This window comes from Paraburkholderia sp. BL17N1, from assembly GCF_003634175.1.
Lineage (GTDB): Bacteria > Pseudomonadota > Gammaproteobacteria > Burkholderiales > Burkholderiaceae > Paraburkholderia.
In genome coordinates this window covers 403,251-518,593 of record NZ_RBIW01000003.1, presented here as the reverse complement: position 1 = coordinate 518,593, position 115,343 = coordinate 403,251, and the positions used below count along the sequence as shown (strand labels likewise).

Here is a 115,343-nt window from a genome sequence, read left to right as displayed (position 1 = left end):
CGGTTCGCGCAGGACGTACGCAGCCGGCTGTCAGCGTCGCCATCAACAAGCTGGAAACCAGCTTTGGCGGTCAGTTACTCGAGCGCGGTTTCGGCGGCAGCGAATTGACGGACGAGGGCGTGATACTGCAACGGCGCGTGCGTCGCATGATCGATCAGATCGAGCGTGCCGTGATGAGTGTGACGGGACAAGCGACGGTGGCGAACGCCGCCAAGATCTGCCGCCGTCTTACCGATGCGCAGGTGCGCTGTCACATTGCCATTGCCCACGCAGGGTCGGCGGCTGAAGCGGCACTCTCGTTGGGTATCTCGCAGCCCGCAGTGCATCGCGCTGCGCGTCAGATCGAGCAGAATATCGGCGTCTCGCTTTACCGGCGGCGCGTGCACAGTGTCTCGGCGAACCCTGCAGGGATTGAATTCGCGCGCTGCCTGAGTCTCGCGCTCTGCGAGATCGCGCAGGCTGGCGAGGACTTGGCATATGCTCGCGGGCAGCTCACGGGGAAGGTGGCGATCGGCGTCTTGCCCTTGATGCCCCCGCGTCTCGTTGCGCGTGCCATTCAACGGTTGCGCGGGCGCTACCCCGCTGCGCGTGTCACGGTAGAAGAGGGCTCGCATGCGCCGTTGCTGCGGGAATTGCGCGGCGGCGGGATCGACATCATTGTCGGGGGTTTGCGCGAGCCTCGCCTCACGGGCTCCGTGCAGGAAACGGAGTTGTTTCCCGATCCTTACGTGGTGGCCGTGCGCAAGGGGCACCGGCTGGCCCGGCGCAAAGCGGTCGGCGTCCTCGATCTCGCGGATTACGACTGGGTCATGCCCCAGCATAACGTGCCGCGGCGCGCGGTAATCGATTCGATCTTCGGGCAGTTGCCGGTGAAACCGCCTCTCGTGCTCGAAACGAGTTCACTTGCGATGATGATCGCGATGCTGCAGGAGAGCAACTGCATTACCTTGCTGTCGCGTGCGCAAATTCGCGACGCCTATCCGGGCAGCGAACTGGTTGCGCTGGAACTGGAGATGCCGGAAGCAAGCCGCGCAGTCGGTTATACCGTACGCAGCGATTGGCTCGGCACGGCGCTGCAGCAGGCATTCGTCGAGGTCCTGCGGGAAGAGTGCGCGTTCGATAACGCGCGGCGCGACCGAGCACAACTACCGAATCCGGTCGTCTAAAGTCTCGCTTTTACCGGCGAGTGACTTTACAGAACGGTTAACGCATCGCGGTTTTTATTCAATAGACGTTGTAAGTCGACGATGAGACGATTGCATCACCGGAGCTTGAGTCGTGGAGCGCCAAGGCGGCAATCATGAGCTCCGGGTTGCAGCCTCGGGCGCACGCCACAGGCTTCCGTTAATCAGGCAAGGTCACCTACCCACAGCAAGCCGGAAGGCTATGCACGCCTCGTGCGGCACGGTGAACTGTTGCCGAAACATTTGCGGGTCTTGATTTTCATCTTCGTCGTCGAGCGCATTCTCGCACTGACCTATACGGGGCGCGAAACGAACGATCGTTTAAGAGGAGGCAGGAGCCATTTAGGGCTCTGGTGCAAATAGCCGGTCGGAACGATTTTACGTTTATAACTAGGATAACGTATTAAATAAAAGGACAGCATTCCGGACCGCAGCAGCATCCGTATTTTTGAGTCGTAGGCAGGCAAGGCCAAATTTTCCGTTGCGAATGCTATGCATCAACTCGATCCCCCGCGAGTGTGATCGCGGCGTTCCCGAAACGTTTGAAGCCGAGCATGGTCTTCGTCCGGGACTTGACGTTGCGATGGTCCTGTTCGATCAGATTATTCAAATACTTTGAGGATCGAATCGCGGTATCCTCGGGCAGCAGGCCGTCGGCCTTCATTTTGCCCACCGCGCGGTGCGACGCTGCATAACCATCGAGCGTGATGGTCTTCGGCGGTTGGCCCTGATGTTTGATGGCCTTGCTGAAAAAGGCTTTGGCCGCCTTCACGTCGCGCTTCGCGCGCAGCATGAAGTCCACTGTCTGGCCAGCCCGATCAACCGCCCTGTAGAGATACGCCCACCTGCCGCGAATCTTCAGGTAGGTCTCGTCGACACGCCACGTCTGTCCCGTCGGCGTGCCAAATCGATTCCAGCGCTTGACGAACTCCGGCGCATCGCGCTGCATCCAGCGCAGGATCGTCGTATGTGCGAGCGACAAACCGCGTTGAGCCATCATCTCGGCAAGATTCCGCAGACTGAGTTTGTAGCGCAGGTACCAGCGAACACACAGAATGATCACCTAACGGTCGAAGTGCCGGCCTGCGAACAGTTCCTCCAGGTTCTTCGATTTGCTCATCGTCCGCTCTCTATTCGTTCAGTCCCACACCTTAACCGATTTCACGTCGCCATTTGCACCAGAACCCTTATGCTGACCTGCAGGGCCTGCAACGTCGAACCCTACGCCTACCTTGTGCACGTGCTCACCGAACTACCGAAGCGCGAACCGCATGCCGACGTGAGTGACCTCTTACCGTTCCACTACGCGAAGCTCAAAAAAACAGCAGCGCGTTGAGCTTGACTCGGTCGCCACTTCGCAAAACCTCTATCGATCGATTTATAGCACCCTTTGCCAGCGAGATACTCTCGAACCACCTTCCCCTGGAACTTTACATCGAATTTCCTCACGGAACCTCCAAGGTTGTGTCCAACTCTTGGGGGGCAGCTTGTTCCGGGGGCGGTTCAATCGAGCTGAATAAGCGTTTCCCTCGGGTTTGAAAAAGTAGAGGGGAGTGAGAGATTAATCGCTTGGGCAAAGCGTGAATGCTCCGGTCGGCGGAGTATTAACCTAACCAACCTCTTGCTTTTGACCAAAATGAAAGTGAACAAGATTACACTTTTATTAAGCCTTTCTCTATCATGCTTCTCGCTGCTGCGACGATTGGTTCCCGGGAAGCCCGGGGAGTCCAGCCCAGCACTCTTTTAGCCTTCTCGTTCGACGATCTCTTTGCGTGGCCCAAATCGGGGATGAACGCCCGCAGTTCGGCATTGAAAAGCGCGAAAGTGCGTAGGACAAAATCAGGGATCGTGCGCGTAGGAACGCGACTACCTTGATGACCGAGGTTCGCTTTTATGATCGCCCCAATCTCTTTCAATGGGAGTGCGGGACCATTTGAAAGCAGGAAGCGTTCTCCCGCAGCTAAGGAATGCGTCATTGCCCGAATATGCGCATCCGCCACGTCACGAACGTCGACGATCGGAACAAAGAGATTGGGTACAGCCGGCATATCCTTATTGAGCATCCGTTGAACGATATAATTGGCGCCAGAGATTTCTTTGCCGATCACCAACGACCAGTCCGACGCCTAGCGATCGCGGGAAGAACCGTTACTGCAGGCACGACATGGCACACGAGCGTTGCGAACAATGCGGCAACCAGACGCCACCCTGGGACACCATACACTGCGGATCTGGCGATGGCCGCTATGAGTTGCTCTGCACTCTGTGCTTCAATGCCAGGATTGCCGAGTCCACTGGATTCACCGATTTCGAGAACGTCCGCCTTGACCCCATCCGGATGATCGACTGCCACGGGGAGCCGCACCAGTTCCATTTCCGGCTTCGGCTTTTGGGCAACCGGATGGCACTGGATGCGTTTGAGCTTCGGGGAGAGCTTCGCGCGGGCTACCGGTTCCAGTTGATCGGCGAAGCTGACGAAGATGTGTTCGTGTTGCTCGGGCGCCTCGTTGAGAAGGTGCGTCGCGCGCTGTCGGTCAGGCACATCGATTTTCATGAGCGCCGGATCATTGACAGTACGGTGCGCGGGCATATCGAATGGGATGAGACGCAGGCGGGGCGCTTGCGACTCGTGGTGATCGACGGCAAGGAGGTCTCGTGGGAGGATCTTGGGCAAATGCTCATGAGCATGGAAGGATGGCAGTTCCGGCTCGATATCGCTGACCCGAGCGAAGAGCTTTGAGTCGCGTTGCAGACGCGGCGAAACGGGCGACAAACCCTATCCCCGGACCGGTTTGCCGACCTGCCATGTACAACCTGCTGGGTGCAGCCATGGTCGCAGTCAAGCACGATGATCTTTCTTTGGCCTTTGACTTCGTCAGCTACGCGGCGCCGACGGAGCATAACGCGTATGTCTCGCTCGATACAGGCAAGATCTATTGGACTTCTGATTCCAGCGACGCGCTCGACGAGGAGATTCCTGACGACCTTGAAACTTCCGATCGCTACCTTGCGATACCGCACAGGAACGAGCTCGATCTCGGAAGACGTCTCGCCTTGCGCTTTGTCGCACAGGAGTTGCCTGCGCGTTATGACCAGGTCGAAGGACTATTCCGGCGGCAAGGAGCTTATGCGCGTTTCAAGGATTTGCTGGACCGTGAGGGCGTTCTCGAGCGCTGGTATTCGTTTGAAACCGATGCTGTCGAAAGCGCGCTGAGGCAATGGTGTGCCGAAAACGGGCTTAAGCTTCTTGACATGTGACGGATGCTGCTGGCTCTCGCAACGCCAGGTGTGCTGCTTCCGGTGATCAAACGCGGACGCGTGCTCGCACTGCTCGGTGAGCGCACGCCCATCCGGGAACAGGAAACCATCGGCTCGATCCTGATGGAAGATGCCGCGCTAGCGCCGCCGGTCGACGCAATCCTGTGCCGGAAGAATGTCACGGCGATCTGGGCAGTTCGCCGCGGCACTCGAGGCGGGACATCGACCTGCGATCCGGATGAGTCCGGCCGAGATTCTCGCATACGCTGACGGCGCGGACCGCTTGCTGGCCGGCCAGCGGGCATTCCGCCCGGCGGCGGAGCGATGCGCAGGCGTTTGCGCGCAGCGCATTTGGTCAGGACCTGCTGTCGGTTGTGCGCATCGTCGACGAACTCGGTACTGGCTATCTGCAAGCCTTGGCGCCGCGCCCGGCGACGGCAGGCGCCGCAGACTATGGGATCTCAACCGTACACCGTGCCAAGGGGCTCGAATGGAAGCGGGTCAAGGTGGCGAACGATTTTCGCCTGCGCGGTGCCGACGGCCGCCCGATGCCGGACGAGGATGAGCTTCGGCTGCTTTACGTGGCCGTGACTCGCGCGCAGTATGCACTCGATATCTCCGCATTGCGCGACGAGCGCACCGGCTTTTTAGTCTCCTGCACCAGGCCTGGCCGGCATAACAGATGAAATCCAGCGTCGACCCAGTTCCGGCACCGCGGCGATGTTCACGCAGACCACGCCCACCTGCCGCCCGCGGCACGCGACAGAAACTGGGGCTCACATGGACGTCCGGAACCGGGGTAGAACGGCATTACAGGGCTGGATGCCCATGAATCCAAGGAGATCTAATACGATGGCAGCACCGAGTTTTGTCTATACGATCTCCTGTGTCGCGAAGATGCTCCGAGAGCCGGTGGATTGGCTGGACGAACTGGCGACTCTGAACCTGGAGCCAGAGGACGGGCGTCTCGGGATCATCGACGATCTGGACGTCCCCGCCGAGCAGTTGGTCTCCGTAACCGCCTTCACGGATGCTGGAATCGAGGCACTCAAGGAGCTGGTTGCTGAAGCAAAGCGGCAGTCTGGCGGGACGGGCAGCGCAGGTAGATAGGCGCGGATCAGGACCACGCATGCACGCCCTGGCAGACCAGGGCGTCATCGCCGTCCCCACGATCGGGCAATCGTCCAGTCATCCGGGCTGATCACTGCCGCTGTGCATCGGGCAAATCGGGCCGGAGTTCCGCCTCGATCTGATCGATTGATGGCAGACCGCTTTCCAGCGATTCAGGCACATGGCGCAAAAGCTGATATTCGGCAACGCCCATTGGGTTGGCCACGCCGCGCAGCGCATATTCCGCCACGAGCCGGTTCTTTTCCTTGCACAGCAGCAGGCCAATTGTCGGCTGGTCCTCGCCCGCCTTGACCTGCGCGTCGATCGCGGACAGGTAGAAGTTCAGCTGGCCTGCATATTCGGGCTTGAACGGTGTTGTTTTCAGTTCGACGACGACGTAGCAACGCAGCTTGAGATGGTAGAAAAGCAGATCGACAAAAAACTCGTCGCCGCCTACCTCCAGCCGGTACTGGCGTCCCACGAATGCGAAGCCGGCGCCCAGTTCGAGCAGGAAGCGGGTGATGTGTTGGGTGAGCGCGCGCTCGATGTCGCGCTCCTGGGCGTTCTCGGCCAGACCGAGGAAGTCAAGGATATACGGATCCTTAAGCGCGTCGCGCGCGAGATCGGACTGCGGTGGCGGCAACCGGTCGGCGAAATTCGTGACTGCGTTGCCGGCACGCCCATGGGCGGCCGTCTCGATCTGCATGGTCAGCACGCTGCGCGACCAGCCGTGCTCGAGCGACTTTTCCGCATACCACAACCGTTGGGCGTCGTCGTTGAGCTTGTCCAGCAGTGTCACGACGTGCGACCACGGTAATTGTGCAACGGGCTGTTGCACAAATTCCGGCTGCGGGAAGGCTTGTGCCAGCGCGCGCATGTACTTGAGGTTGCGAGGCGAGAATCCGCGCATGTCGGGAAACGCTGCCTTGAGGTCGCGCGCGAGCCGGTCGACAACGCCGGCCCCCCAGCCTTGTCGCTGCTGCCTGTCGAGAATGTCGCGGCCAATCTGCCAGTACAGTGTGACCAGTTCGCGATTCGCGCTGGCCACGGCGCGCTGCCGCGCGCGCTCGACGCGCTGCTTGAGTTCGGCAAACCAGTGGTGATAATCCTCAGCCCATGCGGGCGTACCCAGATCTTTGTTCATGCGCTTTGGTAGTCGGGGCACCGGTTGTCGCGCCCGGAAGGAAATTATCGTGGGGGAACCGGCAGTCGACAAGCGGAGCCAGCGTGGAGTCGCCGCGATGATACCATCGCACCCCGTTAAAATTGTTGATAAATTATGTTATGTCAAGTTAGCGGGCGCTCAGTCAAAGTTCTCTCGAAACCTCACCTGCCTCCAGTACGGACAGCCCTCGCCCCAGCTTCGGCCTCGAAAACTGAGCTGAAACTTGGCCATCTCACTGCGGGCGTGGCTCCGAACGCGTGGTGTGAGGCAGTGCGCGTGATAAATCACGACTACGAGCTTCATGGGACGGATTGCGGGAGCATAAAGATTCAACTAAACTAAGTTTGTTAAACTAAGTTCATATGGTGCTGCCATGCATATCTACAACATCCACGAGGCCAAGACCAATCTGTCGCGGCTGATCGAGGAAACCGTCAACGGCGGCGAGCCGTTCGTTATAGCCAAGGCCGGCAAGCCATTGGTCAAGGTAATGCGCGTGGATGCCGAAGCCTCAAAGCCGCTGCGGCGCATCGGGTTCCTTAAAGGGCAGATCAAAGTACCGGCAGATTTTGACACTATGGCAGCGGACGAGATCTGCGAGATGTTTGAGGGCAAGACAACGTGAGGCTGTTGCTCGATACTCATCTGTTGCTCTGGGCTGCGGCTGACGACCCTGCCTTGTCGAACGAAGCGCGCGCTGCCATCGAGGACGCCGACAACACCCTCTGCTTCAGCGTCGCCAGCATCTGGGAAGTTGTCATCAAAAGCGCACTGGGCCGAGAGGACTTTCAGCTCGATGCACGTGTTCTTCGCAGGCACCTGCTTGATGCTGGTTATGAAGAGCTGTCGATTGAAGCACAGCATGCACTCGAAGTCGGAGCCCTCCCACCTCTTCACAAGGACCCCTTCGACCGGCTCCTCGTCGGTCAAGCGATGGCAGAAGGAATTGTGTTGCTGACCCACGATGACCAGATAAAGCGATACGATTTCGCGCCGGTACGGTACGTCTAGATCTTTTTCCGCATCTGTAGGCCCTCTTCGTCCGCTGCCGGCGCAAACCCAACATCGAGAAACTCGAGGACGAACGGGTCGCGAATCGCTTCCTCCGGCGTCATGATGTCACCCGGCTGGACATCGCCGGCTTTCCTGAGCAGCGCCGCCTTGTTGCGCGACAGCGCCAGCCGCTCGTAGAAGTGGCTGCCGATCTGGCGGTCGAGCTGGCGCACCGACCAGCCTTCGCGCAACGCTTCCGTCTCGTAAAAGGCACGGCGGCCGCCGTCTTCACGGAAAGCAGGCGCACATACGCGGACCATGGCAACGTAAAACGGGTGGCTCGCGCCATGTAATCCGGCGCCGTTGCCGTGGCGTCGACGACGTCTTTCGCCGGCAGCGATTTTCCAGACGGCGTCTGGACATTTTCGGGGGCGGCCGATTTTCCAGACACTGTCTTGAAAACCTCTGTCTCGGGCCAGGCGCCATAGAAGGCGCGCATGCTGGCCAGATTCGCCTTGCCGAACCCGCGTCCGAAACGGCGCGTCAGGGTCGTCAGCGAGCCGGGCGATCAGCGCCTGTCCATAGCCAGCACGCGCCTGCCCGCCCTGCTCACGGGCGACGATCCGCCGCCCGATCTCCCAGTAGGCGGCGGTCATCACGGCATTGACGTTGCGTGCCGCCGTGCCTCGCGCCGATTCGACGACACTGGCCACCTCCTTGTGCAGCCCGGCGTAGCCGCCAGGCGCGATTGCCACCTTCGTCATGACGCGTTGACGGCATCCTTGAGCGCCTTGCCCGCCGTGAACTTGACGGTCTTCGCCGCGGGGATCTGGATCTCGGCGCCGGTCGCCGGATTGCGGCCGACCCGTGCGGCGCGCGCACCCGCGGAAAACGAGCCGAAGCCGATCAGCTGGACGGTATCGCCCTTCGTCACCGCGCCGGTGATCGCAGCGATCACTGCGTCGATCATCTCGCCGGTCGCGGTCCTGCTTTCATCGGTTAGCGCCGCGACCGCATCCACCAGTTCCTGTTTGTTCATTGTTGATTCCTCGTCGTGGTTGGGATATCGCCACCCTACCCGATCGGCCGGCCTTCACGCAATCACGACCAGAGGGCGGTCCGGTTCTGCAGCAACCGGATCAACTCAACGTACATTGACTTCGCAATGCGCCGTCAGGGTCGGTCGGAAGCGCCACGGCACGGCAGATCAATCACGAATTTATCGCTCGTCAACGGGCGACGACCGGAAAGCGGCATGAAGAGAAATCGCCACATCTGATAACCGGCGTCATCGCGACCGATCAGGATGTCGTCGCAGATCGCCACCCAATTCATCAGGAATACAGAGTATCTCAACGGGCGATTGTTCAGGTGCTTGACCAATATGGATTTTTAGGACCGAACCGCCAGTTTTGCAGGGAAAGTACGACTACCCCGACAAATGGTGAGTCGCTTTCACAACAGGTGCGCAAGGGCACATAGAAGCTGCCCCGATGTTGGTAGTCTTTCCTGCACCAGACGCCGGAGGCATCGTGGTGAAGGCGCCGGTATGTCGTTGACCTGAGACCAGTAGAAGAACATGCAAAAAAACAGGAGGGCTTCACCATGCTGAGGTGGATCACAAACTGGGCTTCACATCACGCTCCTACCCCCGAGAAACGGTCGGAACGGGCGCTAAACGAGTTGCGTATGGAGCTGTTCCAGGCCGAGCAGCGTGTCCTCGATGCGCAGATGCATGCGGATTATTACCGCTCACGCATCGCATTTTGCGAAGCAGTTTTTAAACAAGGCATCGAACAGGTGTCCGATCAGCGCAAGCGCCAGGAAGACGCTGTTCATGAACTGCGCCCGGGACTCAGGCTCACGGCAACGCAATAGCAGGTGCGCAGTCAAACTTCAATGCATCCACCGGTTATCAGATGTTGGAAGCCGGCGTCCGGCAGTTTACTGCGTGGGGCAATACTGGCGAGGGCCGCCACGTTCTCATTGCAATCGTCCGCTATCGCGCCGCCCATTCACCGACGAAACGCGCGACGCTGCAAACGGCCGGTATCGCCCGCCGCTTGATGCAAGGCGGCGAGTTGCATCAGGAGGCTGCGCCATCGTGACGGCGCGTGACGGGTGAACCCCATTTCACTGACGAACCGTTCGATGTCCTCAAGCTGGTATCGCGCTGGGCAAGCTGCACCCGGTAGTTCATGGGATGCCAGAGCGCTTCTTTCGCCAGGTGAGCGCGCACCTGCTCGGGCGTGGGCGCGCGCGGGAGCCGCGCGCAGCGCTTCGGTCGCAGGCACCACCTTGTCACGCAGCCACGCCTCAATGGCCCTGTCGCGGGCCGCCAGGGGACGTAGCCCATCGCGGATCACTTCGCTTTCAGAAGCGTATTCGCCGCTGGCGACCTTGGTGCGAATGAGTTCGGCCAGCTCACTGGGCAGCGTAATGCTGAACCGCTGTGTGGTGCGCATGGTGCTCTCCGGGCTAACAGGATTTACTGTAATCCTGCTCCGCCGACGGGGGTGCTGGCAAGGCGCGCCGGGCTTACGCAGATGACCTGTGATGGCTGCGCGCGACGGGTCGGTGTGAAGCGCCCCGGGAATTCCGGAGGCAATTTTGCTTGAGTCATGCCGCGGTGGCTGACCCAGCGAGTTTTGCATAATAAGCGGCTTCCGCCTCGGCAGGTGGAACGTTGCCGATCGGCTCGAGCAGTCGCCGATGATTGAACCAGTCGACCCACTCGAGTGTGGCCATCTCAACGGCCTGCAGATTGCGCCACGGCCCGAGCCGATGGATCACTTCCGCCTTGTACAGTCCGTTGATCGTTTCGGCCAGAGCATTATCGTAGGAGTCGCCCACGCTGCCCACGGACGGCTCAATGCCGGCTTCGGCCAGACGATCCGTATAGCGAATCGAAACGTACTGCACGCCGCGGTCGCTGTGATGGATCAGCCCGTCCTTCGCCGGCTGTCGTTCGTACAGGGCCTGCTCCAGCGCGTCCAGCACGAAGTCCGTGTGCGCCGACGCCGACACACGCCAGCCGACAATGCGTCGGGCAAACACGTCGATGATGAACGCGACATAGACGAAGCCCTGCCAGCTCGATACATACGTAAAATCTGACACCCACAGCGCATTGGGTCGTTCTGCCTTGAACTGCCGCTGCACGCGGTCCAGCGGACACGGCGTCGAGCGGTCGCTGACGGTTGTCCTGATGAACCTGCCGCGCCGCACACCCCGCAGACCGAGCTTCTTCATCAACCGCTCTACCGTGCACCGGGCCACCTCGATGCCTTCTCGTGCGAGTTGCCGCCAGACCTTGCGTACCCCGTATACCTGGAAGTTCGCTTCCCACACGCGCCGGATTTCCCCGCACAGCATCGCGTCACGCTGGGCCCGCGCAGGCACGCGTGCTGGATCGGCGCGCCGAGCCTTATGCTGGTAATACGTCGACGGGGCGATCGGCAGCACCCTGCAAATCGGCTCGACCCCATAGACCTGCCGGTGATCATCGATGAACGTGATCATCACTTCGGTCGGCGGTCGAGCTCCGCCTGTGCGAAATACGCCGATGCCTTGCGCAGGATCTCATTGACCTGGCGCAACTCGCGAACCTCCCGCTCCAGCGCTTTCAGGCGTTCCTGATCCGCAGTGTCGCCATCGGCACGCAAGCCCCGATTGCGTTCGTCCTGTCGTACCCAGTTACGCAGCGTCTCGCCGGAACAGCCCATCTTGGCAGCAATCGACGCGATCACCTTCCATTGCGATTCATGTTCGCCGCGGTGCTCGTGGACCATCCTGACTGCCCGTTCACGCACTTCCGGCGAATACCTCGGTGACTTCTTCTTGACGTTTTCCATAGCTCCATTTTCTCAAGATTTGGAGTCTCCGGAAAACTCGGGGCGCTTCAAATATCAGTGCCCCGAACAACGTAGACGACAGACTCGGCAATGTTGGTCGCATGGTCGCCGATACGTTCGATGGCCTTCGCGATAAACAGGTACTCGAGCCCCGTCGAGATTGTTCGTGGGTCTTCCATCATGTATGTCACCAGATTGCGCACGAATGCCCGGAACTCCTTATCGACGGCTTCGTCCTCCCGAACAATCTGTGCAGCTCCAACCGCATCCATTCGCGCAAATGCATCCAGCGCTTTGTGCAGAATCTTTAAGGCCATTTCACCGGAGATTTTGATTTCAGCGATGTTGAACGCTCGGGGAGCACCATCCCTGTGAATTCGGCGCATGCGTTTTACCAACTTTCGCGCTTCGTCGCCCGCGCGCTCCAGGTTGGTAATGCACTGTGAAGTGGCCAGCAGGAATCGCAGGTCACGAGCGGCGGGCTGTCGACGCGCAATGATATGGCTGACTTCCTCGTCGATTGCGATTTCCATCGCATTGAGCCGATGTTCACCCTCAAGGACGGCAGCCACCAGCGCCCCATCGAATTCGTTCAGAACCGCCAGCGCAAGCGCGGTTTGAGATTCCACGAGTCCACCCATTTCGAGCAGTCTCGATGAAAGAAGGTTGAGATCCGCCTCAAAACTGCTGGAAAGGTGCTTTTCTGACATGTTGACTTCTCCGCGCAACGCCCGGGACGCAGTTATGAGTGCCGCTGCGTCCATTTCACCAGAAACCATTCCGTTGGCCCGGCCCCAGAGCGCCCCTGCAATCAGAGTCCCACATCGTCACGACCTAGAAAACCGTATATACCGTATCATCGTACGCTTCGCGTTCGATGTTCACAACAACAAATGTTGCGGGTCGCCGGGAGTACCAAGACCGGGGTGCATACGGAAATATCAACGGGCACTCCATTCTTTTCGCGCTCTGATGTGCGTAGCCATGGCGGCATTCGCGGAGCGGAGCAGAGTTCGGTTTTCCAGTGGTCGCGCTTTCGTATTTGGATACGGACACTTGCACGAAATTCCGCCAGCTGTCACGGAGTGACAGGTACCGGTACCGTTGCGATGGTTATCGCCGCTGCACCTGGTTTCGGTCCGTCCGTTTCGCTACGTATAGTGCGCGGTCCGCTCGCGACAGTGCGCCGCGCGCATCGTCAGAAGGCAGGACCTCGCACACCCCGGCAGAAAACGCGTAGCGAATTCTCCGTCCCGCGCTTGTCCAGACTGTACGTCCAGACATCTCATGTCGCACTCGCTCGATGGCGGCCGACGCTTCGTCCAGCGATGCACCTGGAAGAACCATGAGAAACTCGTCGCCGTCAATGCGGCCAACAATATCCGACCCGCGTACAGCACCAAGGATGGTCTGCGCAAAGTCCCGCAGAATATGCCTGTATTACGGCGGCGACCAGTTCCCGTTCGCTCGAACTACCGGTAATCTCTCGGCATTGATCGAGCGCGCCAGCGTGCTGGTCTCGAACAACAGCGGGCCGGTGCATCTGGCTTCCGCATTGAAGACGCCCGTGGTCGATCTCTACGCGCTCACCAATCCCCAGCACACGCCCTGGCAAACGCCGCACCGCGTGCTGTTCCGCGATGTCGAATGCCGCTGGTGTTATCGCAGCGTGTGTCCGCAGCAGCATCACGCCTGTCTGCTCGGCGTCGCACCCGCCGAAGTCGCGCGGGCCGCCTTCGAATTGCGCGGCGTGCCGAATGCGCGCGGCGAGACTCTCCGATCCGAAGCTCCGACAGCAACCGTCGGCGCGACGCCGCCCGCCGAACAATCTCTCGCCCTTTGAAAATCCTTCTTTATTGCGAGCCATCATGTACACACTCGGAATCAACGCGGTCTATCACGATAGTGCAGCCGCCTTATTGCGCGACGGCGTGGTATTGGCCGCCGCCGAAGATGAGCGCTTCACGCACGTCAAACACGCCAAACGCCCCGTGCCGTTCTCGACGTGGCAACTGCCCTTCGACGCCATCGACTATTGCCTGAATACCGCCGGCATCACGCTCGCGGAAGTCGATCACGTGGCCTACTCGTACGACCCGAACCTGTTCGGCGGCATGCCGAGCCGGCCAGGCGCGGTTATCGAATTGCCTTTCGATCCGGCTGGCACGCGCCTTAGCGATCCATCGGCGTCGCCATGGGACCCTCTGTTTCTCAGCTACATTGCCAACGCTCGGGCGCAGTTGCTCGACGGCGTGCCACATCATCTGAAGAAGCGTTTTCAGGGCGTGGACCGCGACAAGGGCTTCAAATGGCATTTCGTCGGTCACCATCTCGCGCACGAAGCCAGCGCCTTTCTTGCCGCTCCGTTTGACGACACGGCCGTGCTCACCATGGACGGTCGCGGCGAAGGCGTGACCACCAGCATGGGGCAATTTGTCGGCGGCGAATATAGACGGCTCAAGCAGGTGGAATTGCCGCACTCGCTGGGTTTGCTCTACGAAGCCGTAACGGACTGGCTCGGCTTTCTGCATTCTTCGGATGAGTACAAGGTGATGGCGCTCGCCTCGTACGGCAAGCCGGAGTACCTCGACGTATTCCGCGAGATAGTCCGCTTCCGCAGCGACGGAACGTATACCGTCGAGGCGCCGCGTCTCGTTGAACGCTTCGGTCCGGCACGCGAACGCGGAGCAACGCTGGAGCAGCGTCACTTCGACATTGCGCATTCGTTGCAGCGGGTGCTGGAAGAAACCGTGTTGCAACTCGCCGGGTGGCTGCATCGGCAAACCGGTTTGAGCAAACTCAGCATGGCCGGCGGCGTGGCGCTGAACTGCGTCATGAACTCGAAGCTGCGTGACGCCGGTCCGTTCGACGAAGTCTGGGTCCAGCCCGCAGCCGGTGACGCGGGCACCGCATTGGGCGCCACGCTATGGACCGATTATCGCGAGCGCGCCGCGCGCGGCGACCGCACGCGTCACTGGAAAATGGATCATGCGTACCTCGGACCCGAATATAGCGAAGCGGAAATCGAACAGTTTCTGACATGGTCGAAAATCCCCTACTGGCGCTTGAACGACATTGCAGGCGACACCGCCAGCCTGCTCGCGGACGGCAAGGTGATCGGCTGGTATCAGGGCCGAACGGAATTCGGCCCTCGCGCGCTCGGCGCGCGCTCGATTCTCGCCTCGCCGGTCGATTCGCGCATGCAGGCCAGGCTTAACGAGATCAAGGACCGCGAAGACTTTCGCCCAGTCGCGCCAGTCGTCATGGAAGAGCATGCAAACGAATGGTTCGTGGACGGGCGCGTTGCGCCGTTCATGCTGTTCGTGTTCGACGTGCGCGCGGATAAGGCGGAACGCATTCCGGCAGTTCGTCACGTGGACGGCACCGCGCGCGTGCAAACCGTGAACCGCTCGCAGCATCCGCTGTATTACGACCTGCTCGATGCGTTCAGACAGCGCACGGGCGTGCCGATTCTCGTCAATACTTCGTTCAATACACGCGGCGAGCCAATGGTGAATTCTCCACGCGATGCCGTCGAGTCGTTCTGGACTTCGCCGCTGGACGCGCTCGTGATCGGGCCGTTTCTCGTCGAAATAGCGGGAGCCACCGCATGAGTTCGCCCACTGCCGGTTCGGCGGAATACGGCGCCTGGCGCGCCGCCTCGCCAGGTGGGAGCGGAGCGGCTTCGGCTAGTGTCGCGGAGCAAGTTGCGCAGTTTGCCGCAAAGGCGCGTCTCTGTGGTCGTGCCGACGTACCGTCGTCCCGACATGCTCGCAACGTGCCTCGACGCACTCTGCAAGCAGAATCTCCCGGCGGACCAGTACGAAATCTTTGTCTGCGACGACGGTCCCGACGACGCCACGCACGCTTGCGTCGCGCGCTTCGCCGCGACACAGGCCGAGCGAGGACTCGCGGTGCACTACGTGCCGGTCACACGCACTCAAGGCCCGGCCGGCGCACGTAACGCCGGATGGCGGCGGGCACGCTCGCCGTTGATTGCCTTCACCGACGACGACACCCTGCCGGACCCGAACTGGCTCACCGCAGGCATCGCGGCGCTCGGAAACGGCGCTGCAGCCGCATCGGGAAAAATCGTCGTGCCCTTGCCCGACCTGCCGACCGACTACGAAGCCGACGCCAGCGGCCTCGAACGCGCGGAGTTCGCCACAGCGAACGCTTTCGTGGCGCGCGAGTATCTCGTGCTGACCGGCGGATTTGACGAACGCTTCACGTCCGCGTGGCGTGAAGACTCCGACCTGCAATTCATGCTGTTGCAGGCGGGCGGCGAGATCGTGAAGGCGGCCAACGCGCTGGTCGTGCATCCGGTACGCCCTGCACGTTGGGGCCTGAGCATTTCGCAGCAAAAGAAAAGTCAGTTCGACGCATTGCTTTACAAGAAGCATCCGCAGCTATTCAGAACGCGCATTCGCGCGACGCCGCCGCTGTTGTACTACGCAATCCTCTGCGCGGTGTTAACTGCATGCGTTGCCGTGCTAACGGGCCGCGATGCTGTCGCGCTCGTCGCGCTGATCGTATGGCTTGGGTTGACCGGTTACTTCTGCGCGATGCGTTTGCGCGGACGCGATCGAAGTTGGCGGCACATTCTCGAAATGGCGTGGACGTCGATTCCGATTCCATTTCTGTCGATCTACTGGCGGCTCTATGGCGCCTGCCGCTTCAAGGTGTTCTTTCCATGAATCCACCCACGTTTCTGGGCGCGCTCGCGCCGCGCCGCATCGTCGTGTTTCGCGCACTGCAACTCGGTGACATGCTTTGCGCCGTCCCCGCGTTGCGCGCCTTACGCCGCGCGGTGCCGCACGCACATATTGCGCTGATCGGCTTGCCATGGGCACAAACGTTCGTCGAGCGCTATGTGGAGCTCGTCGATGAACTGATCGTGTTTCCTGGCGCAATGGGCTTTCCGGAACAGCCGGAGACAGACGCCGGTCTGCCGGACTTTTTCGCACAGATGCGCGCCCGGCGATTCGACCTCGCGATTCAGTTGCATGGCAGCGGTGGTGTCGCCAACGACCTGCTGCGCGAATTTGGCGCGACGGCTCAAGCAGGCTTCGTGCAACCCGATGAAGTGGAACGGTCCGGATGTTTCATCGGCTGGCCCGACGACCTGCCCGAAGTCGAACGCTATCTCGCGCTAATGGAAGCCCTGGGCGCGCCAGGAAGCGAGCGCCGGCTGGCGTTTCCGTTGAACCACCGGGACCGCGACGAATATGCCACGCTCGCCGCGACACACGGCGTGGAACCAACGCGCCTCGTGCTGGTTCACCCCGGCGCGCAGTTGCCCTCGCGCCGCTGGCCGGCGGAACGCTTCGCCGCCGTCGCCGACAACCTAGCCGCCGACGGCTGGCAGATCGCCATCACCGGAACGGCCGCCGAGGCGCCGCTGACCAGTGCGGTGCTGGGCGCGATGACTTCGCCGGCGTTGCATCTGGCGGGCGCCACCTCGCTCGGCGGACTGGCGGCGCTGGTCGCGCAGGCGCGCCTCGTGGTATGCAACGACACCGGCATTTCCCACATCGCCGCGGCGCTCAAGACGGCTTCGGTAGTGATTGCGTCGGGCAGCGACACGCGCCGCTGGGCGCCGTCGGATCACGCGCAGCACCGCGTACTCGCCGACTATCCGCCATGCCGCCCCTGCATGTTTCGCGAATGCCCGTACGGTCATCCGTGCGCTTTGAACATCAGCGTCGAACAGGTCGTGCAAACCGCGCGCGTCCAACTCGCGCTCGCGCCGGGCGCCGAACCGGGTGCGCCCAACGCGTTGCACGGAGACGGCGGACTCACAGAGGAAATTCATCATGCCGCGTAACTGCCGTCGGCTACGCGTTCTGACGTGGCACGTCCACGGCAACTACCTTTACTACCTGACCCAGACGCCGCACGACTTTTATGTCGTAACGAAGCCAGGTAATCCGCCCGGTTACGCGGGCAAAGTCGGCGTACTGCCGTGGGACGACAACGTGCATGAGATCAGTGCCGACGAAGTGGCCAACGCGCAGTTCGACGTGGTGCTGTATCAGCACAAAAGCCATTGGGAAACCGACAGGGAGCAGTTGTTGAGCCCGGCGCAGCAGCGCCTGCCGCGCGTCTATATCGAGCACGATCCACCGCAGGAGATCCCTTTCCAGCAAATGCACTGGGTCGAGGATCCTCACACTTTGCTGGTTCACGTCACGCACTTCAACCGGCTCATGTGGGACTCGGGCGTTACGCCCACGCGTGTTATCGAGCACGGTGTCGTCGTTCCCCATAACGTGCGTTACAACGGCGAACTCGAACGCGGCATTGTCGTGGTCAATCATCTCGCCCAGCGCGGGCGCCGGCTCGGCGCGGACGTTTTCACCGAGGCGCGTACGCGTGTCCCGCTCGATCTCGTGGGCATGGACGCAGAGCGGCTGGGTGGAATCGGCGAGATCGGCAATCTCGATCTGGCGGCATTCAGCGCGCGCTACCGTTTTTTCTTCAATCCGATTCGCTGGACCAGTCTTGGCCTTGCCATCGTGGAGGCGATGACGATCGGCATGCCCATTATCGGTCTCGCCACCACCGAACTCGCCACGGTGATACGCAATGGCGAAAACGGCTTTATTCACACCGACGTCGACGCGCTGGTGGATATCATGACCTCGCTGCTGCGCAATCCCGCCGAAGCACGGCGGCTTGGCGAAGGCGCGCGGCGCACCGCACTGGAGCGCTTTCATATCGACCGTTTCGCGCAGGACTGGCACGACACGCTCTTACAGGTAACCGCTTGATTCGCCGTCCACCGCACTTCAAGCAAGGACCACGCATTATGAAAGAATTGACCCGCAAGCGGATTCTGGTTACCGGTGGCGCCGGATTTCTCGGCTCGCATTTGTGTGAACGGCTCGTGACGCAAGGCCACGATGTGCTGTGCGTCGACAACTTCTACACTGGAATGAAGGACAATATCGCGCATCTGCTCGACTGCGCCAATTTCGAATTGATGCGCCACGACGTGACGTTCCCGCTCTATGTGGAAGTCGATGAGATTTATAACCTCGCGTGCCCTGCTTCGCCGATTCACTACCAGCACGATCCGGTGCAGACCACGAAGACCAGCGTACACGGCGCGATCAATCTGCTCGGCCTCGCCAAACGCGTGAAGGCGAAAATCTTCCAGGCATCGACGAGCGAAGTCTACGGCGATGCACGCGTGCACCCACAGCCCGAAGGCTACTGGGGTCATGTTAACCCGATCGGCCCGCGCTCCTGCTACGACGAAGGCAAACGTTGTGCGGAGACGCTGTTCATGGACTACAGGCGCCAGCATGGTCTGTCGGTCCGCATCGCGCGCATTTTCAACACGTACGGACCACGCACGCATCCGGCCGATGGCCGCGTGATCTCCAATTTCATGATGCAAGCCTTGCGGGGCGAACCGATCACGCTTTACGGCGACGGCTCGCAGACGCGCTCTTTCTGTTACGTGGACGACATGATCGACGCCTTTATCCGCTTGATGAACACGGAAGAGGATCTCGACGCACCCGTGAACCTCGGCAATCCTCATGAAGTCAGCATGCGCGAGATCGCGCAGCGCATCGTGGCGATCACTGCTTCAAATTCGCCGCTCGAAATGCGGCCTCTTCCCGCCGACGACCCGTCGCATCGACAGCCTGATATCACACGTGCCCGCGAGTTGCTCGGCTGGCAGCCACGCACGTCGCTGGACGACGGCCTCGCGCTGACCGCACGCTATTTCCGCGCGCGTATCGAAGCCGGCGCCGCGCCCTTACTCGGACACGCTAGTAATCGCCACGCCTTAGCGTCGGACCACTGAGTGCAAGAGCCGCGTTGACGAGAGCAAGGTGGCTGAGCGCCTGCGGGAAGTTGCCTGCGAGGTGGCGGCCCGGTACGTCGTACTCTTCCGCGAGCAGGCCGAGGTCGTTGGCAACAGCGAGTACCCGTTCGAACTGCGCCCGCGCATCCTGCTGGCGGCCTTGCAATTGCATGCACTCCGCCATCCAGCACGAGCATGCGAGGAACACGCCCTCGTTCGGTCCGTCGGTCACGGGCTTCTTACGGCGAATCAGGCCACCCTCGCTCAACTCGCGCTCGATGGTGGCGATAGTGGACGCCATGCGCGGGTCGTCGACGGGAAGAAAGCCGACCAGCGGCAGCAGCAATATGCTTGCATCGATTGCATGGGTTCCATAGTGCTGGGTGAAGGTGCCCAGGCCCGCGTTCCATGCCTCGCGGCAGATTTCCTCGTGCACGGCGTCGCGCAATGCGCTGATCCGTTCCACCATGGCCGTGCTCACCACGCTTCGCGTTTCGTGGCGTTTGACAAAGCGGTCGAGGGCGACCCATGCCAGCACCTTCGAATACGTGTAATGGCGTGGTTTTGTGCGCGACTCCCACATGCCCGAGCCCGCGTTCTGCCAGATCGATTCGACGTGCTCGATCAGCTTGTACTCCACGACGAATTCCTGCTCACACGGTGCAAGCCCGCCGCGACTAGCCAGATCGAGACACTCGATTACCTCGCCGTACACGTCTAGCTGATGCTGGCTGGAAGCGGCATTGCCGATACGCACCGGCGTGGCGAAACGGTAACCGGGCAACGAGTTCACGCTCCGTTCCGGCAAACGGCGTCCGCCATCCACCCGATACATGATCCGCATTTTGTCCGGCGAGCCCGCAATCGCGCGTAACAGCCAGTCCCGCCAGTCCTGCGCCTCTTCGTGATAGCCGGCGTTGAGCAACGCGGTCATCGTGAAACTCGCATCGCGCAGCCAGCAGTAACGGTAGTCCCAGTTCATCTCGCCGCCGGGCGCTTCGGGCAACGAGGTGGTCGGCGCGGCAACGAGCGCACCGCTGTGCCGATGAATCAGAGCCTTCAACGTGATCAGCGAGCGGCGAACCTGACGCGGCCAGTGCGTCTTGCCGTCGTCGAAGCGGCCGATCCAGTCGCGCCAGAAATGTTGCGTCGAAGTGAGCGCCGCTTCCGCGTCGATCGATGCTGGAAGCGGCTCGTGCGATTGCCCGTAGCTCATGACGAACGCTATGCGCTGCTCTGCCGTTACGTTGAATCGCGCCTCGACCGACTCTCCTTCTATGCGAAGCTTTACGGGCGCGCGCAAAACCACCAGATCGGGCCCGACCTTGGCGATGACATCGTCGCCGGACATTTCGAGCCACGGCGCAAGCGCGCCGTAGTCGAAGCGCAAGCGCACGCAACTGCGCATGGCCACGCTCCCACTCAGCCCAACGACGATGCGTACGATCGAAGAAAACGCCTTATTTACAGGCATGAAATCGATGATTCGCACTTCGCCGCTCGCCGTGCACAAGTCGGTTTCCATGACAAGCGTGTCGTCCTGATACCGACGACTGCGCGCCAGCACCGCGCCGGGCGCCTGAGCCGGCGCGAGAGACCATTGCCCGTGTTCTTCCTTGCCGAGCAGGGAGGCAAAGCAGGCGTCGCCGTCAAACCGCGGCCAGCAGAGCCAGTCGATAGTGCCGTCCCTGCTCAGCAATGCGGCTGTGTCGCCATCGCCCAGCAGTGCATAATCTTCAATCGGCCGGCTCACATTTCCCGCCTTGCAAAGGTTTCATGTTCTTCTCTTTCTGCTCGCCAGGAAACTCAGGCCACTCACGACACCGATGCCGGCCAGCGCCCAGAAGGCGTTGCGATGCCGACTCGTCAGCATTTCCCAACTGGTTGCTCTCGACTGACTGTCGAAGCGGCCATGTGCGCCGTAAGCGCCCGGTATCGGATCGAACAGATTGCCCGGCGTATCCGGTTCCAACAGCTCATCGGTAAGCTGGCCGTCGTAGCCTGCCTTCGCCAGATATTTGTCGATCCATCCCGGCGCAATCCGGTTCGCAAGAATCGCCTTGACCGTGGAGAACCCTACCCAGACTTGCCTGCGGCGATGCGTCGCCGCGAAGAAGATCGCGCGCGCCGCCACTTCCGGCTGGAAAATCGGCGCAACGGGCTGGGCTTTTCGTCCCATCTTGTTGAGCGCCCAGTCGAATTGCGGCGTATTGACGGCGGGCAAATCGACCATGGTCAGATGAACGTTCAGCCGGTCGTGGATGATTTCGGAGCGCAACGCGTCGGTAAAGCCACGCACGGCGAATTTCGCACCGCAGTAAATGGACTGGAGCGGCACGGATCGGTAACCGAGCGCGGAGCCGACATTCACAATGGTGCCGCGATTTCGAGTGCGCATGCGCGCGAGCGCCGCCATCGTGCCATGCACCTGGCCCAGATACGTGACCTGTGTGCCGCGTTCGAACTCTCGCGCGGTGAGCGCCGACACCGGTGCAAAGACCGTCGCCATCGCAACGTTGACCCACACGTCGATCGGTCCGAGTTCCTGTTCGACGCGGGCAGCCGCAGACGCCACTGCTGCCGAATCGGCCACGTCAGTGGGAATGTCGAGCGCACGCACGCCATAGGCCGTTTGCAGTTCGGCGGCGGCGCGTTCCAGACGGGCGGCATCGCGCGCGAGGAGCCCCACATCGTATCCATGCCGCGCAAATTCCTCGACAGCGGCTCGCCCGACGCCCGCGCTAGCGCCGGTAATGACCGCGACCTTGCTCATGCCGTTATCTCCATCGGTTCAGCGTGCGAGCAACTCCACACGCGTTGAAGACCTGCTCCACTTCCGAGGCGTCAGCAATAAGCGGACCTCGCTCGGCTATCCGTTCGCGTCTCGCTCACGTTGATAACGCTGGCTTATAGGAGAAGAGCGAGGAGCAGTTCAGCATTACCGACTGAAAGACAGCGGTACGGCGTTTGCGGCTGGACACTGCAAAGAGGACTTTTTCAGGAGCAGTCCATGGCACAAACTGTCGGCGATTTCATCATTGAACGATTGCATGCGTGGGGCGTCCGTCGCATTTATGGCTATCCCGGCGACGGCATCAACGGCGTATTCGGCGCACTCAACCGCGCACAATCAGAGGCGAAAAAATCGAAGTCGGGCAATCCGACGCAGCCCATCGAATTCATTCAGGTCCGCCATGAAGAAATGGCAGCCTTCATGGCATCCGCGCATGCAAAATTCACTGGCGAGCTGGGCGTGTGCATTGCCACCTCAGGTCCAGGTGCGTCGCATCTGATTACCGGACTTTATGACGCACGAATGGATCATATGCCGGTGCTCGCCATTGCGGGCCAGCAGGCACGGGCTGCGCTGGGCGGTCACTATCAGCAGGAACTCGACCTGCTTTCGTTGTTCAAGGACGTCGCCGGCGCATTCGTCGAACAGGCTTCGGTGCCCGCGCAGGTGCGTCATATCGTGGACCGCGCCGTGCGCACCGCGCTTTCGGAACGCAAAGTAACAGCGATGATCCTGCCTAACGACTTGCAGGACGCCCCTTATGAAGCGCCCGCGCGCAAACACGGCACGCTTCATTCGGGCGTTGGCTATCGCGCGCCGCGCATCGTGCCTTTCCCGGACGATCTACAGCAAGCCGCGAACGTGCTCAACGCTGGCAAGAAGGTGGCGATACTCGTCGGAGCGGGCGCGCTTCATGCCACGGACGAAGTCATCGCCGTCGCCGAAAAACTCGGAGCGGGTGTCGCCAAGGCGTTGCTCGGCAAGGCCGTGCTGCCCGACGATCTGCCGTGGGTCACCGGCTCGATCGGTCTGCTCGGCACCAAGCCGAGTTACGACCTCATGATGGAATGCGACACACTGCTGATGATCGGCTCGGGTTTCCCCTACTCGGAGTTCTTGCCAAAAGAAGGCGAAGCGCGGGGCGTGCAGATCGATGTGAAGGCCGACATGCTGAGCCTGCGCTATCCGATGGAAGTGAATCTCGTCGGCGACAGTGCGGAAACGCTCCGCGCGCTGCTGCCGCTGCTCGAAGAAAAGAAGGATCGCACGTGGCGTAAGAAGATTGAAGGCTGGACCGCCGACTGGTGGAAAACGCTCGATAAGCGCGCACACGTGGCGGGCAAAGACGCAGTCAATCCGCAGCGCACCGTTTGGGAACTGTCCAAACGCATTCCCGCGAACGCCATTGTCACGAGCGATTCGGGTTCCTGCGCGAACTGGTACGCGCGCGACCTCAAGGTGCAGCGCGGCATGATGTGCTCGCTGTCGGGTGGACTCGCATCGATGGGTGCGGCCGTTCCATATGCTATTGCCGCCAAATTTGCGTTTTCCGAGCGTCCGGTGATCGCGCTGGTCGGCGACGGCGCGATGCAGATGAACAACATGGCGGAGCTGATCACCGTATCGAAGTACTGGAAAGACTGGGCCGATCCACGCTGGATCTGCATGGTGCTGAACAACTGCGATCTCAATCAGGTCACCTGGGAGCAGCGTGTCATGGAAGGCGACCCGAAATACGAGGCGTCGCAGGATATTCCGTCGGTGCCGTATCACAAGTTCGCGGAGTTAATCGGCCTGAAAGGCATCTACGTCGACAACGAAGAACAGATGGGCGCCGCATGGGACCAGGCGCTGGCCTCGGACCGCCCCGTCGTGATCGAAGTCAAGGCCGATCCAAACATCGCACCGTTGCCACCGCATATCACGCTCGGGCAGGCCAAGGCATTTGCCTCGACGCTGATGAAGGGCGATCCGAACGAAGGCAACGTGATCGTGGAAACGGCGAAGCAGGTGCTCGGCGCCGTGTTGCCCGGTCATCACGGCAAATGACCAGGCGCGCCCCACCGCAGACGGGCGCGCTGCATGCGCCGATTACCGCCGTGCGCGCGCATGCTTACCGTATTCCGACCGATGCGCCGGAAGCCGACGGCACGTTCGAATGGAACGCGACCACACTTGTCGTCGTGGAAGTGGATGCGGCCGGCCAAAGCGGAATCGGCTATACGTATAGCGATAAAAGTGTGACCGGCCTGATTTGCGACACGCTCGGCGAATGCATCTTGCAGCGCGACGCGTGGGACATCCGCGCGATCTGGGACCGCATGCAGCGCCAGGTGCGCAACCTCGGCCGCTCGGGTCTCGCCGCCACGGCTATCTCTGCGGTGGACTGCGCACTGTGGGACCTCAAGGCGAAACTGCTCGACGTGCCGCTCGTGCGCCTGCTCGGCGCCGCGCGCGAGTCGGTGCCGATATACGGCAGCGGCGGCTTCACGACCTACAGCGATAAGCAGATACGCGAGCAGCTAGGCGGCTGGGTGGAGCGCGACGGCTGCCGCTGGGTGAAGATCAAGATCGGCAGCGAGCCGGATAAAGACCCCGCGCGCGTGCAAACAGCGCGCGCGGCGATCGGCGATGCCGGCCTGTTCGTCGACGCCAACGGCGCGTTCACGCCGCAAACCGCTTTGCTTTGGGCGCGGCGCTGTATCGACCAGCAGGTGCAATGGTTCGAAGAACCGGTTTCCTCGGACGACCGATCTGGTCTGCGCTTCGTGCGCGAACACGCGCCGCCCGGCATGGAGATCGCCGCCGGCGAATACGGCTACACGCTCGACGATTTCCGGCATCTGCTCAGCTCGCAAGCCGTGGATGTCCTGCAGGCCGACGTGAGCCGTTGCGGCGGGATCACCGGCTTCATGCAGGCTGCGGCGCTTTGCGACGCGTTTCATGTGCCGCTGTCGGCGCACTGCGCGCCTGCGCTGCATCTGCACGTTGCGTGCGCGGTGCCGCGTCTGCGTCATCAGGAGTGGTTTCACGATCACGTGCGGATCGAATCGCTGCTGTTCGACGGCGCACCGCGCGCGGCGAACGGTGCGATCGCGCCGGACCTGACGCGCCCCGGTTGCGGCCTCGAGTTCAAACTCCGCGATGCAACCTCGTACCAGATCAAATAGCGGGGAACGACGCATGACCTCTCAACGACTTCCGGGCCTGCTGTACGCGGTCGCCGGCGTGACCGCCGTGGCGGCGCTGGCGTTGCGTCCGGCGAAGCACGAAACGGCTGGCACGCAGGAGATCGGTGCAATCAGGGACGCGTTCGCGAGACCCGTCCGATCGCCCGCGCTGCGGACACCGCGTGTTCGAGCGCATATCGCCGCTGCTCAGCGTTTCAATCACAGTTCCGCGCTGCTCGCGCTCTCGGTGCTCGCCGACAGCGCCATGGAGCACTATCGCGGATCGTTCGACAATCCGGCGATGTTCACGCCGCTCGTCTCCGGCACGCTGTCCTTGCTGGCCGGTCTGCATGGCGGCCGCGATCACCGGCAGCAGACTCATCAGGTGCGTCATGCCATCTATCTGGCGGCCGCCGCCGCGGGCATAGCAGGTACCGGTTTCCATCTGTACAACGTCACGAAGCGGCCCGGCGGCTGGAGCTGGAACAACCTCTTTCATGCCGCGCCGCTAGGTGCGCCAATGGCGCTGTTGCTCTCCGGCGCGCTGGGCGCGGTGGCGGAACAACTGCGCGACGAGCCGACGCACGATCCGCAATTGTTCGGCATGCCGGCCGGGCGCGCGCTTGGTCTGCTGGTCAGCGCGGGGTTGATCGGCACAGCGGGTGAGGCCGCGCTGCTGCATTTTCGCGGCGCGTTCCAGCATCGCGCAATGTATGCACCCGTCTCGGTGCCGCCACTCGCCGCCGTGCTGCTTGCCCAGGCCGCGCTCGCCGTGCCGCGCGAGCGCTGGTTCACACGCTTCTGGTTGCGCGCTACCACGGCGCTCGGTTTCGTCGGCGCGGGCTTTCACGCGCGCGGCATCGCGCGCCGGCAAGGCGGCTGGCGCAACTGGAGCCAGAACATCTTCAGCGGACCGCCGTTGCCCGCGCCACCCAGCTTCTCGGCCTTGGCACTGGCCGGTCTCGCCGCTTTGCGTTTGAGGGAGAGCGAAACATGAACGATACCAGGCACGCGAAGAGAGCCACCCGCTATCCGGGCTACGACGTGCTCGACAAACGCGACACGCCGTCGTGGGACGAGGCCACTCGCGCAGTGATCGCGCAGCGGCTCGCCACGCCCGCCGAGCCGCATTTCTTTAACGCCGTCGAATGGCTGGCGGTGTGCGCCGTGTGCGCGTGCATCGTGCCGCAGGCGAATGCGCAGCCGGTGGTGCCGCTTGCGCAGCTGCTCGATGCAAAGCTCGCGCAAAATACCGGCGACGGGTATCGCGACGCACGTCTGCCGCCGCTGCAGCAGGCGTGGCGCACGGGCCTTGCCGCGCTCGATGTGGAAAGCCGCGCGCGTCACGGTCTGCCGTTCGGCAGCCTCGACAAGCCGGGTCAGCACGCACTGCTCGACTCGATGCAACGCGGCGAGCTGACCGGCGACGCGTGGAACGGCATGCCCGCCGCCGTGTTCTTCGCCGAACGTCTGCTGCACGATATCTGCGGCATGTACTACGCACACCCCCACGCGTGGAGCGAAATGGGCTTTGGCGGGCCGGCGAATCCGCGGGGCTACGTGCGCCTTTACTACGACCGCCGCGACCCGTGGGAGGCCGCCGAGGCCAAACCCGGCGACACGGACAAAGCCCGTAAGGAGAACCAGCGTGCTCGATGAAGCGCAACATCATCCACGTGGCACGAACGGGCGCGCTCCCGATGTGTTCGAGCGCGGCGGCTGGATACCCATGCGCGAATATCCGAACGGCGAGGAAGTCGATTTCGCGATTGTCGGCACCGGCGCGGGCGGCGGCGCGCTCGCCTGCCGGCTGGCGGAACAGGGCTTTAGCGTCGTCGCATTCGATGCCGGCGCGTGGTGGCGCCCACTCGAAGAATTCGCCTCTGACGAACACCACCAGTCCAAGCTCTACTGGACCGACGAGCGCATCTGCGACGGCGAAAACCCGCTCAAGCTCGGCAATAACAACAGCGGCAAAGCGGTTGGCGGCAGCACGGTGCACTTTGCAATGGTGTCGCTGCGCTTTCGACCGGAGTGGTTCAAGTCGCGCAGCGTGCTCGGTTATGGCGCCGACTGGCCGCTCGACTGGCAGGAGATGTGGCGCTATTACACACAGGTCGAAGACGCATTGAAGATTTCCGGGCCGGTCAACTACCCGTGGGGACCGAAGCGCCCGCGCTATCCGTATCGCGCGCACGAACTGAATGCCGCGGCGCTCGTGCTCGCGCGCGGCGCGCAGGCGCTGGGTATCGACTGGACCGCGACGCCGCTCGCAACACTATCCGCGCCGCGTGGGAAGGCCCATCCCTGCGTCTATCGCGGATTCTGCACGTCGGGATGCGCGACCAATGCCAAGCAAAGCGCGCTCGTCACGTGGATTCCACGCGCGGTGAACGCCGGCGCCGAGATACGCGATCTGGCAATGGTGGGTCGAATTGCCACCAACGACGCAGGCCTTGTTACCGGCGTGGAATATCTGCGCGAAGGACGCTGGCAATTCCAGCGCGCGAAAAACGTGGTGGTGGCGGGCTACGCGATCGAAACACCGCGCCTGTTGCTGATGTCGGCGAACGGACGCTATCCGGACGGTCTCGCGAATAGCTCGGGGCTTGTCGGCAAGAACCTGATGGCGCAGTCGAATCAGGCCGTCTACGGCACCTTCGACGAAGAAATCCGCTGGTACAAGGGACCGCCTTCGCTCGCCATTACCGAACACTGGAACTACAAGGACACGGGTAAAGACTTCTTCGGCGGTTACTCGTATATGAGCCAGGGGCCGCTGCCTGTTGCCTGGGCGAGCGTGCAGAACGGGCGCGGTTTGTGGGGCGATGCACTGACCCGCGAGATGCAAAAGTATAACCATCAGGCCGGTCTGAAGATAGTCGGCGAGATGTTGCCGCAGGAACGCAACCGCGTAACGCTCGCCGATGAGAAAGACCAGTACGGTCTGCCCGTCGCGCGCGTAACGTATTCGATGTGCGACAACGACAAGCGGCTGATCACGCACTCGCTGAACTTCATGGAACAGGCGCTCGCGGCAGCTGGCGGCATCGACATCTGGCGCGAAACCGACGACACGTGCCACCTCAACGGCACGGCGTGCATGGGCGCGCATCCGTCGACGAGCGTGGTCAACGCCGACTGCCGCAGTTGGGATATCCCGAACTTGTGGGTCTGCGACGGTTCAGTGTTTCCGACCGTGGGCGGCGTGAATCCTTCGCTGACAATCCAGGCCATAGCCTGCCGGACCGCCGACCGTATCGTCGAACTCGCTGCGCGCGGCGAACTGTAGGAAGTGGCCGACGGCGCGCTGGTTTACGCCAGGAATACCCGTTGCTCGATTGCCGGTGTGATGCGTGCGTCGCTTCGCGACGCCCACAGCAGCCACCCGCCGAGACGGGGAGTTGATACATGTCCGACACCGACAACCAGTTCACGATAGTGGGATCGGTTTACATATGATTCGGCCTGCTTTGCAGATGGGACAGTACGTATCCGCTCATGCAACCGGTATTTCCGGTCTTCAATCGTAGCGTTCCGAATCCAATCAGACATTTGGCGGGTGCCGGGAACAGCGGTTGCGGACAGGCAGTTAATCGCAAGTCGTTCGGTCTGCTTTGAATCACTGATTGCCTGGCGCGGCAACTCGGCCTGGCAGGCGGGACTTTCGAAACGAGCTTAAAAGTTGGGGACGGTGCGCAGGTTCTACCGCACCGGATTTGCGTGGTTCGCATGCGCGCCGCCCACCCAGCGAGGTGGGCATTTTTTTCGCATCCAGCCGCCTGCCGACTGCATCGCGCGACCGGCGGACAGAGAAGTCCTGGCTCGCTATGGAACTACGTGGCCATTCATGTACAGCGGACCCAAATACGAGAAGCCATGGAAGACAGATCGACCGCCATATGCATTCGTGACGGGCGCATACTACTCGTCGCTCGGGAGCACTCCTCACGAGTGACCAGGTGGTCATTGCCCGGCGGCAAGCGAACCGTGTCCGAGACCCCGGCCGAAGCGTGCCGTCGGGAATTGGTGGAAGAGACGTCGATTAGCCCGCTGAGTCTCGACTATCTGTTTCAGTTCGGCGGGCTCGCCAAACGGCATTATGTTTTTCTCGCCGAATTTGGCGCCGGATGTGCCAGCCCGCGCCAGCAATGAAATTGCGGCGTGTGGATGGTTCACCCCTCGAAAGATTGCGACTTTGCCGGCGAGCGTTCCGACTCGCGAAATCGTGGCGCTCTTCATTCGGCGCTGCGCCCACCCGGCGCTCAAGTGAGCGGCACCTGGACGCCACGCGCCACCTGGCAACCTGAAGCACAGAGCCGGCGCAGCGCTATTGCGAACTGGAGGGCTGCGCGTTCGGCGACTGATTCATCGTCGCCTCGCTGCCGGCAGGGCCAACGCTGCTTGCCGCCGAACCGGCGGAAGCGTTCGCACGTTTCGCGGCGTCGCTACTATCCGTGCCGTTCGCCGCCGCGGAGTTGCTTATCACGCCGCTGCTGGCGGCATCCATTGAAGAAACCTTACCGCTCTCGTTACCTGCACGTTTGCAGCCTGCTCCGGCTGCTGCCATGGCGGCAATACAAAGGACGGCGGCGGCGTAATTCAGTCCGCGGTTCATGGCATTAGCTCCTGTTCGGTATAGCCGCAGGCCTGCCTTGGTAAGTAAGGAACGTGCGCACGGCGTCGCCCGATAAGTGAGCATTGGGCATGCCTCGCAGAGGTACGGGCGTTGCGCCATTGCACGAAGCCGGTCACGACAGGCGCATGCGCGCCCGACCCCCACAAGGATGTCACCATTAGGCAGCCCGTAAAACTGGCGCGGATGTTCGACCCCGGACGCGATCTTGAACGCGTTGCAAATCGCCACAGCGATAGCCGTATGCCACTGTCGACGGAATGACGACGCGGTCGCCGGCTTTCAAATCGCGCACGTGCTCACCGATCTTTTCGACCACGCCGACACCTTCGTGCCCGGCACGCTGCGTAAGCGTCGCGCGCGGTGCGTCCGTTGCATGACGGATGGCGCTGCAAGCGGTATTCCTGCAATGCGTGGACTTTTGCTTTGAACTTGAATCGCTATTTCGTCGATTCAATTCAATCGTCTCGTTCAGCGCGCGGGTTCCGGTCGCATTACATCGCCCCTCGATCGCGCCTGCTGTCCGCTCGCGCTACGGTTTGAGTACCACCTTGATGCAACCGTCCTCCTTGTCGCGGAATGTCTGGTACATGCCAGGACCATCTTCCAGCGACACTGTGTAAGTAACGACAAAAGAAGGATCGATCTGACCTTCCTGTATGCGTTTGAGCAGGTCATCGGTCCATCGGTTGACGTGGGTCTGCCCCATCTTCCAGGTCAGCCCCTTGTTCATCGATGCGCCGAACAGGATCTTGTCGATCAGTCCGCCATACACGCCCGGCACCGAGAGCGTGCCTGCCGGGCGGCACACGTAAATCATTTCACGCAGCACATGCGGGCGATCGGTCTCCAGCATCACCGCTTGCTTGACCCTGTCGTACACGGCGTCGAACGAGCGCGTAGCGTGCGATTCCATGCCGACCGCGTCGATGCACTTTTCCGCACCTTTTCCCTGCGTGAGGTCCTTGAGGCGATCAAGGACGCTTCCCTGATCGAAGTTGATCGTGACTGCCCCGGTCGCTTGCGCCATGGCGAGCCGCTCAGGCACACGGTCGATCACGACCACCTGCTTCGCACCTAGCAGGATCGCGCTACGAATCGCCATCTGCCCGACCGGTCCCGCTCCCCAGATGGCAACGGTGTCGTCAGGCTGGATATCGCAGTTCAGCGCGGCCTGCCACCCAGTTAGGAAAATGTCACCGAGAAACAGGACCTGCTCGTCGGTGAGTCCCTCCGGAATCTTGACGTGTGTAGTGTCTGCCATCGGAACGCGAACATATTCCGCCTGGCCGCCGGGATAGCCTCCGGTCAGATGTGAGTAGCCAAAAAGTCCGGCGGTGGTATAACCGAAGACCTTATCGGCTTTCTCCTTGTTCCCCATGCCCGCAAGCTACGCATAAGCAGCTTCCGTAGAACCGGCAATAATGTGCGAGAGAGGCGAATCTCGTGAAGCGCATGCATGGGGCGCCGAGTGATCCGCCGCCTGATCCTGCTTCCCCTCGCCGAACCCTGTCTATCGTTGACGCATGCGCTATGCCTGGCAGCCACAGAATCAAAGAAAGTCTGCTGCCTTTGCTTTGGTAGGTGGTCCGCAAATTGCGCTAAGACGCGTGTGGAGACAATGGTCGGGGGCACGATGAAAATTCCGGAATCAGCCGTATCGTTCCTGTCGTCGCGTGGCCTCAGACTCGCGACTGCTGAATCCTGCACGGCAGGTCAAATTGCGTCGTATCTCGCAAGGGTGCCCGGCAGCGGCTCCTGTCTGGATGTGGGGTTCATCAGCTACTCCCCTTCGGGCAAGGTCGGATTCCTCGGTGTAAAAGCAACTACGATCCGTGACTACGGGCTGACCAGCGAGGAAGTTGCAAAAGAAATGGCAGAAGGTGCGCTTTGCCAGGAAGGTTGCTGCGCAGATGTAGCGGTGTCGAACACGGGCGTGGCCGACGAGGTTCCTGAAGGCGATCCGCCTGCGGGCACGCAATGTTTTGCCTGGTCATTCCGCACGCGCGAAGAAGCTCTCGTGACCTTTTCAGAAACCCGCCGGTTTCGCGGCGAGCGCAACGACGTTCGCTCAGCCGCCGCACTCTATGCGCTGTCACGTATTGAACATTATTTCAACCAGCTTCCGCTCGTAAGCCGAGGTCGGCATCCGGAGGGATCGTGTTGATCAGCAAGCCCTTTTCCGGGGGGCATTCGCGGCCTTCGCCGTCGACAAGCGGGCCGTCCGGCAATGCACTCTCACCTTGATCTGGAAAAACATGCCATCAGATAACCTCTCAATGTCGCCCACCATCACCTCCATGATTCGCCTGGACCATATGCATGCCCTTGCGGCATTTCATCGGTACCATCCGGATAGTCTGGGCTGGCGCAAGCGCGCTATCGTCTCTTCGACCTGCGCCGCGTTGGAGATTCATGCGCAACTCGAAGAAGAAATCTTTTATCCCGCCATTGCCCGCGTTTTGCCAGACGACGATACGCTGCGCAAGAGCCAGCCTGAACACGACAAAATGCGGAAAATGATCCGCAAACTTCGAGAGATGAACCCCGATGACTCAGCCTACGACAACTCGTTTTTTCAATTGATGCGTGAAGTTATTCATCACGTCGCTGACGAAGAAGCCGTGTTGCTACCCGCTGCCGAGCGGGCGCTTAAGAGCGAACTGCGTACTCTGGGGGCTGGCATGACGCGGCGGCGGATGCGGTTGCTTGCGCAGCGCCCTGGCGAAATTGCCATCAACACTGCCGGGACCTTTCCATTGGCAACGCTCGGCATGGGCGCCTTGCTGATTTTGATGGGCTCGCGCTGTTTGCGCAGTAGCGCGCGATCGGTCCGGTAGACACCATGGTGGGGCGCGTGCACCTCCGCCCGCGCCCCACTCAGAAGGCTCGCCACAGAAGCGTCCGGTTACTCGGATACACCTTTCTTCGCGGCCAGATCCTGCGCCATTTTGTAATGCTCCTTGATGGTCGGCAAGGCCTTCTGCGCAGCTGCCTTGAGGTCCGCGTTCTGCCCTTGCTCGGCTTCCTTCTCGAACGCCGCTATCGCCGCCTTGTGCCCCTGGAGGCCCACCTTCTGGATGTACGCCTGGTCGAAAGCTTTGCCTTTCAGCGGCTTCAGGGAGTCCAGCACCGCCGTATCGGAATTGTCCTTGGGAACTTCTACACCATGCGGCGCCGCCATCTTTAACTGAAGTGTCAGCTTGGTGTGGTCCATCATCATATGATGAGCAAACGACTTCACGTCTTTATCGGTCGACGTGCTGGTCGCGAGCTTTGAAGCGTCAATCTCGGTTGACGAAGACATTGTCGCGGCCTGCACGAAATCCTTGTCCACCTGCGGCAGCTGATTAGCGGCGGTGGTCGATGCGGCTTGCGTCTGGGCCAAAGCGGCAGGACCCGCGAGGCAGAGAATACTGGAAGTGAATGTGACAACAAATGCTTTTTTCATGGAACCCTCTTGATGTGTTCAGGATGACGGACGACTCGGCATCGTCGCAGCAAGCCACATACCCTGAACCGCTGTGCGTGAATCGCTGGAATTTTGCAAAGGGTATCAGTGGCCGCGGAGCACTCGCGCGCTCCGCAGTCCGAGGTCGCTCTACGCTCGTTCAGGCCTCAGCTTTCGCGTGGCCAGCCTTCGACTTACTGCTGCTCTTTCGTGTGGTTTCATCTTCGCCGTCCTGCTGCGAGGCATTCGCGTTACCCGCCCTTTCGGCAAACTCACTCAACTTCAGAATCAGTCGCCTTTTCTTCCTCGAGCGTTGCCTCGAGCAGCTTCACCCCCTCGGCGAAACGAAGTTGCTTACCGATAGCGCAAAGACTGCCGTATGCAGCGATTTCGTAATGCTCGACCTTCTGCGCCGCGGCCACGAGCCCCGCGTCCAGGACCGGCCCTTTCTCGATCTCGTCGATCAGTTCCTGACCTTCCTCGATCAATCCTTCCATTGCCACGCACTTCATTCGCTTCAAACGGATGTTGCACGTCTCGACAACCTGATCGATCCGTTCCACCCGCCCTTGCGTTTCTTCAAGGTGAAGCTTGAGCGCTTCGCCAGTTGCGGATCGGAAGCGGCGCTTGACAGCTTAGCCAGGGCATTGGTCAACTGCTTTTCCGCACTATAGATATCGGAAAGTATGTGGACAAACAGATCATCGATGGTCTTGCGCTGTGCGACGGTGCACTCCTCATACGGTGAGCGGAGCCTGTCACGGCGCAACGGCAGTGCCCGCTGGCCGCAAAAGAGGGCGGCGATTCAATGCCCATCCCCCTTTGCAGAACGCTATTTGTGCAGTTTGTCCCGCAGCGAACTGACGTCGTTCGCAGTGATCTGCTGTGCGTTGTTGCCCCACGCGCCGCGAATGTAAGTCAGCACCTGGGCGATCTGCACGTCGGCCAGCGTCCCGGCGAAACGCGGCATCTGCTGGCGCCGCGGCCCGGTCAGCGTCGAAGGGCTATTGCCACCTTCCACCATGAGGCGAATCAGCGACGTCGTGTCCTCCGCGAGCACTGACGAATTGCCCGCAAGAGCGGGAAAAGCGTTGCGCAACCCCTCGCCCGCCGCGCCATGACACTGCGCGCAAAACGATCGATAAATATTGAAGCCCACCGATAGCGTGTCCAGCACCCGGCTGCCGTTGATTGGTTTGCGCGCAGCGTCCTCCTGCGGCGCGTAAGTACCCGACGCCCCGCGCGGCGGCAATGACTTGAGATAGCGGCCGATGGCGAGCAGGTCGTCGTCCGTGAGATATTGCGAACTGTCCTCGATTTGCTGGACCATGCTGCCGTAGGCGACGTTACCGCCAGCGTGTCCCGTCTTCAGAAACGCGGCAATTTCGTTCGCCTGCCAGCGACCGAGGCCTGAGCCGCGGTCGCCCGTAAGATTCGGCGCGAACCAATGGTCATTGACGCTGCCGGTCAGAAAATTTGCCGACGATTCGTCGGTCCCGCTTTCCTGGTACCCCGCGCCGCGCGGCGTGTGACAACTGCCGCAATGTCCGAGGGATTGCACCAGATAGGCTCCGCGATTCCACTGTGCGTCATGGGCGGCACGCGGCTCATAAGGCTTGCCAGGCACGAAGGCCATCTGCCAGATCCACAGGCCCCAACGCTGGTTGAATGGAAAGGAGACATCTGACTTGATGTTGGGCTTCGGCACCGGCGCAACGCCGTGCATCATGAACGCGTAGAGTGCCCGCAGATCGGCTTCGTCCATCTTCGCGTAGGCCGTGTACGGCATGGCCGGATAGAGCCGCTTGCCGCCGCGTGCAATGCCTTTGCGCAAGACGCGCGAAAAGTCGTCGTAACTGTATGCGCCGATTCCGAAACGGGGGTCGGGCGTGATGTTGGTCGACTCGATGGTGCCAAATGGCGAACTGATGCCGAGGCCGCCCGCGTACGGCGCACCGCCTTGGGTCGCGGTGTGGCAACCCGCGCAATCGCCGGCTTTGGCGATATACGCTCCGCGGGCGAGCATCGCAGCGTCGGGCTGTGTCATTGCGAGCGTCGGCAAAGCGGCCGCGAGGCCGGAGGCCGCACCCTTACCTGCCGCGCCGGTCATGCGCGCGGCTGACGCTTCCTCACCGTACACGTCGCGCAGTGCCGAAGCTGGCCAAACGACTGCCAGCATGAACGGTATGACGCCCAGCATCAACGACGACCGGCTTGCCGCACGTCTGCGCAATGTACGTAGTGCGCTCATTGCACGCTCTCCTCCGGCGAGGCCGCCGCGGATTCCGCGCGGGCTCGTGGCGGCTCATAGCCTCGCAGCCATCGCATCCCAATCGTCAGGCCGCCAATCAGATAAGCCGCCGCGCCCGGCACCCACATGATGAGCCCACCCGCCTGCTGGTCGTGTAACGGATCGAAGCCCAGCGCACTGGTGGGCTCGACGTAAGACGGATACCACAGGCCCGGCGCGAGCGCGATCAACGCGCCGAGCGCGCTGGTATGGACCATGGTCGTGAAGACGGACAGCATTGCATGGCCGCCCGATCGACGGGACACGCCTTCGCCGAATACGGTCCACCAGAAAACCAGCGCGCTCAGCATGAAGCTCGTATGCTGCAGCGTATGTATCCACAGATGCGCGAGAGCAGCCTCGAACAGCGCCGGTGCATGCCAGCCCCACAGCGCGGCGGCATGCAGGATCCATCCCGCAAGCGGTGATGTGATGCGGCGCCAGACGCGCGCGAACGTGGGTGCCAGCACCGACCGCCCAATCCAGCGGCGTCCCGCTCGCGGCAGAGACCAGATCCAGACACCGAGCGGGCGCCCGAGCACGAGAAGCGGTGCGGCAATCAGCATCATCGTTTCATGCTGCACCATGTGCGCGGAAAAAAGCGCTGCAGAAAGCGTGTCGAGCGGGGAGCACAACGCGAATATCAGGGCGAGCGTCCCGGTCGCGAATGCGCCGGCGTGCCAGGTCCGCCGCGAGCGACTGCGCCGCGAACCGCGCCGCAACAATCGAAGATAGCCGCTCGCGTAGGCGGCCGTACTGAGAAACAGGAGCACGGCAACCCACGCGTCGAAGGACCAGCCGAACGATGGCGCGGCTTTCTCCGCGTCGGTAAGCACATGCGCCCACGTCGGCGAAGGGTGTAGCAGCAGCATGGCGGCAGGCGCGGCGATGCGGCATGCCGTGCGAAGCGCCGTTCTCATCGACAGGGTGACAGGAGCCATTGTGGAAACCACATCATCAACTGGATCAGCGCGCACAGCGCGGCCACGACCATCGCCATGAGCGCGAAAAACGGCCGACGAGCGCCATGCGAGACATAATTCGCGGCGGGCACGCTTGCAGCGGTGCGCCAACGGCGATAGGCGAGCCACGCTGCGGCAACGCAGAAAAGGAAGCCGGCCGCGCTCACCGCGTCAAGCGCCACGTGGCTGCCGGTCCTGCAAGCCTCCTGTACGAGAGCGTAGTTGATGCTCTGCGCGCCGACCACCGCCACTGGCGCCGCCAGCAGCCCTGGCCAGACCGACATGTCGGCGCGTTTCATATATGCACCCGTGGCACGAGATAAATGACTGCGTAAATGGGTAGCCAAGTCAGCACGACGAAATACCAGTAGACCGCGTTCTCGCTCGTGTCGAGCAGCCTGCGTTTTTCGAACGGGCCCGTGTAGAGCAGCGCGGTGAGCACGGCTGTGTCAACGGTGTCGGTAATCAGGTGTGTGGTGTGCAACCCGAGCAGAACCCAGACAATCGACCCGTACGCATTGGCGTACCAGATGACGTTCAGCGCGGAAAACTCGAATCCCCGCACGACGAGAAACGCGAGCGCGAACGCTAGACAGACAAGCAGCCACGAGCGCGCTTTCTCACGCTGCCCCTGTTGCGCCGCATTTTTCGCAAGCTGGTTCGGCCAAAGGCTCGCGACAAGCAGTGCGGTGTTGATTGTCCCCCACGTAAGCGAAGGGGGCGGCGCGTGCAGAGGCCATGCCGCGTTCACCGTACGCAGATAGAAGTACATGCCGATTGCCATGGCAAAGACGGTGCCTTCAATCAGCATTAGCCCCGCAGTGGCCCACCACATCAGGCTGCGATGACTGAAGCCGAAGCTGGGGAGTGCTCGCACGTCGACCACTTCGACCGCTTTGCGCTCCCGCCTGCTGCCGCGTTCCGACGTACTGTTGCGCGCGTTCGCAGGGCGCGTTTGTCGTGTCGCTTTGTGCTCGGGACCAGGTTCGGGCCAGCGTTCGAGCGCACGCGCAACGCGATTCTCCCGCCGGCTGGGCCAGAACCAGACGATCATCGTCACCGCGACCGGCACCGTTCCCCACCACACGGCGGACGGCGTAAATATCGAGCCGATAAAAAACACCGTCGTAGCGACCGCACTCAGGAAAGGCCAGATCGACGGGCCCGGGAAAAGAGGCCGCGTGTCCGGCACCGCGTCCAACGCGGTAGTGGTCAGCACTTCACGCGCATGGACTGCGAGCCCGGCCACGCCGCCCCGCCCACTGTACCCCTCCCACAGCGGCGCGCGACCGCGCACCACGGGCAGCGCGTCGAAGTTATGCGGCGGCGGTGCACTCGGCACACTCCACTCGAGCGTGCCCGCTCCCCACGGATTATTCCCGGCGCGCGCGCCGCGACGCAGGCTCGTGGCCACGTTCACAATGAAAAGCAGGACGCTTAGCGCAATCGTGTATGCCCCGACGGTCGCGATCAGGTTCATGCCGTCCCACCCCATACCTTCCGGATAGGTCCACACGCGACGAGGCATGCCGTGCAAACCGAGCAGATGCATCGGGAAAAACGTGACATTGAAGCCGCTGAAGAACAGCCAGAATTGCCAGCGCGCCAGCCGTTCCCCGAGCATGCGGCCAGTGAATTTCGGAAACCAGTAGTGGAAAGCGCCGAATAGCGGGAATACGGCGCCGCCGAGCAGGACGTAATGCAGGTGGGCCACGACAAAATACGTATCGTGCACCTGCAGATCGAGTGGCACCGCGCCGAGCATGATGCCTGTCAGCCCGCCGAGCACGAGAATAAAAAAGAATGCGAGAACGAACAGGAGTGGCGGTTTCAAGTGCAGCCGCCCCGTGAGCAGCGTAGCCAGCCAGCAATAGATCTGAACGCCCGACGGCACCGCGATCAGCACGCTTGCCGCCGTGAAGAAGGTCTTGCCAAGGTCGGGAACGGCCGTCGCGAACATGTGGTGAACCCACAGTCCAAACGCGAGGAACGCCGTCGCGATCAGGGATAGGACCATCGCAGAATAGCCGAAGATCGGACGGCGCGCGAACGTCTCGATGATCGACGACATGAAACCAAGTGCCGGTATGAAAATCAGGTAGACCTCGGGATGGCCGAAGAACCAGAACAGGTGCTGCCACAACAGGACGTCGCCACCGAGCGCCGGATTGTAGAACTGCGTGCCGACGAGGCGGTCGAGAATCAGCGCGGTGCTTGCCAGCATCACCGCCGGCATCGCGAAAAGCACCATGAACTGCGTAACGAGCGTGGCCCACGCGAAAAGCGGCAAGCGATTGAGCGACATGCCCGGTGCACGCATTTTCAGGATCGTCGTGATCAGCACGATTGCAACGAGCAGCGAGGACAGTTCGGTAAACGTGATCATCTGCGCCCAGATATCGCTGCCCTTGCCGGTTGCGTAGTCCGGGCCTGCGAGCGGCACGTAACTGAACCATCCCGAGCGCGGTCCGGCACCGAGCCCGAATGCGACGAACAAGGTGACGCCACCAAAGAGAAACATCCAGTAGGCGTAGGCGTTCATGCGCGGGAACGCAACGCTGCGTGCACCGATTAGCAGCGGAATCAGGTACATCGCCACCGCCTGCATTACCGGCACGGCGAACAGGAACATCATTGCGGTGCCGTGAATCGTAAAGAGCTGGTCGTACATATCCGGGCCGACGAGGCGGCTCGCTGGGCGCGCCAGCTGTGCGCGCATGATGAGCGCCATCAACCCCGCCACCAGGAAGAAGACAAATGTGGTGACCATGAAACGCCGTGCGATGCTCTTATGGTCGATCGCGCTAAACCATCCGGCCACGCCGCGCGGATCGCGCCAGGTTTGTGCAAGCGCGGCGGGCGCGCCTTCAACCGCGTCCGGGCCGTCTTTCACCTGCCAGCGGGCCTCGGGGTCATGGTGTGTTTCTTTGGTGCTCATTGGAGGGTCGCAAGCCATCGGACGACCGCGAGGCGGTCAGGTTCAGAAAGCGGCACCGCCGGCATTGTCGTACCTGGTTTCTGTGCATCCGGATTGCGTATCCACGCGGCAAGATTTTGCGGCGTATTGGTCAGAACGCCCGCGGCAATCGTCCTTCTACTCATCAGGTGAGTCAGGTCTGGACCGTTCGTGCCGGATGCGCCAGTGCCGCGAACGGTATGGCAATTTCCACAACTCGCCCGTTCGAAGGTGTCGCGGCCATGCAGTGCTACGGTGTCCGTTGTCCGGGCGGCAGGCTGGGACTGCTGTGCGACCCAAGCCGCGTAGCGCTCGGGCGGGTCGGCAACGACGAGCATGGCCATGAGCGCATGCTCGGCGCCGCAGAACTCCGCACACTGACCGCGGTACACGCCTTCCCGGTCAGCGCGAAATTCGATGGTGGTGTCGATGCCCGGAAGCATATCCTTCTTGCCATGCAAGCTCGGCACCCAGAAACTATGGATCACGTCGCTTGCCTGCAATGAGACGATGACGGGACGCCCAACCGGCACGTGCAGCTCGTTTGCAGTGACAAAACCCGGCTGTCCGGCTCCGGCTGGGTACGAGACCTGCCACCACCATTGCGCTCCCACCATCTCAATCCGTACGGGCTTGTCCACGGGCAGCATCGACAGCGCGCGATCCGTGAGCACGTCTGCGACGATGAGTCCAACAAGGACGATGACCGACAACATGCTCACACCAATGACGAGGCGTCGCGTACGGACTTCCGGCTGCGTGAGCGAAGCCAGGTCAGGGGCCCGCATGGGCGGTCCTTGCCCGTCCCGGTCAGGATTGCGGATCAACGCAACAAGTGTCGCGAGAAGCACCAGAGCAAATACGACCCCGCAGACGACCAGCGAAAGATTCCACAGTTGAGCGATGTGCTGCCCCTGCACGCCGGCGGGTTGCGTGGCACTTTGCTGCACAGGGACACTGGCTCCGGCCACGTTCGGCACTGCGGCCGAGATGCCAACGGCCGCAAGGAAATGCAGACGCGCGCGCTTCGCGGTTGCATAGCAAACGCGCCCTGAGCGCCCCGCACCGAGCCTGGTGTTGACGCCGGCGCGACGGTTCGAAGATCCCTTCATTCGATCAGTTACCCTTAGGGCTAGATGCCCATATGCGCGCCTCTCGGTGCAACGAACCGGGACCTACTGGCTTGCGCCTGCGGCGTGATCGCTCGCGGCGGTAGCGGGCGCCGCGACTTGCGGACCGCTAGCTGCTTGCATACTGCTCGGGGAGTGATCGCTTGTCGAATCGTTGGAACGGTTACACCCGCTGCATAGCGCGGACACTGTGATCAAAAACGCTGCAGCTAACAATGTCTGTGTTCTCGTGTTCACTGTCTGTCTCCCGCTGTTTTGGAGTCGCTACCAAACGCATGGCCAGAATCGTGCCTTACGTTGCGGACCTGATCCACGCTGTTGGCGCAGCAACCGGCATTCCCACTGGAAAAACCAGTACAACCGTCGTGGCACGCGCACTTCGCGCCGCAACGTTTCACCTTGACCATCACGGCATTGCCGCCTCGAGGCCGGCCAGATCTGCAACTCCGAGTGCGCATCACGCCACGGTCGTAAAGGACGTAACGGCGAAATGCCGGCCGGCTTTTACACGCAGCATTGAAGTTTTTTGAGATCGCTTGAGAAAACGGAAAATAATCTATGATCGCCCCCGTTTTTGCAATTTGAAGTGGTGAGGTGGTTGGCTTGCGTAAATCTATTCGGCGTCGTTGTGGGGATCGCTCCCCGCGCCACGATGAGATTCGCGCCTGACGGTCCTAAAAAGCACGTCGGCTTCGGTAAGCCGATATTTTCCACAGGTTGTCCGTCAGGCCGGGTGTGCCGTTCACGTCATCAGAGTTCAACAGTCGCAAAGCCAGGTAGGTGGATCCAGGTGAGGCACGATTCGAACTAAAGGCATCACGTTTCTAGCGCGCTTCCAGTCGGGTTGAACAAGGCGTTCCGCGTCGATAGCGCGCACGCGATGCGCGCGAATTTGTTCGCTAATGCGCACGCGACTATATTGGAATGCCTCCTGGCTAGCATCGAACGGACCCAATCGGCCAGAGGGCCAGTCTGCTTGATAACCCTGTGCATATAGGTGCGCGCGCACTGGACGAGAAGTCTGCGGATGTTCCTGTCGCCCCTCTTGCTGATCCCCAGCAGGTGCGTGCGGCCGCCCGTGCTGTATTGCCGGGGTACGAGCCCGACCGATGCCGCGAAGTCTCGGCTGCTTGAATACTGCCTGCCGTCTCCCATTTCGGCGGCAAGTACGCTCGCGGTGATGGGGCCGACACCGGGAATCGAGAGAAGCCGCTGACCGAGCTCGTTGTCAGCGAGTTCGCGGGCTAGCTCGTCGTCGACCTCTCGAACGCTTGCCCGTAGTCATGGACTCCGAGACCTTGCAAGTCGGCACTGTCTCGCGCAGCGATCTGGTCAAGCCGTCTCTTGCCCACTTCGACGAAGAGCACAAGAAAGAACGCTTCCGCGCTTGGGGTCAACACCGGCAAGCGGCACTTCCAGCCGGTTCCTTAAGTCGCGGGCCGGTCGGCGACCAAAACAGAAACGCGCTTCTTCCGTGCCCTTTCGGGGGCGCACGCCTTCTCTGCCTTTCCCGCTGTTTCAGCACCCATTCCCTGGACAATGATCGTGAAAAGTCCACTCATACCAACCCACCGGAACGCAACTGGCGCGCCAATGATCCCAATCGAAAACGACAAGCCGATACTGCGGCCCACCACCGCCATCGCCTTGGTACGATTTTCCTCCCTGGCCAGATCAGCTGGCAGCGCCAGTACTGCGGATGAAACTTCACCAACGCCCTGAACAACCCGGCCGATGACTATCCAGGTCATTGAATGTCCGATTGCCGCGATGAAACTGCCGATCGCGAACACCAGGAGGCGGCCGGCGATTACCGGTTTATGGGGTGTCCATTTAACCGGAGTTAAGCGTAGACTGGGGCAATGGAACGCGCTCACGCCAGCATCCACTCCCCTAAGTCCCGTGGGGAGTTTCAGGCCTGGTTCCCGACTGATGCAGACTGCCTGGACTACAATGGCTGCGATGGCCTTGCGGCTTCGTCTGCCCGTCCTGTGGGCATCACGCAGGATGGTGGCTTGGGGACAACTGGTTCATGTGTACTGGATGCGGTAGCCGCACATCAGTGATGGCTGGCACCAGCTTTGACCGGACACGTACTCCGCTCACGGTTTGGTTTTCGGTCTGTTGGCATTTTGCTACCGCTGAAGATGGGATCTCCGCGCTGAGTTTGAAGCGGACCCTGGAGATCGGCTCCTACCAGACGGTGTGGCTATTCTTCATCGCCTGCGGTCTGTTCTGGTTCGCCCCGATCGGGAGCGCCTTTGCGGGACAGTCGAGGTGGACGAAACCTACATCGGAAACAAAGAATCCGGACTTTCGGGAGGCCGTGCCAAAGGGAAGAAGATCCTGACGTGTATCGCGATCGAGATCCTGGAGCCGAAGGGATTCGGACGCTGTCGAATGGCGCCCGTGGCGGATGCCTCCTCAGAATCGCTTCGCTCCTTCGTGTTGGATAGCGATGAGCCGGGGGCGACGGTCATCACCGATGCCTGGCAGGGTTACCGGTGGTTTGGAGAAGAATGGGTACATTCATGACCGCCGTAGCCAGCGGGCCGCGTCAACGCGGGGCGGAGACCCCGGAGAAGTTCTGCCAGGTGTGCATCGAATAGCGTCCCGCGCAAACTCGCAAAACGATGGCTACTGGGCACCCACCAGGGAGCGGCGGATTCTGCACACTTGCCCAGCTATCTGGACGAGTTCGTGTTCCGTTTCAACCGCCGCCGCTCACGTAGCCGAGGGATGCTGTTCTATCCCGGGCGGTCACCCAAATTCCTCCGGGCGTGGTCACTTCAAACTCCCCCACCTTGCGGTCCGATCTGAGCAGACCGACGTCGCCGATCGCACCGCGTAGCCGGACGTTATTTTTACCTCCTTGGCCAGCCCGGGAGGTGGGAGTTGAACGTCTTGAAGCCGCATCAGCAAAGTACGGTGTTCACGTTGCTGGAACTCAACAAGAGCCAGCGCGAGATTCATCGGATCACTGGAATCGACCGCAAGACGATCCGCCGTTACATGGCGATCTTCGCTGCACGCGCAAGCGCGTCCGCAAATTCCCCCACTGCGGTGACCATCGGCTCGAGGCCACCAGATCAAACTCCTCCACCCCCGCGACCACCGGCTTTTGAGGTCGCACCGGCCGGGACACATAACTTCGATTTTGCCCGCTCGTTGTGCGAGCCTCACCGGCAATGGATCGAAGAGCAGGTCCGCCTGCAGCGAAACGCTCAGGCAATTTACCAGGATCTGGTCGACGAGTTTTCGTTCGCTGCGAGTTACGAGAGCGTCAAACGGTTCGTGCGCGCGCTGCGACACGTCGATCCCGAGCAATTCGACCGGCTCGATTTCCTGCCCGGCGAGGAGGCCCAGGTCGACTATGGCGAGGGCGCTCCGACCCGCGATCCAAAGACTGGACGTTATCGGCGACCGCGGCTATTTGTGATGACGTTGCGTTATTCGCGCCACAGTTTCCGGCGGGTTGTCTGGAAATCCGGGCAGGAGGTGTGGGCGCGACTGCACGAAGAAGCGTTCCGCTATTTCGGTGGTTGTGTTCATTACGTCGTCCTCGATAACCTCAAGGAAGGGGTTATCACACCGGACCTGTACGAGCCGGAGATCAATCATCTTTACGCTGCGATGCTCGATCACTATGGCGTGATCGCCGATCCTGCACGCGTCCGCGATCCGAACCGGAAGGGTACGGTTGAGAACGCGATCCAGCATACGCAAGGCACCGCGCTGCGCGGCCGGAGTTTCGATTCTATCGAAGAGCAGAACGCGTTCCTTGTGCGCTGGGAGGCGAACTGGGCGTCAAAGCGCCTGCATGGGCGCGCTCGCCGCCAGGTCGAGTCGATGTTCGAGGAGGAGAAGCCGCACCTCCGAGCATTGCCGCTGACTGCATTCCGTTACTTCAAGCAGGTCGTTCGCACTGTCTCCGACGATACGACCGTCCGGATCGACCATAGCTGGTACGCAGCCCGTCCCGCCGCAATCGGCAGCACGGTGCTGGTGCGCGTCTTCGATTCAACCATTGAAGTTCGGGATCGACAGACACAAGCGCTGTTACGCATCCACCCGCGTTTCACGGAGCCCGGTCAATTGCTACTGCCCGAGGACGAGCGTCCGTTCAATCCGTCCCGGCAAACCGCCTTCCTGCTCTCAGCCGCAGGCGACATCGGTCCGCAAACGAAGGCACTTTGCCAGCGAATGTTTGAAGCCCAGGGACGCGTTGGCCAGCGGGGCATGTGGGGCATCGTCGGTCTGGCAAAGAGATACCCGGCCCGCATCGTCGAGCAAGCCTGCAGCCAGGCACTGCAGTACCGCCTCCAATCCTACAAACAGGTTCGCAAGCTGGTCGAGCGACTGTTCGAGCAGGCACTGGAACAGCTTGATCAGGCGCCCCAGGTCGCTTTGCCTCTTACCCAGAATCACGCGCTAATCCGTCCAGCTGCCGAATACGGTGAGCTGTTCAGCCTCGGCGCACGACAGCAACTCAACCCATTGTCGTTGAACAACGGAGAGACCAACGAATGACCATGTCGATGCCAGAAATCGAGCGTTCGCTCAAACAGCTCCACCTGTCCGGCGTGCGCGACACGCTGGAGACCCGCATACTGCAGGCACAGGCGGCAAATCAACCGTTCATCGAAACCTTCTCGATCATTCTGCAGGACGAACTGGATCGTCGTCAGTCCCGGCTGATCGATCGTCGGCATAAACAGTCGGGCCTCGACGAGAAGCTCACGTTCGCCGAGTTTGACTGGACATTCAATCCAAAACTCCCTCGGCAGGCCTGTCTGGAGTTGCGAACGCTGAAGTTCGTTTCTGCTGGCGAGAACGCACTTCTCATCGGCAAACCCGGCACTGGCAAATCGCACATCGCGAAGGCCGTCGCGAATCAGGCGGTGATGCAAGGCTACAAAGTACAGTATCTCGAAACCGACGACTTCTTCGCCCGCTTCAATCTCAGCGAGCCCGAGCAGCAGGAGAAACGCCTGCGCACCATTCTCGACTGCGATCTGCTAGTTCTGGACGACCTGTTCCTGTCGCGATCGATTCCAGATGCCGCTGGTGCGCTGCTGCAGACCCTCGTCCATCAACGATACAAACTACGCCGCAGCACCATGGTCACGTCCAACCGCGTCGTTCAGGACTGGGGCGCCTACCTCGGCGATAACACCATGAGCAGCACCATTCTCGACCGACTCATGCACCACTGTCACTCGCTTGAATTCGACGGCCGAAGTTACCGGCTGAAGGAGGCTGCTGAAACTCTTGCGCGCAAAACCAAAGCGAGCTAAAAAACAATCTTGTCCTGCTGCCGGGTGGAGGAGTTTGCGCGACCACAAGTGGGGGAGTTTGAAGTGACCATCCGGGCTATCGGGCCATGGAGCTTGCTGTCGCCCATGGACCGGTTCGTTACCAAGACCTTGTTATGACCCAGCGCCCAAAGGCCGTTCCTCCAAAGCCGCCGCGGCAACGCGGACATCCGCCCAGCCTGGAGCGACCTTCGCCGAGCCGCACGTGGAGGCAAATCGCTAACTCCGGTTAAATGGACACCCCAGACCGGTTTTATGCCGAGTCTGTCAGACGGCCATCCGTAGAAGATGTAGAACGGTACCTGAGTCGACCCGTATGCATCAAGTGCGATGCCGACGAGCACGACATTGTCACCGCCTCCGCTCGTTACCTGATACCCGACATGTCTAACGACCCAGATTTGCGAGGAAGTCACGTGTACGTTCCGACAGATCCAGACCGAGTCTCAACGTAAGTGCTGAAGCGTCGGCTACCTTCGCTCGTGCGGCCTCGTCCAGTTGGTCGACCGCAACTGCCAACCAGTCTGGAAATTTTTCCATCAGAGCATCAATGAGCACAGAGGCCTGACGTCGATCCTTGTCCGCCTTTACCGCACGTGAGGGATCCCGTAGCGTACTGACGATGAGCTTGTGCAGGGCGAACCGCGCAGGGTCAGGCAACTGCACCGGAACGACATGCTCCTTACCCAGAACAAAGCCGCGAGTTGAGTCCGACACGAGGTATCTGAAGTACGGAAGTCCAGTCGCATGTGCGCGTATATGCGGCAGCGGCCTGACCTCATACGCGTCAGTGCCCGGAACGAGCAGGTCTACCTTCAGAGGCTGTCCCCGCGCCTTGAACGATGTCGACGGTCGACGTGAGTCCAGCTCGGGTACTTCGAGAAATGAAATGCTACTGTCGCGGAGGATGTCGAGGAAGCTACGGTTTTCCGGAATCGCTAGCGAAATCGAGCCAGCACTTCCGATGTCTATGTCCTCGGTCTTGTAGTTGGCTGGCAAACGAACACCCAGACTATTCAGAAGCGCGCCGAATGCATGCGAACCGACAAGCACGCCGCCGTGACTGAATATCCCTGCGTTGTAGAGCGTTGCGATGGTCAGTGCCGAAGAGTTATCGGCTGCAGCAAAGCCTGCTTTACGCAACAGCTGGACGTCAGCTGCAACGGCTCGCATCTCCGTGCTATCAAGTATCCTGGTCTCGAGTGCCGCATCAGTCGCCGGCTCGCCATCCCGACCCAACGACGTTTCCTTGTGCTTGCCGGACGCCAGATAAACCCGCCAGTAGACGTATGCCTTCCCGTCGACGGTCTTTCGCGACGCCGAACCAGGAGAATGAAGTGGGACGGCCCCCTGCGTGCTTGCGCGCTCGGTGACCGATGAATAAAGCGTCTGAAGTGCTTCGTTATGAAAGATCAACATGAACCTGACATTTATACCCTATCTTTGGATTATAAGGTATAAGCGTATAGAAAACGAAAAGAGGCATTTTTACCCGGACGGTCAGTTGAAACTCCCCACTTATGGTCGCGTAAATTCCTCCACCCTGTGTGAAGCAGGACTAAGGTTTTTGTTTAGCTGGTTTTTGGTTTTCGTGCAAGCGTTTCGGCGGCCTCTTTAAGGCGATAGCTGCGGCCATCGAACTCGAGCAGATGGCAGTGATGCATGAGCCGGTCGAGGATCGTGGTGCTCATCGTGTTGTCGCCCAGGTATGCGCCCCAATCCTGCACAACGCGGTTGGACGTGACGAGAATGCTGCGATGCAGTTTGTAGCGTTGGTGGATCAGGGTTTGCAGAAGCGCGCCAGCGGCGTCGGGAATCGTACGCGACAGGAACAGGTCGTCCAGCACCAGCAGGTCGCTCTCAAGGATGGCCCGCAGGCGGGCTTCGCGCTGGGTAGTCGGGCTTAGTGCGTAACGGTTAAAGAAGTCGTCGGTCTCAAGATACTGCACCTTGTGGCCCTGCAGGACGGCCTGGTAGGCGACGGCCTTCGCAACGTGCGATTTGCCGGTGCCTGGTTTGCCGATGATCAGCGCGTTGTCGCCGGCGGCGATGAACTTCAGTGTGTGCAGCTGGAAGCAGGCCTGGCGAGGCCCTTTGGGATTGAAGCCCCAGTCGAATTCGGCGAGTGTGAGTTTCTCCTCGAGGCCGGAGAGCTTGTAGCGGCGTTCGATGAGCAGAAGTTGAAAGCAGCGCAATCGTCAATGACGCAACGGTCCAGCCTCACCAGGTATCCGTGATCGATGTCCGCCAAGCGATATACGTGCCCGTTATTTTTCACGTGCCCGTTGTGTTGTAGACGGGTTTGTGTTTGTGGTGTACGCAGTCGGATAGACGGTTGATATGACTCCGCTTGTCAAGAGGGGATCGGTTTTGGGTTTTGATCTGCCATCTGAATTTCCTGAGGGCGACGTAGCAGTAAATCTCGACGGTGGATCATGCTGATATCCGCGGGTTGGTTACCGCATTACAGAAGTCCGCCCAGCGAGCCTGCCGCTATCTAGTGCCGCAAGTCGAATCAAATCCGTTGCCTAACCGTCTCGCGGGTTGCTCGGGTGCCGGGCTACGCCGCCTTCAGGAAACTCTTGCTCGGGTGGTGAGGTTGATTTACGTGTTGCTTAAGGGTTAGGTCACGCCATGTGCACCTCGGGCCGTACGGAGAGCGACATGGCGAGCTGGCTGATGTCCCAGATGAAACCGGCGAGTTCGCGAGCGACCGCGACCACCGCAATATTCTTCTGCTTGCCGCGCGCGACGAGCTTCCGGTAGCGCCGGCACAGGCGCATCTGCGCGTCCCAGGCGCGGTCAACGATGGGCTTGGGGATGCCTTCGTGGCGGCGCTGGATTTCGGGACTCACGCGGGCCGGGTGCTGGTAGCTCCAGGCCGCTTCCACCAGCAGCTTTCTTGCATAGCTGTTGCCGTTCTTGGTGATGCTGCCCTGACGGCGCTTGTCGCCCGACGAGTGTTCGGACGGCGTCACTCCCAGCCAGGCCATCAACTGGCGCGGGTGGGCGAAGCGTGACAGATCGCCGAGCTCGGCGAGCATGCCCACTGCCGTGGTGAACTGCACGCCGCGCATCGTCTGCAGGCCCAGCACGGCAGGATAGAATCGCCAGTTGACGACAGCCTCGCGCAACGCGGCCTCCAGCCGGTCGCATTGCGCCAGGCGATCCTCGATCGTGCGCCGATACTCCTCGAACGCCAGTTGCTGCCAGACGCTGTCGAAAGCATAGGCGCTGAGCCAGCGCCGGTGCGCAGATCCCCAGTCGGCGCGGCCGGCATAGCGCACGCCATGCAAGAGCAGAAAGGCCTTCAGCCGTTGCCGCGCACGCTTCAGATCGTCCTTGGCGCTGACCCACGCACGAGCCAGATCGCGGAATGCTTCGTCTTCCACGCTTGGCACGTACACCGCTGACAGGTCGCCAGCGCGCAGCGACCGCACCAGCTTGATCGCATCACGCCGGTCAGTCTTGATCCGATCGCCCGGCTTCTTCGGAATCAGCGACGGCGCGCACACCATGCAGTCGATTCCCTTCGCCAGGAGCTGACGGTAAAGTCCATAGCCGCACGGGCCCGCCTCGTAGACGATACGGATGTACCGCGCCTTCGATTGCAGGCGCTTACAGAGGCGATCAATATCCGTCTTCGTCGTGCCAATCTTGCCGAGCAGTTCGACCTCGCCTGTGCCCAGCGCATAGGCAACCGTGATCGAATCCTTGTGAACGTCGAGCCCTACGTACAGTGTGCTATCGTTTTCCACGCTTTGCGACACGTGTCGCCGTCTGCCGGACGTAAACCGGTTGAGGTATTGGATGGCAAAGCTCCTCCCTGTCTTGTCGCACTCCGCCGCCATTGCTATTTGCGGCAGAGCTGTGACCTGCTGTACGACCAGCAGTTGCCTACCAGGACATGCGCGATGGGTAACTGTCGGGTGTGAAGCTCTTGGGACAATGTACTTTTCGAATGACGGCTCATCTCGGTGACGAGGGGGCCGACACTGCAAGCAGCAACGCGGTGTGAAGGCTAGGCAAGTTCCGAACGCACAACGTAAGTGAATTGCCGCTCGAATCCTCGAAAAAACGGACAAGCCAAAGCTGCTGATAGGCTTGAACCAAAAGGTGAATGGCCGGTTACTTCCTTAGCGTGTGGAAGTACGTCGTCGAAGCGCCATCGGGGAACAGGCAGGTGCTAACCGGATAGGCCCACCGACGTGGGTCGGCAAGGATGGGAACGTGGTAAACCCGATTTCTCGCCTTCATTCCAGTGAACCGGTATGAAGGCAGGCAATCCGCAAGGAAAGCTGTTGGGGGAGCGGGCATGGGATTGCGGAAAAAGCGAACGGCGGCCTGTAATGGGCCGCATAAGGGTTCAAGATTTGCCCTGACCTGAAAGGGTGCCCACTTCCGCATGGTGCAGCTGTCGTATGCCATCGTCTGAGATTCGACGAGAGGAAGCCTGGAAGAGACCGGTATCACTGCGGTTCGGCGCCTCTCGCCTTGCAATACGGTGAATCAACGATGAGACGTATGCGAAGTCCATGTGTAGTCAACATGGTCGGTGTCTGGACGACACTTAACGCTGTGCTTGAGCGCAGTGCGGTGAAAGTCGCACGCTGCGTTCTTAGGGGGCGGCGACGCAGCAATGCGTTGCTGCTACCCGCCGGCCTCCGTGATGGATATCGCCGGGTGTGGCCCTGCCCACACCGTGCGGCTCTGGCAGAAATACTAACCCGCGTTTGAGTCCTCCCGGCGGGCCAGCCTCTACCTCGCGGAGTCATACTGACTAGTTGCGTACTGAAAATCAGCATTCCTCGTTACGGTGAGCTTTCCCGGGACCACGCGAGCGCCACCAACTGGCGAATGGTCCGGCACTACAGCGTGACGACACCAATAAGGCTGGATCTACCACCGAGAACGCAATAGTCGTTTCTGAAGAAGCGTTCGCAGATCACGGCGCGTGTCGGCGACGACATGAATGTAAATCGTGTTGTCGCGCACCTCATATATAACCCGATTGTGGCCGCTCAACGTTTCCCGGAAATTCAGACCGCCGAAATCTGAAAGCTCCGCCGGGACATAACCGCTCTGCGGGAACTGCCTGATATTGTCAAACGTGACGGCCAATTCCGCGGACGTTTGCTTCCACGTCTGAGCACCGAAGCTTTTGAGGATGTAGCGGCGCAGATCCTTCGTATCCTCCTGCGCCTCGTCGAGAACCAGGAGCCTGAACTTCGTCTGCCCCATCAGCGGATTTGCTCCTTCCGATCAAGGTCGTCGAGTTCGGCGAGAAACTCGTCGGCATCCTTGAATTTTCCCTGCTCGATGTGCTTCTGGCCCAAGGCCAGAATTTTGAGCAGCGCCAGCGTCTGCTGGGTGTCCTCATAGCTTTGCACGTCCTGAACGACGAGCTTCGCTTCGCCATTCTGCGTGATCAGCAGCGGCTCGCCAGAAGCCGTCAAATCCTTGACGATCTGCGCTGCGTCGCTTTTCAGATAGCTAATTGGCTTTACGTGGTCTGCCAGGCGCATGTTTGATCCTCCGGCTGCAGCCTCTTCTAGACCGAATATAGACTAAATTCAGTTTTATGCAAAGTCGTAAATTAGGGATGCTCTGTCATCGGGTCGATTGCCGGCCCACAAAAATACGCTGCAGCCTACCCTGCTTCGCCCGCCTCGTGGGTCATGGGCGATGCAGCGCGGGCCAACCATACTTGTTCAAGTGGCGGACTGCAGACAATCGGGTTGCAACGAATAATGGGAAATAACTAAAAAGTTCACGAAAAGTGATCATTATGTTATGTCAAATTGTCAGAGCGATTGACAAAAACTGACAGCCGTGTCGGCTCTGCAACCAGACAAGGAAAATATAAGACGGCGCTGCACTGGCCATTGCGAGCAGCGAGTGCGAACTAAACCAGAAGCGACGCCCTGGTCATCTCCCTCGAGGAGCAAAGCGTCGAGACGAGGCTAGCCGACCACCATCATGATCTAGGAGTGTCCGACCGACGGCATCACAAAGAGGCGTTCGTCCCACACCACGGGTTGCGGCTCGGTCACGGCAATCCGCGTCGCGTCGGGGTGTGCGGGATTGACCAGCACGTTGAACTCTGCACGGACCACGACGGAAGGTACGATCAGGAGCGCGGTACGCGACTCGGTCAGCCAGGCGTTGCCGAACACCCTTGCCACCTGCAGTGCTGGCGCATCCCATCCCCCCGGCAACGATTCGGCCGAATGGCGTTCGACGCGAATATCGTCGGGAACCGCTGCTTCAACCCATCCGTGTGTCTTCGGTACCTTGCCGATGCGCGCATGAACAAGAACCTCGAGCATCGCACCGGCGAAGGTCGACGCGGCGTAGATGACCGGTCGCCCCGGGCTATTGAAGCGGCCGCCCACCAGCATCGCGCCGGTGCCACTCCAGACCGTGTGTCGAGTGTCGGCGATTCGAAACAACTTCACGCCGGCAACCCGTAAAACAGTTTCCAGAGCAGCTCTTCGACCCGGCGCGCGCCGAGCTCGGTCAGCGCAACATCGAGCGGCGCCCGCCCTTCGAGCTCCGGGTGCGGCGTCGACAGGAATTCCCGCGCGTCCTCTTCGTCGTTCCAGACGTAGGCCGTCGTCGCGACGATCCTGGCCAGCCGCTCAGTTTTTTCCGATTCGTCGGGCGTCAGCCGATCGCGACGCCGCTTATAGGTCGCTTCGGGGATGATGCGCGCAAGTAGCGCACGCCGGGCGTCGGCACCCCGCGTCGCATGTTCGACGCCCGCGCGCAGCGCGGACTTGGGCAGGCCGTCGCGGACAAGTGCCTCGAGTTCCGCGAGCGTGTGCGGGACCTGCCGCAGTTCCATCACCGCGGCCACTGCTTCAGGCGTGATCAGTGACATGCGACTCCCGACTAAAGTATCAGTTGATGCCTAATGATAGCGCAATTGATACCGTCCGCAAACCCATCTTCGATCTAGCGGGGTCCAGCGGGGAGACTGCCGAGGCGGTCACTTCGACATCGTCCGTGCCTGCGAGAATCGCCCGCGTAGCATCACGGCACGTTACGGCCTACAGAAATCTTTTATACACGAAACGCTCAAGCAATTAAGCATCCGCTCGCGACAGAATGTCGCACCGGGCACATGGATAAATCATTTATAGTGCACTGCACAATCTCGGCCCGATCGGCAAGTGCGATCTGACGACCGCGTCCGGCGTTGCCGGGTTGCGGACAGACATGCCGCTGATGAAGGTGAATCGCCACGCCTGTCAGCTACGCCCAGCTTCTGTCTACATCATCAAAGTGAGGTCCCTGTGAAATACCTTCCCCGCATCGCCGCGTCTGGAGCACTCCTGGTCGTCGCTCTCGGTATCGTCACCTTCGCCCAGATCAAGTTCGCGCCGCAATCCGCAGACAACAACCCGGTTGCACGGATCGTCCTGAACGTCGAGTCGCAACTGAACGGCTGAGCGACTCCACCGCTGTATGTAGCCCGCGCCCCGCAGGCAAAGAAAACCCGCCAGGCTCCGAAGAGAACTGGCGGGTTTGAGCTACTGATTTCGGATTCACACGCCAGGCGATGGTGACGGAGTTGACGCCTGCTCAGTCTCCTCCAGCGATCAGTCAGCCTCCATGTCCACGGCATCCAACACCTTGGCAGGTCACCAATCGTCAATTCGAGACGCTTCATGGTGGCCTCGGGAGACAGGCAATCGTCCCCTTCGACGTTTCGATCATCAGAAACTTAAAGGAGCGTGTCGCCACACTGATCCAGCGCAAGCCAGCCCTCCCCGCTTTGCGCAAATTGTCACCGCGCAACCTGAAGGCATGGCCGAATCCAGAATTTGTGCAGCAGCCTCCTGCACAAATTGAAACCCCTTCGGCTTGGTAAACATAGGATTGCGAATTTGTCAAAGCCAATTCAAATGTCCGCTTTGGGGGTGCGGCGGAAACGCGAGAAGTTGGACCGGCCGTGCCTCATTGGAGAGTCGTCAAGTCCCCTCGGCGACGAATTCGGCTCCGACTTCCACCCGATTACGACCATTGCGTTTCGCAAGATACAGAGCGCCGTCTGCTTGCTTCAATAGTCGTTCAATAGTCGCTTCAGGGACGTCAACATAAGCGATGCCGATACTGCAGGTGTACGAAGGCAAAGCTGAACCGTCCTTGCACCCGATTTGCGCCTGCAGTTCGCGGGCGAGACTCAGTGGTTCATCGACCGTCCCGCATGGAAACAACACCGCGAATTCCTCTCCGCCCCAGCGTGCAAAATGAGCTTCCTGAGGTAGCGCGAGAGCAGCCCGTCTGGCGAAGTCGATCAGGACGGCGTCACCCATCAAGTGGCCGTACATGTCGTTGATGCTTTTGAAATGGTCCAGGTCGATCAGGAGGAGTGCGAGGTATGATCCTCTGCGGCGAGGTGTTCCTTGCGCGATCCTGTGGGCGTCCAAAAGAGCCCGGCGATTGAGGAGGCCAGTGAGCGGATCGATGTGGGAAAGTTGCTCGAGGTGAATTCGAAGTCTATTTACTGCGGTGAGCATGAATCCCACCGTTATGGTGAGCGACATGAATGCACCACTGCTCAGATAGATCAATTGCACCAGATCATGCGCGTACAAGCCTTCATGCGCAGAGCCTGGTTCTAGCGATGTCACGATCCTCGTTAAGGTTATGAGCGTCTCAACGGCGAACATGAATCCAACGACCCTCGCACCGCTGTCTTTCCGTCCAAACCGCAGCAATTCATAGGCTAAAAGAGTAAAAAGCACTGCAAGAATGACATTTGTACACATGGAACGCCCGTAAGGATTGGCGTCGATATATGTCATCCAGCTAAGGCCGAGCGCGTCGAGCAGAACCATCCCTGAGACGAAGCGAATCAATGGTCCTCGACCGAGGTAGCGCTGGCTGCCAATGAGCCAGAGTCCTATGCTGCCAACCATGCATATATTGCCGCCGACAACGGAGAGCCAATCCGGGAGCGCGTCGCGCAGCGCCATCAGAAACGCAGCAGCGGAAAAAACAAGGGAACCCTGCGCCCATTGCGCTACGCCGCGGATGTTCCGGGGGAATGATCTTCCTATGGCAAACATTACTAGCGCCATCAGTCCGGGCATAACAGACGCCATCAACAGGACGGTACGCAAGTCAAACGTGGGCATAATCTGATCGTCGGTGCGCGAAGTATCGAATTCTTTGATCGGGTGACGTTTTTCGTGTCGAAAGCTTGCGTGCCGAAGCGCCGAGCAATCGCGGGGGCTGACTGCGGTCCCGGGAGATATCTGGCAGTGGAGCTTGGGTCCCTGAGCGGCTGGTGGAAGTCGATAAGCTCACTATCGGTTATCAGTGGTTATCGGCACTCGACTTTTAAACTTTAGGCCTCGGCGAGATCGCCAAAACGCCTCCGCGCCGCGGGGTTTTCGATCTGGATCACGTTCGCGCCGCGGGGTTCAGGCGACCGAACGGCGCTTAACGCGGGGCGTTCGTCCTTTTCGTGCCATTTCTGGGGGTTTGCTTCAAAAAGCCATTTTAAGCAAAGACTTGGGAAATTGCTTTTCGATGGGAACTGGGTATGGGCAACGTCTACGGCAGTTTTCCGCGTGAAAGATGCAGCGTACATTTTCGCCCCAAACGATTCGATTGAGCGACGCCCGTCTTGACAGACCTACCCGAACGTTGGACTTCGTCCCCCTGCAGCACGGAAGGCGACCGGCGAAAGGAAGAGCTTCTGCCGGCGAAAAAGAACACATCGCGTCGCGACGCCAATGCTTCGGCGTGACCGCGCCGTCTCCGGCGGGTTGCGCCCTGCCGGGCGCCACCCCCGTGGACCGAAGCGCTTTAGGCCGTCAGGTTTCCGCCGCTAGCGCCGACCGATCTTTCGTAACGGGATCGGCTCTTGCTCGTAGTTAGCGCACGGGAGACGATCATGCTCAGACTTTTCGGCGTCTTGGCGCTCGCAGCTACCGTTTGGGGATGCGTGTCCGCTCCACCGTACGACAGCTATCCAGGCTATGACCCGGGCTATTACGGACCGGCTACCGGCATCGGCGTTGGCGTCGGAGGCGGCAGCTTTGGTGGTGGGGTGGGCGTCGGCGTAGGTGTGGGATTCTGAACACCGCGCGCCCGACTCCCCGTTGGTTGCGGACTGATCGCTTGAAACCCCCGCGCAACCGCTAAGCCTGCCCTTCACGGCAGCAAGCCGTCCGCGCCGTCGACTTCCTGCCGCGGCAACGTCGCGCGCGGGCGTTCCTGCAGTCAGAGAGAATCTCCGTCACGCTTCGGTCGGCAATTTGGATGCCGGCAAACACTGAGCGGACGCGGCAAGGTCTCCGGCTCAAACTCGCAGGCCGGGATGCGCTTCCATCTCGGTTCAATGTAAAGCTGCCACAGCGCGCCCGTGTCCAGAAACGAAGGGGCGGATAGCCACAACTATCCGACCCTTTTGGCGTCGGATATCTTGGCGACAAAGAGGCGCCGATCCGCGAAAATTAGGGTCCGCGTGACAACTTTAATTATGTCAAATTGAAAGGCTGACAGAAGATCTGCAGCGTGAGAAAAAGCAACTAATGCGCCTCGCAGACATGCCGGTCGACAGCCGCGGGGTGATCGCAGACACATTCACCTGCCCGGTGACGCTGTGAAAATCCGCGTCAGCGTAAGCCATTCGTCGTTGACCGAAAGCCCAGATAGTCATCTGTCTCGCTCGTCCTTTGTGAACAGCGATCTAATTCCGTTGGCGAAGTCGTTCCGCTTCAGCTCAAGCCGAACGGGTATTCGCGTTCCATGCGTTGTTGAATGTTCCGAATGAAAGAACTTGCGATGCCGATGTCGGCTGATCGTGGCCTGCGTGGACGATTGTGCTTCAGGCGTGGGCGTGCGCGCCGCTGGCTCGGGTTCGGCCCTTGGTCTTCCCGGCCGCAGCATTGGCACGAGCCTTCGTCGCCGCGCGGACGCCATGCTTTGCGACCGGCGCGACCTTCTTCGCCGCGACAGGTTTCGGTGCTGCCTTTGCCTTAACCTTCGCGTCTAAATCTTCATCGGGCTTCGTCAGCGTCAGGTGCAGGCCCATCGCCGCAATCACCTTCATAATCGTCGCGAACTCGGCATTGCCCTTGGTGGAAAGCGCCCGGTACAGCGCCTCACGCGCAATTCCCGACTCGCGCGCGAGTGCTGTCATGCCCCGCGCCTTTGCTACGTCGCCGAGTGCCGCCTGAATCTCGACCGGATCGCCACCCTCAAATGCTTGCGCAAGGTACAGGCGGTAATCGGCTTCGTCCTTCAGGTACTTCGAAGCGTCGAACTCCATCAACTCGCTTACTTTCATCTCAATCCTCCAGCTCTTTCGCGATAGCCTTCGCCCGTTTGATGTCCTCGGACTGCGTGGACTTGTCGCCACGGCTTTGTCAACTTGCCGGTAGCAAGACGAAATGGTGGCAGAGGTCATCATTGCTCAGCAAGCATTCGACGGATTCTGGGTGAGGTCGGTGAATTCGTGCCACGCAGCGAATCGAGCCGCGAGGTGTTTTCGATAGAGCGAAGCCCGCAGCAGATGCCGCTTGAGCGCGAAATGCTGCCGTATCGGACCGAAACACGAGAGGAATGCCTGCGTGCGTTTGCAATCGCGAAATCCCCGCATGCGACGCTCGCGTTCGCGGGTCGGTTGGTGGCTGTTCTCCGCTCGGTTGTTCACGCGCGCCGCGGCTTTAACGAACACGTGTTTGACGTTCGCCAATTCGGGAATGTCGGCCTTTGCGGCCGGGTAGCTGCGCAACTGGTCGGTCACGATCTTGCGCGGCACAGGGCATGAGCGAAGTACGCGGTTGAAGAAACGTTTGGCTGCAGCCTTGTCGCGCCGCTTCTGCAACAGGATCTCGAGTTCGGCACCATGCTCATCGACGGCCCGCCACAGCAGGTATGGCTCACCGCGCAGCGTCACGAACATCTCATCGAGATGCCAGGTGCTGCCTGGTTTGCGGCGCGCAACCTTGACGCGATGCGCGAAGCCCACGCCGAACTTGTCGCACCATCGGCGGATCGTCTCGTAGCTCACCACCACGCCGCGTTCGAACAGCAATTCCTCAATATCGCGCAGGCTCAGTTGGAAGCGGAAATACCAACGCACCGCGCAACTGATGACTGCGGCGGGAAAGCGGTGACCGTGGTAGAGCGAGTTCGTCTTTTCATCGCGACATCTTACGCGACCGCCACGGTAACGTGACAACGCCGTGGACGCTGGATGCCGGAACCGAGTGCCCAACGCACGCCACTTCGGCCCTTCTCAAGGTGCCGAGTGCATTGATGCCGTTTGCCTTCAACTATATTCTGAATCCTGCTCATGAAGACGCGGTGCGCATTTAAATCAGCATGGCCGTAGAAGTGCGCCAGGATCCACGCATTCTTCGGCTTTTAACGCGACCGTAACGGCGTTCGGTGCCAGGCGTGACGCACACGCGCCATGATCTCCGGCCGACAACGACGCACGGCTTGTCTCCGGATCGTTTGGTGGTGGATTTACGCAACGCGCAATCTGCCTCCCCCGGAACACGCCTTACGCCGCTCGGGGGTGCAGCCCGCCCAATCAGAGCCGCATCTCCCTGCCAGTAAAATGTGTGCCGTCGATCCGTTTCGGCTCGCCTCAAAAAACTTGCCGCCTCATCGAACGTTCCCTCATGGCCTTTCGCTGACGCGATACAGACTATCGACGCCCGCAATGTGGCTCTCGTAACTCCGAAGGGCTCGGCTGTACTGGATCCGATCTACACGTTTGCCCGGAGCGGCAAACTGACCACCGTTCACCACAACTTCCGTCACGCCCTCCGGACACGCCGTCTGCGGCCCCAGTTATGGGACTTGCCTCCTTTCCAGGTATTGCTCGACGAAGCGGAGGATTGCCTTGGACTGGTAATTCTTTGCTAGCTGGCAAAGGTGGTCGGCGAAAGGACGATAGCGCTCGTCAAGACCGATTACGTGTGTGGCATGTTCCACGATGGCACGCATGTCGCCCAGTCGCGCCAGTTGGTGCAGCGTTTCGATCTCGCCCGGCGGCGGCCCGATCAAGTTCGCCGTGGAAAGATCTGCGGCGTGTATGGCCGTTGAGTCCGCTACGGTGGCTTGAGCCTGCGGAACTTCGCTAGTCCACTCGATACTCAGAAGGGTCGCAATCTTTGACAACAGCGCACTGAACTCAACCGGTTTTGAAAGAAAGGCGTTTGCACCGGCCGCCAGACTTCTCGCCGCATCACTCCCCGAGGCGCCGGCGGAGAGCGCAACGATAGGAAGATCCCGGAACTCCGGTATTTCGCGCAGGCGCCGGGTGGCTTCGAGCCCGTCAATCCCGGGCATGACGATATCCATCAGGATTAGCGCCGGCCGCAATGCTTTGGCCTTCTCCAGAGCTTCCTGTCCGTTGCCGGCCTGCACCATGTCGAATCCGAGCTGGCCAAGCATATCGACCGCCACCGCGCGGTTTGCCGCAATGTCATCCACGACAAGGATGGTCTTGCGCGGCCCCTTATAGCCGCTTGCCGTCCACTCGGGCGGGACGACAACTGCCTGAGGCGCCACCACCGGAGCCAACAGTTCAAACGAGAAGACGCTCCCCGCGCCGCGACGGCTCTCCACGTGGATCTCGCCACCCATCAGGCGCACGAGCTGGCGACAGATGGCCAGGCCCAGCCCCGTGCCTCCAACCCGGTGCTGGGCATCGCTCACCTGCTCGAAAGGCCGGAAGATCGTCTCCAGACGCGCTTCGTCTATGCCGATGCCGGTGTCCTGCACTTCAAACCGCAGCCGCATGGGCGGCAGGCAACCGACGCGCAGGCGCACGCTCCCCTCTTCGGTAAATTTGATGGCGTTGGAGAGCAGGTTGAGCAGCACCTGGCGCAGCCGTTTTTCGTCGAGCCGCACGCCCGCCGGCAGATCCGGCGCCATCTCGCAAGTAAAGGCCAAGCCCTTCTCCGTTGCCTTCACCCGAATCGTCTCGGCGATGAAGTAGATGAACCGCTCGAGCAGAATGTCGGAGAGGTTGAGCTCCATCTTGCCGGCCTCGATTTTGGCCATATCCAGGATGTCGTTGATGATCGCAAGCAGGTGTTCGCCGCTGCGCTGGATCACCGTGATCGCGTCGATCTGGCGTTGATCGAGGCTCTTATCGCGCTTAAGAATCTGCGCGTAGCCCAGAATCCCGTTCAAGGGTGTGCGCACCTCGTGGCTCATGTGCGCAAGAAAGTCGCTCTTGGTCCGGTTGGCCGCATCGGCCTGTTCCTTGGCGACGGCCAGTTCAACGGTTCGCTCGCGGATCATATCTTCGAGATGCTCGCGGTAGCGCCGCAGTTCCTGGTCGGCACGCTTCTGCTCCGTGATATCGCGCGAGATACCGAGCAGGAACTGCGGCTCTCCGTGCACGTCGAGGATCGGAATCTTCATCGTGTGCACCGTACGTGGCCCGTAACGGGTGTGAACGGGCTCCTCCGGCACGTCGACCAGGCGTCGAGACTCGAGCACGTCACGATCCTTGAGCGCAAAGAAATCCGCCTCCTGCGCCGGAAACAGGTCGTAGACAGACTTGCCGATGAGTTCCTCACGCCGGGCACCGAGCAATTGCTCTCCCGCCTTGTTAAAACGCACGAAGCGCAGCGTCGCCGCATCCTTGACGAAGATCACGTCGGGGATGTTCTCGATGATGCTGTCCAGAAAGTGCTCGCTTGCTCGTGCAGCCTCTTCGGCACGCTGCCGTTCGACGATTTCGGCCTTCTGGCCCGCGAGCGCGGTCCTCAGTTCGGCGGTGCGCTGCGTGACGCGCACCTCGAGTTCGGCGTTGAGTTTCTTCAGCGCATCCTCGGCCTGCCTGCGCTGCCGCCGATCTTCGAGGAACCGCTCGACGGCGCGCGCCATATCGGCAATCTCATCGCTGCCGTGAACTGGGATGCCAGCTTGGACGCCGTCGACATCACCGTGCCGCAGAAAGTGACTGACCCGGCGCAGGCGCGCCACGACGTGGCGACCGAGGAATGCCCGGGCGATCAGCCAGGCCAGCAGCAGGCTCACCGCCACCTCGCCGCCCACCCACCTGCGCGTGCGCTCCAGATTGTCGGCCAGATACTGGACCGCCTTCCGGTAATCGCGCGTGAAATAATCCGCCTGGTCGCGCGCCGCGGCGGCGAGGGCGTCGGCCTGGCGGCGCAGATCGTCGTCCAGACCGGCCAGCGACGCGCCCGGCCGCGCTGCGGACGCCGACGCCGCTCCCGCACCCAGCGCGGTCTCCCGCACTTGCGCCTCGACGTTGACCGTGTTGCGAAAGCGCTGGCTCGATCGATGCAGCGCCAGCGCGTCGAGACCGACGTCATCGCTCGTGGTCGCGGAGGCGAGCCGGTCCACCAGACGGTCGAACGCTCCCAACTGTTCGATGACATGCCGATGCGTCTCTCGCACAGCGTCAGCCGTTTCGTCACTGGACAACTGCAATGCCAGGCGCTCAATCAGCAGAGTACGCTGCGCCAGGTCCTGCGCATCCTCCTGGCGCGCCAACCGCTCGTCGGCCAACTGGCGGAGCGCGTGGGCCGAACCGGCCAGCGAGTAAATGGTCGTCGCACCGACCGCGACCACTAAAGTCGCCAGGCACGAAACCACCAGCGTGAGTTGGGCTGTGAGCGAAAGGGGGCGTGGAAGTTTCACGGGCGTTGCCAGATGCGGCGATAGATGTCCCGGTAGCCGTTGTCCGGGTCGTAGAGCAGACGATCGCCGCCGTCAGCGGCGATGTTCTCCGCCGTCACGAGATGCACCGGGACCACGTAGCCCGTGACCCGCGCCCCGGCTAACAGCCGGTTCATCTCGTCGACCAACTGCCAGCCGTGCAGATTCAGGGGCTCGGCCACGGTGCCCGTCTGGAAGGTGCCCGTGCGGATGCGCAGAAATGCGGACTCGCTGCCGTCCCCAGCCGACAGCATGGCGACGGCGGCGTTCGGCATACCGGCCTGGGTCAGCACCGGGGCCGCGTAGTCGAAGTAGATGTCGTTGATGGCCAGCGCATACGTCCAGCGCTTGCCATACCGCGCGAGCAAGTCGCGTGTCGTGCCCGGCATCAGTTCCTTGCTGCGCGAGATCGCCGCGTCGCGCACTTCGAGCAGCGTGCAGTCGTGGCATGTGCGCACGACGGCAGCCATTTCATCCGACTTGCCTTGCGCAATCCGGAAATTGGAGTCGGTGAAGATGACGACTCCCGCATGCCCGCCTGACTGCACGATGGCCGCTAGCGCGGTCACGCGCGCGGCCTCGCGTGGGTCCGTCGCCACGTTCATCGCCACGGGCGTGCCAGGCACCGGTCCGGCCTGGACCGCGACGTGCCAGCCGACGATCGGAATGCTCCGCTCGGCAAACGGCCGCAGTCCTGGCAGCAGCGCGCGTGCGTCCCCTCCGACAATGATCAGACCGTCAGGACGACTTGCTAGTGCTTTCGCAAGCGTCTTCATGCGCAGGTCCGGTGTGCCGCCCGCGTCGAAAATCTTGACGCTCCAGCCGATGACCTTGGCCGCCTCCAGCACACCGTCGGTCACGCCGACGATGCCGCCGTTGCGCAAATCCTCGGCGACGATGGCGACACGTTTTCGAAGCTCGGCGCGGGGCCCGGTGCGCGGCCCGTTCCATGGCGCCGCGGGTTGCGCTGCGGCATTGACGACGCGAGTCGCTTCGGCCAAATAGTCCTTCGCGGCGACCGTAGTCATGGGCACGGGGGCAGCCGGCAGACCCTGCGCCGCGGCAACTGACAGCACACACACGCATTCCCACGCCAGAAGCAAGCCCCTCATGCCGTTCCCCCAAGGTCTCATCGGGGTTGATTGACCGCCATTGGCGATGCACCCAAATCCTGCGCACAGGGTGGCCCTGCGGACAAGATAGTACCTCCGATGGCCGCATTGCATCGGTCATGCGCTACCGCCTGGCGAAAGTGGAGCGACGACCGTTCGTCAGATCGATAACGCTACGGGCGAGGGCGGGGGATTTGGTGACGCATCAATCGTCGACGCTTTCCATCGTACGCGCATCTTAACCTACGCGCGGCTCATGCTCATCAGCGTCCTGATGCCTTGACGTTTCTGGTGGAGAAAAGAGCTGTACCTGCGAGCGAGCCTTTGCGCGGCGGAAATCGACACTTTTGCGCGAATCGCGCGTCACATCTGGTCCAGAATTCACGACTCGCGCTAATATTGTGCACATATTGTGCACCGAGATTGAAATGAACCCAGAATTCCCCGTCGTCAGCCCGAAAGCAGGCGCCAGTTTCGAACAGTTTATGGCATCGCTGCGCGACCCGGACAGTCCTGCGCCGGTCGTCTCGGCCCGTCGCTTCGGCGAGGCGCTGCATATCGACCTGCAGACGCTGGCCCAGCAGGCGCACGTGCATCGCAATACGCTCAGTCGTCAACCCGCGTCTGAAAGCGTCCAGCGGTTTCTGCGCGAAGCTCTCCGTGTTATCCGCGCGGCGACGGACATTTGCGGGGACGTGACTCAGGCCCTCTTCTGGTACAGGAACGAACCTTTACCTGTCTTCGACTACAGGACGGCGGAGCAACTGGTTTCCGATGGCCGGACTGACGACCTTCTTCGCTACGTTTCGTCTCTCGAAGCAGGCGCGGCAGGATGATCCTCACCGCCATTTCCGGCATCACGGCCTACCGCATGCACGCGCCAAAGTGGGCAGTCGCACCTACGAGCGGCGCCGGCGCGGGCAAGCATGGAGGACGGGCAAATCGCGTCGGACTCGCCGCCCTCTACCTTGCGCTGGATCTCGATACTGCCGTACGGGAAAATCAGCAGGTCTCGCCATTGATGCCACCCGGCACGCTCGTCAGTTACCAGCTGAGCATCGACCCTGTTGTCGATTTCACCGGTGGCTATCAAGGCGACAAATGGGCTGTACTCTGGGAAGACTTCTATTGCGACTGGCGAGGTTGCTGGTTCAATCAGCGCATCGAGCCACCGAGCTGGGTACTCGGTGACGAAGTCGTGGCTGCGGGCGCGAAAGAGATTCTGCTCAGCTCACATCTGTCGCCGCACGGAGCGAACCTGGTGCTCTACGTGGACGAGCTTGGGTCGACAGACCGGCTCGAGGTGTACGACCCGCAGCACGCGCTTCCCCGAAATCAAACGTCGTGGATGTAGAAGGCCGAACCGCAGGCGGACCACTCCCCTGATGGCAAATCAGACCGACCGCGCCGATGGCGTTCCTTCGAAGGCTTGCCGGTCAACTGGGAGGGATGACTGCCCCGATTTATGCCCGACGCCCAGCCCCTGCAACTTCGAATCGACGTTCACCGCGCTTCGACCTGCCAGCGGTGAATCCCCCGCGGGGGGCGAGCGCGTGACTTGATCGCGGATCAACGTCTCTCAGCGGTCCCGTTGCGGACAGCCGTTTCTTCCCAAAACAGTCATTTCCAGCTGCGCGATCGCCGCTACCCATGCAGCGCCACCGACGCAACGAGTTGGCGTCAGATCTTGGATATCATCTCGGGGTGTGTCGATCGGCCACCGCAACGGCACGAGCCGCAAGACGATCATCACGCCCAATGGCGAACTGAATCCGGACACTCCGCGTGACCGTCACGCGACATTCGAGCCATTATGGTGACCCGTACCGCAGTGCACGGCTGACGACGGAAGAAGGCGGCTGGACGAAGGCGAACAACTTCAAGCAGATGATTTACTATGCGGGCAGCGCGACCGGTACGCGTTATAACAATGGCGTGGCGTCGAAGAAACTGTTCAGCAACGGTATTTTTGCCAGCGCAATCGTGGCCATCAAAAAAACAGCGCCGTCTGGCAAGGCCTCACCACTCCGACGCCGGGCGCCGGGAATGACGTCTATCGACTGAGCTACCGGCTACCGTCAAACCACTTTCGCCGAACGTTCCACCGCGCCACCGCGACGATACAGGACAAGCGTCGCAACCAGCCCGCACAACGCGGCGAAGCTCATCCAGTATCCCGGTGCAGCCTTGTCATGCGTGACCTCAATCAGAAATGTCGACACTGCAGGTGTAAATCCGCCGAAGAGCGCTGTCGCAAGACTGTATGCCAGCGAAAACCCTGCCACGCGGACACTGACCGGCATCACTTCAGTCAGCGCGACGACCATTGCCCCATTGTAGATGCCGAAGAAGAATGAGAGCCACTGCAGGACGAGCAGCATCCGGAGGAAGCTCGGCGCTGCCGCCAGCCATGAAAGCGCCGGATAGGTGGTGAAAATGGCAAGTACCGTGATTCCGATCAGAAGCGGCCGGCGTCCAATACGATCCGACAGCGCACCGCCAATCGGCAGCCAGATAAAATTGGAAACGCCAACGCACAGCGTAGCGACGAGACTGTCGGCGGTGCTAAGTTTCAGGACGGCCCGGCCGAACGTCGGCGTGTAGACGGTAATCAGATAGAACGTGGTGGTCGTCATCGCAACCAGCAGCATGCCGGCGAACACGATTTGCCAGTTCGCCATCATCGTCGCGAGGATTTCCTTTGTCTTCGGATGGTGCTGCCTCGCCTTGAACTCCTCGGTTTCCTGTAGCGAACGGCGCAACACGAACAGGAACGGTACGATCGCACAGCCGATAAAGAACGGGATGCGCCAGCCCCACAGACCGATACTCGCCGCGGACATCCAGCTGTTGAGTGCATAGCCGAGCCCCGCTGCAACCACAATCGCGACCTGCTGGCTTGCCGACTGCCAGCTCGTATAAAAGCCCTTGTGGCCCGGCGTCGCCATTTCAGCCAGATAGACCGACACGCCGCCCAGTTCGGCGCCAGCCGAGAAGCCCTGTAGCAGCCGGCCGATCAGCACCAGCGCCGGCGCCAACATGCCGATCGTTGCGTAGCCGGGGACAGCGGCGATGAGTATCGTGCCACTCGCCATGAGCGATAGCGTCACGATCAGGCCCTTGCGACGGCCGACTTCATCGATGTAGGCGCCAAGCACGATGGCGCCTAACGGCCGCATCAGGAAGCCCGCGCCAAACACGGCGAACGTCAACATCAGCGAGGCGAACTCGCTGCTTGTCGGAAAAAACACCTTCGAAATGTAGGTGGCGTAAAAGCCAAACAGAAAGAAGTCGAACTGTTCGAGGAAGTTACCGCTGGTGACGCGCAAAACGGCGCCGACCTTTGAGCGGGGCGGGCTGGGTGCGTCGGCCGCCATGCCGGTTGAAGGGTTCATGATTACTGTCTCCTTGCGTTTGTCTGTCTTGTGAGCCGGCAGGTCCGGAGCATTTGCCTTGCTGACCCGACGGCACCGCACTTTGCAAACGAACCGCCAACAGCGTCAATCCGGTCCCACCGTGCACCGCTCTTCTGTCGTTTTTCGATCGCCGAATTCAGTAACGCTGCGCCGCGGTAGATGCCGTTGCGCCTGTGGAGCGCCCCATGAACGGTGACCATGCGTTGTCAGCATACTTCCCAACACTAACTTTCGCCATTGCCGCCGCAATCTTCCGCGCAAACTCGTGCGGAAGCGCGTACTGGCGACCCCAGCCGGGGCCGTTTGACGACTGTACGCATGGGGGTAGACACACTATCCGCGCTGCGCGCGCAGTGCTATGTCCTGAATGCTGCGCGCACGATGCTCTTAAGTGCGGACTTCAGTCGTCACGGCACGCATGACGCGTCTTTGACAATTCAGAAAGTTGATAGCGAGCTGCATAAGCAGAATGATCCGTCGGTCGCCAACTTCGTCCGCGACGAGTGCCTCCGTACAGCGGCAGTGATGTTCGCCTCCTTCTGTCTCGCGGTCGCGTAGATCGGCGAGCGCATCCTGACCGAGGGCAATCGCATGACGTTGTTGCCGGTCGCCCGATGGTGGCCCGGACCGGCGGGGCGACTACTCACGACCGTGCTGATATCCTGTCGCGCAATGTCTAACCAGCGCTTCTACACTGCGAGGTCATCATGCAAGTCACGGGCATGCTGCACGGAGCCAAGATGCTCCAGTTTGTCGACTTCCTGACCACTGAGGTGCTCGGGCCCGACGCGAGCGAAGAAGAGATCCGCGCACTGATCGACAGGTACGGCCTGGTGTTCATCGAGCCGGTCTTCAAAGGGGCGTCGGCAAGAAGGGAAGTCCGGGCTGATCGGCAAGGCTGCTGACCTCAGGACTGCATTTAAGGAAAAGGAACGACTGTACTTTGTCGAGACACCGCGTCGGCAATACGGTGGCCAAGGCCAACGGTGTCACCTTCGAGGCCGGCGTACCCGCCGTGCACGAGGTCTGTTTCTCGATCACAGACTCGACGAATTTCCGTGCGCCGACGATGACGCTGAGTCACCACGGCGGCATCGACATCGAAGAGCTCGACAGGACCCAGGTGGCCTAGGTGCCCTTCGGTCCGCTCACCGGCCTGAAAGCCTTCATGGTGGCCAATGCGCTGTCCGCGCTCGGGGCGCCGCGGCAGATCATCTCGCCGCTGGTGGAGCATCTGCCCAAGTTCTGGGAGTTGTACCACGGCTACGGCATGACGATGCTCGGATTGAATCCGATCCGCATGCGCGAGGACACGAAATGAACGCGTCCCACCCCCGAATCTGAGAGCAAAGGAAGGTGGATCCTCACCCGCCAACGGCATCGATGTGCGCACGTGGAAAATACGGACGGCCAGCCACGCCGGCCGCTGACAAAAGCGCTGTTATTACCGATGGATCGTGCATCCGCCAGCGAACAGTCCCTGAGGCTGCATCTGGCGCTGGTCGCATGTCGTGAATGCCAGATGAACAGTCACCTGATCAACGAACTGATGCGCGCCGTCTATCTTGCTTATTTTTTGCAACGTGCGGGATACGCAAGGCATCCAGCCGAACATTTCAAGGTCGCCGAGTGCGCTGTGGAGATGGCACTGGCGCACGAGCATGAGACGGGCGAATGGCGCCTCACGCCGGACGTCATCGGTCACTTTGAAGAACTGATAGCTCTGTATGACGAAAACTTGCCCGCGCACCACTGCATGCGGTACGTCACGCCGAAGAGCAGCTCAGGGATTTTCTAGCGGGAATGGAAAGCTCGCCGATCGTCGTGGAGGAGTAACTCTCGCGCCGCTGCACTGGCTTGTGGGCGTATGAGGTCACCCTGCGACATCCTTGGCTGTGAGCTAACAGCGCGAAGCCACACTCACCACGTTCAGATACCGCAAGGCGGAGCGCTAACGTCGTTGAACACTCGAGCATCGGCGGTACATCTATTAGGATTGCATAATAAACAATTGATCATTTCTTTTATGTCAAATGCCCTCTACTGACCGACGGGTTTCAGCCCCTTTCCAAGCAGCCGGTCTTCGACCGGCCTTCGTCGCAAGCGACGGGGAATGCGACCCAAAGAGATTCATCTGGTTTTTGCCAAGACTCCTGGTGAAAACCCTTCTATACATACTAGATATACCTAGTATAGTTAACTTACTGAGAGCGGCGAAGGACCGGATTCTCCCAGCTTTTGAGCGGCACACTTGCATGCCTGTCGTGGACGATCCAGTGTCCGCGGCCGAGCTTGCGATTGCCGAGCACGAAAAAAAACCGCCCCATCTGCTGTACGGCAAGCGCTTTTACGTCATCTTGCGGCTGGGGGATGCACTGGGCCTGCGTGGCAATCCTTTGCAGGAGATTGCCTGCGGGAGCGCTAAGCGACTGAAGGCGAGGAGCAGAAGATGAGCAGCAACGGTACGTCTCTTCGAAGCCTGATTGACAAGTGGCTCGCCCCTGCGCCTGGTTCGACGATATCTTTGAGTCGGCCAAGGCATGCCAAAACCAGATCCATCCGATGTGTACGGGTGGAATCTCTCGGCGCGTCAGGAGCTCAGGCGATATTCTTTTTTCGGCATGACGACGGATCGTGGTGCGTGTTTCCTCCCGCATTGGAGCGGCCGAGCTTTAGAGCGATTGCGATGACCGAATGAAGCACACCGGCGCACTCGCCAGCATGGGAAAGGAAGACGGCGATGGACATGGAAACGATGGCGCGTGAATCTGGCATGCTGATCGTGCTCGACGGCCGGATCGGCCGCGAAGAATACAAGAGCGTCTACGGATCGCTGGAGGCCCTACGGCGCTTTGCTGACAGTGTTCGCGAGTCCGTCACCAGCGAGGATTCTTTTCGCGAGCGAAGATAGCGCATCTATACCGCCCATGCGCCATTTGCTCAAGGCTGGCTTGGACTGTGCGCTCTGGCCCTCTATGTGGACCTACCGCAGCAGAATTCTGGCTACACTCGTGACGACCTTTTCGCCCAATCTTTTATGAGTGCCGATTCAAAGGCGCTACCCGACGACGAGGCGTAGCTGCGCGCCCTCATCATCCAACTCAAGGCTTACGATCGACTTCTGTTCGTCGTCGACCAACTTTCCGCTATCGACGCCATTCCAGTGGCCATCGGCCGCGATGAAGGTTGACTTGTCGCCGATCCACGACACTGGCCGTGCGCCGCATCGCTGATCGGCACGCTCACCATTTACGTTGCGGCGGCAGGTCCGTGCAGATACCTTTGTATAGTTCGGCCGCCATGCCGACGGATTCGCCAAGCGTCGGGTGCGGATGGATCGTCTTGCCGATATCGGTCGCATCCGCGCCCATTTCTACCGCGAGGCACACTTCGCTGATGAGATCGCCCGCATTCAGGCCGACGATGCCGCCACCGATCACGCGATGCGTCTCTTCGTCGAAGATCAACTTCGTGAAGCCCTCGTCGCGACCATTGGCGATCGCGCGGCCCGAAGCGGCCCACGGGAACACTGCCTTGCCGTACTTGATGTTTTCGGCCTTGCACTGGTCTTCGGTCTTGCCGGCCCACGCCACTTCCGGATCGGTGTACGCCACCGACGGGATCTGCAGTGCGTCGAAGTACGCCTTCTCGCCGTGCGCGGCTTCCGCTGCGACGTGGCCTTCATGCACGGCCTTGTGCGCGAGCATCGGCTGACCGACGACGTCACCGATCGCGAAGATGTGCGGGACGTTCGTGCGCATCTGCTTGTCGACGTCGATGAAACCGCGATCCTTGACGGCAACGCCGGCCTTGTCGGCACCGATCTTCTTGCCGTTCGGGCTGCGGCCCACCGCGACCAGCACGAGGTCGTAGCGCTGCGCTTCCGCCGGCGCCTTCTCGCCCTCGAACTTCACGTAGATGCCGTCTTCCTTCGCTTCCGCGCCCACGGTCTTGGTCTTCAGCATCACGTTGCCGAAGCGCTTCGCGTTGTACTTCTCCCAGACCTTGACGAGGTCGCGGTCCGCGCTGTTCATCAGGTTGTCGAGCATTTCGACAACGTCGATCTCGGCGCCGAGCGTCGCGTAGACGGTGGCCACTTCGAGACCGATAATGCCGCCGCCGATTACCAGCATGCGTTGCGGAATCTGACGCAGTTCGAGCGCGCCGGTCGAATCGACCACACGCGGATCTTCCGGAACGAACGGCAGCTTCACCGCTTCCGAGCCCGCGGCGATGATCGCCTGCTTGAAGCGGACGACCTTCTTGCCGCCCTGCACTTCCATGTGGTGCGGATCGACGAATGCGCCGACGCCCGTCACGACTTCGACCTTGCGTGCCTTTGCCATGCCGGCGAGGCCCGTCGTCAGCTTCTTGACGACGCCGGACTTGAAGTCGCGCAGCTTGTCGAGGCTGATTTCGGGCTTGCCGAACGTGATGCCGTGCGATGCGAGCGCTTCGGCCTCTTCGACGACGAGCGCGGTGTGCAGCAGCGCCTTCGACGGAATGCAGCCCACATTCAGGCACACGCCGCCGAGCGTCGAGAAGCGTTCGACGAGCACCGTCTTCATGCCGAGATCGGCTGCACGGAACGCGGCCGAATAGCCGCCGGGGCCGGCGCCGAGCACAAGCATGTCGCACTCGATGTCGGCGGCGCCCGCGTAGCTGCCGGCTTGCGGCGCGGGCGCAGCGGGCTTCGCCGGTTCGGCAGCCTTTGCAGGTTCAGCGGCCGCGGCCGCCGCTTCGACGAGCGCGATCACGGTGCCTTGCGAGACCTTGTCGCCCGCCTTGATCTTGATTTCCTTGACCGTGCCGGCAAGATCGCTCGGCACCTCCATGGAGGCTTTGTCCGATTCGAGCGTAATGAGCGTCTGCTCCTCTTCGATCACGTCGCCAAGCTTCACATTGACTTCGATGACATCGACACCGCTGAAATCGCCGATATCCGGAACCTTGACTTCGATGAGACTCATCATTGTCCCTTATGGTCGGGAGGGTTATTGCTTGCCGAAAGTGCCGAAAGAACGTATCAGCGCAGTGCTAAATGCCTGAGATAGGTCACGTGTCCGACATAAGGGCGTATGTGAGATGCGATCCTATGCATTCCAATCGTCGGCCACCGACCGGCGTCACTCAGAGCGTGATACGACGAAAATCACCCAGGATTGCTTTCAAGTAGGCATTGAACCGCCCTGCTTCTGCACCATCGATAACTCGATGGTCCCAGGACAAGGAAAGCGGAAGGATGAGACGTGGCACGAACTGCTTGCCGTCCCACACCGGCTTCATCTGCCCGCGCGACAACCCGAGGATCGCCACTTCCGGCGCGTTGACGATCGGCGTGAAGTTCGTGCCGCCGATGCCGCCGAGCGACGAGATCGAAAAGCAGCCGCCCTGCATCTGGTCCGGCTTGAGCTTGCCTTCGCGGGCGAGCTTCGAGAGCTCGGCCATTTCCTTCGCGATGTCGACGAGTCCCTTCCTGTCCGCATCGCGGATCACCGGGACGACGAGACCGTTCGGCGTGTCGGCGGCAAAACCGATGTGGTAGTACTGCTTGAAGACTAGGTTATCGCCGTCGAGGCTCGCATTGAAGGTCGGGAACTTCTTCAACGCGGCGACGCTCGCCTTGATCACGAACGCGAGCATCGTGAACTTCACGCCCGCCTTTTCGTGTTCCTTGTTAAGTTGGACACGTAGCGCTTCGAGATCGGTGATGTCGGCTTCGTCATTGTTCGTGACGTGCGGGATCATCACCCAGTTGCGATGCAGGTTCGCGCCCGAGATCTTCTTGATGCGCGACAGCGGCTTCGCCTCGAACGGGCCGAACTTCGAGAAGTCGACCTTCGGCCACGGCAGCAGGTTCAGCTCGCCGCCGCCTGCCGCAGCCGGCGCCGCAGCACTAGCCGGCGTCGCGCACTGAACGGTCAAGACGCCCTTGATGAACGCGGTCACGTCGGCTTGGGTGATACGGCCTTTCGGCCCCGTTCCCTGCACTTGCGTCACGTCGACGCCGAGTTCGCGCGCGAACTTGCGCACGGACGGCGAAGCGTGGCTGATGCGGCGCGTGCCGCCCTCGCCCGCCGGAATCTGCAGCGCCTGCGCGAGCGCCGACGGCGAGGCCGGTGGTGGCGAGGGAACAGCGGGCGCATCCGAGAGCTTCTCGGTTTCGTGTTTCGTTGCGGGAGCCGGCGCCGGCGCAGCCGCGCCGCCTTCAGCTTCCACCACGACGATCACCGAGCCTTCCGACACGGTATCGCCGACCTTGACCTTCACTTCCTTGACGACACCGGCGGCCGGGCTCGGCACGTCCATGGTCGCCTTGTCGGATTCGAGCGTCAAGAGCGACTGCTCTTTCTCGACACGATCGCCTACCTTTACCGCGACTTCGATCACGGGAATGTCTTTGTAGTCGCCGATATCCGGCACCTTGACTTCCTGCAGGCCGCCGCCGCTTGCGGCCGGGGCAGCCACGGGCGCGCCAGCCGGTGTGCGCGCGAGGGGCCGGGCCGGGGCCGCCGCCGGAGCAGCAGCAGACGCCGAAGCCGGCGCAGCAGCGCCGCCTTCAGCGCCGTCCAGCACGACGATCAGCGAGCCTTCCGACACGCTGTCGCCGACCTTGACCTTCACTTCCTTGACCACGCCAGCGGCCGAGCTCGGCACGTCCATGGTCGCCTTGTCGGATTCCAGCGTGACAAGCGATTGCTCTTTCTCGACGCTATCACCCGCCTTCACCAGCACCTCGATTACAGGAACGTCGTTGTAATCGCCGATATCCGGCACCTTAATTTCTGTAACATGCACCTCAGTATTCTCCCAATGGCGGCTCAACGCGAGACCAACAATCTATTCGCACGACGTCTCATGAATGCATCAGTGTCCGAGCAAACAGCAAGGCACCACCGCTTCGCGCAGTCCTGGCCAGACTGACCTAGCGGTCGAGGTCGCCCGAATTCATCAGCATGTCGGTCAAGCCCGCGCCTGCTCGAACCATCGGCCAAACGTTCTCCGATGCATCAGTGGCAAAATCCATGAACACGGTACGGTGTTTCATGGCAAGTGCTTCGCGCAATACGGGCTCGACATCGCACGGGCGCTCGATGCGAAAACCGACGTGCCCATATGCGCCGGCAAGCGCCACGAAGTCAGGCAATGCGTCCATGTACGAATGCGAGTACCGGTCGCCGTAACTCACATGCTGCAGTTGCCGCACCATGCCCAGATAGCCATTGTTGAGCGAAACGATTTTGACCCCGAGGTCGTACTGCTTGCAGGTCGATAACTCCTGGATGCACATCTGGATTGACCCGTCGCCTGTCACTGCAACCACATCTGCATCCGGAAACGCACGTTTCACTCCCATGGCGTAAGGCAGTCCCACGCCCATCGTTCCCAGGCCGCCCGAGTTGATCCATCGACGAGGCTTGTTGAACCCGTAGAGCTGCGCGGCCCACATCTGATGCTGCCCGACGTCGGAGCAAATATAGGCATCCCCTCCAGTCGCTTCCCAGAGCCGTTGGATGACAAACTGCGGCTTGATTACGTCGGCGTCCGGTTCGTAGGCCAGGCAACGCTTCTCCCGCCAGGTCCCTATCTGATGCCACCAGTCACTGCGATTTTCAGCATTGGTACACTGCTCTTCGAGCAAGGTCAGAATCGCGTGCGCCACAGTCTTGACATCCCCTACGATCGGAATATCAACCTGCACCCGCTTGTCGATGGTCGTGGGGTCGATATCAACATGAATAATTGTCCTTCGGTCCGATCGGAAGTCTCTGGTATTCCCGATGACCCGGTCATCGAATCTCGCACCGAGCGCAATCAGCACATCACAATGCTGCATCGCCATGTTGGCTTCGTACGTACCATGCAGTCCCGGCATCCCTAAGCATCTGCTGTCTGAGCCGGGAAACGCGCCGAGCGCCATTAACGTGTTTGTCACCGGTGAACCGAGTCGATGCGCGAGTTCCGCGATTTCGTCGCTTGCACCGGAGGCGACCGCGCCGCCGCCCACGAAAATACACGGCCTGCGTGCGCGCGCGAGCGCCTGGGCCGCGCGACGCACCTGCCCGATATGAGGGTCCATACGCGGGCGATAGGATCGCAAGGAAACCGTTTCAGGGATGCACAATGGCGTCTTCGCCTGAAGTACGTCCTTGGGAATATCGACTAGTACAGGCCCGGGACGCCCGGTGCGGGCGATGTGAAACGCGCTCTTTAATGTCCTCGCAAGTTGTGAGACGTCCAGCACTAGAAAGTTGTGCTTCACGATCGACCGTGTGATCCCGACAGCATCACACTCCTGAAACGCATCGGTTCCTATAGAGTGTGTGGGAACATTGCCGGAGATCACCACCATCGGAATCGAATCAAAATAGGCGGTAGCAATGCCCGTCACTGCGTTTGTCACTCCTGGCCCCGACGTCACCAGCGCAACGCCCACCTTTCCCGTTGCACGCGAAAAGCCATCTGCTGCGTGCACGGCGGCCTGTTCATGGCGAACCAGTAAATGCGTGATATCGACAGTTTCCTGGAGCGCATCGTAAAGCGGCAGGACGGCACCGCCCGGATATCCCCAAACCGTATCAACGCCCTCCTCACTCAATACGGATATGACAATCTGTGCTCCCGATGCATGGACGTCTTTGCCCGACACGCCCGAAGGATCTGCCTTCGCGACCTGTTGCATCTCCGAACCCGCAATCTTCATTTTTAGCTCCACGTAGTGCGGATCACCGTTGCCACGGCGCGGCTCTGTGCTCGTCTCGCTTGCCATAGCGATCAACGGCCTGTCTAACGATATCGGCCGAGATTGCACCGTCGTCCGCAAGTGCTTTCAACGCAGCAATCGCGATCGAATTCCGATCGACTTCGAAGAAGGCTCGCAACGCCGCACGGGTGTCACTGCGCCCAAAGCCATCCGTACCGAGCGTCACGTAGCGGCGAGGCACGTACGCGCGGATGAGTTCTGGCACGGCGCGTACATAGTCTGTCGCCGCGATCACGGGTCCGTGGGAGGTAGACAGCGCAGACGTCACATACGGAGCAGTGCTCTGATCCTCCACGAACAAACGCTCGATGCGCTCGGCTGCGGCGCCGTCTCGATGCAACTCGGTAAAGCTTGTCACGCTCCACACCGATGCTTCAATATTCCAGTCTTCCTTCAGGATGCGCGCCGCCGCCTGCACTTCACCCAGAATCGCGCCCGAGCCGAGCAACTGGACCTCGGCCCGTTCGAGCGATGCCGCGTCAAGCGGATACATCCCCTTGAGCACCCCCTCGCGGACGCTTTCGATGGGTGCACCCGGGAGCGAAGCCTGCGCATAGTTTTCGTTCGTCACGGTCAGGTAATAGAATACGTCGCGCTGACGTTCGATCATTTCGCGCATGCCTTCGTCCACGATCATGGCCACCTCGTAGGCGTATGCAGGATCGTATGCGCGGCAGTTCGGTACCGTTGAAGCCACCAGATGGCTCGTGCCATCCTGATGCTGCAATCCCTCGCCACCGAGCGTCGTCTTGCCCGCGGTGGCGCCAACCAGAAAGCCACGTGCACGCTGGTCTGCGGCCGCCCAGATCAGATCGCCGATGCGCTGAAAGCCGAACATCGAGTAATAGATGTAGAAAGGCAGCATCGGAAGATCGTGCACGCTGTATGAAGTTGCCGCCGCGACCCACGACGACACAGCGCCAGCCTCCGAGATGCCCTCTTCCAGAATCTGTCCGCCAGTATCTTCCCGGTAGTAAAGCATCGAGCCCATGTCTTCCGGCTCATACAGTTGCCCGAGCGGCGAATAGATCCCGACCTGGCGAAACAGATTCGCCATACCGAACGTGCGTGCCTCGTCGGCGACGACGGGAACAATGCGCGGCCCAAGCGACACATCTTTCAGGAGGCTACCGAGCATCCGCACGATCGCCATCGTGGTAGACATCTCTTTACCGTTGGCATCCAGCGCGAATTGCCCCCAGGCCGACATTGCCGGCACGGTCAGCGTCTGCGACGCCGCTGTTCGTCTCCGGGGCAGATACCCGCCGAGTGCAGCTCGTCGGGCATGCAGATACCGCATTTCCGGACTGCTATCCGCCGGCTTATAGAACCGCATCTGCTCGACATCCTCGTCTGAAAGAGGCAAACGGAACCGGTCGCGAAACTCCTTCAGTTGTTCGACGTCGAGCTTCTTCTGCTGGTGCGTCGTCATACGCCCCTGGCCGATCGAGCCCATGCCGAAGCCCTTCATTGTCTTCGCGAGAATGACCGTGGGCTGACCACTATGCTTCAGTGCCTTGTCGTACGCCGCATACAGCTTGCGCACGTCATGGCCGCCCCGCCGCAAGCGGTCGATATCGTCGTTGCTCAGATGGGCGGCAAGCGCTGCCAGATCCTCGTTCTGTCCGAAGAAGCGCTCGCGGTTGTAGAGGCCATCGTTGGCTGAGAAGGTCTGAAACTGTCCATCGACGGTATGCGCAAATGCGCGTAACAAGGCGCCGGTGCGATCGCGTGCGAAAAGGCCATCCCAGTCGGAGCCCCACACGACCTTGATGACGTTCCATCCCGCGCCCGTAAATTGCGCTTCGAGCTCGTCGATGATGCGACCGTTACTTCGCACGGGCCCGTCCAGCCGCTGCAGATTGCAATTGATCACGAAGACCAGGTTGTCGAGCCCCTCGCGTGCCGCGAGCGACAATGCGCCGATCGATTCTGGCTCGTCCATCTCGCCGTCGCCAAAAAAGCCCCAGACCTTACGGCCTTCCGTCTTCAGCAGGCTACGATTCTGCAAGTAACGCATGAAGCGCGCCTGATAGATCGCGTTGATTGGCCCGATGCCCATCGAGCCCGTCGGAAACTGCCAGAAGTCAGGCATCAGCCAGGGATGCGGATAAGAACATAAACCTGGGCCCGAGATCTCGCGACGGTAGTGCTCAAGATGTTCCTCGCTCAGGAAGCCCTCAAGAAAAGCGCGCGCATACACGCCCGGCGACGAATGCGGCTGGAAGTAGACGAGGTCGCCGCCCTGCGCATCATTCGCACCGTGAAAGAAATGATTGAAACCGACTTCGAAAAGATCGGCTGCCGATGCATAGCTCGCGATGTGTCCACCGAGTTCGCCGTACGCGCGGTTCGCCCGCACAACCATCGCGAGCGCATTCCAGCGTAACGCGGCGGCAAGTCGCTCCTCGGTATCGATATCGCCTGGAAACGGCGGCTGCTGGTCGACCGGAATTGTGTTCGTATAGGGCGTGACATTCGCACGCGCCGTTGCAATGCCGCTCGACAATGCATGCGCGGCAAGGCGGTCGAAAAGATACTGGGCGCGCTCGAGCCCGACATGCCCCACCACGCCATCCAGTGCGGCGATCCACTCGGCAGTCTCCTGCGGATCGTGGTCGATGCGGGTTTGAGTGAGGGCGAGAACGGGCTGAACACCGTTCGATAAATCGGTCATGGCGACTCCAGGGTAAATAGTGAGGTTCGATACTCGTGCGGTTTGAATCGGGCAGTTCGAACGTGTCAGAAGAGCTTAGCTATCTCCTCACAAAATGTGCGTCTCTTTTGCTGGTAGTTTTCAGTTCAGATAGGGTATAAATTCTGGAAACAAGGCCTCGCATCAGATTCCCATACTATGACATCCGAAACAAAGCACCCGAACCGTCGCTTGGACCGCACCGACATCGCAATCCTCCGCCAGTTGCAGGACAACGCGCGCATCACGAACGCTGAGCTCGCACGCGCGGTTAACCTGTCACCCACTCCTTGCTTCAATCGCGTACGCGCACTTGAAAAGCTCGGCTTGTTCCGGCAACACGTCACCCTCCTCGACGCCGGTGCGCTCGGATTGCGTATCAATGTGTTCATTCAGGTCAGCCTGGAACAACAGGTGGAAGAAGTGCTTTACGTCTTTGAGAAGGAGATCGCAGATCGGCCCGAGGTTATGGAGTGCTATCTAATGACAGGGGATGCAGACTATCTGCTGCGGGTTGTGGTGCCCGACATGCAGAGCCTTGAGAACTTTATTGTGCAATGGTTGACGAAGATACCCGGTGTATCAAACATCCGCTCCAGCTTTGCGCTCAAACAAGTGCGTTATAAGACCGCGTTGCCGCTTCCGACTGCAGGCCTAGTGCTCCCGAGCGGCGATGCGGTCCGTCAGGAATGGACCTAAAGAGGCTGCAACGAATGTCTATTCGTCGATGTCTATCCTTGCGTGCTGGGAGTGTGTTACGGCAATGCGGCCGCCGGATCAAGTGAGCCCCACGGCAATCGAAAGGCATAGCTCGTGCAATCGCAAACTGACATCGGACTTCTCCCGCGTTTTCGCTCACAGGGTACGCGCGGGGCCCGCAGTCTCGGGAAAAGACGTGACACTGCGGGCCATCAGTCTCGTGCCGCGAAAGCAAAGTGTCCTTCTTGAATCTCAAAGAAATCACGACTTGGGTAGCGCCCGCAAGCTCGGCTGGTCTAGCGAGACTCACACGTCGACTGCGATCGCAAGATCCGAGTCGAATGGCGCGGATTTTCGGTTCTTGCGCTGGATATTCGCAAACAACACTGAAGCAACTAGCCAGACATCTGTCACAGTTCAGAGCTGCGTCTTTCGATCAGCGCCTAATCTCCTATCCCCAGGTGAAAGAGTTGGCCCCAGCCGGTGACAGCATCATCGCATTCCGCAAGTCTCAGGGCATGCCAGCACAACGCCTGATTCGAGGAAATGATTCGCTTTCCCGTTTCTCGTTCGAGTGCGTCGATGACTTGCGCAGCCCGCATCTGGGTACACGCAACGACAATAGTGTCCGCTTCTGCAGTATGGACCGCCTTTCGAATACCGTCAGCAACGCTTTCTGGCGAAATGAAAGGTGCTTCATCACCGATAAAACCGGTAGGATTGGAAAATGTACAAACTGAGGTCACGTCCATTCCGATGTCTTCCAATGCGTGCACCATATCTGACGCAACGTCTTGGGGATATGGAGAGACGTATCCAATCTTCTTGGATTTTAGTGCCTTCAGTGCAGCCTTAATTCCACGGAAAGGGTCTGTTACGAGTGCGCTTGGGTGAACCTCTCGCACCAGACGTTCGAGTTCTGACTGCCCGATCACCATTGCGGCCGATGTGCAGCCCAAAGCAATGACGTCAGACGGGCGCATGGAGTTTATCAGCTTGATCGCGGTGCCGATTTTATCCGCCTGCTGCCTCAGCGTGTCCTTTGAGACGGCTTGACCGCTGCCCCGGGCGGTCGGAATGCGGCTTTCATACAAGGCGACACCGGGAAGGGACAGCATTGCTCTCGCTTCGTGCGAGAGTGTCTGGTCATTAGAAATCACCACCATCCCTATGTGCGCGCGACTGCCGATTCCGGTGGTGAGCTCATAGGGTACGGATACCCACTGCCGCGCCTGAGATTCAGATTGATTCGTCATTCAATACCTCGCGTGCTTAGCGGCTGAGGCAGGGTTATGCCTCAGCTCACTCACTCGTTCGTCACTCTGTAGCTTCGCAAAGATGCGTAGCCTTGACATTAATTGACGGAATGTCATCCTTGCTGAATCCGTACTTTTCCATAATCTTCGCGATAGTTCCGTCAGCTTTCCGCTTCGCGAGACTTTCGTTGAAAAGCTTCACAAAGTCCACGTCAGTTGGCCTGAACGCGATCGCTCCATAGTTCATTTTTTCCTGGCCATTCGGTCCGACGTACCCAGTGAAAGGCATTGCGCGTTCGACGCCAGCGGTATTCTGATCGCGAAGCAGGCCGATCGCGGTCGCCTGCCCCATCATTAGCGCATCAGAGCGCCCCACAAGAAGTGCAGCTAAACCCGATTCGATATCCGGGTAGAGCTGGATACGATCGCGCTTAATGCCTGCAGCAACGGCGTTCTCAGTGGTAGAAGCCCCCCTGATGTCAGTAATACGGATGGCCGGGTTCTTCGCTATGTCGGCGTAGCTGTGGATCTTGAGCGGATTTCCCTTCTTCACTAGCAACGCGTCGCCATTCGCCTGAAAAGGGTCGGAGAAGGCGACCTGCTTGCAGCGTGCAGGCGTGATAGCCATACCGGAGGCGACCGCATCGATCCGCTTGGACAGCAGACTCGGGATGAGCGCGCCAAAATCCATCACGATGAAGTCCACTTTTTTGACGCCCATGCCGTCTGTCACAGCCTTAAATACATCAGGATAAAGTCCAGTGACCTCCCCCGAGTCCGTCTTGTATCCCCACGGCCAACGGTTGTGAACCCCGATCGTTACGGTTCCATCGTTCTTTACCTGGTCACCAAGCGTCTGAGCTCGGGCGGAGCTAACGGACGCGCTCAACGCAAGAGTAAACAGTGTAACAAGGAAAGCACAGCGCCATTTTGAATCACTTTTCATCTCATGCCTCTCAATGATTTGGCTCCATGGGCGCGGCCAGTACGCTATCCCATGGAATTCATATTTTGTAATCCTACGGATTTAATGCAAATCTTTCATTAGACCGAAAAGGCAATCTCCCCGCCTCGTCAGCGTGGGAAAGCGACGACATGCCACCATGCCTTCTACAGGAAAACACAGCTCTACCGGAGCGGACGTAGGGCGATGGATGGAATGGAGATACCCTGCCAGCTGCCCCGCGACCACGTCAGCTCCAACCGCAACGGCGGGTTCGAATAGCCCGTCGTCATCTGCATATACAAAGTAGTCACGCGTCGGCACCTCCGTGAATCGCGTAGGCGCTGGTACATCAAGCGAGTCGTCTCGATAGATGCCCATATGATGCAAGAGGCGGCGAACCCCGTTGCTAGCAATCTGCTTCCCGATATGCTGGAGCGTCGCACCGCCGCCTAGTTCAGCGGTAATGACAGGAACTCCCTGCGCTTCAGCGGAAGCGGGCAATGTCGTATTTCCTCCACCACCTTTACCGTCCGTAAGATAGCTAACTGGCGCGCCAAATACACTGACGAGCTGCATCAATCGCGCGTGCCGCTCGGCGTCGGCTGATGGGCGGATCAGCGCACATGGAACGTATTCCAGCGACCTTCCACCGGAGTGAAGGTCGACAACCAGGTCCGCCATTGGCAGCAGAACCGACGTCACATAATGCGCGATCATCTCTGTCGGCGTGCCGTGAGCCTTGCCCGGATAAACACGGTTGAGATTGCCATCGTCCATGGGCGACACACGCCGCCCCGCCTCAACAGCCGGAAAATTGAGCGAGGGAAGGATAATGATTCTGCCATTGACATCGTCTGGAGAAATTTCCCGCGCGAGTTCAAACAGCGCTATCTGACCTTCGTACTCGTCTCCGTGGGTCCCGGCAAACAAAACAGCGGTAGGTCCTTTGCCATTTTTCAGACAGACTACTGGAATCGGGATCCAGCCATACGCTGAGAGATCACTGGAAATAGGCAGACGCAACGAGCCAGTCTGTTTGCCCTCTTTCTCAAAACTGATAGGCGACCAGATACGGGTGGGAGTGGACATATTATCGAGTTGATTAGCTGATGACAGGAATGGCCGCGGGTGACAGTTCGCTGAGGAACTCGATCCCATTTTCGCGGACATAAACTACTTCTTCGAACTGGAAAACGGCGCCTTCACGCTCCAGCTTCGGTTCAATGTGGAAAATCATTCCCGGCTCAATCACCGTTGTATCTGTCGCTGACAGCGAAGGCGGTTCGGTTACATCGAAGCCGCCGCCATGGCCAATCCGGGTCACCGCCGTGTACACCTGCCCCACATCCAGTTCTTTCCACATACTGGCAAAGTTAGCGTAGACGTCTGCGCACGTCATACCAGCCTTTACAGAGCGGCACAGTGTATGGGTCAGTTCGCGGACAGCTGAGTACGTCTCAATCTCCCAGTCCGACGGCTGACCGCCGCGAGCCGTCCGGTTTCTGTCAGCCGGGTAGCCTCCGTAGGTCGCCCGAAAGTCTGTCCAGACATAATGGCCCTTTTCTAATCTCCGATCGCTGGGGGGCCGGCTATAAACGAAATCGCCCTTCGCGAAAAGCATAGCAATCGGGTCGGCCTTCTCGGCACCGTTCAGAAACATCTGTGCTTGCATCCGACGATATAGCTCGATTTCCGTCATGCCAAGATACGCGTCGGCAATTGTTCGATCGAAAGCGTCGTTCACGATGGCGAAGGCAGTCTTCTTCAGATTCGCTTCGAAGTCCGACTTGATCAGCCTCACCTTCCACAACGTGGGCGTTGCATCAGTTACTTTCCCTCCCGCGCTCAAACCACTCAACGTGGTGATCATTTCGAGCGAGCCAAGGCCGGTCATGTCCTGCCCGTAGTCAATTCCAAGGCGGACCGTCCGTCCACCGAAATGCGCTTGAACGGTTTCCGACAGAGCCGCTACACCCTCGCTAAGATATCCATGATAGTAGACCGCATTGAACGAACGTGGCTTGTAGCTGATGTTCTTCTGTTCGGTCTTGCTGCCTATGACGATTAGATCATCCGCTGTCAGCAATGCGAACACCGGCCTTGCCTTGTACATCCACGAGAGCGTGAAGAAGTCCGTAAAATACTGGACGTTTTTGATGTCTGTTAACACGATCGCGTCTAGCTGACTACGCTCCATCTCGTAACGGACGCGGCTGAGCCGCTGTTCCAGTTCAGCCAACGGGACATCGGGGGCAGGCGGCAATGTCATACCCACATTAATGTCACTAATACGCGTAGCTTCCGTCATCATTTTTTCTCCATTCGCGATATCGCTTCCGTGGACAGGTTGATCGAGCATGCGAGCCGATCAAACGGTGATTCGACAACTCCGAATACATCGATTCCTGGCCTCTCCGTACTTATGTGATACAGGCGACGCAACATAGGATATGTGTTCGGGATGGCGAAGATCTTTTGCGCCCCTGACGACGCTGGAGCAGCATCGATAATCAGAGACATGTCTTTTACCGCGACGTCATGCCGATTCAGGGCAGTGACAATAAAGTGCTCTCCGAACTCGTCGACTATCTCATCCGGCACCGACGTCGGAACGTATGCAGCGTCGTACATGATGGGTTGCCCATCGGCATAGATGATCTTCCTCACGCAAAGATAGACGTTGTCAGGAGGCCCGAAGAGCGCAAGCGTGGGATCCGCGATCCTTTCTTTTGTGATCGAGACAAGCTCCAAGCGCGGCTCGAAGCCGAGTCGGCGTGCGTTGTCCATCGAAGACATCCAGACGTCCAGCTCCCGGATGAAGCGCCTCTTCTCTTTGACGAACGTGCCTTTTCCCGGCACAGACTCAAGTACGCCCGCCGACTGAAGATCGCGGATAGCACGCTTGATCGTGATCGCACTGACTCCGAACTCCTCGCTCATCTGCGCAGTAGACGCAATGGCGTCGCCAGGCTGATAAAAGCCGTCTTCGATCCGTTTGCTGATCTCAGCTCTGACGCTCTCGTGAAGCGAGGAGCTTGACGAAATCATGCCCTTTGGACTCGCTTTTTCTGTGGCCATGGCCATCGCAATTAACCCCATATCCTTAATGTCTGCACACCCTCTGAGCGACAGCTCCGCTCAGTGGACGATCTGCGAGAGGAACCGTCGGCTACGCTCGTTGTCTGGGTTGTCGAAGAATTTTTGCGGCGTTGCGTCTTCGACAATCTCGCCCTTGTCCATGAAGATCACTCGGTCCGCCACTCTTCGGGCGAAACCCATCTCATGCGTTACACACAGCATCGTCATACCGTCGCGGGCAAGCGCTGTCATCACCTCAAGCACTTCATTTACCATCTCCGGATCCAGAGCGGAAGTCGGCTCGTCAAACAACATGATTTTGGGCTCCATGCACAGCGCTCGAGCGATCGCTACTCGCTGCTGCTGACCACCGGACAATTGTGACGGATACTTGTTCGCCTGGTCTGCAATGCGTACTTTGTCCAGATGGCGAAGCGCAGCTTCCCTCGCTTGATGCTTTGAGTACTTCCTTGTGCGCACTGGTGCAAGCATGCAGTTGCCAAGTACGGTAAGGTGGGGAAACAGATTGAACTGTTGAAACACCATGCCGATATCTTGCCGGACTGCCGTGAAGCTTCTGCCCTTCGCTCCGATCTCCGTTCCGTCGACAATCAACTGACCGGCCTGATGCTTCTCAAGCTGGTTGATGCAGCGGATCAGTGTCGACTTACCCGAACCGGACGGCCCACAAATGACGATGCGCTCGCCCGTGGTCACGGTCAGATTTACATCTCTCAAAACCTGGAATTTCCCGTACCACTTACTCAGGCCAGAAATCTGAATTGCAGGTCGACCTTTGGCTTCGTTAGTCGGAGCCGTTTCAAATTCAATCTTCCTAAGTGTTTGCATTATGCCCCCTGGATGGTTGTTAGCGCCGGCTCGAAAGGAACAGCCGTTTCTCAAGCCTGTGCACCAGCGCAGTGACAAGCAATGCCAGCCCAAGGAACACGATTCCAGCCACCAGCATCGGCTCGGCATAGCGGTATGTGTCTGATGCGACATCGAATGCGCTACCCAACATTTCCGGAACTGCCAGAACGGCTAGCGTCGGCGTTGTTTTCAGAATTGATACGAAGTAGCTGCCCATCGGCGCGGCGATGTTGCGCAGCATTTGTGGTGCGACAACGAAGGCTATCGTGTCGATGCGGCGCAACTGAAGAGACTTCGCCGCCTCGACTTGTCCTTTAGGGATGGCATCGATCCCCGACTTGAAGACTTCAGAGAGATAGCCAGAGAAGTACAAGCTCAGCCCCAAAACGCCGACGACCATTGCAGGCAACTGAATCCCGTAATAGGGAAGGACAAAGAACATGAAATACAGCTGCACGAGAACCGGCGTGCACCGAACGAGATCGATAGCAATCGACGTAACGTGGCGCATGACCTTAGAAGACCTTCGAAGCATCTCCCACAAGAAACCAAGCACGGACGCCACAACACAGCTGATAATTGCCGTAAGAAGGGTGTTACCAATACCCTCGAGTACTCGAGGGATGATATGAATCGCAAACGCGAGATCAAAGTTCATTGATTGCCTGCCTCTTTTTTCCAAGAGTCCGCTCAAGCCGCCGGCCAAGAATAGTCACGGGATAACACACGATGCAGTACGCCAGCACCAGCGCGGTGTAGACCATCACCGGGTTGTACTGAATCTGCGATATCTCCTTCGCGCGATAGGTCATGTCGCTCAATGTGATGAGCGAGACGAGTGCTGTTCCCTTAATAAGTTGAATCGTTAGATTTATAAAATTGGGAATAGTTGAAGTAATCGCCTGAGGGAATTCAATAAACCACAGGACACTCAATCGATCCATGCCGAGCGCCATACCCGCCTCCGCTTGACCCCGTTCGAGGGACTGCAACGCGGCTCTGACCGATTGACTTCCGTAGGCGCCAATGTTCAGCCCCAGCACCATTGCGCCAACCGTGATGGCTGAGAGGTTGATACCAAACGCCGGAAGCGAATAGTAAAATGCGTATAAAAGTATGATTGCTGGCGAACTCCGCCAGAATTCAATAACTGCAGTGACGACCCCGTGCCACGTACCACGCGAAAAAGTCTGCAGAACGCCAAATAGCAGAGCAAATGGGACGGCGTACATTAAGCCGACAAAGGTGACGATTGCTGTAATTTCGAAACCTTTGAAAATTCCGAGAAAGACCATCAAAAAACTCATTCCTGCTTCTCCTCAGCGTTTCCAGAGCAGACAGCATCCGCTGTTAAACTCGACGGAGCCATTTCCGCCGGGGAAAAGCCATATCTGCTGCTGATTTTTGCAACCGTGCCATCCAACTGGCGTTTTCTAAGCGCCGTTTCATAAAACTCAAGTAAGTCGTGATCTTCAAGTCGAAAAGCCACGGCTGCGTAACTCAAAGCGGGACGGCCACTCTCGATATAGCCGGTGAAGGGAAGCGCTCGCTCTATTCCTTTTTCATTGGAACCCGCCAACACCGCAATCGCAGTTGCGGTCGATACGGTCAACGCGTCTATGCGGCCAGACTTCAGCGCCGCGACGCCGGTCTCGACATCGAATAGCTGCATCCTGTCCTTCGGAACGCCTGCTTTGACCGCATTTTCCGTGTTTGTACTTCCGCGCCCTCCGCCCATTCTGATCGCTTGGTTTGCTGCCATATCTGCATAGCTATGGATGCGCAGCGGATTGCCAGCTCGTACCAATACCCCATCGCCGATCGCGACATCCGGGCTGCTGAAAGCGACCTGCTTGCAGCGCTGGGGGGTTATTGCCATACCGGAGGCCACCATATCCACCCTATGAGCGACGAGACTTGGGATTAGCGCGGGCCAGTCCACCACCTTGAAATGAATTTTCTTCATCAGTTCGGGGCCGAAAACGGCCCGAATCAGATCCGGATAAAACCCGACTACCGCGCCAGCCTTGTCGACATATCCCCACGGGGCCTGGTTATGAATCGCGACTAGGATTCCGTCTTCCGTTAGACGCCGCGGCGGTGCCGACTGCGCTTCGGTCGATGCCGACGGAAATAGCAATGCCAGGAGCAGACCGATAACCGCGAAAGTGGAAAAGGGACGCATGTCAAGTCTCACTGAGACGCAGAGTCAGACTGCGATGCAGTGACACTGCGATTGACCAAATAATACTAGGTATATCAGGTTGGCAGCACTAGGGAAACACCTGACCTTATATTGTGTCTCCGCGCTTTCCTGGCGTGTACAGCGTCAGCCAGTAGGAGCGCCGTACGCCCGGGGAAGTCATCCGCCAGTCGCTTGCCGGAGGACTGAGCTGTATCGAGCTGCGAGCATCGACCGACGGCTTTTTCCTAGAATTTGTGGCGGATTCCGACGATCACAGCCGTCTGGTTCGAAGTCGAAGATGCCGATAGAGACGTGATGTTTGCCACGGCTCTCCCGCTGGTCGAATCAGTTCCGCTCGCATGCTGGTAAATGGCGGATGCGTAGACGTCCGTGCGCTTCGAAAGGAAATAGTCTGCACCGAGCATGGCCTGTTGATACCTGGCATCGTTCACCCCGTATCCTTTTGTATAGTCATAGGCGACGCCGACCACGAGGGAAGGCGTGAACTGATATTTGTAATTCGCTTCGACGTTGTGGAATTTTGCCGAACCGCCATTGAATTGAGCGCCGCCTAGATTCGGCAGTGCACCAAGATCCTTGAATTGCGTGTTGCTATACGTGACTCCGAACGTCGAAGCTCCAAGGACGTACGAAGCGCCTGCAGCAAACACTGCCTGAGTTTTGGCCGACGCGTAGCCGGAGTAAATACGGTTTCCCGTCATGTTGGATGTCGAGGTATTCGAAGTCGCCATGTTGCCGAAGAACGAATAGTTCGGACTGTCCACGTTGAGATACGCGACACCGAAATCAAACGGTCCTCGGTGATAGCTACCTCCGAGCGACCAGATCTGGTTCCGGTGAAACTGACCGGCATTTCCTCCCAAGCTGTAGAGCGCCTCCCCGGAAAGGCCAGCGTAATCAATAGTCTTGTACTTGATCGCGTTATTGACACGGTTACCCCCGATCATGTTATCGAGGTCACCGGGGTGCGCACCAAAGTAGGGAAACCACTGGCATGCGGCAGCGAAGCGGCATGTCTGATCCAGCACTGACTCATACTGACGACCGAGCGTTAGCGTCCCGTACTGATTTGAAGACAGGCCGACGTATACTTGCCGGCCAAAGAGATCTCCCCCCTGCGCCAGGCGCCCATTGGGGACGCTAAAACCGCCTTCAGTGACGAAGATAGCTTGCAAGCCCCCACCGAGATCTTCCGCACCCTTCAGCCCCCAACGGCTGCCCTGCAAGTTACCGCTGGTCATGAGATATTGTTGGGCACCCGTTGCGTTGTTTACAAAGGTGACGCCCACATCAAGAATGCCATACAGCGTTACGGAGCTTTGAGCGTGGGCTGCGCCCGCAAAGAGTGCCGCGGCGGCGCCAAACATCATGGTCTTTTTCATCATCGAATCTCCAAATCTTCCTTTTTTATGATCGAGCAACGTTTACCCACACGTATGCTTGTCTGGCTGCCCTTAAGTTCGTCCACCTGATGCGTTCCAGTGACGAGCTCTGGTTACGCACAGTTCGAAGATTCGAGTAGCCAAAAACGATGGTCTAATACAAAAATCTAGCAACTTCATAACATCAGTGCATGATCTCGCCACACCATCGCGTAGTAGTCCTTTCCATATATCGTTCCCAGCCCACAATCGACACATGGCAAGCTTTTCGATCCTGCGCGATGGGCGTTAGCAAGGCGCGTCTGAGCTCCCTGCCTCTGGCCCCGACGTCGAGCGCGGAGAAGCTGGCGTTCAGGGAAATCCTGAACGCACAGCGCACGCTAAGGCAGTAATCGACTACGCTCCGTCTGGCAGGAGCGTGGCCTCCCTCCGGATCTCTTTCGCGCCTTCAACCTGCGTCAACTCGGCTTTCACGCAGGCCAAGAAGGCCAAGCTCGAAAGGGACGGTTGGAAATTGCGTCGGTGTACCAGAGAAAATCCGAATCGAACCGTTGGTACAAACGGCTTGACTACGATCGAACTCTGTCGATCAAGGATGGCGAGTGGGCTAACTACTGATACGCCCAACCCTTGCGCGACCATCGCAACAATGGCAGCTGCGTACGGGACTTCCAAGGTCGTCCGGCGCCTGACATTTAGTGTCTCGAACATGCGATCGAGGGCCACACGATTGGCGTCAGTTGAATCCAGCGAAACGAATTCCTCCCCGTCCAGATCTCTCGGACGGATGATGTCTTTCGTCGCGAGGTGGTGCTCCGCCGGCATGATGCAAACGCCGGGCATCGACGCATATTGAACGACGTGCAGATCGGGCTGGTCAGGGCATATAGTTGCGAACCCTAGGTCGCACTTTCCCGCCGCAATCCAGTCCAGCACTGTCGCGGAGCTTCGTGTCTGCAGGGTGATAGCCACGTCCCGGTGCGATGCGCGAAATCGTGCGATAGCTCGCGGCAACAGCGTTAGTCCAACGACGGGGATGCTTGCAATGCGAAGCTCGCCGGTGGCGGAGTGCTTTATGTTCCACGCGGCCCGTTGGAGCTTTTCCAGACCTATGTACGCGCGTTGTACTTCCCTGAAATACTGGGCTGCTTCTGCCGTGGGTTGAAGTCTCTGCTTACTCCGCGTGAAAAGTTTCAACCCTGTTCGATACTCAAGCAGGGACAAGAGGCGACTGACAGCTGGTTGTGAGATGCACAACCTCTCTGCTGCCGCTGTCACTGTACCGGTAATCATCACCATCCTGAACGCCTCTATCTGCCGGATATTCGGCGATACGGACGTTTCAGGAGCGATGCCGTCATAGTTGTCCATGGTTCTCTCCCCCGCAGTGAAAGACCGGACGGAAGCCATCGAACTGCGGCACAGTGTCCTGCCCTCAACCGAGGATGTCTATCTCGGCGAGCCTTATGGCGCCTCGGGCGTTGGCATCCTAGCCTTGTAACCGCCAAGGCGTTACGTGGGATGCCCGGCAATCGAGTTCCGGTGCCCGCGCGATCGCATGTCTCAGAGCAGGCGCCTTCGATGGCTGCCTGCCGCTCCGCAAGAATCTTACGGTGCCGCTGACATGCTTGGTCCGGCTACTATCCCGCGAACGGTTGCCGTCCTTCGTCGCGGGAATGAACTTGCAGCGGAGGAAGCGCATCGGCAGGCTCGCGTGGCGAAGCCGCGGTGCCAAGAACAGCAAGCATCGACTTCTCATCCAATAACCCCTTTTCCCGCAGCGTCGCTACGGCCGACAACGTTGCCGCTGATCCGAGCTCTAGGTCGACACCGTGGCGAGCGGCTAACTTCTGAGCATCTATAGCAGCGGAGTCGCTTACGCAGACGGCGATTCCGCGACTGTTTCTGACTGCCCTGACTGCCTGATCGGTCACAGTGTCGCCACCGAGGGAAAACTGGCCCGTCGTTCCAGCGAATTCCGAAGTAACGCTGGCCCTGCCAGTCAGAACGAGCGAAAGCCGGGGGAACGGCTCTACCGCATACAGCGCTGGACTTCGAGTAACGAGACCACTGCGCTGTAGGTCGCTGTACCCTTCCGCAATTCCCCAGAGAAGGTCACCTCGGCTGCAAGGCACGACAATGGCATCCAGCGGTCCGGCCTGTTGCCAGAGTTCATATGCAACGGTTTTGTATCCCTGAACACCCCACGGGTTACTTCCAACTGCCGGAATCGCATAGTTAGTCACCGGATACCAGCCATCAGGCACCATTTTGGCCATCAGGTCCCATCGTTCCCGCGGGCTGGAAACAACAATGATTTCGGCGTCTGCCCTGTCTAGAAAATGCCGGTAAGCGTCGGTGATCGATGGGGTCGTTATAACAACGCACGGCACCCCGGCCGCCGCCGAATACGCGGCAAGCGAAACAGCGGCATTACCGGAACTTGCACATACCAATCCCCGTGCCCCAACGTCGATCGCCCGAGCGACGACGAGCGGTGTCATCCTGTCTTTATGGCTTCCCGTCGGGTTGGCAGCTTCCCGCTTTAGCAAAACGGACCCGACATCAAGCACTTTCGCCAAGTTTGCCAGCGCGACGAGCGGAGTTCCTCCTTCTCCAAGACTAGGAAAATTTTTGTATGGCAACCAATCGCCGTACGTTAACATCGGCCCCACAATTGCAGGAAGCGATGCCGGAAGCTGGCTGTACGTTGCCGCAAGAGAAGTTGGGCACCCTTCCCGCCTTGAGGCCGGGTCGCCCTCAAACCAGTCTCCGATTGCATACGATGATTTTCCGTCGAGGCTCCTAAAGCCTTGGAGATGAGGGTTACGAATAATGTCCAGCCTTGCGTCCATGAGCGGATTGGTTTGTGGGTTCATTGCAGGATGGTGTCCGATGGAGGAAATAATCAGCTTTCGACGGCTTCACGTTCGTTTGCGACGCTAGGACGGATGTCACGAAAGGTCGTAGCCTTTTCGAAGGAAGAACCTAATTGGATAAGCTTGTCTTCCATAAACGGCTTCGCTGCTATCTGAACTGACACCGGCATGTTTCCTATCCCAAATCCAGAACATATAACGATGCTTGGCCAACCCGTAATGTTGAACGGATCGTAGAACCCGGGCTTTGCCAGACCGCCCCACCGAGACACATCTGCCATGAATGGAGCTTCATTGGCTGCACCGGCAGTGACAATCACGTCCACGTCGGCGGCTGCCGCAGCCGTTGCCACACATAACCGTCGGCGCTCCTTGATTGCGTTGATGTAATCGGCGGCAGTAAGCGTTGCCCCTAGCAATAGGCGAAGTCTTAACTGCTCTCCAAAGTCCAATGGATTGCAGCGCAACGCCTTCTCGTGAGTGGAATGAGCCTCTGCAGTCATGATCACGAAGCTCGTTGCCTGATATTCTTCGAGCCGCGGCATCATCACCCGATCCACATGTGCGCCCAGTGCCGTCCAGACCGAGATTGCGCGATCCAAACCCTCTTTGACAGCGGGCGTCACAGGGTTTTCTGTTTCGTGCCAGTCCGAAGCAACACCAATACGAAGCCCGCACACGTTCTCTTGAGCCCGTAAAATGAGATCCGCAGGCGTCCGCTCTACGCTGGCCGGATCATCATGGTCATGTCCTGCCATCTCCTGAAGGAGCAACGCACAGTCTTCGGTGGTCCAGCCCAATGGTCCGACATGATCCAAGGAAGGCGCCAGCGGCAAGATGCCTCGTTTGCTACAGAGGCCGTATGTTGGCTTCAGCCCCACTACACCGCATGAGGCCGCCGGCGCCCTGATGGACCCCGCTGTATCAGTGCCAGTACCGCCCAGAATGAGGCCGGCCGCAACGGCAGCCGCAGTACCAGACGATGAGCCGGACGTGAACCGCCGGGTATCCCACGGATTCCGGGCTGGCGGCCACGGTAGATCGAATGACGGCCCACCTAGCGCGAACTCGTGCGTCGCGAGTTTTCCTAAGGAGATCGCCCCTGCGTCTGCCAGCGAGCGCACGACGCTAGCGTCAACTTCCGGTACCCAACCTTTGAGGCGTTTAGAGTGCGCACTTGTTTGCACGCCCTTCGTTAAGACGACATCTTTGTGGGCGATCGGGATGCCGTCCAACCTTCCACGTAGCTCGCCTTTCATCATCCGATGCTCGGCCTCCATCGCTTCGCGGCGCGCTCGTTCCGCCGTCACCGTAACGAATGCATTCAAGCTGGCGTCGACAGACTTGATTCTCGCCAGGCATCCATCAACAAGTTCGACCGGTGATAGCTTGCGCTTGCGTATCAGGTCCGACGCTTCAGCAATCGTTGGTATTTGCATTGCAAAATCTCTCCGCCACCAGATTGTCGCTGAGCACTGAAAAAAGATGGGAATGCTCAATTGCATCGTTTTGCCTGATGGCGCAAAGGTGTTCACAAATGCGCCGTACATGAGGCAAACCTTCCCACAACGCGTCCAAGTCATGGCCTATAATTTCGAGGCCTTGTTTCTCCAAGAGGTCTCTCAAGTCGCTTAATGTGTCGCATCGCACCATGCTCTCCCCTTAACCTCTTTTTCTAGCTATTCCAGTTCCCGGTTAACGATTTGCAGGCGGGTCGAAATTCGCAGCGATGTCTGAGCACGCCGCGACGATCCTGTCGCTTCGTTGTCGCATTCCGGCAAGTTGTCCTCGAACCCGATCTCGGAACTTGTCTTCCGTTTGCATCTATATCATGGGACACTCAATGTCGCCGCCTGCCAGCTGGACTTCGCGCGCGTACCAAGCGTCTTGCACTTATACGCCAGCTCGCAAGGGGTAGATTCTGGAAAGGCCTGTCCAAAGTTGGCTCCGATCCGCAACTTTACTTTCTGCGCGACGCTCGACACTACTTCGACGATGCGCTGCTCCCGTCGACATTGCTGATACGCCGGTAAGAACCGGCAAGAAGGTTCTCGGGCCATTCAGCTACCGCGATCGCCTTCGCCGCGGCGTCATCTATTAAGCATTCACATACGATAAATTAGGTCGTCGCCGTGCAACGAAAACGCTAGCTAAGCTATCAATCTAACTTGGTATACCTAGTATGTGACCATGGCAAAAAGTCAATGTCAAGTACCTTGCTCGCGACCGTGCACTGCGGATCCTGCTCTGCGGTCGTCGGTCGAATGGGGTGGGCTTCATCATCTCCGCACCTTCGAAAGACGCCTTGGGAGATGCGGGCTAAGCCCGCCGTGGCGACCTCCCCTAAGGTGGTCTGGAGCTCTCACAAGAGAAACCTCACATCACGCATATCGACACAGGATTTTGATTTCTCGGATCCAAGGTGCGAAAGTGCGGGACCACACCGCTCTTAACCTCAGATCCTGATATGACTTTCGCAGCCAAGTCCCGGGATGGTATGGCTTCCGGTTCAAAGGCCTTTCCAATCTGCACAGGGCGCGCAGCCTGTAACGTCGACGTTCGATCAATCTGATAGTGCTCGGGGACTGGTTCGCATAGCCAGAGAATTCGGATCGCCATAAGCGCAAAGATTACCTGGAATTGAAATCCGCACTTTGATAATAGACGACGATAAGGACACTAATGATTTGGTTGATTCTCCGAGGGATAGGCCATGAAATCGGAATTCGTGAGAGCCGACTTCTATGCGTCAGGCCGCGATCTATATCCGCCATAATTCCGTGTAAAAAATATGCCAGCATTTACTCATGATGCAATAAAGTTCTTATTTGTAAGTTGCCGCCGCAGCATGCGGCGGCACAATGCTCGGAATTATTCTGGCCCGCTACAATCCATTGAGGAAGGCCAGCAGTCGTCATCAGGCCGGCAAATTCTGGGCTTACAGTCATAGGGCACCTTTCTGCAGCATTTTTCCTTAATTCGAGGTCCGCATCTAAATAGATTTGTGGGGTTTCGGGGGACTCGTGACCAAGCCACAGGGCGATCATGGTGCCGTCGAAACCGGCTCGCAGCAATTCCATTGCCGAGGTGTGTCGAAGCTGGCGGAAAGTCACGCGTTTTTTCCGTAGGGAGGGACATGTCTTGCGGGCCGTCTCAATCTGTTTCGTGTGAATGTAAGTCACGCCGTCGGCGCTAACACGACCACTACGCGCATGGGGAAACACGATGCCGCTGTCTGCTCTGGCAGTCTCCTGCAGCCAGTTCCTGACAATCCCAAGAGTCTGCTCGGTTAGCGGTATACACCGGGTCTTTCGACCTTTACCCGCTACCCGAACATGGGCGCCCGTGCCCAAGGTCACGCCCTGCCGCTTGAGTCCCGCCATTTCAGACAAGCGCATGCCTGTTTGCACCGACGTCAGCAGCAGCGCGTGATCCCGACGACCACTCCACGTCCTCATATCAGGCGCGGCCAGTAACGCATCGACCTCTGGTCGTGTCAGAAATCCAACCTGGGTACGGGTATAGCGTTTAGTGGGAATGGCGGGCGCGCGTTGAATCTGCTTGGATCGAGAAGGTACTTCAAAGGATGCATACTGAAAGAAGGAAAGAAGGAGCGGATGGCGGCGCGGCGAACATTCCGGCTGCGCGCGCTGATTCCACGTTGCTTTTCCAAATCGTCGAGAAACGCACAGATAAGTGAAAGGGCTGCCCCTCAAAGCTTAGACCATGGCGTCGATTTCTGTTCGCTTACTTATGCGCTGGTTATTAAGTTTGTCGTAACAACGACAAGATCTGGTGCAATTGTCAGCTTTGATTGTCGGCCCAGGTAGACGAAAATCATCCCCGCCTCGCCGGACTGACGTATTAGCGAACTTTCAAGCAAGTGGGCATGGATCTCGCGATAACCGAGCGTGCGACCACTGCCGGTTGCGAGGAGAATTACATGCTTGATTGCACGAACGCCTGCTGCCTGCGCTGGTCTGCCCATGTCGGCGTCGGACAGACAATACCCTTGGCGTCAACCGTCAAAGCGCCTATTCACGGGAGGGGCTGTCGTGCACGCGGCGGCCCAGCGCACGTCGAGCTGCTGCTCGCTGGGCGCACCGACGAAGATGACCTCGGTTGGGATCCAGAGCATCAGCGACCAACATCTGATCGATACAAACCGGGGGGTAAAGAGGCTTGGCGCGTTCCTGCACGACATTACGTCCGTCGCGAATACCAGCACCGCGAGGAGGCCCTAACGCAATACGCGTGCGAGGCGAAACAAGGGGTACTACTCTTAGCGCAGAAGAGCGAAATGCTCCGAAGATCGATCTCTGGCAAGTCCACCCTCTACTGTTCCCAGAGCAAGTGGAATTTCCTCATCGGCAACAAACGTGGGAAGTCCGTAGACCGCGACGCACGGAGGCCCCCGTAGAATTTGCGTTCCCAAATTTCGACCGTCACTGCTATCAATATCACCCGGCTGGGGGGTATTGCGGCAAATGATGAATTCTCCTGACGCTGCGTAATGAGGTCTTCGAAACACCGGACACGACCACGATATCTGTTTCTAGGACCGACTACAGCTATGACATGGTTGGCTGACGGAGGCACGTTTCTCGTCCGAGCCGACTTTTGAAACCCAGCTCATGGCTCACGAAAGACTTGAAATCCGCACTCATAGGTTCGTTATGCATCGTAGAGAAAGATTTGGTGAAGCTATTGGACATCACGGTGAGCTTCTACAGGGTGTTTTTGAAAGCGAGGGAGGCCATCTGCGCCGTGGCTTGGTCTCGCTGCCTTGTCCTAATCTAACGTCAAAGGTGAGGTTTCTGGCCAATGGCGAAACACGGGTTTCTGTTAGTCCACAACGTTGCGAAAAAGCGAAACGCGCTGCCGAGCTTACGCTAAAAACGTTCGCACAAACGGGAGCCGGCGGACATGTGACAATTAGTAGCAATATCGCCGTTGGGCGCGGCATGGGGTCATCTACTGCTGACGTTCTGGCCACTATATTGGCCGTGCTGGACTACTTGAACGTCCGCACATCAATTGATCGTGTAATGCAGATTGCCGTAGATGCCGAGACGGCATGTGATTCCACGCTCTTCTCTCAGAATGCCGTGCTCTTCGCCCAACGCGACGGGCTGATAATTGAAGCCTTCACAAAGTCACTGCCCCATATCGACTTCATCAGCATCGATGCAGCAACGGTCGAGTCCGTCGACACTCTCACCTTCAAACCGGCTGAGTATAGCCGCGTAGAGATCGAAATGTTTCGTTCCCTGCGGGCTCTCCTGCGCCAAGCGATTAGTACTTCCAATCTTAACTTGCTGGGCCGGGTCGCTACGGCGAGCGCCCGAATCAACGAAAGGTTTTTGCGAAAGCCGCACTTGGATCGTATCGAAGAAATTGGTGTTCGGCACGGCGCGATCGGTGTCCAAGTTGCCCACAGTGGAACTGTCGTCGGTTTGATGTTTGACCCAGCGGACGACAGAACCGCAGATCACATAGAGCTTGCTACGCGTGATCTAAGGCGTTTAGGTTTTGATCAGTCTATCGTACACACTCAACCAGTTCGTGGAAAAACAAATGTTTAATCGAATACTGATGCGAAATTTGGAGGATTTTGAAAATCCTCGGATCGTCAAGTTGACTGACGATTTGTATGGAGCCAGTTTCTTCCTTATGAAGCTTCTACCGGCGCGATATATGCTGGAGCGGGCTTCCGAACAAGGCTTGTTAAGCCCCGGAGCCACTATCTGTGAGTCCTCGTCCGGCACTTTTGGCCTTGCCTTGGCCATGCTTGCCGTGCAGTATGGATACAAGCTAATACTCGTGAGCGACTGGGCGCTCGACCGGCATCTTCACAAAAGACTTCTAGAGCTCGGAGCACAAGTAGAAATTGTGGACAGGCCCGCGCGCGTCGGCGGCCTTCAGCAAGCGCGATTGAACAGGCTCGCCAAATATCTACAGGAGGTACCTGGCAGCTATTGGCCCTCACAGTACTCCAATACGGATAATCCGCTTTCGTACGGAAAATTTGCGGAGCTCCTAATCCGAAGGGTTGGAAAGATCGATTGTTTGGTGGGCCCTGTTGGATCAGGCGGATCGATGTGCGGAACGACCACGTTTCTTCGGACACTGTTTCCCGAGTTGCACGCGGTGGGTGTCGATACTCCGAATTCTGTTCTGTTTGGGCAACACAGCGGAAAGCCGATACCCCTCAGCGGCCTTGGCGGTGCGTTTGTGCCCTCCAATGTAGACCACACGCAGTTTGACGAAGTTCATTGGCTTACGCCTGTCGAGGTGTTCCATTCAACTCATCGACTGCATCGGCATCACGGATTGTTCATGGGTCCCACTAGTGGTGCGGCGTACAGAGTAGCCAACTGGTGGTCGAGAAAAAACGGCGGAAAAAAGGTCGTCGCAATTTTCCCCGATGAGGGCCACCGTTACGTCGAGACGGTCTATGACGAGAACTGGCTTTCATCTGTGCCTGGTTGGCCTGCATCGGTGTCCCGAGATCCAGTGATCGTGGAAGCGCCTACGCAAGAGATGACCGTGTGGTCCACCTATGCCTGGCGCAGGCGAACGCTCGACCAAGTCCTTTCAAGCCTCATCGAGCAGCCGCCCATGATTTTGCATGCATCTCCGCAACAGCTGGCCGACCCGGGTTCGCCTGAGCGCAACCTGAATGCACAAAACAAAAGCACTACCGTTATCGATGAAACGCGACCCACAAGGCTGATATTCTTGACGCGCTTTGATAGCGGATCCGTAGCTCACCTCCGGTTGAAGCCTGAGCAGACACAGTTCGTGGATCCGCTGTATGCGGTGTTTCGTGACCTTCAAGATAGTTCGCTTCACGAGGATGAGCACCCGTGCTCGCTTGCGGTCGGAGATAAGATCGTCGGCTTCTTTGTGCTGCGTGAAAGGGCGGCCTTGCCGGAGTGGGCGCCGTTAGACGCTATCACTGTGCATAGCTTTCGTATCGGCCAACCATATCAGGGCAATGGATATGGTAAGGCGGCATCTGGATTGATGGCTAATTGGGTCCTATCGAATCGACAATATGCCAATCGTCTTATGCTCGCTGTCAATCGACGCAACGCGCTAGCCAGGCGAACCTATCTAAATTCGGGTTTTCGCGAAACCGGCGTCAACTATTGTGGACCTACCGGACATCAAGACATTTTCGAATACAAACTAAGGGAACTTCGCTAATGCACCATACTTCGGATCTGAAATTTTGGACGGTCTGCTAGGGCGATACGTGCGACAAGGCAAACGCAATACATAAGAACAAAGCTCGTCCTTTCCCAACACTCGGACGCTTTATCAGTTAATGACTAGAGATCAATAAACATAAGATGAGAAAACGACGCATGACTACGACCGCATTTCTTCGGCAGAGTATCCAAGTCGTCGGGGTGCGAACCTACGTTTTTGCCGTATGCGTACGCTGCTTAGTATGTCGTCGCAGACAGTGGTCTCGACAAAGGCGACTTCGCCCGCGAAGGACCAACTGTAAATCGACGCAACCGATACAAAAAGAGGAGTACAGAGGCATGCGCACTCGATGCCGTCCATATGATGGAGTGAGTGAGCAGGTCGAAAAGACGCTCCATGCAGTTGTATCTCTCGGAAGAATTGAAGAGGGCTTAACACATGTTACAGCAACTTAACGGGCTTTCCTTCTTACCAAATAAGCAAACTTTGCGCGGGATTATATTGATGTCCTGCGGGACCTTTCTTTTCTCCATAGTCGATGCGATTGCGCGAATTGTTTCGACTCACTATCCTCCGAACGAAATAACTTTCTTCCGGATGCTGTTCGGATTGGTGCCCGCCGCCTACATGTTAGGACGTCACGGTGTTGGCGAACGTGACGTTACCCTGCATCGATTTTTTGGACATTTTATGAGGGCGGTCACCGCGCTGAGTGCGAGAGTCCTTTTCTTCGCTGCCTTACCTCATCTCCCGTTATCAACTGCTGTGGCGCTGCAGTACATCGAAGTGATCTTCATCGGCTTATTTGCCGTTGTCTTCCTGTCTGAGCGCTTTCATCTTTCGACAGCAGTAGCTTCGATAGTTGGCTTTTTTGGAGTCGTCCTCATCTCATTGCCACTTACCGGAATTAAAGGGTCATTGACTGCAATGAGCCTAGTCCTCCTCAGCGCTATGTTTGGCGCGGGTTCGATAATTCAGGTCAAGAAGCTTTGCAGAACCGAAGATCCAGCGGCAATCGTTTTCTATTTTACTATTATTGCCACAATTCTTAGTGGGATGTCACTTTTCGTCGCTTGGGTGACGCCGAACGCGAAGGATTTCGGATACATGGCGCTTATAGGCCTGACTGCTGGTGCAGGGCAATTGTTGCTTACCGCCGCACTAGCAAACACCGCGGCGTCCCTTCTGGCTCCCCTCGGCTACTTCGGCGTCGTATGGGCAATTGTTTTCGAGTACCTAATTTGGGGCGATTCCATTTCTACTCAAACTGCCGTCGGATTCGTCGCAATCACCGGATCTGCACTCTATCTGTGCATGTTCGCGAAGCAGGCTGATGCAGTCGAGTGACCCTGACGTGCGAAGTGTGTGGGACAACTAGTCGAAGTGTGGAACACAGCAAGGCCGACGGAACGACAGAGGAAATTATCGAAAGGGTGAGGCTCCAGCAAAGACGACATCCGAGCAGTCGGAGAAGACGAAAAATCTGTATGCAGGACGTGGCGCGTGCGACCTTAGATCGAATTGTATTTGCGTCGTATTTTTGGCTGATTTTTTTGATGAGGTTGAGAAAATATGGAAACGAAAGTTCCGCCAAGCGATTCCTGGTTCACCGTCCCGTATGAAGTAGATGCTGGCATCGGAAATCGTGCTCGTATTGGCATGGTCGTCATTTCAAGCGATCACGCTCTCTCGCACGAAGCACACGCAATGCCGAACGTTCCAGGTGTGGCTCTTTATGAAAGTCGCATCTTGACTTCTCGACAACATAATCAGGCTGTCAGCGCTGAAGTACTATGGTCAGATCGATAAAATTGACGCGGCGGTTCGGCAAATAAATTCGATATGCTCGTCTGACGTCGTTGCGCTAGGATGCACGCCTGCGGCAATGGTAGCCAGGCTACGCGAACTGGAGCGGCGCGTCCGGGAGGTTCACCCGAACTCGTTCATTCCCGATCCCTTCACTGGGACAAAGACTGCGCAGAGGTCGCTTGGCCCGAGAAGCGTTGAATTCGTGTCGCCGTATCCTTGCGACGTTGCCAGCCAAAAATGGTAGAGGCCATTGCGGCCGACGCGATCAAGCTGAAATCGATCAGCACTTTCCATAGCGATAGCGGGTTCGTAAGTGACCAAGCCCCGTTTATATCGCCCGCTAGCATAGCCAATGCTGTACGAGCCACCGCAAATACCGATGAATAAAAGTGCTTCGACGCCTGATGGCTCAACTTTTCACGAGGTTGTGCGCGCTGAGATTTCAAGACGTATTGCTACGGGAATATATAAACCCGGCGATGTAATAACGTCGATCGCCCGGCTGAGCAAAGAGTTCGGCGTGAGCGCCATCACGGTCAAGCGAGCCTTGCGCGACCTCCAGTCTGCTGGTCTGCTGACGTCCATACCCGGAAAAGGGACATATGTGAAAGATCGGTTTCGCTTCATCTGCGAATTGGATGCTTGTATGTCCGCTTTAGACAGTGCGCGACGGCTCGGCTTTCAGCCGAAGATGGAGCTAGTTTCGCTCACAAAGGAGAGGATCAAGGACACAACCCTAAGCGCCTTCAATCCGCCAGACAAAGTGCTGCTCTGTGTTCGCAAGGTGATTTACGCGGACGACGTGCCTATCATGTACGATTCCTCGTTTCTCCCGACCGACATGTCGGATGAAATCGTCGATGAGTTCGGTGAGCGCTTCATCATTGATGCGCTCCGGCGACATGACGTCACGGTCAAGCATATGTCGCTTGTCATTGATGCAGCGCCGGCCTCACCGGAAGCCCAGCAGGTATTCTCGGTTCCCAATGGCTACCCAACGCTGCGCCGACTCTACAACCTAAAAACAGACAGTCCCACTATGTCAGTTATTGGCGTGGTTGAGTCGCCGTTCGACCAGCTAGCTTGCTCGGTCGGTTTCGGCGGTTGGCAAATTTCGAAAATGGATCAAGGAAAATAAGCGACTTGCAAGCGACAAACGCATCCCCCACCGAGCTTCGGGGGCCCTGCATCGATGAGTGCACCAGACCGACTTTGGGGCGAATCCGTTTGCCATCCGCCTGGCGACGGGGGAACCTCTCCGCTAGCTGGCGTTGCAGGCCATCGAGCGCGCAATTCGAAATCGCTGGTAAGATGATGCCGCCTTGCGGGGTCCCTGCGTTTGTGGGGAGTTGCCGATCTTCGATGTATCCCGCCTTCAACCACTTCCGCAAGATCACCGTATCAGTGGGAACGTTGATGGTCAACCACGAACGGGAGATCTTGTCGAAGGACATCACAACAGACTACTCCTCACCACCACCTTCCTGAATCGTCGTCGTCACGCGAACGGGCCACCCGTTCAAGGCCAGCGCCTCCTGGTCATCGGTCGACGGCAATACATCGACAGGCTGCATCTCCTGCTGATTTTCCCCAACCGGTCACGCAGACTGGTTCCCGTCGACGGGATAGATTTCGCCGCTAGCGCAATCGTTACGGCCGAACGAAGTAGCCCTGCGTCCGACGCGCTGGGCTCACTGCCGATCTGCTCCACGCTCGCCTGATCACTGACGCTTTACTGCGCCAAGCCCATCATCGATCGCGCCTGGGACGCACAGTTGCGGCTGTCCTGGCGATATCGCAAAGTGGCCGAGCGCGGCAAGAATGCGAGCATCGCCTTGGTTGCGGTGTGGGCTTTCCCCTGCATGACCGGAGACAGGGTCACGCTTGAGGTTAGTGATTTTCTTGCTGGCGAAACTCGCGTGGCGAGCGGTATTTCAAGGCGCTGTGTGGATGCGATCCGTTGTAGTGGTCGACCACGATGGCCAAGTTTTGCAGCGGGGTCTTGGCGTGTGATCTGGGGATCCACGAAACATAATCATGCTTCATCCGATCTTGCAGTCGTGCCGGCGCACGGACTGGGGCATGAAGAGGCCGACGCTCGAGTAGCAGGCCGTGGGTACGCACGACCCGATAAACCCGTTTTGCATGGTTGGGCCTGCACGGCCCCGGCTTCGCCGCAGCAACGCCCAAACATGCCGGTAGCCGTAGGTGGGCACGTCGGCAACCAACCCACGGATATCAGGGTGATTCACCGTCGAGACTGACTTACTGCTAGGTCGCCCTCAGGACATTCAGTGCCCTGGAAACCGAAAACCGATTCCGATCGACACCGGAAGGCAGGTGGAGGGCGGGTCGATGCAGCCGCACGTGAAGGCTGAAATGGTCACGGACGCAGGGCGCATGGCGTAGTTTCGGCACCGTGCGGAAGCCGGCGTAATCGTGCATAGCGATCCGGGGTAGTCAGTATTGCAGTGGCCTGTTTTAGGACACATTGAGCGCCTATGACATGGGTTCGTCGATGAGCCGACGTGACGATTGCTGTGATACGCGCCGACCGAAAATCTGTGCGGTTCGCTAAAGGTAGCACGCATGCATGGACGACACCTTGCCACGCGGCTTGCCGCAATGGATGAGATGATTGACTGGCTGGGATTTTACAATGCATGCCGGCTAGACTCGACACTCGACTGCGTCAGTCCCATGACATCCAAACTGGTTCGCGGCGCAGCAAGACCAAGCCGCATAATTCGCCAGCTATGGGAGTCGTCAAACGGGGGTATGGTCACTATCCACTCACGGGAAACGCATTTCTCAACGTATCCACGCTATCGATGAAAGGCATCAACACAATCGATTTTACAAATCAGTTTTTGTGTTGCACAGTGAACTCCTCGTCGCGGAAATGGAAATCGAAGTTGCTTGATTGCATACTTCATGTCGATAAACCTAAGTAGTACGACGGATTTAGGCATGTCTCCCTAGTGGCCACACTTTTGGATGTATCTCTCGACGCGCCACCTAAACCTACCGAAGCCGTGCCCGTCGCGGCCTTCCGGATGGGACGATCGACCGTGGAGCGGCCTACTGGCTCGATAATTGAACGAAACGGGTCAGATCTGTGAAGGTTCTCGATTGCGTATCCGAAGGCGCGCGACGAGTACTACGATCGCGCCGGACGTAGCAACGTCCACTTGACGTTCGACGACGGTCCTAATCCACTTTGCACTCCAGACGTCCTCGATGTGCTGGCAGAACACCGAGTGCCGGCAACGTTCTGCGTCATCGGTGCGTATATAGAGGACCAGCCGAAGCTGATCCAGCGAATGATCGCCGAGGGACACGAGATTGCCAATCACACGATGACTCATGCGGATTTGTCCAGATGCGAACCTGATGAAGTACGACGCAAAATATTGGACGCGAACAGGCTCATCCCGATGGCGTGTCCCCAGGCCACAGTTCGGCATATGCGTGCCCCTTACGGAATATGGACGGACGAAGTGGTCGTTGAAGCGGCAAAGGCGGGGCTGGCGGCTCTTGACTGGTCGGTCGACCCGCGTGACTGGTCTTGCCCCGGCGTCGACGCGATTGTCAACGCAGTGCTGGCCTCTGTCCGGCCTGGCGCAATTGTGCTGTTGCACGACGGATGTCCTCCCGGCGAGTCAGGACGGTGCTGTCATGCTGGGCTGCGCGACCAGACCCTCATGGCGCTTTCCCGCCTGATTCCAGCACTGCATGACTGCGGATTTGCAATCAGCTCGCTACCCCAACCACACTGAACATACCGACATCTATGAATGCCATTGCCACAATCAGCACTGCCCCGGTTTTGTTGTATGCACTACTCTCGACTGTTTACAGAAGCGTACAGGCGCTCCATGGTCTACCGACGAGTGGTCCGCCGAAGTCGCCCAATGCCGCCGACTCCAACTTTCTGCCGGACGTGGACGTCATCGTGCCGTGCTTTAACGAGCAACCGCGCACGCTCTCGGCGTGCCTGGAGTCCATTGCAAACCAGGACTACGCCGGAAAACTGCGGGTCTATGTGGTCGACGACGGCTCTGGCAATCTCGACGCCGTGAGGCCGGTATACGATGCGTACACACGCGACCCGAGATTCAACCTCATTACGCTCCCCCAAAATATGGGAAAGCGCAAGGCACAAATCGCCGCAATACGCGCTTCATCCGGGGAACTGGTACTCAACGTCGACTCGGACACGACGCTGGCGCCCGATGTCGTCAAGAAGCTCGTATTGACAATGCGAGATACGACGATAGGCGCCGCCATGGGGCAGTTGACGGCCAGCAACCGGAGCGACACCTGGCTGACCCGCCTGATCGATATGGAGTACTGGTTGGCTTGCAACGAAGAACGCGCGGCACAGGCTCGCTTCGGCGCTGTTATGTGTTGCTGCGGTCCGTGTACCATATACCGACGGTCCGTGCTTCTTTTGCTATTAGACCAGTACGAGACACAGTTTTTTCGCGGGAAACCGAGCGACTTCGGCGAGGACCGCCATCTCACGATTCTCACGCTGACCGCAGGGTATCGGACCGAGTACGTTCCGGACGCCATTGCGGCGACAGTCGTTCCGGACAGACTTGGGGCGTATCTGCGCCAACAACTGCGCTGGGCGCGCAGTACCTATCGGGACACGTTGCTTTCGCTGCGCCTGCTGCCCTGTCTCGATCGCTACCTTACGCTGGACGTGATCGGACTGAATCTGGGCTCGCTATTTCTCGCCTTATCGCTTCTAGCGTGGCTCGCGCAGCTCGCATTGACAGCGACAGTGCCGTGGTGGACTGCCCTGATAATCGCATCATTGACCATGATCCGCTGTAGCGTGGCATCGGTTCGCGCTCGCCAGATTCGATTTCTTGGCTTTTCTCTTCACACACCCATTAACCTCTTTCTCTTGCTCCCGCTGAAAGCCTATGCGCTGTGCACATTGAGCAATAGCGATTGGCTGTCCCGTGGCTCTGCAGGCAACGTATCGAACGTTCGAGAAAAACAGCTTGAGCCTCCGGATCCGGTTACAAAGCCGAACGTGACTTCAGCGTCAAGCGCTGCGACTCCGCACCGTCGACCGGATCACGCGTGTGAGTCTTCAACATTAGCGACGTCTGACGAAGCATTCGATGGCGATTAGTTAATCGTACATATAGATCTCGAGTATTGCGCCAACCCAGAACCGCCCACCATCGGCACTGGTCCGCTTGAGTGCGATCGTCTCACGCAAAGGCTCGATTGTCGTCTTCCCAACGCCAGTGCATTCACCGAAATCCTAGTACTCCATTGTCAGTAACTCTCCCGCTTGGCAGGCACGGATCGTCTATCGACCAGGGAGTTTTCAATCGGGCCGCGGCAGCAGAACGGCTTCTTTTTCTCTCAGACGAGTGCGTAATTTTCCTTCTTATCTCCATGTCCAAAGCAGCAATCAGCTTCGCCGGCGTAAGGAAGTCATATGGCGACAAGATCGTAGTCGACGGATTGTCGTTCAGCGTCGCGCCTGGAGAGTGCTTCGGTCTGCTAGGGCCAAATGGCGCGGGCAAGAGCACGACGGTGCGTATGGTTCTCGGCATGGCGCCGCCCGACGCAGGCAAGATCATCGTGCTCGGGGAGCCAGTGCCGGCTCGCGCTCGCTCGGCACGTATGCGCATTGGCGTGGTGCCGCAATTCGACAACCTCGAGCCCGGGTTCACCGTGCGCGAGAACCTTCTGGTGTTTGGCCGCTACTTTGGCATGAGCACACGTGAAATTGAAGCGGTCGTGCCGTCGCTGCTCGAATTCGCCCGCCTCGAAAGCAAGGTCGATGCGCGCGTCACCGAACTATCCGGCGGCATGAAGCGGCGGCTGATGCTGGCTCGCGCGCTGATCAATGATCCACAGTTGTTGGTCATGGACGAGCCTACAACGGGTCTCGACCCGCATGCTCGCCACCTGATCTGGGAACGGCTGCGTTCCCTGTTGGCGCGCGGCACGACGATCCTCTTGACCACCCATTTCATGGAAGAGGCCGAGCGGTTGTGCGACCGACTGTGTGTGCTGGAGGAGGGTCGAAAGATCGCCGAAGGCGGGCCTCGCGCGCTGATCGCAGAACAGATCGGGAGCCACGTGATCGAGATCCACGGCGGCAATCCGCAAGAGCTGCGCACGTTGATCGCGCCGCACGCGCAGCGTATCGAGGTCAGTGGTGAGACCCTCTTCTGCTATGTGTCCGATCCGGAACGGGTGTGCATACAGTTGCGCGGGCGCACAGCGCTGCGCCTTTTACAGCGTCCAGCAAATCTCGAGGATGTCTTTTTGCAGCTAACCGGGCGCGGGATGAAGGAGTGAACGATGAGAGAGTTTTATGCAGCGGCCCTGCCCGCGAACCTGTGGAACTGGGTTGCAGTGTGGCGCCACAACTATCTGGCATGGAAAAAAGTCGCGTTTGCCTCGATTCTCGGTAACCTTGCCGATCCTATGATTTATCTGTTCGGCCTCGGCTTTGGTTTTGGGATAATGGTAGGTCGCGTCGATGGCGCATCTTATATCGCGTTTCTCGCGGCGGGTATGGTCGCGACGAGCGCAATGACCTCCGCGACCTTCGAAACGATTTACGCAGCTTTCTCTCGCATGCATGTTCAGCGCATGTGGGAAGCGATCCTCTGTACACAGCTCACGCTCGGCGATATCGTTCTCGGTGAACTGGCATGGGCCGCCACCAGGGCCTTTTTTGCCGGCATCGCCGTCATGGTGGTAGCTACCGTGCTGGGTTACGCAGCGTGGTCATCCATTCTCTATGCATCGCCTGCCATCGCCCTGACTGGCCTCGCCTTTGCGAGTCTGGCGATGATCCTCGCGGCGCTTGCACCCAGTCACGATTACTTCGTGTTCTATCAAACGCTCGTTCTCACGCCCATGGTGCTCCTGAGCGGCGTGATCTTCCCGATCAGTAAGCTACCTGCCGTTTTTTGCGACGTAGCGCGCTTCCTACCCCTGGCACATTCCGTCGACCTTATCCGTCCCCCGATGCTCGGACGCCCGGTGAGCTATGTTGCCCTGCATATTGGCGCTCTCTGCATTTGCACGGTGTTGCCGTTCTTCCTGTCAGTGGCGCTGTTACGTCGACGTCTCATGTCTTAATGCCAGCTATGGCCAGTACGAGTCAGTAGAAAAAACACCATGTCGTATCAACACGAACGCTTCGTGCATCCGCGCACGCGCCTCATCCGCCGACGGTAACCGCGCAGCCCGATATAGCACCGGAAACGAGTCGCGATGTGGGCAAACAGCGGCGCCAGCGCGCTGCTGTTTGCGTTCGACCTGTAGTTATGCTCGGCGAGCCACACTTCATGGCAGCCGAACGTTCGGGCGGCCGGCGCGTTACGCACCGTTTGCGTCAGCGCATCGCGCGCGTCGCCGTCGAGGTTCTCGACGTTGAGGAAAAGGCCGTAGCGTTGTGCGGACTCCGGCATGGCAGGCCCTCTCGTGGAAAGACACGTCAAAGGCAAGTTTTGCGCCCACATCTCGCGGTATGTAAAGTCATGACGACGTCAGCCTTGCCTCAGGCAGAAGCGCGACGCTGCGACCACGCCGCGCGGCTGGGCAGGCCGAGCCCGCAACACGCCCGCGATGAAGCTCGTCACGCTCGACGAACGCAAAGCGGACCACGGCGCGCGGTGACGCGCGCACAACCGCCGCAGCGCGAACAGCGAGTCCGGGTCGATTAGATCCAATGGGCACAGCACCCGGTAGGCGCCTGACAGCAAAGCCTCGAAGCCTTCGGCACGGCTATCGTCGTCGATGGTCCCGGTGTGATGAACGAACTCGCCTCCGGCCGCCTCCACCAGCGCACGCAGCACGGCGTTGATGCTTGGCCGCCCGCCCACAAAACCCATCGACGCCCGCTCAATGCGCGCGTCAATGCGCGGTCGTCGAGCAGCACCTGCTCAACCGCGAACAACTCGTGCTGCAGGCTCGCGACATGTGCCCGCGCGCGCTCCAGCGACAGGCTCGCACTGCTGTCGGGAAGGCATGTGCCGCGGTTCTGATTCATGACGGGCTGCGCTTCGGATCGCACCGTTACGGCAACAGCAGGCGGCATGGGTCTCATGGCGAGCGCCTCGTGGCATGGCCCGCAAGCCGTTCGCCCGCTGCCGGAGTGAGAAACCAGCTACGCACCGTGTCGTACGTGTAGCGCGTCCGGCCAGCATGACGCGCGGGCGGCGCCAGCCGATGCTCGGACAGCGGCTCCGCCCAGCCCCGGAAGTCGGCGCGCAGCGCGGGCGGGAAACCGACGTCGTCGAACGCGTGCCAAAGTTGAACCAGCCAGGGTTCGCGGCCTTCTTCGTCAAGCAGCAACGGCGGCCCGGAACCCGCCTGCAGATGCGCATGCCGCTCGCCGCAGGACTCGACCACGAAGTCGGCCACCTGCGACGCGACACAATCGAAGCGGTGACCGACGCGTGCAAACAGTGGCATAAGCCTGAGCCGCTGCAAGTGGTACAGCGCCAGATCGCGCAACCCCGCTTCGTCGCAGATCGCGAGTAGCCGGTGCGGCGGTTGCGGCAGCGCGGACACGCAGGCGGGCGGCAATGCCCCGGCGCGCGGCCTTTGCTGCTGCGACTCCGCAACGGGCCATTGCAGCGTCAGGTAGCAGGCCCGGGTGCAGGGTGTATAGCGAGGGCAGGGCCCCGGGGACGCAGCAGGTCGGAACGAATCCATAGGTGTGTAAGGTTAGTGGTTCGATTTCTCGGTTTAAATGCCTGAATAGATAACGATGAGCCTGCTTAAGCAAGTCCAGCGCCTTCTCACCGTGAATCTACCGAAGAAGCCTGGCAAAGCGGACCGGCGACGCACCTGCTCAATGGGGGCGCGAGCCGGGCATTTTTGCCTACTCCGCGCCAAAGCAATGCGCATGGTCCGAACAGACGCCACAACTCGGCGCCTTACAGATGAACAGGCCCTCGCGCTCGCACAGTTGCTTGTAGAAGAACTTCTTCCACTTCATGTCACGCATATTCTTCGCGGCCAGCCGCGGAAACCAGTGGCTGATCAACGCGGACAACTCGCGCCGCGACGGCAGAAGCAGGTCTTGCCAAAGGTGGTTTTGCCCGAGGCTCGCGCAGGCCAACGCATGGGCCACGCAGTTCGCCTCGTCTGCCGGGCCGGCGCGCGGATCGGCATGGTGATTGAGCAACGCCACCAGATCTTCGAGTTCGTCGTCACGCGGCATCGTGGCGGGCGACAAGACGCACGTAAGACCGAGCGCCGGCCCGGCACCCGGGAACCAGCGCGCGAGCATCCGGCGCGTCTGGTCGGCGTCCAGTCCGTGCATCGGCAGCACATCGATGCCGTGGTGCTCGAACCCGCTCGACAGCACGCCGGCCAGTGCCAGCACGGTGGGATCGCCCGCATCCACCGCACACGCCATCAGGGTTGCATAGGCGTTCATCGCGGCATCGCTCAGAGAACGGCCGCGGCGTGCGTGTAGCACTTTTTTGGGCAGATCTTCGCGCACGCGGTGCAGCCGACGCACAGTTCCCGATGCACGATAGTCATCACCTTCTTCTCGTACTCGTCGTCTTCATCTTCGCCGTTGCCGTCCAGCGCGATGTGCGCGCCGTCCTCGTCAAGCCCGACGAGTTGCAGCACGCCACGCGGACAGACACGGAAACAGCGTCCGCAACCAATGCATTTTTCTTCGTCGAGCCTGTTGACGAAGGTCGGCGTCCAGGTGGCGCCGCTCGGCAGCGTAACGCTGAAGATATCGCTCATGGTGTGGCTCCGTGGCTTCGCTGGTTCAGGCCGCTGCCGCAGCGGCAGCCTTGCGGGCTGCCATCAGCGCGGCGTGGGCGTCATGGCAGCGCCGGGCGACAGCGAGAATGTTCTCCCAGTTGGTCGGGAGTTCCTCTGAGAGGTCGTGCAGGTCCAATTTCGCCTGGGTCGCTTGCGCGTTGAGTTTCTTCAGGTGGGCCTTGAGTTCATCGGCATCGGTGCTCATCGTCTCGGCCCCCTCACAATTCCTTCAGGCACTGTACTGTGCGACGGCGGGGTACGTCCGGATCAGCTCGACCGCTTCGCCGAGTAGCTTTGCGCCAGCCTCGCCGAGCTTCTCCAGCGAAGCGAAGCCGAACCGGTGTACGTCGCGCAACTGCTTGTTGACGACAACGAGCCGCCCCGCGAGCAACACCATGCGGCCGAAGCCCTCGTGGCTCATCTTCATCATCGGTGAAACCATTTGGCCGGTCTCACGCTCGATCGCCACCGCAATCGCGCTATAGAAAAGCTCGAGCCGCCACAGCGTTTCGGGGTCGGGGTCGCCCATGATCGGAATCGCGCGGCGTTCCTCGGGCGTGTGGATGTACGGCTTGAGCAGTTGCAGGTCGGTCTTTCCGTCCCACACGCCGTGGGCATCCTGCGCGCGCAATTGCCTGACGAGCTGCTGCACGAACGGTGCGCGCAGCAACATTTCGTCGCTGGCCTCGGACGGAATTGCGGATGATTCAGTCATGGGATACCTCATCGTCTTCAAAGTCGTATACTCGTTCGCCATCCTTCGCCAGCGCCTTGCGCAGCCACGGCGGCGGCGTGCCCTTCAGCACCTGTTGCAACTTGCCGAGAATCTCCTCGATGGACTCGGGCCGCGGCACCTTGATCGGGTGAATCTTCAGCGCAACCACTCGCGCCGCGGCCGAGCCGCCGATTGCGGCGACGTACAGGATCGCGCAATCCTTGACGGCTTCGAGCTTGGGCGCGAGCTTGTCCTCGTCGCCGTCCTCTTCGAGCTTGCCACCAAAGTCGAACGCCTCGACGAACTGGTAGCCGTCCGGTGTGACGTTGTAGGTGACGATGCTTCTCGCCCAGCCAAAATGCGCATCGACGAACTGCCTGTCTTGGGTGGCGAACGCGATCTTCATGCTGTGTGCTCCTTTAGGTGGGTCAGGCACCGGCCGCGACGACAGGAATGTTCGCTTCCCGCGCCGGATCGCGCGCGGCCAGATCGATAGCGGCCTGCGGCAGCGGCCAGTCGCCCGGATCGTGATGCGGAATCTGCTCGATCATCAGGTTGGCGATCTCAAAGATCAGGTTCATCGTGCCGCGGTAGCCGACGTAGCGTCGATGTGCGTTTCCAATCCGGTCGAAGACCGGAAAACCGATCCGGAAGAGCGGCTTTTGCAGGTGCTCGGCCATCTGCCTGCCGTGCGAATGGGTGATCAGCAGGTCGCAGTCCGCCGCGGCGCGCTCCATGTCTTCGAGATCGCCGATCACGACCTGATCAGCGGGCAGCAACGCGTGCGCGGGCGATCGCGTCGTGCTGATGCAGCAGCGCAACTGCGCGCCCATCTCGTGCAGCATGCTGCCCACCGCGAACAGCAGATCGGGCTCTGCGCCGATCGCGACCTTGATGCCTCCAGTGTAGAAATGGCCGTCTAGCATCGCATCGAGCAATTGGCTGCGCTGACGCCGGTATTTCGCGGGAACGGGTCGTCCTGCGCGCTGCGCGAGCAAGTGCAACAGACGGTCGTTGGGTTCCAGTCCGGTGAGCCGCCCGAACACTTCGAACGGTGTGCCGGCGATAGCATGCAATGCCTCCGCACCGTCGCGCGTCTGCTCGCCCACACCGATCGTAAATGCCGATGCACCCGCGGCCCGGATCTCCGCGAGCGTGGTACCGCCCAGTGTGGTGCCGCGCCAGTCCGGCGCGATATGGCCGTCGAGCGAGCCGGAAATGTCGGGCAGCACAATGACATCAAAGCCGAACGCTTCGATGATCTCGCGCAGTTCGTCGATGTCACCAGGCGACAGATGGCTGCCGGGCAGCAGCGTCACCTGATTGGCCACCGTTGGCAACGCCTTGACCAGCGCGTTGACGATGCCGGTAATCGCATGCCGGTAGCCGTCTTCGAATGCGCCGACATAGTCGGGGGTCGACACATAGACGATCTCAGTGTCCTTGAGTTCGGGCTTGCGTTTGCGCACGGTAACGAGATAGCCGGCCACGTCGTCGCCCTCGGTCTCGGTGAGACCTGTTGAACAGATCGCGATGACCTTCGGCGCAACGCGCTTGCGGATGTTGAGCAGCGCGGCCTCGATGTTCTCGTAGCCGCCGAGCACCGCGGTGACTTCCTCCATGGCCGTCGTCTGCAGCGGGATCGCCTCCCTGAAGTGGCGCACCAGCAGCACGAGGCCGAACGACGTGCAGCCCTGCGAGCCGTGCATCACGGGCATGCAGGCATCGAGCCCAAGGAACGCGAGGCTCGCGCCCAGCGGCTGGCTCATCTTGAGCGGGTTGACCGCACAGGCTTTCATAGATTCGACGACATCGGCCATGGCATGTTCTCGAGTTCAGGGGGCGTCAGGTCGGTATACCGGGTTCGAGGCTCATCGCCCACGCCGCGACGCTCGACAGTGGGCGCGCGGCTTGCGTTTGGACCACACCGAGCGCTCCCCCGTCTTCACCCCACGGAGCAGGGATGCGCACCTGTTGCCACACCGGGTTGTAGATCGCGCGGTCGATCTCGTACACCAGCTCGACCATCCCCTCGTAGCCGCCATAAGGGTGGTGGCGTTCCTGGTTGATGTCGAGCCACGGTATGCGGGCCTTCAGTGCGACGAACTGTGAGCGGCCACCGGACAGCATGATGTCGGCCCGCGCGTCCCGGAGCATCGCGTACATCTCGCGCGGCGCCATGCCGTCGATCATGTGGGCGTCGTCGCCCATGATCTCCTTGATCTTGTCCTTGTCTTCCTTAGTGCTCTTCTTGACGCTGGTGCCGACGATTTCGAGCCCTGCTTCCTGCAGCGCGGAAACCACCGACCAAGACTTCACGCCACCTGTGATAAGCAACACCCGCTTGCCGGTAAGGCGCGCTTTGTAGTGTGCGATGCGCTCCCACGCGCGCGCTTCCTCGACGGCGATCAGGCGCTCGGTCCGCTCGAGCAGATCGTCCGGCGCGCCCTGCCGCACGAGCAGGCTGGCGATATGGCGCAGCGTGTCGCTCATGTCGCCGATCCCATAGAACGAGCCCTCAAAGTAAGGGATGCCGTAGCGCCGCTGCATCTTTGTCGCGATGTTGATCATCGACTTCGAGCAGACCATCATATTGACCTTGGCGCGATGCGAACTTGCGATCTCGTTGTAGCGCCCGTCGCCGGAGATGCACGAGAGGATACGGATGCCTAGCGCGTCGAGCAGCGGCTTGGTCTGCCAGAGTTCGCCCGACAGGTTGTATTCGCCAATGACGTTGATGTCATACGGCGTCGTGTACTCGGGCTCGCGCGTGCCGATCACATAGTTGAGGATCGCCTCGCCGCCAAGCTTGTTGCCCAGATTCTTCGGCCCGGCGAAACCGGGGGAAAGGACCGGAATCACCGGCTTGCCAAATTGTTCGGTGGCGCGCTTGCAGACTGCCTCGATGTCGTCGCCGATCAGCGCAGTGACGCAGGTCTGGTAGACGAACACTGCGGGCGGATCGTATTTCTCGATGATTTCGCGCACGCTCCTGAACAGGCGCTTCTCGCCGCCGTACACCACGTCGAGTTCGTTGATATCGGTGGTGAAGCCGGTGCGATAGAGTTGCGAACCGGATGAAGCGGCGTGCCGGTTGTCCCACGAGTTACCTTCACAGGCAATCGGCCCGTGCACGAGGTGTGCGACGTCCACCACCGGCTGCAAAGCGATCTTCGCGCCGTCGAACGCGCACCCGCCTGCGGCCGAACCCGGCGAAAGCTGCTTCGTGCAGCCCCTTTTGCGTTCCTTCTCGCTCTTGCCTTGATTCTTGTCGCAACCCGGCTCGTCGAAAACTTCGGCGATTTGGGCATTGAGCGAAACAGACATGACATGCTCCTGATGGATAGACGTTTCTCTAGCGGCAAGTTCCATACCACCGGGAAACGCCTTGAAAACGTGCCAATTGGCGCTGAAGCGCGTCGCTCGCGCGCATCGCCATGGCGGGTTTGAACGGTTTGCGACAGACGGTTCGCGACACAGAAAACGACAACACACGTTCACTGCCTGCCTTGCCGTTCCGTATGGAGCAGGACCCGTGCGATCGCATTCGCGCGCGCCTCCAGCAACGCATCCGGCCCCAAGGGTTCGCGAACCGCCAGGTAAGCAGTCAGCACGCGGCGCATCCGTGGAGCTTTCGCGTAGTCCGTCTACCATGACCGGGATACGCCGCGAAGTCGCAGAGACAGACTTCCAGCAAGCGCTCGAAGCGCTCAGGCCTGATCTCGGCAGGTACGCGTTCGAGCAATGCACCGAGCGCGCCTGCGCGCATATCCCATGCGCTATTTCAGTGTGCATGCGCCATTCGGGCTCCTGCCCCGCTGGGCGGCTCAGTCGTCGTCGGCCAGCACTTCGAGCGCCGCCAGTTGCTCATACTCGTCGCCCACCGCGCAGATCGACAGGTACTCTGCCCGTCCGTTCGCATCGGAAACGTCGTTGACCAGCGCGAGCAGTTCGTGCGCCGTTACCTCGTCATTGATCTCCGCGAGGCTCAACGGGTCGAACGCCGCCACCTCGCGCTCAAAGTCGTCGTAAGCGAACCACGCACGCAGCGCACTGAGTCACACTGCTCGACTACATAAATCATGCCCCGCTCCCTCGCTGAGGTTCGTCACGCAGGCTAGCTACATGCAGCGCAGCAATTTCGTTTTCAGCGGTGCCCCGCTACTCGACACCCTCCGCCGCAATCTTCGCCCACACCGCTCGAGGTAACCACGGCGCGATGCCCGCCGGGCTCGCGCCGAACTGCCGCCGAGCCGCCGACATCGCACTCTGTGCAATCGCAGTCTCCTCGTGCGTCAACGGCAACCGGCGGCCACATGCGCGGCCTCCCGGCAGCACCTGGGCGATCACCTGCCGGTTCGGGTGTTCGAGCAGCGGGACGAGGTGGTCGGCCTCGCCCACACCGGCCAGGCAAACCTAGCCGCTGATAACCTCGACGTTACGGCCGTCCTGCGTCATCTTGACCAGAACTTCATCTGCCACGCCCGATGTATCTGCTGTGTCTGCCATCGCCGCGCTCTCCTCGTCAGCGAATGATGTCGTAGCTGTAGTCGGTCTTCGCCACGTCGATCGTGTTGGCGTCGAGCGCTTCGAAGAACTCGTCCAGCAGCGTGACCAGCACCCGCAACGCACCTTCATAGCCCCAGGTCGGAAAGCGATGGTAATGGTGGCGATCGAAGATCGGGAACACCATGCGTATCAGCGGCGTTTTGGTATCGCGCTCGAGATATTTGCCGTAGGTGTTGCC

General features: G+C 59.6%; 97 protein-coding genes, 15 pseudogenes and 1 other annotated feature (2 of these 113 cut by a window edge). Of the genes and pseudogenes, 48 read left to right on the top strand and 64 right to left on the bottom strand.

Annotated elements, in window-relative coordinates:
- On the top strand, positions 1-1,166 hold the 3' portion of the coding sequence (locus B0G82_RS38305; RefSeq protein WP_241975130.1) for a LysR substrate-binding domain-containing protein. It extends 79 nt beyond the left edge of the window; the window shows 1,166 of its 1,245 coding nt (coding positions 80-1,245); the start codon falls outside the window, past its left edge; it ends in the stop codon at positions 1,164-1,166.
- Between the two features lie 408 nt (positions 1,167-1,574).
- Here B0G82_RS38305 and B0G82_RS38300 read toward each other — a convergent pair.
- A protein-coding gene (locus B0G82_RS38300; protein ID WP_241975129.1) for an IS6 family transposase occupies positions 1,575-2,247 on the bottom strand; the annotation gives its coding sequence in 2 pieces (ribosomal slippage) (positions 1,575-1,694 and positions 1,696-2,247; 672 coding nt in all).
- 120 nt (positions 2,248-2,367) lie between these two features.
- On the opposite strand from B0G82_RS38300, the pseudogene B0G82_RS38295 reads away from it, so the two are divergent.
- Positions 2,368-2,520 (top strand): annotated as a pseudogene (locus B0G82_RS38295) (transposase domain-containing protein); the annotation flags it as partial.
- 316 nt (positions 2,521-2,836) lie between these two features.
- Here B0G82_RS38295 and B0G82_RS38290 read toward each other — a convergent pair.
- Complete coding sequence (locus B0G82_RS38290) at positions 2,837-3,295, bottom strand: hypothetical protein (RefSeq protein WP_147439644.1); 459 nt, start codon at positions 3,293-3,295, stop codon at positions 2,837-2,839.
- Between the two features lie 53 nt (positions 3,296-3,348).
- Here B0G82_RS38290 and B0G82_RS38285 point away from each other — a divergent pair, with 53 nt between their 5' ends.
- The 5 genes from B0G82_RS38285 to B0G82_RS38270 all read left to right on the top strand — a co-directional run bounded on the left by B0G82_RS38285 (position 3,349) and on the right by B0G82_RS38270 (position 5,552).
- The gene (locus tag B0G82_RS38285; RefSeq protein ID WP_121311397.1) at positions 3,349-3,924 is read left to right on the top strand and encodes a hypothetical protein; all 576 of its coding nucleotides are present in this window, start codon (positions 3,349-3,351) and stop codon (positions 3,922-3,924) included.
- Positions 3,925-3,989: 65 nt separating this feature from the next.
- Complete coding sequence (locus B0G82_RS38280; protein WP_241975128.1) at positions 3,990-4,442, top strand: hypothetical protein; 453 nt, start codon at positions 3,990-3,992, stop codon at positions 4,440-4,442.
- 3 nt (positions 4,443-4,445) lie between these two features.
- Complete coding sequence (locus tag B0G82_RS40930; RefSeq protein WP_241975127.1) at positions 4,446-4,712, top strand: hypothetical protein; 267 nt, start codon at positions 4,446-4,448, stop codon at positions 4,710-4,712.
- 104 nt (positions 4,713-4,816) lie between these two features.
- Positions 4,817-5,128, top strand: coding sequence for an ATP-binding domain-containing protein (locus B0G82_RS40925; protein ID WP_241975126.1), 312 nt, complete (start codon positions 4,817-4,819; stop codon positions 5,126-5,128).
- Positions 5,129-5,294: 166 nt separating this feature from the next.
- The gene (locus B0G82_RS38270; RefSeq protein WP_121311396.1) at positions 5,295-5,552 is read left to right on the top strand and encodes a hypothetical protein; all 258 of its coding nucleotides are present in this window, start codon (positions 5,295-5,297) and stop codon (positions 5,550-5,552) included.
- A gap of 91 nt (positions 5,553-5,643) precedes the next feature.
- Here the strand turns inward: B0G82_RS38270 and B0G82_RS38265 are convergent, their stop codons facing one another.
- Positions 5,644-6,696 (bottom strand): PDDEXK nuclease domain-containing protein, encoded by a 1,053-nt coding sequence (locus tag B0G82_RS38265; protein WP_121311395.1) that lies wholly within the window; start codon positions 6,694-6,696, stop codon positions 5,644-5,646.
- Positions 6,697-7,090: 394 nt separating this feature from the next.
- Here B0G82_RS38265 and B0G82_RS38260 point away from each other — a divergent pair, with 394 nt between their 5' ends.
- A complete protein-coding gene (locus tag B0G82_RS38260) occupies positions 7,091-7,342 on the top strand; it encodes a type II toxin-antitoxin system Phd/YefM family antitoxin (RefSeq protein ID WP_121311394.1) in 252 nt (83 codons plus the stop codon).
- A complete protein-coding gene (locus B0G82_RS38255) occupies positions 7,339-7,728 on the top strand; it encodes a type II toxin-antitoxin system VapC family toxin (protein ID WP_121311393.1) in 390 nt (129 codons plus the stop codon). The genes B0G82_RS38260 and B0G82_RS38255 overlap by 4 nt, the downstream gene beginning before the upstream one ends.
- Here B0G82_RS38255 and B0G82_RS38250 read toward each other — a convergent pair.
- Positions 7,725-8,474: a DUF1016 N-terminal domain-containing protein gene (locus B0G82_RS38250; protein ID WP_347237588.1), complete on the bottom strand. Its 750-nt coding sequence runs from the start codon at positions 8,472-8,474 to the stop codon at positions 7,725-7,727. The genes B0G82_RS38255 and B0G82_RS38250 overlap by 4 nt on opposite strands.
- Positions 8,471-8,764 (bottom strand): annotated as a pseudogene (locus B0G82_RS38245) (HU family DNA-binding protein); the annotation flags it as partial. The pseudogene B0G82_RS38245 and the gene B0G82_RS38250, both read right to left, overlap by 4 nt.
- A gap of 551 nt (positions 8,765-9,315) precedes the next feature.
- On the opposite strand from B0G82_RS38245, the gene B0G82_RS38240 reads away from it, so the two are divergent.
- Complete coding sequence (locus B0G82_RS38240) at positions 9,316-9,588, top strand: hypothetical protein (RefSeq protein WP_121311392.1); 273 nt, start codon at positions 9,316-9,318, stop codon at positions 9,586-9,588.
- Positions 9,589-9,965: 377 nt separating this feature from the next.
- Here B0G82_RS38240 and B0G82_RS40920 read toward each other — a convergent pair.
- The 3 genes and pseudogenes from B0G82_RS40920 to phoU form a co-directional block, all read right to left on the bottom strand.
- Positions 9,966-10,175 (bottom strand): annotated as a pseudogene (locus tag B0G82_RS40920) (type II toxin-antitoxin system ParD family antitoxin); the annotation flags it as partial.
- Positions 10,176-10,329: 154 nt separating this feature from the next.
- Positions 10,330-11,564 (bottom strand): IS3 family transposase gene (locus tag B0G82_RS38225; protein ID WP_241975125.1). Its coding sequence is split into 2 segments (ribosomal slippage): positions 10,330-11,261 and positions 11,261-11,564, totalling 1,236 coding nucleotides; the frame shifts between segments, so codons are not numbered across the junction.
- Positions 11,158-11,274, bottom strand: a sequence feature (AL1L pseudoknot). Its footprint overlaps the gene before it by 117 nt.
- 47 nt (positions 11,565-11,611) lie before the next feature.
- Positions 11,612-12,274: a phosphate signaling complex protein PhoU gene (gene phoU, locus B0G82_RS38220; protein WP_121311390.1), complete on the bottom strand. Its 663-nt coding sequence runs from the start codon at positions 12,272-12,274 to the stop codon at positions 11,612-11,614.
- A gap of 773 nt (positions 12,275-13,047) precedes the next feature.
- On the opposite strand from phoU, the pseudogene B0G82_RS38210 reads away from it, so the two are divergent.
- From B0G82_RS38210 to B0G82_RS38185, 6 genes and pseudogenes are all read left to right on the top strand, one after another.
- Positions 13,048-13,407 (top strand): annotated as a pseudogene (locus B0G82_RS38210) (glycosyltransferase family 9 protein); the annotation flags it as partial.
- Between the two features lie 25 nt (positions 13,408-13,432).
- Positions 13,433-15,178, top strand: coding sequence for a carbamoyltransferase C-terminal domain-containing protein (locus B0G82_RS38205; RefSeq protein WP_121311388.1), 1,746 nt, complete (start codon positions 13,433-13,435; stop codon positions 15,176-15,178).
- Between the two features lie 78 nt (positions 15,179-15,256).
- Positions 15,257-16,261 (top strand): glycosyltransferase, encoded by a 1,005-nt coding sequence (locus B0G82_RS38200; RefSeq protein ID WP_277872821.1) that lies wholly within the window; start codon positions 15,257-15,259, stop codon positions 16,259-16,261.
- The gene (locus tag B0G82_RS38195; protein ID WP_121311387.1) at positions 16,258-17,391 is read left to right on the top strand and encodes a glycosyltransferase family 9 protein; all 1,134 of its coding nucleotides are present in this window, start codon (positions 16,258-16,260) and stop codon (positions 17,389-17,391) included. Before B0G82_RS38200 ends, B0G82_RS38195 begins: the two co-directional genes overlap by 4 nt.
- Positions 17,381-18,337 (top strand): glycosyltransferase family 4 protein, encoded by a 957-nt coding sequence (locus B0G82_RS38190; protein WP_121311386.1) that lies wholly within the window; start codon positions 17,381-17,383, stop codon positions 18,335-18,337. The genes B0G82_RS38195 and B0G82_RS38190 overlap by 11 nt, the downstream gene beginning before the upstream one ends.
- Positions 18,338-18,375: 38 nt before the next feature.
- Positions 18,376-19,386, top strand: a complete 1,011-nt coding sequence (locus B0G82_RS38185; RefSeq protein WP_121311385.1) for a UDP-glucuronic acid decarboxylase family protein — start codon at positions 18,376-18,378, stop codon at positions 19,384-19,386.
- Here the strand turns inward: B0G82_RS38185 and B0G82_RS38180 are convergent.
- Together B0G82_RS38180 and B0G82_RS38175 are read right to left on the bottom strand one after the other, a co-directional pair.
- The gene (locus B0G82_RS38180) at positions 19,352-21,139 is read right to left on the bottom strand and encodes a glycoside hydrolase family 15 protein (protein WP_121311384.1); all 1,788 of its coding nucleotides are present in this window, start codon (positions 21,137-21,139) and stop codon (positions 19,352-19,354) included. The two genes, B0G82_RS38185 and B0G82_RS38180, sit on opposite strands and share 35 nt — an antisense overlap.
- Positions 21,140-21,160: 21 nt before the next feature.
- Positions 21,161-22,159: an SDR family oxidoreductase gene (locus tag B0G82_RS38175; protein ID WP_121311383.1), complete on the bottom strand. Its 999-nt coding sequence runs from the start codon at positions 22,157-22,159 to the stop codon at positions 21,161-21,163.
- 237 nt (positions 22,160-22,396) lie between these two features.
- Here B0G82_RS38175 and B0G82_RS38170 point away from each other — a divergent pair, with 237 nt between their 5' ends.
- The 6 genes and pseudogenes from B0G82_RS38170 to B0G82_RS38145 all read left to right on the top strand — a co-directional run bounded on the left by B0G82_RS38170 (position 22,397) and on the right by B0G82_RS38145 (position 29,623).
- A complete protein-coding gene (locus tag B0G82_RS38170; RefSeq protein WP_121311382.1) occupies positions 22,397-24,229 on the top strand; it encodes a thiamine pyrophosphate-requiring protein in 1,833 nt (610 codons plus the stop codon).
- Entirely contained in the window at positions 24,226-25,350 is a 1,125-nt protein-coding gene (locus tag B0G82_RS38165) for an enolase C-terminal domain-like protein (protein ID WP_121311381.1), read from the top strand. The genes B0G82_RS38170 and B0G82_RS38165 overlap by 4 nt, the downstream gene beginning before the upstream one ends.
- Positions 25,351-25,363: 13 nt before the next feature.
- Entirely contained in the window at positions 25,364-26,347 is a 984-nt protein-coding gene (locus B0G82_RS38160) for a hypothetical protein (protein WP_121311380.1), read from the top strand.
- Entirely contained in the window at positions 26,344-27,009 is a 666-nt protein-coding gene (locus tag B0G82_RS38155; RefSeq protein WP_106286248.1) for a gluconate 2-dehydrogenase subunit 3 family protein, read from the top strand. Before B0G82_RS38160 ends, B0G82_RS38155 begins: the two co-directional genes overlap by 4 nt.
- The gene (locus B0G82_RS38150) at positions 26,999-28,642 is read left to right on the top strand and encodes a GMC family oxidoreductase (RefSeq protein WP_121311379.1); all 1,644 of its coding nucleotides are present in this window, start codon (positions 26,999-27,001) and stop codon (positions 28,640-28,642) included. The genes B0G82_RS38155 and B0G82_RS38150 overlap by 11 nt, the downstream gene beginning before the upstream one ends.
- A 587-nt stretch (positions 28,643-29,229) precedes the next feature.
- Positions 29,230-29,623: pseudogene (locus B0G82_RS38145) on the top strand (NUDIX domain-containing protein).
- 607 nt (positions 29,624-30,230) lie between these two features.
- Here B0G82_RS38145 and B0G82_RS40915 read toward each other — a convergent pair.
- Together B0G82_RS40915 and B0G82_RS38130 are read right to left on the bottom strand one after the other, a co-directional pair.
- Positions 30,231-30,323: pseudogene (locus B0G82_RS40915) on the bottom strand (alcohol dehydrogenase catalytic domain-containing protein); the annotation flags it as partial.
- Between the two features lie 195 nt (positions 30,324-30,518).
- Positions 30,519-31,361, bottom strand: a pseudogene (locus tag B0G82_RS38130) (zinc-binding dehydrogenase); the annotation flags it as partial.
- A gap of 261 nt (positions 31,362-31,622) precedes the next feature.
- On the opposite strand from B0G82_RS38130, the gene B0G82_RS38125 reads away from it, so the two are divergent.
- Both B0G82_RS38125 and B0G82_RS38120 read left to right on the top strand, forming a co-directional pair.
- The gene (locus tag B0G82_RS38125) at positions 31,623-32,153 is read left to right on the top strand and encodes a nicotinamide-nucleotide amidohydrolase family protein (protein ID WP_121311554.1); all 531 of its coding nucleotides are present in this window, start codon (positions 31,623-31,625) and stop codon (positions 32,151-32,153) included.
- Between the two features lie 91 nt (positions 32,154-32,244).
- Positions 32,245-32,826: a hemerythrin domain-containing protein gene (locus B0G82_RS38120; protein WP_121311376.1), complete on the top strand. Its 582-nt coding sequence runs from the start codon at positions 32,245-32,247 to the stop codon at positions 32,824-32,826.
- A 68-nt stretch (positions 32,827-32,894) separates the two neighbouring features.
- Here the strand turns inward: B0G82_RS38120 and B0G82_RS38115 are convergent, their stop codons facing one another.
- From B0G82_RS38115 to B0G82_RS39915, 9 genes and pseudogenes are all read right to left on the bottom strand, one after another.
- Positions 32,895-33,437: a DUF4142 domain-containing protein gene (locus B0G82_RS38115; RefSeq protein WP_121311375.1), complete on the bottom strand. Its 543-nt coding sequence runs from the start codon at positions 33,435-33,437 to the stop codon at positions 32,895-32,897.
- Between the two features lie 160 nt (positions 33,438-33,597).
- A pseudogene (locus tag B0G82_RS38110) lies at positions 33,598-34,206 on the bottom strand (ferritin-like domain-containing protein).
- A gap of 63 nt (positions 34,207-34,269) precedes the next feature.
- Positions 34,270-35,547: a cytochrome c gene (locus B0G82_RS38105; RefSeq protein WP_199730290.1), complete on the bottom strand. Its 1,278-nt coding sequence runs from the start codon at positions 35,545-35,547 to the stop codon at positions 34,270-34,272.
- 137 nt (positions 35,548-35,684) lie between these two features.
- Positions 35,685-36,599, bottom strand: coding sequence for a cytochrome c oxidase assembly protein (locus B0G82_RS38100; protein ID WP_121311552.1), 915 nt, complete (start codon positions 36,597-36,599; stop codon positions 35,685-35,687).
- Positions 36,600-36,643: 44 nt separating this feature from the next.
- Positions 36,644-36,988, bottom strand: coding sequence for a hypothetical protein (locus B0G82_RS38095; RefSeq protein WP_241975124.1), 345 nt, complete (start codon positions 36,986-36,988; stop codon positions 36,644-36,646).
- Positions 36,985-39,627 carry a cytochrome c oxidase subunit I gene (gene ctaD, locus B0G82_RS38090; protein WP_121311373.1) on the bottom strand — a complete coding sequence of 881 codons (2,643 nt, stop codon included), beginning with the start codon at positions 39,625-39,627 and terminating at the stop codon, positions 36,985-36,987. The genes B0G82_RS38095 and ctaD overlap by 4 nt, the downstream gene beginning before the upstream one ends.
- On the bottom strand, positions 39,624-40,616 hold the full coding sequence (gene coxB, locus B0G82_RS38085) for a cytochrome c oxidase subunit II (protein ID WP_241975123.1): 993 nt from the start codon (positions 40,614-40,616) through the stop codon (positions 39,624-39,626). The genes ctaD and coxB overlap by 4 nt, the downstream gene beginning before the upstream one ends.
- Positions 40,617-41,591: 975 nt before the next feature.
- Positions 41,592-42,044 (bottom strand): annotated as a pseudogene (locus B0G82_RS38075) (transposase); the annotation flags it as partial.
- 269 nt (positions 42,045-42,313) lie between these two features.
- A pseudogene (locus B0G82_RS39915) lies at positions 42,314-42,595 on the bottom strand (MFS transporter); the annotation flags it as partial.
- Between the two features lie 385 nt (positions 42,596-42,980).
- Here B0G82_RS39915 and B0G82_RS38065 point away from each other — a divergent pair.
- The 3 genes from B0G82_RS38065 (at position 42,981) to istB (ending at position 46,072) form a co-directional block, all read left to right on the top strand.
- Positions 42,981-43,310 carry a transposase gene (locus tag B0G82_RS38065; protein ID WP_116119957.1) on the top strand — a complete coding sequence of 110 codons (330 nt, stop codon included), beginning with the start codon at positions 42,981-42,983 and terminating at the stop codon, positions 43,308-43,310.
- Positions 43,311-43,670: 360 nt separating this feature from the next.
- Complete coding sequence (gene istA, locus B0G82_RS38055) at positions 43,671-45,305, top strand: IS21 family transposase (protein WP_116116776.1); 1,635 nt, start codon at positions 43,671-43,673, stop codon at positions 45,303-45,305.
- Positions 45,302-46,072, top strand: coding sequence for an IS21-like element helper ATPase IstB (gene istB / locus B0G82_RS38050; RefSeq protein WP_116116777.1), 771 nt, complete (start codon positions 45,302-45,304; stop codon positions 46,070-46,072). Before istA ends, istB begins: the two co-directional genes overlap by 4 nt.
- A gap of 405 nt (positions 46,073-46,477) precedes the next feature.
- Here the strand turns inward: istB and B0G82_RS38040 are convergent, their stop codons facing one another.
- The 7 genes from B0G82_RS38040 to B0G82_RS38005 form a co-directional block, all read right to left on the bottom strand.
- Positions 46,478-47,509, bottom strand: coding sequence for a GSU2403 family nucleotidyltransferase fold protein (locus tag B0G82_RS38040; protein WP_116119962.1), 1,032 nt, complete (start codon positions 47,507-47,509; stop codon positions 46,478-46,480).
- Positions 47,510-47,661: 152 nt separating this feature from the next.
- Positions 47,662-48,285 (bottom strand): ATP-binding protein, encoded by a 624-nt coding sequence (locus B0G82_RS38035; RefSeq protein ID WP_277872820.1) that lies wholly within the window; start codon positions 48,283-48,285, stop codon positions 47,662-47,664.
- Positions 48,286-48,717: 432 nt separating this feature from the next.
- Entirely contained in the window at positions 48,718-49,848 is a 1,131-nt protein-coding gene (locus B0G82_RS38030) for an IS110 family transposase (RefSeq protein WP_121311551.1), read from the bottom strand.
- 1,141 nt (positions 49,849-50,989) lie between these two features.
- Positions 50,990-51,331 carry a type II toxin-antitoxin system RelE/ParE family toxin gene (locus tag B0G82_RS38020; RefSeq protein ID WP_121311366.1) on the bottom strand — a complete coding sequence of 114 codons (342 nt, stop codon included), beginning with the start codon at positions 51,329-51,331 and terminating at the stop codon, positions 50,990-50,992.
- Complete coding sequence (locus B0G82_RS38015; protein ID WP_121311365.1) at positions 51,331-51,615, bottom strand: type II toxin-antitoxin system Phd/YefM family antitoxin; 285 nt, start codon at positions 51,613-51,615, stop codon at positions 51,331-51,333. Before B0G82_RS38015 ends, B0G82_RS38020 begins: the two co-directional genes overlap by 1 nt.
- Positions 51,616-52,074: 459 nt before the next feature.
- Positions 52,075-52,548 (bottom strand): RES domain-containing protein, encoded by a 474-nt coding sequence (locus B0G82_RS38010; RefSeq protein WP_121311364.1) that lies wholly within the window; start codon positions 52,546-52,548, stop codon positions 52,075-52,077.
- The gene (locus B0G82_RS38005; RefSeq protein ID WP_121311363.1) at positions 52,545-52,973 is read right to left on the bottom strand and encodes an antitoxin Xre/MbcA/ParS toxin-binding domain-containing protein; all 429 of its coding nucleotides are present in this window, start codon (positions 52,971-52,973) and stop codon (positions 52,545-52,547) included. Before B0G82_RS38005 ends, B0G82_RS38010 begins: the two co-directional genes overlap by 4 nt.
- Before the next feature lie 415 nt (positions 52,974-53,388).
- Between B0G82_RS38005 and B0G82_RS39905 the strand changes: the two genes are divergently transcribed.
- On the top strand, positions 53,389-53,544 hold the full coding sequence (locus B0G82_RS39905; protein WP_158608233.1) for a hypothetical protein: 156 nt from the start codon (positions 53,389-53,391) through the stop codon (positions 53,542-53,544).
- Positions 53,545-54,066: 522 nt separating this feature from the next.
- Here the strand turns inward: B0G82_RS39905 and B0G82_RS37995 are convergent.
- A complete protein-coding gene (locus tag B0G82_RS37995; protein ID WP_121311361.1) occupies positions 54,067-55,236 on the bottom strand; it encodes a GGDEF domain-containing protein in 1,170 nt (389 codons plus the stop codon).
- Positions 55,237-56,051: 815 nt separating this feature from the next.
- Between B0G82_RS37995 and B0G82_RS37990 the strand changes: the two genes are divergently transcribed.
- Entirely contained in the window at positions 56,052-56,186 is a 135-nt protein-coding gene (locus B0G82_RS37990) for a hypothetical protein (RefSeq protein ID WP_347237587.1), read from the top strand.
- Positions 56,187-57,122: 936 nt separating this feature from the next.
- Here B0G82_RS37990 and B0G82_RS41275 read toward each other — a convergent pair.
- The 4 genes and pseudogenes from B0G82_RS41275 to B0G82_RS37970 all read right to left on the bottom strand — a co-directional run.
- A pseudogene (locus B0G82_RS41275) lies at positions 57,123-57,398 on the bottom strand (addiction module antidote protein); the annotation flags it as partial.
- A 126-nt stretch (positions 57,399-57,524) separates the two neighbouring features.
- Positions 57,525-58,295, bottom strand: coding sequence for an IS6 family transposase (locus tag B0G82_RS37980; protein ID WP_116120213.1), 771 nt, complete (start codon positions 58,293-58,295; stop codon positions 57,525-57,527).
- A 620-nt stretch (positions 58,296-58,915) separates the two neighbouring features.
- Complete coding sequence (locus B0G82_RS37975; RefSeq protein WP_121311358.1) at positions 58,916-61,747, bottom strand: ATP-binding protein; 2,832 nt, start codon at positions 61,745-61,747, stop codon at positions 58,916-58,918.
- Entirely contained in the window at positions 61,744-62,877 is a 1,134-nt protein-coding gene (locus B0G82_RS37970) for a substrate-binding domain-containing protein (RefSeq protein WP_116120217.1), read from the bottom strand. The genes B0G82_RS37975 and B0G82_RS37970 overlap by 4 nt, the downstream gene beginning before the upstream one ends.
- Positions 62,878-63,305: 428 nt before the next feature.
- Between B0G82_RS37970 and B0G82_RS37965 the strand changes: the two genes are divergently transcribed.
- The 3 genes and pseudogenes from B0G82_RS37965 to B0G82_RS37955 form a co-directional block, all read left to right on the top strand.
- A complete protein-coding gene (locus B0G82_RS37965) occupies positions 63,306-63,713 on the top strand; it encodes a DUF2384 domain-containing protein (RefSeq protein WP_121311357.1) in 408 nt (135 codons plus the stop codon).
- Complete coding sequence (locus B0G82_RS37960; protein WP_121311356.1) at positions 63,710-64,231, top strand: RES domain-containing protein; 522 nt, start codon at positions 63,710-63,712, stop codon at positions 64,229-64,231. Before B0G82_RS37965 ends, B0G82_RS37960 begins: the two co-directional genes overlap by 4 nt.
- Positions 64,232-64,689: 458 nt before the next feature.
- Positions 64,690-64,857 (top strand): annotated as a pseudogene (locus B0G82_RS37955) (porin); the annotation flags it as partial.
- A 98-nt stretch (positions 64,858-64,955) separates the two neighbouring features.
- Here B0G82_RS37955 and B0G82_RS37950 read toward each other — a convergent pair.
- Positions 64,956-66,254 (bottom strand): MFS transporter, encoded by a 1,299-nt coding sequence (locus B0G82_RS37950; protein WP_121311355.1) that lies wholly within the window; start codon positions 66,252-66,254, stop codon positions 64,956-64,958.
- A 357-nt stretch (positions 66,255-66,611) separates the two neighbouring features.
- Here B0G82_RS37950 and B0G82_RS40330 point away from each other — a divergent pair, with 357 nt between their 5' ends.
- From B0G82_RS40330 to B0G82_RS40910, 6 genes and pseudogenes are all read left to right on the top strand, one after another.
- Positions 66,612-66,851 (top strand): hypothetical protein, encoded by a 240-nt coding sequence (locus B0G82_RS40330; protein WP_121311354.1) that lies wholly within the window; start codon positions 66,612-66,614, stop codon positions 66,849-66,851.
- 149 nt (positions 66,852-67,000) lie between these two features.
- Positions 67,001-67,605 (top strand): annotated as a pseudogene (locus B0G82_RS37940) (ATP-grasp domain-containing protein); the annotation flags it as partial.
- Positions 67,606-67,686: 81 nt separating this feature from the next.
- Entirely contained in the window at positions 67,687-68,091 is a 405-nt protein-coding gene (locus tag B0G82_RS37935) for a hypothetical protein (RefSeq protein ID WP_241975121.1), read from the top strand.
- Between the two features lie 457 nt (positions 68,092-68,548).
- The gene (locus B0G82_RS37930; protein WP_121311353.1) at positions 68,549-68,746 is read left to right on the top strand and encodes a hypothetical protein; all 198 of its coding nucleotides are present in this window, start codon (positions 68,549-68,551) and stop codon (positions 68,744-68,746) included.
- A 287-nt stretch (positions 68,747-69,033) separates the two neighbouring features.
- A complete protein-coding gene (locus tag B0G82_RS40255) occupies positions 69,034-69,204 on the top strand; it encodes a hypothetical protein (protein ID WP_166799490.1) in 171 nt (56 codons plus the stop codon).
- 138 nt (positions 69,205-69,342) lie between these two features.
- A pseudogene (locus B0G82_RS40910) lies at positions 69,343-69,480 on the top strand (IS110 family transposase); the annotation flags it as partial.
- Positions 69,481-69,535: 55 nt separating this feature from the next.
- Here the strand turns inward: B0G82_RS40910 and lpdA are convergent.
- From lpdA to mdeB, 4 genes are all read right to left on the bottom strand, one after another.
- Positions 69,536-71,263, bottom strand: coding sequence for a dihydrolipoyl dehydrogenase (lpdA, locus tag B0G82_RS37920; RefSeq protein WP_121311550.1), 1,728 nt, complete (start codon positions 71,261-71,263; stop codon positions 69,536-69,538).
- Positions 71,264-71,423: 160 nt separating this feature from the next.
- Positions 71,424-73,091 carry a dihydrolipoyllysine-residue acetyltransferase gene (gene aceF, locus B0G82_RS37915; protein WP_121311351.1) on the bottom strand — a complete coding sequence of 556 codons (1,668 nt, stop codon included), beginning with the start codon at positions 73,089-73,091 and terminating at the stop codon, positions 71,424-71,426.
- Between the two features lie 127 nt (positions 73,092-73,218).
- Positions 73,219-74,976 (bottom strand): biosynthetic-type acetolactate synthase large subunit, encoded by a 1,758-nt coding sequence (gene ilvB, locus B0G82_RS37910; protein WP_241975162.1) that lies wholly within the window; start codon positions 74,974-74,976, stop codon positions 73,219-73,221.
- A 43-nt stretch (positions 74,977-75,019) separates the two neighbouring features.
- Positions 75,020-77,734 (bottom strand): alpha-ketoglutarate dehydrogenase, encoded by a 2,715-nt coding sequence (gene mdeB / locus B0G82_RS37905; protein WP_121311349.1) that lies wholly within the window; start codon positions 77,732-77,734, stop codon positions 75,020-75,022.
- A 177-nt stretch (positions 77,735-77,911) separates the two neighbouring features.
- Here mdeB and B0G82_RS37900 point away from each other — a divergent pair, with 177 nt between their 5' ends.
- Complete coding sequence (locus B0G82_RS37900) at positions 77,912-78,451, top strand: Lrp/AsnC family transcriptional regulator (protein ID WP_121311348.1); 540 nt, start codon at positions 77,912-77,914, stop codon at positions 78,449-78,451.
- 443 nt (positions 78,452-78,894) lie between these two features.
- Here the strand turns inward: B0G82_RS37900 and B0G82_RS37895 are convergent, their stop codons facing one another.
- From B0G82_RS37895 to B0G82_RS37830, 14 genes are all read right to left on the bottom strand, one after another.
- Positions 78,895-79,707 carry an Asp/Glu/hydantoin racemase gene (locus B0G82_RS37895; protein ID WP_121311347.1) on the bottom strand — a complete coding sequence of 271 codons (813 nt, stop codon included), beginning with the start codon at positions 79,705-79,707 and terminating at the stop codon, positions 78,895-78,897.
- A gap of 61 nt (positions 79,708-79,768) precedes the next feature.
- The gene (gene ehuB / locus B0G82_RS37890) at positions 79,769-80,653 is read right to left on the bottom strand and encodes an ectoine/hydroxyectoine ABC transporter substrate-binding protein EhuB (RefSeq protein ID WP_121311346.1); all 885 of its coding nucleotides are present in this window, start codon (positions 80,651-80,653) and stop codon (positions 79,769-79,771) included.
- 81 nt (positions 80,654-80,734) lie between these two features.
- Positions 80,735-81,742 (bottom strand): succinylglutamate desuccinylase/aspartoacylase family protein, encoded by a 1,008-nt coding sequence (locus B0G82_RS37885; RefSeq protein WP_121311345.1) that lies wholly within the window; start codon positions 81,740-81,742, stop codon positions 80,735-80,737.
- A 13-nt stretch (positions 81,743-81,755) separates the two neighbouring features.
- On the bottom strand, positions 81,756-83,012 hold the full coding sequence (locus B0G82_RS37880; protein WP_241975120.1) for a Xaa-Pro peptidase family protein: 1,257 nt from the start codon (positions 83,010-83,012) through the stop codon (positions 81,756-81,758).
- Positions 82,961-83,731, bottom strand: coding sequence for a GntR family transcriptional regulator (locus B0G82_RS37875; protein ID WP_241975119.1), 771 nt, complete (start codon positions 83,729-83,731; stop codon positions 82,961-82,963). The genes B0G82_RS37880 and B0G82_RS37875 overlap by 52 nt, the downstream gene beginning before the upstream one ends.
- Positions 83,732-83,791: 60 nt before the next feature.
- On the bottom strand, positions 83,792-84,580 hold the full coding sequence (locus B0G82_RS37870; protein ID WP_121311343.1) for an amino acid ABC transporter ATP-binding protein: 789 nt from the start codon (positions 84,578-84,580) through the stop codon (positions 83,792-83,794).
- Between the two features lie 19 nt (positions 84,581-84,599).
- Entirely contained in the window at positions 84,600-85,259 is a 660-nt protein-coding gene (gene ehuD, locus B0G82_RS37865) for an ectoine/hydroxyectoine ABC transporter permease subunit EhuD (RefSeq protein ID WP_121311342.1), read from the bottom strand.
- Complete coding sequence (locus tag B0G82_RS37860; protein WP_121311341.1) at positions 85,249-85,908, bottom strand: amino acid ABC transporter permease; 660 nt, start codon at positions 85,906-85,908, stop codon at positions 85,249-85,251. Before B0G82_RS37860 ends, ehuD begins: the two co-directional genes overlap by 11 nt.
- Positions 85,905-86,786: a transporter substrate-binding domain-containing protein gene (locus B0G82_RS37855; RefSeq protein ID WP_121311340.1), complete on the bottom strand. Its 882-nt coding sequence runs from the start codon at positions 86,784-86,786 to the stop codon at positions 85,905-85,907. The genes B0G82_RS37860 and B0G82_RS37855 overlap by 4 nt, the downstream gene beginning before the upstream one ends.
- Before the next feature lie 245 nt (positions 86,787-87,031).
- Complete coding sequence (locus tag B0G82_RS37850; RefSeq protein ID WP_121311548.1) at positions 87,032-88,189, bottom strand: porin; 1,158 nt, start codon at positions 88,187-88,189, stop codon at positions 87,032-87,034.
- Between the two features lie 396 nt (positions 88,190-88,585).
- Positions 88,586-89,560 (bottom strand): LysR substrate-binding domain-containing protein, encoded by a 975-nt coding sequence (locus tag B0G82_RS37845; protein ID WP_158608231.1) that lies wholly within the window; start codon positions 89,558-89,560, stop codon positions 88,586-88,588.
- Between the two features lie 269 nt (positions 89,561-89,829).
- The gene (locus B0G82_RS37840) at positions 89,830-91,068 is read right to left on the bottom strand and encodes a pyridoxal-phosphate dependent enzyme (RefSeq protein WP_121311338.1); all 1,239 of its coding nucleotides are present in this window, start codon (positions 91,066-91,068) and stop codon (positions 89,830-89,832) included.
- Positions 91,069-91,097: 29 nt separating this feature from the next.
- Entirely contained in the window at positions 91,098-92,618 is a 1,521-nt protein-coding gene (locus tag B0G82_RS37835; protein ID WP_158608230.1) for an amidase, read from the bottom strand.
- Between the two features lie 1,251 nt (positions 92,619-93,869).
- Positions 93,870-94,784, bottom strand: coding sequence for a tyrosine-type recombinase/integrase (locus B0G82_RS37830; RefSeq protein WP_199730268.1), 915 nt, complete (start codon positions 94,782-94,784; stop codon positions 93,870-93,872).
- A gap of 918 nt (positions 94,785-95,702) precedes the next feature.
- Between B0G82_RS37830 and B0G82_RS37820 the strand changes: the two genes are divergently transcribed.
- The 9 genes and pseudogenes from B0G82_RS37820 (at position 95,703) to B0G82_RS37770 (ending at position 107,226) form a co-directional block, all read left to right on the top strand.
- Positions 95,703-96,653: a GHMP kinase gene (locus B0G82_RS37820; RefSeq protein ID WP_199730259.1), complete on the top strand. Its 951-nt coding sequence runs from the start codon at positions 95,703-95,705 to the stop codon at positions 96,651-96,653.
- Positions 96,646-98,280: a pyridoxal-phosphate dependent enzyme gene (locus B0G82_RS37815; RefSeq protein WP_121311335.1), complete on the top strand. Its 1,635-nt coding sequence runs from the start codon at positions 96,646-96,648 to the stop codon at positions 98,278-98,280. Before B0G82_RS37820 ends, B0G82_RS37815 begins: the two co-directional genes overlap by 8 nt.
- Before the next feature lie 444 nt (positions 98,281-98,724).
- Complete coding sequence (locus B0G82_RS37810; RefSeq protein WP_121311334.1) at positions 98,725-99,633, top strand: DMT family transporter; 909 nt, start codon at positions 98,725-98,727, stop codon at positions 99,631-99,633.
- Positions 99,634-100,474: 841 nt separating this feature from the next.
- Positions 100,475-101,233, top strand: coding sequence for a GntR family transcriptional regulator (locus B0G82_RS37805; RefSeq protein ID WP_121311333.1), 759 nt, complete (start codon positions 100,475-100,477; stop codon positions 101,231-101,233).
- Positions 101,234-102,429: 1,196 nt separating this feature from the next.
- Positions 102,430-102,841: pseudogene (locus B0G82_RS37795) on the top strand (IS3 family transposase); the annotation flags it as partial.
- 385 nt (positions 102,842-103,226) lie between these two features.
- The gene (nodB, locus tag B0G82_RS37785) at positions 103,227-103,874 is read left to right on the top strand and encodes a chitooligosaccharide deacetylase NodB (RefSeq protein ID WP_121311330.1); all 648 of its coding nucleotides are present in this window, start codon (positions 103,227-103,229) and stop codon (positions 103,872-103,874) included.
- 14 nt (positions 103,875-103,888) lie between these two features.
- Positions 103,889-105,247: a chitooligosaccharide synthase NodC gene (gene nodC, locus B0G82_RS37780; RefSeq protein ID WP_121311329.1), complete on the top strand. Its 1,359-nt coding sequence runs from the start codon at positions 103,889-103,891 to the stop codon at positions 105,245-105,247.
- Positions 105,248-105,519: 272 nt separating this feature from the next.
- Positions 105,520-106,434: a nodulation factor ABC transporter ATP-binding protein NodI gene (gene nodI, locus B0G82_RS37775; RefSeq protein ID WP_121311328.1), complete on the top strand. Its 915-nt coding sequence runs from the start codon at positions 105,520-105,522 to the stop codon at positions 106,432-106,434.
- Between the two features lie 3 nt (positions 106,435-106,437).
- Positions 106,438-107,226 carry an ABC transporter permease gene (locus B0G82_RS37770; RefSeq protein ID WP_121311327.1) on the top strand — a complete coding sequence of 263 codons (789 nt, stop codon included), beginning with the start codon at positions 106,438-106,440 and terminating at the stop codon, positions 107,224-107,226.
- A gap of 47 nt (positions 107,227-107,273) precedes the next feature.
- On the opposite strand, the gene B0G82_RS37765 is transcribed toward B0G82_RS37770, so the two are convergent.
- From B0G82_RS37765 to nifK, 12 genes are all read right to left on the bottom strand, one after another.
- Complete coding sequence (locus B0G82_RS37765; RefSeq protein WP_199730257.1) at positions 107,274-107,558, bottom strand: hypothetical protein; 285 nt, start codon at positions 107,556-107,558, stop codon at positions 107,274-107,276.
- A gap of 78 nt (positions 107,559-107,636) precedes the next feature.
- A complete protein-coding gene (locus B0G82_RS40905; protein WP_241975117.1) occupies positions 107,637-107,981 on the bottom strand; it encodes a DUF2325 domain-containing protein in 345 nt (114 codons plus the stop codon).
- A 211-nt stretch (positions 107,982-108,192) separates the two neighbouring features.
- The gene (locus B0G82_RS37755) at positions 108,193-108,663 is read right to left on the bottom strand and encodes a hypothetical protein (protein ID WP_341868475.1); all 471 of its coding nucleotides are present in this window, start codon (positions 108,661-108,663) and stop codon (positions 108,193-108,195) included.
- Positions 108,664-108,976: 313 nt separating this feature from the next.
- Entirely contained in the window at positions 108,977-109,537 is a 561-nt protein-coding gene (locus B0G82_RS37750; RefSeq protein WP_121311326.1) for a nitrogen fixation protein NifQ, read from the bottom strand.
- 11 nt (positions 109,538-109,548) lie between these two features.
- Positions 109,549-109,860, bottom strand: coding sequence for a ferredoxin III, nif-specific (gene fdxB, locus B0G82_RS37745; RefSeq protein ID WP_121311325.1), 312 nt, complete (start codon positions 109,858-109,860; stop codon positions 109,549-109,551).
- Between the two features lie 25 nt (positions 109,861-109,885).
- On the bottom strand, positions 109,886-110,086 hold the full coding sequence (locus tag B0G82_RS37740) for a CCE_0567 family metalloprotein (protein WP_121311324.1): 201 nt from the start codon (positions 110,084-110,086) through the stop codon (positions 109,886-109,888).
- Positions 110,087-110,110: 24 nt separating this feature from the next.
- The gene (locus tag B0G82_RS37735; protein WP_121311323.1) at positions 110,111-110,596 is read right to left on the bottom strand and encodes a NifX-associated nitrogen fixation protein; all 486 of its coding nucleotides are present in this window, start codon (positions 110,594-110,596) and stop codon (positions 110,111-110,113) included.
- Positions 110,589-111,002: a nitrogen fixation protein NifX gene (gene nifX, locus B0G82_RS37730; protein WP_105512104.1), complete on the bottom strand. Its 414-nt coding sequence runs from the start codon at positions 111,000-111,002 to the stop codon at positions 110,589-110,591. Before nifX ends, B0G82_RS37735 begins: the two co-directional genes overlap by 8 nt.
- Before the next feature lie 22 nt (positions 111,003-111,024).
- Positions 111,025-112,416, bottom strand: a complete 1,392-nt coding sequence (nifN, locus tag B0G82_RS37725) for a nitrogenase iron-molybdenum cofactor biosynthesis protein NifN (protein WP_105512105.1) — start codon at positions 112,414-112,416, stop codon at positions 111,025-111,027.
- Positions 112,417-112,441: 25 nt separating this feature from the next.
- On the bottom strand, positions 112,442-113,923 hold the full coding sequence (nifE, locus tag B0G82_RS37720) for a nitrogenase iron-molybdenum cofactor biosynthesis protein NifE (RefSeq protein WP_105512106.1): 1,482 nt from the start codon (positions 113,921-113,923) through the stop codon (positions 112,442-112,444).
- Between the two features lie 500 nt (positions 113,924-114,423).
- A complete protein-coding gene (locus B0G82_RS37715) occupies positions 114,424-114,606 on the bottom strand; it encodes a hypothetical protein (protein ID WP_241975116.1) in 183 nt (60 codons plus the stop codon).
- Between the two features lie 515 nt (positions 114,607-115,121).
- Positions 115,122-115,343 carry the 3' end of a nitrogenase molybdenum-iron protein subunit beta gene (nifK, locus tag B0G82_RS37705; RefSeq protein ID WP_105512107.1) on the bottom strand. Its footprint extends 1,338 nt past the window's final position, so the window shows 222 of its 1,560 coding nt (coding positions 1,339-1,560); its start codon lies beyond the right edge, outside the window; it ends in the stop codon at positions 115,122-115,124.

Excerpts from the sequence above, each read along its gene's own strand:
- B0G82_RS38285 (WP_121311397.1), top strand. The coding sequence starts at position 3,349 with ATGGCACACGAGCGTTGCGAACAATGCGGCAACCAGACGCCACCCTGG.
- B0G82_RS38280 (WP_241975128.1), top strand. The coding sequence starts at position 3,990 with ATGTACAACCTGCTGGGTGCAGCCATGGTCGCAGTCAAGCACGATGAT.
- B0G82_RS40930 (WP_241975127.1), top strand. The coding sequence starts at position 4,446 with ATGCTGCTGGCTCTCGCAACGCCAGGTGTGCTGCTTCCGGTGATCAAA.
- B0G82_RS38270 (WP_121311396.1), top strand. The coding sequence starts at position 5,295 with ATGGCAGCACCGAGTTTTGTCTATACGATCTCCTGTGTCGCGAAGATG.
- B0G82_RS38265 (WP_121311395.1), bottom strand. The coding sequence starts at position 6,696 with ATGAACAAAGATCTGGGTACGCCCGCATGGGCTGAGGATTATCACCAC.
- B0G82_RS38260 (WP_121311394.1), top strand. The coding sequence starts at position 7,091 with ATGCATATCTACAACATCCACGAGGCCAAGACCAATCTGTCGCGGCTG.
- B0G82_RS38250 (WP_347237588.1), bottom strand. The coding sequence starts at position 8,474 with ATGACGAAGGTGGCAATCGCGCCTGGCGGCTACGCCGGGCTGCACAAG.
- B0G82_RS38240 (WP_121311392.1), top strand. The coding sequence starts at position 9,316 with ATGCTGAGGTGGATCACAAACTGGGCTTCACATCACGCTCCTACCCCC.
- phoU (WP_121311390.1), bottom strand. The coding sequence starts at position 12,274 with ATGTCAGAAAAGCACCTTTCCAGCAGTTTTGAGGCGGATCTCAACCTT.
- B0G82_RS38205 (WP_121311388.1), top strand. The coding sequence starts at position 13,433 with ATGTACACACTCGGAATCAACGCGGTCTATCACGATAGTGCAGCCGCC.
- B0G82_RS38195 (WP_121311387.1), top strand. The coding sequence starts at position 16,258 with ATGAATCCACCCACGTTTCTGGGCGCGCTCGCGCCGCGCCGCATCGTC.
- B0G82_RS38190 (WP_121311386.1), top strand. The coding sequence starts at position 17,381 with ATGCCGCGTAACTGCCGTCGGCTACGCGTTCTGACGTGGCACGTCCAC.
- B0G82_RS38185 (WP_121311385.1), top strand. The coding sequence starts at position 18,376 with ATGAAAGAATTGACCCGCAAGCGGATTCTGGTTACCGGTGGCGCCGGA.
- B0G82_RS38175 (WP_121311383.1), bottom strand. The coding sequence starts at position 22,159 with ATGAGCAAGGTCGCGGTCATTACCGGCGCTAGCGCGGGCGTCGGGCGA.
- B0G82_RS38170 (WP_121311382.1), top strand. The coding sequence starts at position 22,397 with ATGGCACAAACTGTCGGCGATTTCATCATTGAACGATTGCATGCGTGG.
- B0G82_RS38165 (WP_121311381.1), top strand. The coding sequence starts at position 24,226 with ATGACCAGGCGCGCCCCACCGCAGACGGGCGCGCTGCATGCGCCGATT.
- B0G82_RS38160 (WP_121311380.1), top strand. The coding sequence starts at position 25,364 with ATGACCTCTCAACGACTTCCGGGCCTGCTGTACGCGGTCGCCGGCGTG.
- B0G82_RS38155 (WP_106286248.1), top strand. The coding sequence starts at position 26,344 with ATGAACGATACCAGGCACGCGAAGAGAGCCACCCGCTATCCGGGCTAC.
- B0G82_RS38125 (WP_121311554.1), top strand. The coding sequence starts at position 31,623 with ATGAAAATTCCGGAATCAGCCGTATCGTTCCTGTCGTCGCGTGGCCTC.
- B0G82_RS38120 (WP_121311376.1), top strand. The coding sequence starts at position 32,245 with ATGCCATCAGATAACCTCTCAATGTCGCCCACCATCACCTCCATGATT.
- B0G82_RS38115 (WP_121311375.1), bottom strand. The coding sequence starts at position 33,437 with ATGAAAAAAGCATTTGTTGTCACATTCACTTCCAGTATTCTCTGCCTC.
- B0G82_RS38105 (WP_199730290.1), bottom strand. The coding sequence starts at position 35,547 with ATGACCGGCGCGGCAGGTAAGGGTGCGGCCTCCGGCCTCGCGGCCGCT.
- B0G82_RS38100 (WP_121311552.1), bottom strand. The coding sequence starts at position 36,599 with ATGCTGCTGCTACACCCTTCGCCGACGTGGGCGCATGTGCTTACCGAC.
- B0G82_RS38095 (WP_241975124.1), bottom strand. The coding sequence starts at position 36,988 with ATGAAACGCGCCGACATGTCGGTCTGGCCAGGGCTGCTGGCGGCGCCA.
- ctaD (WP_121311373.1), bottom strand. The coding sequence starts at position 39,627 with ATGAGCACCAAAGAAACACACCATGACCCCGAGGCCCGCTGGCAGGTG.
- istB (WP_116116777.1), top strand. The coding sequence starts at position 45,302 with ATGACCATGTCGATGCCAGAAATCGAGCGTTCGCTCAAACAGCTCCAC.
- B0G82_RS38040 (WP_116119962.1), bottom strand. The coding sequence starts at position 47,509 with ATGTTGATCTTTCATAACGAAGCACTTCAGACGCTTTATTCATCGGTC.
- B0G82_RS38020 (WP_121311366.1), bottom strand. The coding sequence starts at position 51,331 with ATGGGGCAGACGAAGTTCAGGCTCCTGGTTCTCGACGAGGCGCAGGAG.
- B0G82_RS38015 (WP_121311365.1), bottom strand. The coding sequence starts at position 51,615 with ATGCGCCTGGCAGACCACGTAAAGCCAATTAGCTATCTGAAAAGCGAC.
- B0G82_RS38005 (WP_121311363.1), bottom strand. The coding sequence starts at position 52,973 with ATGTCACTGATCACGCCTGAAGCAGTGGCCGCGGTGATGGAACTGCGG.
- B0G82_RS37995 (WP_121311361.1), bottom strand. The coding sequence starts at position 55,236 with ATGCCCACGTTTGACTTGCGTACCGTCCTGTTGATGGCGTCTGTTATG.
- B0G82_RS37970 (WP_116120217.1), bottom strand. The coding sequence starts at position 62,877 with ATGAGGGGCTTGCTTCTGGCGTGGGAATGCGTGTGTGTGCTGTCAGTT.
- B0G82_RS37965 (WP_121311357.1), top strand. The coding sequence starts at position 63,306 with ATGAACCCAGAATTCCCCGTCGTCAGCCCGAAAGCAGGCGCCAGTTTC.
- B0G82_RS37960 (WP_121311356.1), top strand. The coding sequence starts at position 63,710 with ATGATCCTCACCGCCATTTCCGGCATCACGGCCTACCGCATGCACGCG.
- B0G82_RS37950 (WP_121311355.1), bottom strand. The coding sequence starts at position 66,254 with ATGGCGGCCGACGCACCCAGCCCGCCCCGCTCAAAGGTCGGCGCCGTT.
- B0G82_RS40330 (WP_121311354.1), top strand. The coding sequence starts at position 66,612 with ATGGGGGTAGACACACTATCCGCGCTGCGCGCGCAGTGCTATGTCCTG.
- B0G82_RS37930 (WP_121311353.1), top strand. The coding sequence starts at position 68,549 with ATGCCTGTCGTGGACGATCCAGTGTCCGCGGCCGAGCTTGCGATTGCC.
- B0G82_RS40255 (WP_166799490.1), top strand. The coding sequence starts at position 69,034 with ATGGACATGGAAACGATGGCGCGTGAATCTGGCATGCTGATCGTGCTC.
- lpdA (WP_121311550.1), bottom strand. The coding sequence starts at position 71,263 with ATGAGTCTCATCGAAGTCAAGGTTCCGGATATCGGCGATTTCAGCGGT.
- ilvB (WP_241975162.1), bottom strand. The coding sequence starts at position 74,976 with ATGCAACAGGTCGCGAAGGCAGATCCTTCGGGCGTGTCGGGCAAAGAC.
- mdeB (WP_121311349.1), bottom strand. The coding sequence starts at position 77,734 with ATGACCGATTTATCGAACGGTGTTCAGCCCGTTCTCGCCCTCACTCAA.
- B0G82_RS37900 (WP_121311348.1), top strand. The coding sequence starts at position 77,912 with ATGACATCCGAAACAAAGCACCCGAACCGTCGCTTGGACCGCACCGAC.
- B0G82_RS37895 (WP_121311347.1), bottom strand. The coding sequence starts at position 79,707 with ATGACGAATCAATCTGAATCTCAGGCGCGGCAGTGGGTATCCGTACCC.
- ehuB (WP_121311346.1), bottom strand. The coding sequence starts at position 80,653 with ATGAAAAGTGATTCAAAATGGCGCTGTGCTTTCCTTGTTACACTGTTT.
- B0G82_RS37885 (WP_121311345.1), bottom strand. The coding sequence starts at position 81,742 with ATGTCCACTCCCACCCGTATCTGGTCGCCTATCAGTTTTGAGAAAGAG.
- B0G82_RS37880 (WP_241975120.1), bottom strand. The coding sequence starts at position 83,012 with ATGCTCGATCAACCTGTCCACGGAAGCGATATCGCGAATGGAGAAAAA.
- B0G82_RS37875 (WP_241975119.1), bottom strand. The coding sequence starts at position 83,731 with ATGGCCACAGAAAAAGCGAGTCCAAAGGGCATGATTTCGTCAAGCTCC.
- B0G82_RS37870 (WP_121311343.1), bottom strand. The coding sequence starts at position 84,580 with ATGCAAACACTTAGGAAGATTGAATTTGAAACGGCTCCGACTAACGAA.
- ehuD (WP_121311342.1), bottom strand. The coding sequence starts at position 85,259 with ATGAACTTTGATCTCGCGTTTGCGATTCATATCATCCCTCGAGTACTC.
- B0G82_RS37860 (WP_121311341.1), bottom strand. The coding sequence starts at position 85,908 with ATGAGTTTTTTGATGGTCTTTCTCGGAATTTTCAAAGGTTTCGAAATT.
- B0G82_RS37855 (WP_121311340.1), bottom strand. The coding sequence starts at position 86,786 with ATGCGTCCCTTTTCCACTTTCGCGGTTATCGGTCTGCTCCTGGCATTG.
- B0G82_RS37850 (WP_121311548.1), bottom strand. The coding sequence starts at position 88,189 with ATGAAAAAGACCATGATGTTTGGCGCCGCCGCGGCACTCTTTGCGGGC.
- B0G82_RS37845 (WP_158608231.1), bottom strand. The coding sequence starts at position 89,560 with ATGGACAACTATGACGGCATCGCTCCTGAAACGTCCGTATCGCCGAAT.
- B0G82_RS37840 (WP_121311338.1), bottom strand. The coding sequence starts at position 91,068 with ATGAACCCACAAACCAATCCGCTCATGGACGCAAGGCTGGACATTATT.
- B0G82_RS37835 (WP_158608230.1), bottom strand. The coding sequence starts at position 92,618 with ATGTACGGCGCATTTGTGAACACCTTTGCGCCATCAGGCAAAACGATG.
- B0G82_RS37820 (WP_199730259.1), top strand. The coding sequence starts at position 95,703 with ATGGCTCACGAAAGACTTGAAATCCGCACTCATAGGTTCGTTATGCAT.
- B0G82_RS37815 (WP_121311335.1), top strand. The coding sequence starts at position 96,646 with ATGTTTAATCGAATACTGATGCGAAATTTGGAGGATTTTGAAAATCCT.
- B0G82_RS37810 (WP_121311334.1), top strand. The coding sequence starts at position 98,725 with ATGTTACAGCAACTTAACGGGCTTTCCTTCTTACCAAATAAGCAAACT.
- B0G82_RS37805 (WP_121311333.1), top strand. The coding sequence starts at position 100,475 with ATGAATAAAAGTGCTTCGACGCCTGATGGCTCAACTTTTCACGAGGTT.
- nodC (WP_121311329.1), top strand. The coding sequence starts at position 103,889 with ATGAATGCCATTGCCACAATCAGCACTGCCCCGGTTTTGTTGTATGCA.
- nodI (WP_121311328.1), top strand. The coding sequence starts at position 105,520 with ATGTCCAAAGCAGCAATCAGCTTCGCCGGCGTAAGGAAGTCATATGGC.
- B0G82_RS37770 (WP_121311327.1), top strand. The coding sequence starts at position 106,438 with ATGAGAGAGTTTTATGCAGCGGCCCTGCCCGCGAACCTGTGGAACTGG.
- B0G82_RS37765 (WP_199730257.1), bottom strand. The coding sequence starts at position 107,558 with ATGCCGGAGTCCGCACAACGCTACGGCCTTTTCCTCAACGTCGAGAAC.
- B0G82_RS40905 (WP_241975117.1), bottom strand. The coding sequence starts at position 107,981 with ATGGGTTTTGTGGGCGGGCGGCCAAGCATCAACGCCGTGCTGCGTGCG.
- B0G82_RS37750 (WP_121311326.1), bottom strand. The coding sequence starts at position 109,537 with ATGAACGCCTATGCAACCCTGATGGCGTGTGCGGTGGATGCGGGCGAT.
- fdxB (WP_121311325.1), bottom strand. The coding sequence starts at position 109,860 with ATGAGCGATATCTTCAGCGTTACGCTGCCGAGCGGCGCCACCTGGACG.
- B0G82_RS37740 (WP_121311324.1), bottom strand. The coding sequence starts at position 110,086 with ATGAGCACCGATGCCGATGAACTCAAGGCCCACCTGAAGAAACTCAAC.
- B0G82_RS37735 (WP_121311323.1), bottom strand. The coding sequence starts at position 110,596 with ATGACTGAATCATCCGCAATTCCGTCCGAGGCCAGCGACGAAATGTTG.
- nifX (WP_105512104.1), bottom strand. The coding sequence starts at position 111,002 with ATGAAGATCGCGTTCGCCACCCAAGACAGGCAGTTCGTCGATGCGCAT.
- nifN (WP_105512105.1), bottom strand. The coding sequence starts at position 112,416 with ATGGCCGATGTCGTCGAATCTATGAAAGCCTGTGCGGTCAACCCGCTC.
- nifE (WP_105512106.1), bottom strand. The coding sequence starts at position 113,923 with ATGTCTGTTTCGCTCAATGCCCAAATCGCCGAAGTTTTCGACGAGCCG.